Consider the following 113,756-nt stretch of genomic DNA (forward strand, 5'->3'; position numbering starts at 1 on the left):
GGAGTCCATGAAGCGTGGCGCACTCGACTTCATCCAGAAGCCCTTCAAGGAAGACCAGCTCGTGGCCTTGGTCGAGCGCATGCTCGAACACGCACGCGACGCCTTCGCCACGCACCAGCAGGCCGTCAGCCGCGATGCCCTGCTCTCCAAGCTCACCAGCCGCGAGGCGCAGGTGCTCGAACGCATCGTCGCCGGGCGGTTGAACAAGCAGATCGCCGACGACCTGGGCATCAGTATCAAGACGGTGGAGGCGCACCGCGCCAACATCATGGAAAAGCTGGGTGCCAACACCGTGGCAGACCTGCTCAAGATCGCCCTTGGGCAAACCCCCGCCAAAGCCTGAACACCTCTCGCCGAGATCCTCACAAAACGCCCGCCGCTCCCCCGGCGGGCGTTTGCATTTCAACCGCAATCGCATCCCTGCCATGACCGCCCAACTCATCGACGGCAACGCCCTCTCCCGCCACCTCCGAGCCGACGTCAGCGCACGCGTGACCGCCCTCAAGTCCAGGGGCATCACGCCTGGCCTGGCTGTGATCCTTGTGGGCGACAACCCCGCTTCGCAGGTCTACGTGCGCAACAAGGTGAAGGCCTGCGAAGACACCGGCATGCACTCGGTGCTGGAGCGCTGGCCGGCCACCATGAGCGAGGCCGAATTGCTGGCACGGGTGGATGCGCTCAATCGCGACAGCAGCATCCACGGCATCCTGGTTCAGCTGCCTTTGCCTGGCCACATCGACGCGCAAAAAGTGATCGAGGCCATCTCGCCTGCCAAGGACGTCGATGGATTCCACATCGCCAGCGCGGGCGCACTCATGACCGGCATGCCCGGGTTCTGGCCCTGCACGCCCTATGGCTGCATGAAGATGCTCGAGAGCATCGGCTATGAGCTCAAAGGCAGACACGCGGTCGTGATCGGGCGCAGCAACATCGTCGGCAAGCCAATGGCGCTGATGCTGCTGCAGCAGAACGCCACGGTCACCATCTGCCACAGTGGCACACAGAATCTCAAAGCAATGACGCTTCAGGCCGATGTCATCGTGGCCGCCGTGGGCAAACGCAACGTGCTCACGGCCGACATGGTCAAACCCGGCGCGGTGGTGCTCGACGTCGGCATGAACCGCAATGACGAAGGCAAGCTCTGTGGCGACGTGGATTTCGAGGGCGTGAAGGAAGTGGCCAGCTGGATCACGCCGGTGCCAGGCGGCGTGGGCCCGATGACCATCACCATGCTCATGGTCAATACGCTCGAGTCGGCGGAGCGATTGGCCGGCTGAGCCAGAACGATCTTCAGCGGGTCGGCACCGATCGGCTCAGCCGCCACAGCACGGTGCCGGCGCAGAGCCACTGCCCCAGCACCATCGCTGTTCCCACGCCGTGCCAAAGGCGCAGATTGCCGCCACTGGCACGAGCGGTAACGATGTTCTGTGCCACACCGAACTCCTGCAGAAGCGCCAGGATCATGCCCAGCAGCACGATGCCCAGTGTGGTCATGGCAGCGCCGTCGGGTGCACCACCTCGTTCGGTACCGCGCCGCAAACTCACCAGCAGCGCCAGCCCCAGCAGCAAGCCCGCGTAGCACTGCAACGAGAACAGCTTCGCCGCCACCGGCCCCGCCACCGCTGGATTGCCCAGCTGCGCGAAGAGCGTGGGCACCGCCAGAAAACTCAGCGCCGTGATACCGCCCCACCAAAGGGCGGCCAGCATAAGGGAAAGGCGCTGCGGCATCGCCGTCAGGCGTACCGGACTGCCACGATCTCGAAGCGGCGCACACCACCCGGCGCCTGCACTTCGGCGACGTCGCCTTCTTCCTTCCCGATCAGGGCGCGCGCGATTGGGCTGCTGATGTTCACCAGGCCGAGCTTGAGATCGGCCTCGTCCTCGCCCACGATCTGATATGTGACGGCCGCACCACTGTCTTCGTCTTCCAGCTCGACCGTTGCACCGAACACCACACGGCCACCGGCATCCAGCTGAGCGGGATCGATGATCTGGGCGGCGGAGAGCTTGCCTTCCACTTCGGCAATGCGACCTTCGATGAAGCCCTGGCGGTCCTTGGCCGCGTCGTACTCGGCGTTCTCGCTCAGATCGCCCTGCGCGCGCGCCTCGGCGATCGCGTTGATCACCCAGGGGCGGTCCACGGTTTTCAGGCGATGCAGCTCTTCCTTGAGCTTTTCAGCGCCGCGTTTGGTGATCGGAATGGTGGCCACGATGACTTTCTCCTACTGCCTCCGGCACTTCGCCGGCCCAAAAGCAAACCGCCGGGCGTTGCCGCTCGGCGGTGTTCATGAAAGGCCATTATGCCGTGAAAGAAACCGGGAAGCCCATCCGGGCAAACACGCGTCAGTCGCGTCCGGCTTCTTCGATCTTGCAGGCCAGCAACGCCGGATCGGTGAAGCAGAGCTCATGGCTGCCCGGGCACGCCACGAGGCGATACAGCCCCAGCCGCTCCGACAGACGGGGATGCCAGGGCATGTTGTGCGGCATGGCGGTGTCCTCGGTGCACAGAAGGTAACTTTTGCCCATCGGCTTGGCCGCCAGTTCGCTCTGCAGTGCCACCGGCTCAGTGAAGGTGCGGTAAGGCTGGAGATTGAGTTGATCAAACGCGCGCTGTGCGAGCCCGGCGTCGGCGTCGTTGATGAAGGCCTCGCGCCAGATGGGGTACGGCAGCATGACAGCGTTGCGATTGGCTGCGGCGATCTGGTCGAACATCGCCTTGTAGTGCGCGGGCACCATGTCGTTCAGGCATTCGCCATTCAGAGGAACAAAGGCATTCCAGTACACCAGCCGCGCAATCCGCTCCGGCACCACATCAGCGGCCTTGCTGATGACCATACCGCCATAGCTGTGGCCCATCAGGCGCACCTCGCGGAGGTCTTTCTGTACGAGGAAATCCACCAACGACTGGGCGGCCTCGCTCAGCCCCATGGTGGATCGGTCATCCCCGGGCCGGTTGCCCGCCAATGTGGGGCAATGCACCGTATGACCGCGCACACGCAGGTGCTGAGCCACCGGCTCCATTTCGGCGCCGGTGTGCCAGGCGCCATGCACGAGAACGTAGGTATCTGACATCGGCTGTCTCCTTCATCTGTCACCCCGACGGGGCCTCAGACGCCAGCGTAGAACCAGGCATCGCCCTCGGATGGCCGGTTTGCGCCATCTGTATGGCCGGAACGTGCCATGCGTCGACGTCCGGCGTCAGTGCGCCAATCTTTGCCGTCGCCAGCGGGCTGGCGTCACGCCGAAGTGCCTCTGAAACTCCCGCACGAAATGCGAGCCATCGGCAAAACCACTGCGCCGTCCCAGCTCGGCCACCGTCACGCCCGCGAGCCGGGGCTGCGCCAGCAGTTGCGCCGCGTGTGCCAGCCGGAGGCGACGCAGATCGAGCGCGAAACTGGTGGACTGGGCGGCGAAAGCGCGGTGCAACGTGCGCACCGAAACGCCGAGCTCCAGCGCCACGCATTGCGCCGTCAGACCCGACTGCCCGAGCGTGGCCTGCACGAACCGGCGAGCACGGCCCACGAGATCCAGTGTCGCGGGCCGGCTTGCGGCAGATGAAGGCTCTATCGCGGCCGCCAGCATGGCGCCCAGTTGGTCCGTCAGCAGGTCGGGCGGATAACCGAGTGCGGACAAAGGATCGTGCGCAAACTGGAGCGACAGACCCGACAGCGCCCTGCCCCATCCCCGATCGCGCAGGGCAACGCGCGGCAAGGCGGAGTCCACCCGGGTCAACCACTCACCCACCCAGCTGCGTGGCAACTGGATGGACATGACCTCCACCGACTCAGGAAAGTGCAGTTCGTAGGTCCGCGCCGAGTCCACCAGCACGGCGTCACCCGGACGCAGACCTGCGCGATGACCACCCTGGCGGACATGCCAGGCGGTCTCGCGCTGGGTGATGAGATAGAAGGGGTGGCACGCCCCACGCGATATCGACGCTAGCGTGCGAAACACGTCCTGCGTGGACGCCTCGACCTGATTGAAGGACAGTGCCCCCACCTCCACGCTGATGAGCCGACCTTCGAAGGCCGACGCGTCGCGCGAACTGCAGTCCATTTCCAGGAACGCCTCGCAGATGGCGCCCACCCAGTAATCCAGCCGCCCCGATGCGGGCACCTGATCGGTAGACCACTGGCGGGCCGAGGCATGTGCGGAAAAGCTGCCCATGTTCATGGGCAGCAATGTAGCCCTCCGCCGGGACACCATGTCCTCGCGCAAACCCGCAGACCGGACAGTCGGCGGTTGGCGAGCTCGCTCAGAGCTGCGCGTGCATCTCCTGCACTGAGATCACACCCAGCTTGTCCAGGTACTGCATGCCTTCCACCGCGGCTTCAGCGCCGGCGATGGTGGTGAAGGTGGTCACGCGCGCCAGCAGGGCCGAAGTGCGGATCGCCCGCGAGTCGGCGATGGCGTTGCGGCGCTCTTCCACCGTGTTGATCACCAGCACGATGTCGCCGTTCTTGATGGCGTCCACGATGTGCGGACGGCCTTCGGTCACCTTGTTCACGGTCTGCACGGAGACACCGGCTGCGGAGATTGCAGCAGCCGTGCCGCGCGTAGCGACCAGTTCAAAGCCCAGGTCCACAAGCTGGCGCGCGACTTCCACCGCGCGCGGCTTGTCGCTGTTCTTGACGGTCAGGAACACCTTGCCGGAGGTCGGCAGCTTGGTGCCGGCACCCAGCTGGCTCTTGACGAAAGCCTCGCCGAACGTCTTGCCCACCCCCATCACCTCGCCGGTGGACTTCATCTCTGGACCAAGAATGGTGTCCACGCCGGGGAACTTCACGAACGGGAAGACCGCTTCCTTCACGCTGAAGTAAGGCGGTGTCACTTCTGCACCGATGCCTTGGGCGTCGAGCGACTGGCCCGCCATGCAGCGCGCAGCCACCTTCGCGAGCTGGATACCAGTGGCCTTGGAAACGAAAGGCACCGTGCGCGAAGCGCGCGGGTTCACCTCCAGCACGAAGATCACGTCCTTCTTCTCACCGTTTTCTTCCACTTCCTGGATCGCGAACTGCACGTTCATCAAGCCCACCACATTCAGGCCCTCGGCCATGGCTGCGGTCTGGCGCTTGAGCTCGTCGACGGTCGCCTTGCTCAGGTAGTACGGCGGCAGCGAACAGGCGGAATCGCCACTGTGCACGCCGGCCTGTTCAATGTGCTCCATCACGCCGCCGATGAACACGCGGCCGGTGGCATCGCGCACCGCATCCACATCGCATTCGATCGCGTCGTTCAGGAAACGATCCAGCAGCACCGGCGAGTCGTTGCTCACCTTGACCGCCTCACGCATGTAGCGCTCCAGATCGCGCTGCTCGTGCACGATTTCCATGGCGCGTCCCCCCAGCACATAGCTGGGCCGAACCACCAATGGATAGCCCAGCGCGGCAGCCTTCTCAAGCGCTTCTGGCTCGGCCCGTGCGGTGGCGTTGGGCGGCTGGCGCAGGCCCAGGGTGTGCAGCAGTTTCTGGAAGCGCTCACGGTCTTCCGCTGCATCGATCATGTCTGGGCTGGTGCCGATGATGGGCACGCCAGAGGCCTCCAGGCCAAGAGCGAGCTTCAGCGGCGTCTGGCCACCGTATTGCACGATCACGCCCACCGGCTTTTCCTTGTCCACGATCTCCAGCACGTCTTCCAGCGTCAGCGGCTCGAAGTACAGTCGGTCACTCGTGTCGTAGTCGGTCGATACGGTTTCCGGGTTGCAGTTGACCATGATGGTCTCGTAACCGTCCTCGCGCATGGCGAGCGCTGCGTGCACACAGCAGTAGTCGAACTCGATGCCCTGGCCAATGCGGTTCGGTCCACCGCCCAACACCATGATCTTCTTCTTGCTGGTGGGCTCGGCTTCGCACTCGCCGTCGCCATGGCCTTCGTAGGTGGAGTACAGGTAGGCGGTGTCGGTGGCGAACTCGGCCGCGCAGGTGTCCACACGCTTGTAGACAGGGCGGATGTTCTCAGCGATGCGGCGCTCGCGCACGGCCTTGTCGCCGGTCTTCAGCAACTTGGCCAAGCGACGATCCGAGAAACCCTTCTTCTTCAAGCCGCGCAGAGTCTCGCTGTCGATCGCGTCGAGGCTGGTCTTTTCAAGCGCCAGTTCGATCTTCACGATCTCTTCGATCTGAACGAGGAACCAGGGATCGATCTTGGTGAACTGATGCACCTCTTCGAGTGTCCAGCCCGCCGCGAAGGCGTCACCCACGTACCAGATGCGATCCGGTCCAGGCTCGCCCAGTTCGCGCTCCAGCGTTTCGCGGTCCTGCGTCTTCTCGTTCATGCCATCCACGCCCACCTCCAGGCCCCGCAGGGCCTTCTGGAAGGACTCCTGGAAGGTGCGACCCATGGCCATCACCTCGCCCACGCTCTTCATCTGCGTGGTGAGACGGCTGTCGGCAGTGGGAAACTTCTCGAACGCAAAGCGCGGAATCTTGGTGACGACGTAGTCGATGCTGGGCTCGAAGCTGGCTGGCGTCGCACCACCGGTGATCTCGTTGCGCAACTCGTCGAGCGTGTAGCCGATGGCCAGCTTGGCGGCGACCTTGGCGATCGGGAAACCGGTGGCCTTGGAGGCCAGCGCGGACGAGCGCGAGACGCGCGGGTTCATCTCGATGACGACCATGCGGCCGTCCTTCGGGTTGATGGAGAACTGCACGTTGGAGCCGCCGGTGTCGACACCGATCTCGCGCAGCACAGCCAGCGAGGCATTGCGCAGGATCTGGTATTCCTTGTCGGTCAGCGTCTGGGCAGGTGCCACGGTGATCGAGTCACCAGTGTGCACACCCATCGGATCCAGGTTCTCGATCGAGCAGACGATGATGCAGTTGTCCGCCTTGTCGCGCACCACTTCCATCTCATACTCTTTCCATCCAAGCAGCGACTCCTCGATCAGCAGCTCGTTGGTCGGCGAAGCCTCCAGGCCCCGCTTGCAGATGGTCTCGAACTCTTCCGGGTTGTAGGCGATGCCGCCGCCGGTGCCACCCAGCGTGAAGCTGGGGCGGATCACCACCGGGAAACCAACCGTTTTCTGGACACCCCAGGCCTCTTCCATGCTGTGTGCGATACCCGACCGCGCCGAGCCCAGGCCGATCTTGGTCATCGCGTCCTTGAACTTCAGACGGTCTTCGGCCTTGTCGATCGCTTCCGGCGTGGCACCGATCAGCTCCACCTCGTACTTCGCGAGCACCCCGTTGCGCCACAGGTCGAGCGCGCAGTTCAGCGCGGTCTGGCCACCCATGGTTGGGAGGATGGCGAAGCCGCCCTTGGCCAGAGGCCGCTCCTTGGCGATGATTTTCTCGACCGTCTGCCAGGTGATCGGCTCGATGTAGGTGACATCGGCCGTGGCCGGGTCGGTCATGATGGTGGCGGGGTTGCTGTTGATCAGCACCACGCGGTAGCCCTCTTCGCGCAAGGCCTTGCAAGCCTGCACGCCAGAGTAGTCGAACTCGCAGGCCTGGCCGATGATGATCGGGCCAGCGCCGATGATAAGGACGGTTTGTATGTCGGTTCTTTTGGGCATGGTTCGCTGGGTGTGTGCGCCGGCTCAGGCGGTAGCGGGCACGCGGGCCTGCATCAAGTCGATAAAACGGTCGAACAGGTAGCCGATGTCATGCGGGCCGGGCGAGGCTTCCGGGTGACCCTGAAAGCAGAAGGCCGGCTTGTCGGTGCGGGCCAGGCCCTGCAGCGTGCCGTCAAACAGGCTCACATGGGTGGCGCGCAGCGTGGCGGGCAAAGTCTTCTCGTCAACGGCAAAGCCGTGGTTCTGGCTGGTGATGCTCACACGGCCGTTGTCCAGATCTTTCACGGGGTGGTTCGCACCATGGTGGCCAAACTTCATCTTGAAGGTCTTTGCACCGCTGGCCAGCGCCAGAATCTGGTGGCCAAGGCAGATGCCGAACGTGGGCACACCGGCTTCGATGATCTCGCGCGTGGCGGCAATCGCGTAGTCGCAGGGCTCCGGGTCGCCGGGGCCGTTGGAGAGAAAGACGCCGTTGGGCTTGAGCTTGAAGACATCCGAAGCCGGGGTCTGTGCAGGCACCACAGTGATCTTGCAGCCGCGCTGTGCCAGCATGCGGAGGATGTTGTGCTTGACCCCGAAGTCATACGCCACGACATGGAAGCGCGGCGCGATCTGCTCGCCATAGCCGAAGCCGAGCTGCCACTCGGTCTGCGTCCAGGGGTACGGCGACGGTGCGGAAACGACCTTGGCGAGATCGCTGCCAGCCATGTTCGGCGCCGCTTTGGCCGCGGCCAGCGCCTTGGCGCGGTGGACATCGGTAATGGCCTCGCCTGGAGCAAGCGCGATGATGCAACCATTCTGCGCGCCATGCGTGCGCAGACGGCGCGTCAGGGCCCGGGTATCGAGGTCAGCGATGGCCACAGCGCCTTCGCGTTGCAGGTACTGCGAGAGGGTTTCGCTGCTGCGAAAGTTGGAAGCCAGCAGGGGCAGGTCTTTGATGATCAGGCCGGCGGCGTGGACGCGACGGGCCTCCACGTCTTCGGCATTGGTGCCGGTATTGCCGATGTGCGGATACGTCAGCGTGACGATCTGCTCGCAATAGCTGGGATCGGTGAGGATTTCCTGGTAGCCGGTGAGCGAGGTGTTGAACACCACCTCCCCCGTGGTCTGACCGGTGGCGCCAATGGAAACGCCTGTAAAGACCGTGCCGTCGGCGAGCGCGAGAAGGGCTTTCGGATGGACGGGAAGCACGGAATTCTCCAGAGTGGGGCTGCAACGTCCTCGCGCCGGCGGCAGGTGCCGCGCAGGCTTCGCGCCCGCCTTGCACCGGGGAACCGGGGCAGAAAACGGGTCATGAACCTGGGGTGGTGAGCCGGGGCGCGCAGGGTTTGCGCCGATTGCGGGTAAACCGTGGAATTATAGCCCGGCGCAGAGGGCAAACCGCGGATTCAGGCGGAGGACAGGGCCGCACTGGCGTGCAGACAAATGGCCGCAGCGGCAGCCACGTTGAGCGACTCCTCGCCCCCCGGCTGGGCAATGCGCACAAAGGCACTGGCCCGTGCCATCAGCGCCTCACCAACGCCCTGGCCTTCGTGCCCCATCACCCAGGCGCATGGCCAGGGCAGACGCGTCTGGTGCAACCACTCGCCCTGGTGCGAACTGGTGACCAGCAACGGCACATCCAGGTCGGCGAGATCGTGCACCGAAAGACCTTCGATCAATCTCAGACCGAAATGTGCGCCCATGCCAGCGCGCACCACCTTGGGCGACCAGAGCGCCGCCGAGCCTTTCAGAGACAACACCTGGCCAAAGCCAAATGCCGCGGCACTGCGAAGAATGGAACCCACATTGCCGGCATCCTGCAACCGGTCCAGCACCACAGTGGCGAGGCCACCCTGAACCTGATCCGCGGGCGGCAATGGCCAGACAAACCCGACGCCTGCATGCGACTCGAGTCCGCTGATACCGGCCATCAGGGCGTCGGGCACGACGACAACATGGTTCGTCGCGTCTCGCAGATCATGCGGTGCGCCCGGCCAAAAAGACTCGGAGAACACGGCCGTGACCGGCCTGTGGCCACGCGTGAGCAAGGCGCGGCAGAGATGGTCACCCTCCAGCCAGACCTGCCCCTGCTTGCGATAGGCGGCACCGTCCTGCGCCAGCTGGCGCAGCCGCTTGAGAAGCGGGTTGTCGCGCGACGTGATCGCGGTGGGAGCGTTCGTCACGGCTCGGTATCCGTTTGCGGGGCGGGCACGAACAAAGCACGAGCCACGGGCGCAAACGAACGGCGGTGCACTGCCAGCGCGCCATGCACACGCAAGGCCTGCATGTGCTGCGCCGTTCCGTAGCCCTTATGGCGATCAAAGCCGTACTCGGGATGCTGCAAATGGAGCTCGCACAGCAGGCGATCACGTGTGACCTTGGCCAGAATCGACGCGGCAGATATCGAAGGCACAAGAGCGTCACCCGACACGATGGCCTCGGCCAGGACGTCCAGCGGCGGTAGCCGGTTTCCATCCACCAGCACCTTGGCGGGTTTCAGGCGCAGGCCGATGACTGCACGGCGCATCGCCAGCATCGTGGCGTGCAGGATGTTGAGCTGGTCGATCTCCTCCACCGAAGCCTGAGCCACACTGCAGCACAGTGCCTTGGCTCGGATTTCGTCGTACAGGCGCTCCCGCCGCAGGGCAGTGAGTTGCTTGGAGTCGGCCAGGCCCTTGATGGGCGCGCGCTCGTCCAGGATCACGGCGGCGGCAACCACCGGCCCCGCCAGCGGCCCGCGCCCGGCCTCGTCCACGCCGGCGAGCAGACCGGGCGTGTCCCAGACCAGATGGGTCTGTTCAGCCTTCAAGAACTTGTTCGATCGCATCGGTGGCCAGTTGGGCAGTGTCTCGGCGCAGCGTGTGGTGCAGTTCGGTGAACCGCTGCTGAAGTGCCGAGATTTTCGCAGGTGCGTCGAGCCACGCCAGCACCGCCTGCGACATCGCTTCGGGCGTCGCCGCGTCTTGCAGCAACTCCGGCACGACGAAGTCATTGCACAGGATGTTCGGCAGCCCCACCCACGGCTGCAGTTGCTTGCGCCGCATGATCTGCCAGGAAAGCCAGTTCATGTTGTAGGCAATCACCATGGGGCGCTTGAACAGCGCCGCCTCCAGCGTCGCAGTGCCACTGGCGATCAGTGTCACGTCGCACGCCGCCAGTACGGTGTGCGACTGGCCAGTGACCACCATCACAGCACCCTCCACACCCGCATCCCGTATGGCAGCCTCGATCCTCTCGCGCAATACCGGCATGGCCGGTACCACGAACCGCATACCTGGCCGCGCCTTCGCCAGCCGTGCGGCTGTTGCGAAGAAGCGCGCTGCCAGGTATTGAACCTCAGAGGCACGGCTGCCCGGCAGGACAGCAACCACGGTCTCCCGGTCTCCCAGACCCAGACGGGCACGTGCTGCGGCCCGGTCCGGTACAAGGGGAATCACATTGGCCAGAGGATGTCCGACGTAGGTGGCAGCGATGCCATGCTGTGCGAGCAACTCAGGCTCGAACGGAAAAATGCAAAGCACGTGGTCGGCACTGCGCCGAATCTTGTCGACACGGTCAGCCCTCCACGCCCAGATGGACGGGCACACGAAATGCACAGTGCGAATGCCGGCCTGCCTGAGATTGGCTTCCAGGTCCAGATTGAAGTCGGGCGCGTCGACCCCGATGAACACATCGGGTCGCGACGAAGCCAGCAACCGCTGCTGCAACGCAGTGCGTATACCCACAATCTCGCGGTAATGGCGCAACACCTCGACATAGCCACGCACCGCGAGTTTGTCGCTCGGCCACCAGGCCTCGAACCCCTGTGCCAGCATCTGCGGCCCCCCGATGCCGAAGGCCTGAAGCTCGGGCCACCGCTGGCGCACGCCGCTGAGCAACAAACCGGCAAGCAGGTCACCTGAGGTTTCGCCCGCCACCAGGGCCAAGCGCTTGGAAGCCTGCATGCACGCTCAGCGGACGATGCCGCGCTGGGGCGACATCTGCCCGAGGAAGTCCAGCATCATGGCCACATCGGACGCGGCCTCAGGCGTGCGTTCGGTCAGCCCGCGAATGCGTTCAATGGCGTCATCCAGTTTGAGATCATCCCGGTACAAGGCCTTGTGCATGGCCTTCACGGCAGAAACGCGCTCAGGCGAGAAACCTCTGCGACGCAAACCTTCGAAATTCATGGAACGCGCCTGCGCAGGTTGACCCTGGCACATCACGAATGGAGGCAGGTCGGCAAACAGCAGGGAACACATCGCCGTCATGGCGTGCGCCCCGATGCGCACGAACTGGTGCACCACGGTAAAGCCACCCAGGATCACCCAATCGTCGACCACCACGTGACCCGCCAGTTGCGAGTTGTTGGCAAAAATGGTGTTGTTGCCCACCAGGCAGTCGTGTGCGAGGTGCACATAGGCCATGATCCAGTTGTCGTTGCCGACCTTTGTCACCGCCCTGTCGCCCGGCGACCCAATATTGAAAGTGCAGAACTCTCGTATGGTGTTGCGATCCCCGATGACCAGCTCACAGGGCTCACCCGCATACTTCTTGTCCTGGGGAATGGCCCCCAGGGAGTTGAACTGGAAGATCCGGTTGTCGCGCCCAATCGTGGTGTGGCCTTCGAGCACGCAATGCGCGCCGACCGTGGTACCGGCACCGATCTTCACATGGGGCCCGATCACGGTGTAAGGCCCGACACCGACCGAACTGTCGAGCTCGGCTGCCGGATCGATCAGCGCGGTGGGGTGAATCAGAGACATGCGATGCCCCGAGCCATCAGGCGATGGTGCGCATGGTGCACATCAGCTCGGCCTCGCAGGCCACCTGGTCATCCACGTACGTGACCCCCTTGAACTTGAAAATACCGGCCTTCGCCCTTTCGAGGGTCACGTCCATGATCAGTTGATCGCCTGGCTCCACCGGGCGCTTGAACCGCGCCCCGTCGATGCCCGCGAAGTAGTACACCGTCTTGTCGTCGGGTGTGACACCCATCGTGTCGAACGACAGCAGCGCCGCCGCCTGTGCCATGGCTTCGAGCATGAGCACACCCGGCATCACCGGGCGATGCGGAAAGTGGCCGACGAAGAAAGGCTCGTTGATGGTCACGTTCTTCAACGCCTTGATGCGCTGGCCTTTTTCCAGTTCCAGCACGCGATCCACCAGCAGGATGGGATAGCGGTGCGGCAACTGTTTGAGAATCTGGTGGATGTCCATCATGGCTTTGTATTGTTTTGAAGAGCCTGTTCGATCGCCTGCTCGACGGCCTTGAGCCTCTCACGCAGGCGGTTGAGCTGCTTGAGGGAAGCAGCATTCTTTTCCCAGCTGGCATTGTCGTCGATGGGGAACATGCCCGTGTAGTGCCCAGGCTTGAGCAAGGACCGTGTGACGACCGACGCGGCCGACACATGTACCCCGTCCGCCAGACGAAGATGCCCCAGCACCACCGCGCCACCGCCAATGGTGCAATGCGCTCCAATGGTGGCACTGCCCGCCACGCCCACGCAACCGGCCATGGCCGTGTGCGCCCCCACGTGCACGTTGTGGCCGATCTGGATCAGGTTGTCCAGCTTGACGCCATCCTCGATCACGGTGTCGTCCAACGCACCGCGGTCAATGCAGGTGTTGGCACCAATCTCCACGTCATTGCCAATGCGAACGGCGCCGAGTTGCTCGATCTTGACCCAGGCTCCCTTGTGCGGCGCAAAACCGAAACCATCGGCACCAATGACCACACCGGAATGCAGCACACAACGGTCGCCCACCGTACATGCCTGCCCCAGGGTGACCCGGGGATGCAGCACCGTGTCTTCACCCACTCGAGCCCCCTCACCGACCACGCAATGGGCTCCGACACGGGCCCCACGGGCGAGACGGGCGCCTTCTCCCACAACAGCGAACGGACCTACACTGACCCCATCCTCCACGTTCGCAGAGGAATGAACACTGGCCAGAGGATCAATGCCTGGGGGGGGCGTGGTTTCGTTCTGTTGCCGCCACCATTGGGTCAGGCGGGCGAAGTAGAGGTAGGGATCATCGGCAACGATACAGGCGCCGCGCGCCAGGGCCTGCGCCTCCAGGGAGGGCGGCACTATGAGCACGCCCGCTGCCGTGGAGTCGATCTGGCTGGCATAGCGCGCCTGCGCCACGAAGGCCAAGTCGCCCGCACGCGCCGTGGCCAGGGGGGCGAGGCGATGGATCAGAAGATCAGGCGAGCCATGCCGCGTGCCTCCCAGGGCTTCAACGATGTCGCCCAGTGGTTTCGACACGGGTGGGCCTGGTCCTACTTGCTGCCGTTCAAGCCGCTGAGCACCTTGTCGGTGATGTCGTGCTTGGGATTGATGTACACAGCTTCCTGGATCACCAGGTCATACTTTTCGGCTTCGGCGACCTGCTTGATCACACGATTGGCACGCTCGAGCACGCTTTGCAGCTCTTCGTTCTTGCGCAGATTGAGGTCTTCCTGGAACTCGCGCTGCTTGCGCTGGAAGTCCCGGTCCTGCTCGACGAGCTGGCGCTGGCGCGTCACACGCTGGGCATCCGGCAGCGTGGGTGACTCACGCTCGAACTTCTCGGAAGCGGTCTTGAGCTGAGCGGCGAGGTTCTGCACCTCTTTCTCACGCCGCGAGAATTCCTGCTCCAGCTTGGTCTGCGCCGCCTTGGCCAGGTTGGCTTCGCGGAAGATGCGGTCCGTGTTCACAAAACCGATCCGGAAATCCTGTGCCGTGGCCGCAAAGGCCGCGAGGCCCAACGCGGTGACCAGCAGGAAACGTCGGTTGAAAAGTCGAGAAAAAGTCTTCATCAAAAGGAGGTTCCGATCTGAAACTGGAATTTCTGTATTCTATCGCCAGGGAATTTGCGGATGGGGTTGGCGATGGCGAAGCGCAGGGGGCCAACGGGCGAGATCCAGCTCAAGCCCACCCCCACTGAGGCGCGCAGGTCGCGCGCGTTCGCGCGGGTGTCATTTTCACCGTATACGTTGCCGACGTCCACGAACCCGAACATGCGCAGAGTCCGGTCGTTGCCGGCACCCGGGAACGGGGCGATGAACTCGGCACTGAGCGCAATGCTGCGGTTGCCGCCGATATTAACGAGTTCACCGGCCTGAACACCGGAGGTGATCGGGGACACCGGCCCCAGCGTGCCCTGATCAAAGCCACGGACCGAGCCCAGGCCGCCGCCATAGAAGTTCTTGAACAGTGGATAGGCACGGCCGCCCAGCCCTTTGCCATAGCCCAGTTCACCGTTGAATGCCAGGGTGTACTGCTTGTTCAGCGGAATATATTGCTGGAATTGGTAGCTGGCCTTCAGGTAGCGCGTGTCGCCCCCCACACCCAACTCGGTGTTGAAGCGCTGCAGGCGACCCTGCGTGGGCACCAGCGCACTGTCGCGCCCATCACGGGACCATCCGACGGTCAGGGGCAATGACGTGCTGCTTGCACCAAAGGTGTCCGAGTATTGCTGATACGCCAGCGGCAGGCCGTTGCCCGGCTCGATCTTGGTCTGTTCAACGCCGATACCGAAGAAAACCGTGTCCTGCTCGGTGAATGGAATCCCGAACTTGATACTCATGCCCGGCGTGACAAGGCGGTAGTCCCCCCCCTGCTCGGTGTATGGCCTTGTCGTACGGTAATAGGCATCGAAACTGCGCGATATGCCATCGGCTGTGAAATACGGGTCGACCGTGCTCACGACGATCTGACGGTTGTAGTCACTGGTGTTGACGTCTACCCCGAGATAGTTGCCCGAGCCAAACACGTTTTCCTGGCGAATGCCGGCAATGATGGACAGCTTCTCCGCCTGGGAGTAGCCTGCACCGAGCGTCAGGTTGCCGGTGGGCTTTTCCGCCACGGTAACCGTCATATCCACCTGATCAGGTGTTCCTGGCACGGGCTGCGTATCGACTTCCACGGACGTAAAGAAGCCGAGGCGGTCCACGCGGTCACGCGAAAGTCGGATGCGATCGCTGTCGTACCAGGCAGATTCCAGCTGGCGGAATTCACGGCGTATCACCTCATCGCGGGTACGGTTGTTGCCTTCGACATTGATCCGGCGAACATAAACACGGCGGGCAGGCTGTGCCCGCAGCACGAAGGACACCTGCTTGTTCACGCGATCGATATCGCGCGTCGGTTCGACTTGCGCGAATGCATAGCCAAAGGCACCGAAGAAATCGGTGAACGCCTTGACCGTACTGGCTTCGTCCTCCGCGTTGTACGCCTCACCCGCGCGCAATGTCACGAGCGACTTGAATTCCTCTTCCCGCCCCAAATACTCTCCCTCGAGCGCCACCGACTTGACCACATAGCGGTCACCTTCGGTGATGTTCAGGGTAATGGACATGCTCTCCTTGTCGGGAGCGATGGCTACCTGGGTGGAGTCGATGCGGAATTCCAGGTAGCCCCGCGTGAGATAGTAAGACCGCAGGGTCTCAATGTCGGCATTCAGCTTTGCGCGCGAGTAGCGGTCGGATTTGGTGTACCAGCTCAGCCAGCCACCTGTGTCCAGATCGAACAGATTGCGCAGCGTCGACTCGGAGAATGCACGGTTGCCGACGATACGGATTTCCCGGATCTTGGCCACGTCGCCCTCGACCACGCTGAAGTTCAGGTTCACGCGGTTGCGTTCCCCAGGTGTCACCGTGGTAACGACCTGCGCTGCATACATGCTGCGGTTGATGTATTGGCGCTTGAGCTCCTGCTCGGCACGATCGGCCAGGGCTTTGTCGAAAGGCCGGCCATCGGCCAGACCGATGTCACGCAAGGCCTTTTTGAGCACATCGGCCTCGAACTCCTTGACGCCGGAGAAGCTCACGTCCGCGACGGTTGGTCGCTCTTCAACGATCACGACCAGCACATCACCATTGATCTGCAGACGGACATCACTGAAAAGACCCAGACCGAACAGCGAGCGAATGGCGGTCGTGCCCTTGTCGTCGCTGTACTGGTCTCCGATACGGAACGGCAGGGAAGCGAACACCGTACCAGGCTCCACGCGTTGCAGGCCCTCTACACGGATGTCACGCAATGTGAAGGGGTCAACAGCCCAGGCGGGAAGTGCCGAAAGCAAGGCCGTCGCGAGCGCAGAAAGGGTCAGGCCGCGAAGACCGAAGGAATTTTTTTTCATGGAGAAAGAAGCGTTCAGCCAGCCAGGCGGGCCACATCATTGAACAAGGCGACAGACATGAGCACCATGAGCACCACGACACCCCCTCGCTGCAGGCGCTCCATCCAGGCATCAGACACGCTGCGCCCAGTAAGCCCCTCCCAAAGATAATACATCAGGTGCCCTCCATCGAGGACGGGCAATGGCAGCAGGTTGAGCACGCCAAGACTCACGCTGATCAACGCCAGAAACAGCAGGTAAGAAGTGATGCCGAGACTGGCCGACTTGCCTGCGTAATCAGCAATCGTGAGGGGCCCGCTGAGGTTCTTGATCGAGGCTTCGCCGATCAGCATGCGCCCCATCATCTTGAGGGTCAGCCAGGAGACTTCCCAGGTTCGAACGACGCCATTGACGAGACCATCGATCGGCCCATGGCGAACCGTGGTCATTTCGGGCATGGCACCGATGTAGGCGCCCACGCGGCCAACCCACGCCCCCGACTGTTGTTCAGGCACTGGCCGGACAACCAGTTGAAGAGACTGGCCACCGCGCGCAACTTCCCAACGCTGCTCCATGGGTTCCCCCCCCGGACCGGAAGCCCCCCGGATCAGCGCGCGCAGGCTTTGTCCATCACCCACGGGTCGGCCATTGACCTGGCGTACCACGTCACCCTCACGCAGGCCCGCGACGGCGGCGGCGCCACCTTCCATGACCTCGCCGACCACCGGTGCACTCCAGGGAGCGACGATGCCGATGCGCTGGAACAGGGCCGCGTCGGCCTCGCGCACATCGAGTTCGCTCAGGGGCAGCACCACGGGTCGCACGGCTTCGCCTTCACGCGTCGACACCCACAGCGTCATGTCATCCCCCGACAGGGCCGCCTGGGTCAAACGCCAGCGGAGATCCTCAAAGGAGGACACGGCACTGTCACCGGCATCGGCCAGCGCTGCCCGTGCAACCCATTCACCTCCGCGCAGGCCAGCGCGCTCCGCAATCGAACCAGCCACCGGCGTCGCCAGCACGGGCTTGGGCTCCTCCACGCCAGTCCAGTTCACCACCGCATAGATCGCCATGGCCAGCAGCAGATTGGCGGCAGGGCCAGCGGCGACGATGGCAGCACGCGAGCGCAAAGGCTGGGTGTTGAAAGCCAGGTGGCGCTCGGCAGGATCGACCGGTGCCTCGCGCTCGTCCAGCATGCGCACATAGCCACCCAGTGGGAGCGCGCAGAGCACGAACTCGGTAGGGCTGCCCTTCTTGCGCCAGGTGAGCAACGGCCTGCCAAACCCCACGGAGAACCGCAACACCTTCACACCACAGGCGACTGCTACACGGTAGTGCCCGTATTCATGAATGGCGATCAGCAGCCCCAAGGCCACGACGAAAGCGACAAGTGTGAGCATGGCGTGATCGTTGGAAGGAAGAGGAACGGGCGGATCGTCAGCCGTTCCAGGGCCTCAAACCGCCAGACGGTCAACCTGAGCGAGCGCCAGCGCACGCGCCTCGGCGTCGATCGCCAGCAAATCACCCAGGTCTTTCGGCTTCGATGGGCTCAGGGCCTCCAAAGTTGCATGGTTGACGTTGTGTATCTGATCGAACCGCAACCGCTGATCGAGAAAAGCAGCCACAGCCACTTCGTTGGCGGCATTGAGCACCGTGGTCGTTCCCTCGGGCGCCTCAAGCGCGTCCCAGGACAAAAACAGCCCTGGATATCGCTGCCGGTCGGGGTCCGTGAAGCTCATGGAAATCAGGGAAGAAAAATCGAGTGCATCAGCACCACTCTCCATGCGCTCCGGCCAGGACAAACCGTAAGCGATGGGTACCCGCATGTCGGGCGTGCCCAGCTGTGCCAGCACCGAGGTGTCCTTGAACTGGACCATGGAGTGGATGATCTGCTGCGGGTGAATCAGCACCTTGATCTTCTGCGGCGGGAGATCGAACAGCCAGCGGGCTTCGATCACCTCCAGCGCCTTGTTCATCATCGTCGCCGAGTCCACCGAAATCTTGCGGCCCATGACGAAGTTCGGATGCGCACAGGCTTGTTCCGGCGTCATGCGAGAGAGCTTGTCCAGAGGCGTGTCGCGAAAGGGGCCGCCTGATGACGTGAGAAGAATGTGATCAACCCGGTTCGCCCAATGCGCTGGATCTTCCGGCAGGCACTGAAAGATGGCCGAATGTTCGCTGTCGATCGGCAGCAGGGTGGCGCCACCGTCGCGAACCGTCTGCATGAAAAGATCACCCCCGACCACCAGGGCTTCCTTGTTCGCCAGCAGCAGCTTCTTGCCGGCGCCCGCCGCCGCCAGACTCGGCGCGAGCCCCGCCGCACCGACGATGGCGGCCATCACCACGTCCACCCCGGGGTCGCTACAGACTTCACACAACGCGTCGGCACCAGCGAGGACTTCCACCGACAAGCCCAGTTCTTTCACCCGGCGAGAGAGTTCCAGCGCATGTTCCGGACTGGCCATGACGGCGTACCGGGGTGCAAAACGTTGGCATTGGGCCAGGATCGCATCGACCTGCGTGGCGGCGGTGAGCGCGAAAACGGAATACCGTTCCGGATGACGCCCGATCACGTCCAGCGTGTTCACGCCGATGGAGCCCGTGGAGCCCAGAATGGTGACAGCTTGAGAGCGGATCATGGTCAGACGGTGATGAGCATCATCGACAGCGGCAGCACGGGCAGAAGCGCGTCCACTCGGTCGAGCACGCCCCCATGCCCAGGCAACAGCTGGCTCGAGTCCTTGGCCCCAGCACTGCGCTTGACCAGCGACTCGACGAGATCCCCGACCACACTCATCGCCACCAGGAACACGAGAGAAAGTACGGCAAGCGCCGGGCCCAGGGCCCACAGCCGGGTATACAGGCTACCGCCTTCGGGATCGACCCAGAGCCAGCATGCAGCCAGCAGGAACACCCCCAGCAACCCGCTGATGGCGCCCTCCCAACTTTTGCCCGGACTGATGGTCGGTGCCAGTTTGCGCCTGCCCAAGGCCTTGCCGCCGAAATAGGCGGCGATGTCTGCCGTCCAGACCAGCAACAGAACGGACAGCAGGAAGTCCAGCCCCTCCTGCCTGGCATGCACCATGGCCAGCCAGGCGCAGGCGATGAGCACCAGCCCGAGCCAGAGGCGCAGGCCAGCAGGCCAGGCTCCCCAGCCTTGCACACCGCGCCCCAGCATGATGACGGCCAGCAACACCCATGCAGCACCGACCGCCAGCCACAGAGGCCGCAATGGCAGATGCAGGCCGCCGGCGAACCAGATCAGCGCCATGAGAACACCCAGTCCCAGGCCCAGGCCCAGCGCTAACGCCGAATTGCAGCCGTTGAGCCGCGCCCACTCCCAGCCACCAGCGACGATGAGCAGCAGCGTCAGCACGGCAAATGGCTCGATCGACGGATAGAACAAGGCGGGCAACAGAATCGCCAGCAGCAGCACAGCCGTGATGATGCGTTGCTTAAGCATGTCGCTGGCCGGCCGCAAGAGCTTCAGGCACGGCCTCGATTTCCGCTCGCTGCTCGGAGGTCTGACCGAATCGCCGCTCCCGGCGCGCGAATTCCGCAAACGCCCTGTCGAGTTCGGCATCATCGAAATCTGGCCACAGGCAGTCGGTGAAAACGAGCTCCGTGTAGGCCGATTGCCAGAGCAGGAAATTGCTGATGCGCAACTCACCGCCCGTACGGATCAACAGATCGGGGTCGCTCACATGAGCCAGGGCCATGGCGCCCGAGAGGCTCTGTTCGGTGATATCGACGCCCTTTTCGGCAAGTTGCCGTGCAGCCTGAACCACGTCCCAGCGGCCGCCATAGTTGAAGCAAACGTTGAGGATGAGTGTGTTGTTGTGAGCCGTCTCGCGCTCCGCCGCATCCAGCCCTTCAACCACACGCGGCGAAAGCCCCACGCGGTTACCCGGAAAGTGCAGCTGCACCCCGTTTTTCTTCAGTGAAGGCACCTCACGCGACAGTGCCAGCGCCAGAAGATCCATCAGGCCGGATACCTCGTCCTGGGGGCGGTTCCAGTTCTCGGAAGAAAACGCAAACACGGACAGCACGGAAACCTTGCGCTCGATGCACGCCCGGACCACCTGACGCAAGGCATCGACGCCTTGCTTGTGTCCGGCCACACGTGGCAGCCAGCGCTTCTGGGCCCAACGGCCATTGCCGTCCATCACGATGGCCACATGGCCCGGAGGCCTGGCCAGCGCGATATGGGAAGCAGCGGCAGTCGTCATTGGAAAGTGGATAACACGACAGGAGGATCAGACCGCCATGATGTCCTGTTCTTTCGACGCCACGAGCCGGTCCACCTCGACGATCATGCGATCGGTGAGCTTCTGGATATCCTCCTGCGAGCGACGATCATCGTCCTCGGACGCCAGCTTTTCCTTGACCAGCTTCTTCACGGATTCATTGGCGTCGCGGCGCAGGTTGCGCACGGCAATCTTGGCAGCTTCGCCCTCGCCACGGACGACTTTGGTGAGCTCCTTGCGGCGCTCTTCGGTCATCGGGGGCATCGGCACACGGATCAGGTCACCCTGGCTCGATGGATTCAAGCCCAGATCCGATTCGCGGATGGCTTTTTCAATCTTGGCGCCCATGCCCTTTTCCCACGGAGCGACACCGATGGTGCGCGCATCCAGCAGCGTCAGGTTGGCGACCTGGGAGAGCGGGAGCATGGAGCCGTAGTACTCGACATGCACGGTGTCCAGCAACGCCGGGTTGGGCCGGCCGGTGCGCACCTTGGTCAAACTGTTCTTGAGCGCTTCCACCGATTGAAGCATCTTGTGCTCAGCGGTTTTGCGGATCTCTTCGGGGCTCATGAAAACTCCTCAATGCAGCAGGAAATGGAATGCCGTGGCATTGTCAGACGTGAACCAGTGTGCCTTCATCGCCGCCTTGCACGACCTTGCGCAACGCACCGGGCTTGAAGATGGAGAACACCTTGACCGGCAACTTCTGATCCCGGCACAGCGCGAAGGCGGTGGCGTCCATCACTTGAAGGTTCTTGCCCATGGCTTCGTCGAACGAGATGGTCGAGTAGCGCGTGGCCTTCGGGTCCTTGTTCGGGTCGGCGGTGTAAACACCATCGACCTTGGTGGCCTTCAGCACGATCTCCGCACCGATTTCCGCACCACGCAATGCTGCCGCCGTGTCGGTGGTGAAGAAAGGATTGCCGGTTCCGGCAGCGAACACCACGACCTTGCCCTCCTCGAGGTACTGCAGGGCCTTGGGGCGCACATAAGGTTCAACCACCTGCTCGATGGCGATGGCAGACATCACGCGCGCGACGAGGCCGGCTTTCTCCATGGTGTCGGCCAGCGCCAGCGAATTCATCACCGTGGCCAGCATGCCCATGTAATCGGCCGTGGCCCGGTCCATGCCGACCGAGCCCCCCGCCACGCCACGGAAGATGTTTCCGCCGCCGATGACGATGGCGACCTGAACCCCGAGGCGGGTGACCTCGGCAATTTCTTCTACCATGCGCACGATGGTGGCCCGGTTGATGCCGAAAGCGTCGTCGCCCATCAGGGCCTCCCCCGACAGTTTCAACAGAATCCGCTTGTAGGCTGGCATGACGCGACTTTCAGGAAAACGATAAACAAACACTCAACCGGCAAGTGTAGCGAGGAGCCCGCCACCATCGACCGTTTCGGGGCGTAAATAAGCCCCGCATAGCACAACGGGCCTTGCGGCCCGTTGTCTTGTCAAGCCTGGGAGGATCAGGCGCCCTTGGCGGCAGCGACCTGAGCAGCCACTTCGGCAGCAAAGTCGTCCACCTTCTTCTCGATACCCTCGCCCACCACATACAGGGTGAAACCCTTGACATGGGTGCCAGCGGCCTTGAGCATGGCACCCACGGTCTGCTTGCCGTCCGCAGCCTTTACGAAGACCTGGTCGAACAGGGAAACTTCCTTGAGGTACTTCTGGACCGAACCTTCCACCATCTTGGCGGCGATATCGGCAGGCTTGCCCGACTCGGCAGCCTTGGCTGCGGCCACCGAGCGCTCGCGCTCGATCAACTCGGCCGGAACGTCGGCCGACGTCAGCGACACGGGTTTCATGGCGGCCACATGCATGGCCACGTCCTTGGCGGCCACGGCGTCACCGTCGAACTCCACCACCACACCGATGCGGGTGCCGTGCAGATAACCAGCGAGCTGACCACCGTTTGCCCAACGCTTGAAACGGCGGAACGACATGTTCTCGCCGATCTTGCCGATCAGGCCCTTGCGCACATCTTCCAGGGTGGGACCAAAGCCGTCCTGGCTGTAAGGCAGCGCCCCCAGGGCTTCCAGGTCGCCGGGGTTGTTCTCGGCAGCCAGCTTGGCGGCCGCATTGGCCAAACCCAGGAAGCTGTCATTCTTGGTAACGAAGTCGGTTTCGCAGTTCACTTCGATCAGGGCGCCCGTGGTGCCACTGATGAAGCTGGCCACGACGCCTTCAGCCGTCACGCGGCTGGCGGCCTTGCCGGCCTTGGTGCCCAGCTTGACGCGCAGCAGCTCTTCAGCCTTGGCCATGTCGCCATCGGCCTCGGTGAGGGCTTTCTTGCACTCCATCATGGGAGCGTCGGTCTTGGCGCGCAGTTCGGCGACCATGCTTGCGGTGATTGTTGCCATCTCTGTTTCTCCGTTCGCCGCGCTGCCCAGCGGGCAAAGCGGTCTGTTTCAAATGATCGGGCTGTCTTGTGAAAAAGGGGCTACATGAGCCCCTCTTTCATGCGAGAGACACGCTCAGGCGGAAGCGTCTTCCTTGACTTCCACGAATTCGTCAGCGCCCTCGGCGGCCACGGCCTTGACGACATCGTTCACCGCATTGTTACGGCCTTCGATGATGGCGTCGGCGATGCCTCGCGCATACAGGGCCACGGCACGGGCCGAGTCATCGTTCCCGGGAATCACGTAGTCGATGCCCACAGGCGAGTGGTTCGTATCGACCACACCCACCAGCGGAATGCCCAGCTTCTGCGCTTCGAGCACCGCAATCTTGTGGAAGCCCACGTCGATGATGAAGATGGCGTCCGGCAAAGCGGTCATGTCCTGGATGCCGCCGATGTCCTTCTCGAGCTTTTCCATTTCACGAGCAAACATCAGCTGCTCCTTCTTGGTCATGCTGTCCAGGCCGGCTTCCTTCTGGGCCTGCATATCCTTCAGGCGCTTGATCGAGGTCTTGACCGTCTTGAAGTTGGTCAGCATGCCACCGAGCCAGCGCTGGTCGACGAAAGGCACGCCGGCACGGCGGGCTTCCTGGGCGACGATGTCGCGCGACTGGCGCTTGGTACCCACCATCAGGATGGTGCCGCGGTTGGCGGACAGCTGGCGCACGAACTTCGCAGCCTCCTCGAACAGGGGCAGCGTCTTTTCGAGGTTGACGATGTGAATCTTGTTGCGATGGCCGAAGATGTACGGAGCCATCTTGGGGTTCCAGAAGCGGGTCTGGTGGCCGAAATGGACACCTGCTTCCAGCATTTCGCGCATGGAGATAGACATGAATGAACTTTCCATAGGTTGAGTCTAAAATCCAGCCCCGATCACCTGTGCAAGGGCGAGCCGATGACGGCTCCCACTGCTTCAGGCAACACCCGGTTGGGCTGGTTTGCGATTTCGCTGTGCAGGAACTGATCGAACGAGGTTCGGGTCAGCAAACTGCAAAGCCTGTCGATTATAGCAGCCCGACCGACCCAGCCCCATAGCCACGCTGGAACGGCGCCCGCCCGGGCACGCTCCGGGGTGCTTCTGCGCCACGCTTCATGCCCGACGTCCCGCCGCCCGCCGATTGCCCTCCCCCCTCGACATTCACGGTCACCGCAACTGCCAGGGGAATATCTTGAGGATTGCCGTGATTGGCGCCGGCGTCGTGGGCACCGCGACGGCCTTCGAATTGACCCGGGACGGGCATGAGGTCACGGTGTACGAACGCCGGGGCACCGTGGCGGAGGAGGCAAGTTTTGCCAGTGGCGCACTGGTCGCCGCCGGCTGGACGGCACCTTGGACCCAACCCGAGCGCTGCGTCCATATGCCGTGGAGTTCGCGCCACGACGGCATGCAGCTCGCCCGCCTGCCGCGGGGCGGCGAATGGCGCTGGCTCTGGCGCTGGTTACAGTCCGGCAAGGGCATCCACCAGACGGAGCAGCATCGGCAGATGCATCAGTGGGTGCGCTACAGCCAGGAGCGCCTGCAGGCAATCACCGAAGAGCTCAAGCTCGATCACGACCGCAGCCAGGGGATGATCGTTCTCTGGCGCACGGCTCGCGAAGCGGAACTGGCGCGCCCTTCTCTGCAGCAGTTGAAGGATCTCGACATAGCGTTCCGCGAGCTCTCTCCTGAACAGGCGCGTGCACTGGAACCTGCCCTGAGCACCGATACACCCTTGCACGGGGCCGTGGAGCTGGGCGGAGAGGCCGCTGCCAACTGTCGGGAATTCGCGCTCTCGATCAGAGCCGAGGCACAACATATGGGCTGCCGATTCGTGTTCAACACCTCGGTGAAAGCCATGGACGCACGCGGCCCAGGAGGCGTGGCGTTGCAGCTGGCCGCCGCAAACGCGCCAAGCTCTCTGGAAGACGACAGGCCGCGCTTCGATGCCGTGGTCGTCTGCGCTGGCGTCCACAGCACCGCCCTGCTGCAACCATTGGGTCTGCGAGTCCCCTTGCGACCGGTGTACAGCCACTCGCTCAGCGCTGCCGTGCGTGAGCCGCTTGATGCTCCCGCTTCGGCCGTGCTGGATGCAGGCCACGGCGTTTCGATTGCCAGGCTGGGCCTGCGCGTGCGGGTGGCCGGCGGATGTGAATTCGGCTCGCCGCCCGGACAGCTGTCAAAGGCGACACTGCGCCGCCTCTACAACGTGCTGGCGGACTGGTTCCCTGGCGCCGTGCGCCTGGGTGGCCCCCGAGGCAGTGTGCAGGAATGGTGCGGCGCACAAGCCACCCTTCCCGATGGCTCTCCCCTGCTTGGCACCACACGTTTGCCCGGTGTCTGGCTGAACCTTGGCCACGGTAGCGCCGGCTGGTCCATGGCGTGCGGCACGGCGAGGGCCCTGGCAGACCAGATGTCTGGTGCCACACCGGGCATCGACTTGACCAGCAGCTCTCCCCTGCGCTTCGGCGTCTGACACCCAGCGCCCAGGAAGATGGGCGCAACCGTGTTGAAATGCAGCGAAAGTGGCCGGGCCGCCGGCCGCGACCCGTTTCCCCCAGGAGAAAGACTTGCACTGGCGTGATGTCTCCATAACCAATGGCCCTCGCCCCGTCTCCGTCCCGGGGCAGCAAGCGCTCTACGGCAGCACGGCCACACGCCAGATCGAACAATGGGCCGCATCCACTCTGCCCCATCACACGCTGATGTCGCGCGCCGGGCTGAGCGTGGCACGGCTCGCACAAGCCCTGCAGCCTCACGCGCGCTGCATCTGGGTGGCATGCGGACCGGGCAACAATGGCGGCGACGGCCTGGTCGCAGCCACCCACTTGCATCGCGGGATGCAGGCACGCGGTAGCAAATTCCATGTGGTGGTCACGCACCTCCCGAATGACGGCGCCCGGCTGCCTGCCGATGCGCTTGATGCCCTTCAGGCTGCCCGTGCGGCGGGCGTCGTGTTCTCCGAAGAGCCTCCGGCGCACTTCGATCTGGCCATCGACGCCCTGCTCGGGATCGGCAGGATCAGACCCCCGCAGGGTCGACTGGCCCTGTGCCTGAAGGTGCTGCGTGACAGCAGCAGCCCCGTACTCTGCGTGGACCTGCCCAGCGGGCTGGATGCCGACACCGGCACGCTGACAGGCGAAGCCGGTGCGGCACGGGCTGGAGAGCGCCACACCCTGTCCCTGATCACCCTCAAGCCCGGACTTTTCACCGGCACGGGACGCGATGCCGCGGGCCATGTCTGGCTGGACGACCTGGGCATTGCCCCCCCTCAGAGCACACCGGTGAGTGCCTGGCTGGGCATGCAGCCCACCCAGGCGACTGCACGGCTGCACGCGAGCCACAAAGGCAGCTTTGGCGATGTGCTGGTACTGGGTGGACAGGGCATCGGCGTGAGCGGCGCGGGCATGACTGGCGCAGCGGTGCTCGCCGGCCGGGCGGCATTGCACGGTGGGGCAGGCCGTGTGTTCGTTGGGCTGCTGGAGGATGATGCACCGCACAGCACCCCGTGGGATCCAGCCTGCCCGGAACTCATGTTTCGCCGACCCAGCCTGCTGCTGGAATCTGACACGCTACGGAATGCCTGCGTGGTCTGCGGATGCGGTGGCGGCACGGCGGTGGCCGCCCTGTTGCCACGCGTTCTGTCGACCGCCCGAACGCTGGTGCTGGACGCGGACGCACTCAACGCCATTGCCGCCGATGCATCCCTGCAAACCCTCCTGAGCCTTCGCCGCGACCGGGGCCGGAGCACCGTGCTCACACCCCACCCGCTCGAGGCGGCACGCCTGCTGGGAAGCGATACCCGGCAGGTGATGGCCGATCGCCTCAAAGCCGCACAAACCCTGGCCGACCGCTTCGGGGCATGCTGCGTGCTCAAAGGGTCTGGCTCGGTCGTTGCCGCTCCAGGTGAAGTACCGATCATCAACGCCAGTGGCAACGCCGCGCTGGCCACCGCGGGCACCGGCGATGTGCTGGCCGGCATGATCGGCAGCGCACTGGCACCACTCAAGCTGGTTGATGAGCAGATGCAGGACCGGGTGGCATCCGCCGTGTACCAGCACGGCTGGCTGGCCGACCATTGGCACGATACAGGGCATGCCGGCGAACTCAGCGCGAGCCGTCTGGCCGCTCGCGTCCGTCCCCTGGCCGGATAACTGCTTCAGCCCAGCAGCATCAAGCCCACTTGCAGCAGGATGATCACCACCAGGACCGACAGGTCCACCCCGCCAATGAGCGGCACGATGCGCCGCACAGGCCTCAGGATGGGGGAACAGAGGCGGTCCAGCGTGCCCATCACCGGCGAATGCGGTTGCACCCAGGACAGAATGGCATACCCGATCAACAGAATCATCAAACCCTGCAAAAGCGTCCGGATCAGGATCCGCACCGCCATGGTGAAAATCGTCGTGAGGGCCACGGCACCAGAGCCCGGCGCCGCCGAAACGCTCACCGCCAACAGCAGCCACAGTCCGCCATAGATCAGCGCGAGCACCAAGGCCGCGGTCAGACTTCCCCAGTCGATGCGGCTCTGCGCAAGCGAGCGGGGCAACAACCGGCGGATGGGCGCCACCAGCCAATCGGTCACCGCGATCGCGAACCTGCCGGGCTGCCCCGACATGTTGATGCGCAAGTGGTTCATCCACGCGCGCAGCAACGCGGCCGCCACCAGGAAGAAGAACAAGGTTTCGAGCAGGAAGAAGACAATGCGCATGGTATGACAGCGACAACGGACGAATGGCGAGTTTAGGCTTTCAAGGCGCGAGCCGGGCCGTCTGTCCCAGCATCAGTCGCCCACCAGGCGCAAGGGCGCTCGCGGCACACGCGGATCGGGCTCGTGGCCATTGGCCAGCCGCTCAAGCGCTGCGGCACGGGAAGCCTCCAGAAAATCCAGCATGATCGGCGAGCTATCGGCCAGCGCGTCACGCCCGTGGTGAAACTCCGGGTGCCACTGCACACCGCGTGCGTAGGTGTCGCCCGTCCAGCGGATGGCCTCGACGAGGCCGTCCAGGGTGGACACCGCCTCCACCACCACTCCCTTGCCCAGTTCCGCCACTGCCTGGTGATGGATGCTGGTGACGCGCAACTGCGAGGCGTTGGGGTACAGCTTCGTGAGCGCCGTGCCTTGCAAAAAGGTGACGTCGTGCTCCAGCTGATCGTAGAGATCGGTATCCACGTGGGCGTGGGCCGCCGGGCACTGCGTGGGAATGTCCTGGTACAGGGTGCCACCGAACGCAACATTCAGAAGCTGTGCGCCACGGCAGACACCGAGCACGGGCTTCTTCTGAGCCAGGAAGGTACGCAGCAACGCCAGCTCGTAGCGGTCTCGCACCACATCACCCTGCCAGCGGGGATCCATCGGCGTCTGGCCATACGTCTGCGGGGCGACGTCGGCGCCGCCCTGCAGCACCAGCGCATCGAGCTCCTGCACCACCTGCTCGACCTTGAGATGGCGGGCCGCATGCTTGCTGTCATGCGCCACCGCCGGCACCATGAAGGCCACCGCTCCGTGCTCCATGATCCAGTGCGCAACCGACTGCTCGATGTACTGCAGGATCTTGTTGCGAAAACCCAGTTCTTGCGGAGCCTGGTGCAGCAAGCGGGCAGACACGCCGATGCGCAACGCACGCTCGGTCGGGACGGTTGTGTCGCGCCGCCTCACCGACGCTGCCCTGGTGGTCTTGCTAACAGGGCTTTTGGTGAGAACAGTGGAACTGGACATTCGATGCTTCCGGGGTGGGTTCAGCGTCGGCTCTTGCGCGACTGGTTGGCGGTGCTGCGGGCACCACCGCGTTCGCCCTTCTTGCCCGCAGCCTTGCGCACGGCGGCCTTGACGTCGATCGCCGGGGCCTTTGCCGAGCGGCCCTGTGGCGCGCCTTCGGCACGGGTGCGACGCGCCTTCCCGCTTCGCGCCGAGGTTGAATGGCCCTCCGGCGCGGCAGGCAACCCCGTCTTGTCGCGCATGGCACGAAGCACCAGATCGTCGTTGCCACTGACCAGCCGGAAATCGATACGTCGCCCATCCAGGTCAACCCGGCTCACCTGCACCTGCACGCGGCTGCCCAGCGCATACCGAATGCCCGTGCGTTCGCCACGCAGCTCCTGGCGGGCCTCATCGAAACGGAAATACTCGCCACCCAGTTCGGTGATATGCACCAGGCCTTCGACGTACATGGCGTCAAGCGTGACGAACAATCCAAAACTCGTGACCGCGGTCACGACGCCACTGAACTCCTCGCCCAGGTGCTCTCGCATGTACTTGCACTTGAGCCAGGCCTCCACATCGCGGCTTGCTTCGTCCGCTCGGCGCTCGTTGGCGCTGCAGTGCAGGCCGGCGGCCTGCCATGCCAGGATGTCGGCAGACGGCTTCTTCGCCACCTCCCCCGACACAGGCGGCCGAACACGGCTCGACAGCCTCTTGCTCAGCTTGGCGTGTGCCTCGCCCGGCGTCGGCAGCGCGGGCAGTTCGTAGCGCTTGCGCGCCAGGATCGCCTTGATCACACGGTGCACGAGCAGGTCCGGGTAGCGGCGGATCGGGCTGGTGAAGTGGGTGTAGGCGTCGAATGCCAGGCCGAAGTGGCCGCTGTTGATCGGGGTGTAGATCGCCTGCTGCATCGAACGCAACAGCATGGTGTGAATCTGCTGCGCTTCTGGGCGGTCCTTGGTGGCGTTGGCGATCTGCTGGAAGTCAGCAGGCTTCGGGTTGTCACCGATCGTCTGCGACACCCCCATGGCCTTGAGATAGTTGCGAAGGATTTCCTGCTTCTCTGGCGTCGGGCCCTCGTGCACACGGAACAGTCCGGTGTGCTTGCCCTCCTGGATGAAGTCGGCCGAACACACGTTGGCTGCGAGCATCGCCTCCTCGATCAGCTTGTGCGCGTCGTTGCGGGTGCGCGGCACGATCTTCTCGATGCGCCCCGATTCGTCGCACACGATCTGGGTCTCGGTGGTCTCAAAATCCACCGCGCCCCGCTCACCGCGCGCGGCGAGCAACGCGCGGTACACATCGTGCAGATTGAGCAGATAAGGCACCAGTGCCTTGCGCTGGGCGGCTTCGGGACCACGCGTGTTCTGCAGGATCGCCGCCACCTCCGTGTAGGTGAAGCGGGCATGGCTGAACATCACGGCCGGATAGAACTGGTAGGCATGCACCTCGCCCCTGGCATTGACCAGCATGTCGCACACCATGCAGAGCCGCTCGACACCCGGGTTGAGCGAGCACAACCCGTTGGAGAGCTTCTCCGGCAACATGGGAATGACGCGGCGAGGAAAGTACACAGAAGTGGCGCGATCGTAGGCGTCCACATCGATCGGCGAACCGGTCTCCACGTAGTGGCTCACATCCGCGATCGCCACCAGCAGCCGCCAACCTTTGCCCTTGCCAACCTTCGCCGGCTCGCAATAGACCGCATCATCGAAATCGCGCGCGTCCTCGCCGTCGATCGTGACCAGTGGAACGTCCCGAAGATCGACGCGATGCCTGAGATCGGCCCCGCGAACGTTGTCAGGCAACGCGCGCGCCTGGGCGAGTGCGGCCTCGGAAAACTCATGAGGCACACCGTACTTACGCACAGCAATCTCGATCTCCATGCCGGGATCATCGATCTCACCCAGCACCTCCTTCACCCGACCCACTGGCTGACCGTAGAGCGCGGGCGGCTCGGTGAGCTGCACCACCACCACCTGGCCGGGTTTGGCGGAGCCGGTCGCCCCCTTGGGAATCAGCACGTCCTGACCATAGCGCTTGTCTTCAGGCGCCACCAGCCACACACCACTCTCCTGCAGCAGGCGACCGATGATGGGCGAGTCCGAGCGTTCGACGATTTCCGTCACACGACCTTCTGGTCGCCCTTTGCGATCCAGGCGCACGATGCGGGCCTTCACCCTGTCCTTGTGCAGCACGGCCCGCATCTCGTTGGATGGCAGGTAGATATCGGCCTGGCCGTCGTCCCGCACGACAAAACCATGTCCATCACGATGTCCGGAAACGACACCTTCATATTCGGCCAACAGGCTATTTTTTTCGTTCACTTTTTCTCTGCTATACTTCTGGTTTTCCTGAGATGCCCAGGTGGCGGAATTGGTAGACGCACTAGTTTCAGGTACTAGCGCCGAGAGGCGTGGAGGTTCGAGTCCTCTCTTGGGCACCAATCATAAGGGCTTGCAAACATGATGTTTGCAAGCCCTTTTCTTTTGCCCTCTCTGCCAGCCCGCCTACGATCAGGCACTCACAGACAGAGCGCGTTGCTCCACATTTGGTAGCAAACTGACACCGGCTACTGATTCCTTGGCCGGTCATGGCAATCACGGTCAAACAGGTACCGCCATAAGGTCGTGACCCTGCGCCGCGACCACGCGCGCCTTGGTGAACTCGCCGACCTTCATGGTCTTGCTGATCTTCTCGGGCGGCAGCAGGCGCACCACACCGTCGATCTCGGGTGCATCGGCGTAACTGCGCCCAACACCACCCTTGCGGCCCAGGCCTGGCGCCGAATCCACGAGCACCTGCATGGTCGCGCCGACACGTTCTCGCAACTTGTCTGCCGATACTTGTTCGGCCACGGCCATGAACCTCGCCCGCCGCTCCTCGCGCACCGCATCCGGCACGGGATCGGGCAACTCGTTGGCCGTTGCGCCGGGCACTGGCGAATAGGCAAAACAGCCCGCCCTGTCAATGCGTGCTTCGCGCACGAAGTTCAGCAGATGATCGAACTCGGCATCGGTTTCACCAGGGAAGCCCGCGATGAAGGTGCTGCGCACCACAATCTGCGGACAAAGCTCGCGCCAGCGCGCAATGCGCTCCAGATTTCTTTCGCCGCTCGCCGGTCGCTTCATGCGGCGCAACACATCGGGATGGCTGTGCTGCAGCGGCACATCGAGGTAAGGCAGGCACAGACCGTCGGCCATCAGCGGAATGACTTCATCCACGTGCGGGTATGGGTACACATAGTGCAAGCGCACCCAGGCACCATAGCCCTGAGCCAGCTCGCCGAGGGCTCGGACCAGATCGAACATGCGCGTCTTCACCGGTTTGCCATCCCAGAACCCGGTGCGGTACTTCACATCGACGCCATAGGCCGACGTGTCCTGGCTCACCACCAGCAACTCCTTCACACCGGACTCGAACAGTTTGCGGGCTTCCGTCAGGACGTCGCCGATCGGTCGACTCACCAGATCACCGCGCATGGAAGGGATGATGCAGAAGGTGCAGCGGTGATTGCAGCCTTCGCTGATCTTCAGGTAAGCGTAGTGCCGAGGGGTGAGCTTGATGCCCTGCGGAGGCACCAGATCGACAAAGGGGTCGTGCGGCTTGGGGAGATGCTCGTGAACCGCCGTCATCACTTCATGCGTGGCATGCGGGCCGGTCACCGCCAGCACACTGGGGTGCATCTGCCGCACCAGATTGCCGCCGCCCTCGCCTTCGCGGGCTCCCAGGCACCCGGTGACAATCACCTTGCCGTTTTCAGCGAGTGCTTCGCCAATGGTGTCCAGGCTTTCGCGCACCGCGTCGTCGATGAAGCCGCATGTGTTGACGATCACCAGATCGGCCCCGGCGAAGGTCTTGGAGGTTTGGTAGCCCTCGGCACTGAGTTGCGTGAGGATGAGTTCGGAGTCGGTCAGCGCCTTGGGGCAACCCAGGCTGACAAAACCGACTTTGGGCGCCGCGTGGGACGGCTGGGATAGCGTTTCAGACATGGCCCGATTGTCTCAGACCCGCCCGAACGCCGCAGATACCGCCCCTCAGCGCTTGAGTCCGAGAGCCGCCAGCATCTGTTCGCTGTTCTTCTGCATCTGCTCCTGCATCTGCGTGAAGGCGTTGCGCGACTGCTCGAGGTATGTCCCCATCATCCCCTGCATCATGGGCGACTGCACATTCATGAACTGCTTCCAGGCTTCCGGGTTGACGCTCGCAGACTGCTCCGCCATCTTGTGCTGCAGGTCCATGAAGATCTGGACATTTTTCTCGAGGTAGGCACCCATGAAGTCCTGCATGGAGTGGCCGTAAAACCGGATGATGTTGGCCAGCACCTGCTCGGTGAAGATGGGAACACCCGCCGTTTCCTCTTCCAGGATGATCTGCAGCAGGATGCTGCGGGTCAGGTCGTCGTTGGACTTGGCGTCACGGACCACGAAAGGCTCGTTGTCCATGACCAGAGACTTGACTTCGGCCAGCGTGATGTAAGACGAGGTGTCGGTGTCGTAGAGACGCCGATTCGGGTATTTCTTGATCACACGCACGGCAGGCGCACGTTCACTGCCGCTACCGGCCTTGGTTTTTTGCACTGCAGGACTTTCAGGATGGGATGGGCCGCAGACGCCCATGGTCTGGGGAGCATACGGCACATTCTAAAAACCCACCTCCGTACCGTATGCATGGGTTTTCCCTGTGGGCACCGGCCTCCCGGGCATTGCCAGGCGCATGAACGGAGCCATGCCGGCCGCAAGGACAAAAAAAAGCAGACCCTGTGGTCTGCTTTCAGCTCGCGAGGGCCTGGTTGACCCTGCAGAAGTTTGGTAGGCGCGATTGGACTCGAACCAACGACCCCCACCATGTCAAGGTGGTGCTCTAACCAGCTGAGCTACGCGCCTACAAACGATTCGAAGCCTCGCAGTATAGCAGTTTCCAGGGGACCTTCTGGCCAGAGCATCACATCATTTGCGGCGCACCACCCGCACCCCAGGCACATCGCCCACCACCGACATTGCACGCATCACCTGACGGGCGTCCGACACCTCGATGGTGAACGTCATCCAGGCAACGTCCCTGACCGATTGCGTCTGCACGCCGATGACGTTCATCTTTTCCCGGGCGAACACATCGGAGATATCGCGCAGCAACCCCTGTCGGTCCTGTGCCTCGATGGCCACGTCCACCGGATACACCGCAGCGCGGCCATCCCGGTCGGGTTCGCCTTGTCCGCTCCACTGCACTTCGATCACGCGATCGGGGTTCTTGCGTTGCAGATGGGCGAAATCGCTGCAATCGGCGCGGTGAATGCTCACGCCCTTGCCACGCGTCACGAAACCGCCAATCTCGTCCGGCGGGGCCGGCTTGCAACATTTGGCCAGTTGCGTCATCAGCGATTCCACACCCACCACCAGCACGCCGCCACTTGGCTGGCCGGACGCCTTGCGCGGCTTCTTGAGCCACACAGGCACTTCGGATGCTGCCTCAGGCTCCGGGGGGCGCAGATGTGTCTCGATGGCGCGCAAAGACAACTCGTCCTTGCCGACCTGCTCGAACAACTCCTGTGCAGAGGCGAGGCCCATCGACACGGCCAGGTCATCGAACTTCAGCGCAGTCTTGCCTTCCCGTTGCAAGAGTTTTTCGACCGCTTCGCGCCCGCGCGCCACGGTCTCTTCCATCGCCTGAGCGTTGAACCACGCGCGCACCTTGCTCTTGGCCCGGTGGCTGACAAGGTACCCCAAGTCCGCGTTGAGCCAGTCACGCGAAGGACCACCTTCCTTGGCCGCGGTGATCTCCACGGTCTGGCCGTTCTGAAGGGGCGTGTTGAGCGTGACCATGACGCCGTCGACGCGCGCCCCACGGCAACGGTGGCCCAGGCTGGTGTGCACGCTGTAGGCAAAGTCCACCGCTGTGGCGCCCTGGGGCAACTCGACGATCGCCGCGTCGGGCGTGAGCACATAGATGCGATCATCGAAGAGGCCCTGCGCGGTGCCACTCAGGTCGCGCTCCCAGGCCAGCAGCTGTCGCAGCACCGCGATTTTCGCGTCGTACTCCGAGCTGGCCGAAACACCGGCATAACCCTTGGTACCCGCCTCCTTGTAGGCCCAGTGCGCCGCCACACCGTGTTCGGCATGGTCATGCATGGCCTGGGTGCGGATCTGGATCTCGAATGCCCGGTCCTGCGCATCGCGCACCACCGTGTGCAGCGACTGGTAGCCGTTGGGCTTGGGTTTGGCGATGTAGTCGTCGAACTCGTTGGCCAGCGGCACGTACTTCGCGTGCACATGCGCCAGCGCCGCGTAGCAGTCGTCCACGTTCGGCACGATCACCCGCAAGGCACGGATGTCGAACACCTGATCGAAATCGAGCGACTTGCCGCGCATCTTCTTGACGATGCTGTAGATGTGTTTCGGCCGCCCTTGCACCGACGCCAGCACGCCCTGCTGCTGCAGGTCGGCTTCCAGCTGCTGGCGCACCTGTTCCACATGGGCCTCGCGCTCGGCACGCTTCTCGTCCAGCAGTTTGGCGACGTGCTTGTAGGTCTGAGGCTCGAGAAAACGGAACGCCAGATCTTCCATTTCCCACTTGATCTGCCAGATGCCCAGGCGGTTGGCGAGAGGCGCGAAGACATGCAGCGACTCGCTGGCGAGCGCCTCCCCCGGCTCTCCCTTGCAGGCGGCGAAGTAACGCAGCGTCTGGAGACGCGACGCCAGGCGAAGCATGACCACGCGCAGGTCCCGCGAGAAAGCCAGCAGCATCTTGCGCACGTTCTCGGTCTGGCTCGCGGCCAGCTCCGAGACCGGAGCCTTGCCCGGAGCAAGCATCGGCAATGCCTGTTCATGGGCCGCCTGCCGCTCTTCTTCCTTCTTCGCCTGCACTTCAGCCGACTTGATGCGTGCCTGGCGCTGGAGCTGCACGAGCTTGGTGGTTTCCAGGGCCAGGGCCGCGAAATTGTCGCCAAAGGCCTTGGAGATCACCTCCTGCGGCCGGTTGAGGTGCTGACAGGCATACACGAGGTAGGCGGCCGCCTGCATGGCCTCGGAGCCGCCAATGTCGTTCAGCACGCCCGCGACGGCATCGGCATGCGCCAGCGTGTTCTCGCCGGTGTCCAACTGTTCGCTGCCCAGCAGCGGCTCCGCGAACGCGCGCGCGCGCGCCAACGCCTGAGCTTGCCTGGGCAAACTGTCGGAAGTGGCGGCGACGATCGCAGAGGGCACGGCCGGCGCTCGTTCAGCAACGGCAGTGGCGCTCACAGGTTCGGCGGAGCTGGGGGAATTCGATCGTTTCATGTATCGCTCAACTGTCGACCGTGGTTCAGGACAGCAGAAATTCCCGCACCACGGCCACCTGATCATCGGACACCAGCGTGGGGGCGTGGCCGACGCCTTCAAAAACCACACAGCGCGCCTTGGGGCCTCGCCGCCCCATTTCGGCGGCCGTGGCCGCCGAGAGCAGATCCGAGTCGCCGCCACGCAGCAGCAGCGTGGGAGCGGTGATGGCGTCGTACAACTGCCAGAGCATGGTCTCACCGTCGTGGGCCACCTTGCGTGCCTGGGCCTGATCGGCCATGCCGGTCAACGCTTTCACCGGCATGGCAATGGCCGGGTCGTAGTGCAGCCACCAGCGCCCTTCGCGCTCGCGCAACAAAGGAAGGGACAGCGCGCGCCATTGTTCCGGCGTGTGTGGACCGAAACCGGTCGAGATGGCAGCCAGGTACTCGGTGGCGGCCTGCTCGCTGTCGAACGATGGGTTCTGCCCGAGGTAGGTGCTGATGCGCATCAGGGCCTCCCATTGCACCACGGGGCCGACATCGTTGAGCACGAGTCGCCGTGGCGCCAGCGCGGGCTGGGCGGCAAGGGCCATGCCAATCAGTCCCCCCATGCTGGTGCCCACCCAGTCAATCACCACCCCGGGTCGCTCGGCCCGCAGGTGCATCAACAGGGCAGCGAGATCGGTGGCGTAATGCGGAATCTGGTAACCCATCGGGTCGGCCATCCAGTCGCTGTGGCCACGCCCGGCCACGTCGACGGCGATCACGCGGCAACGCTCGGCCAAGGAACGGGCCAGGGTGTCGAAATCGCGCCCTTGGCGCGAAAGGCCGTGCACACAGACAACCACGTGGCCGGCATCGCCCGAGAGGACATCCCAGTCCCAGTACACCATGCGGCGCGGCGCACCGGTATTGGCTGCCGGCCCGTTGACGGTGAGGTATCGGAGGCTTGGTTCTTGCATGGATCTGATCGCGAAGCGGACGCCGGCAGAGGCGTCCGTGATAATGCCTTGAGTGCTTTTCAACCCATCGTACTGGAACACTGGAGTTCACCCATGCTTGCCAACAAAACCGCCCTCGTCACCGGCTCCACCAGCGGCATCGGTCTGGGCATCGCCAAGGCCCTGGCGCGCCAGGGCGCCAACATCGTGCTCAATGGGTTCGGCGATGCCGAGGGCCCCAAGGCCGAGATCGCGGCACTGGGCGTGAAAGTCGCATACCACGGCGCGGACATGAGCAAACCCCCGGAAATCGAAGACATGATGGCCTTCGCCGCCAAGACTTTCGGCCAGGTGGACATCCTGGTGAACAACGCCGGCATCCAGCATGTTGCGCGGGTGGAGAACTTCCCGGTCGAGCGCTGGGACGCGATCATCGCCATCAACCTCACCAGCGCTTTCCATGCCAGCCGCCTCGCCCTGCCCGCCATGCTCAAGTCCAACTGGGGACGCATCATCAACGTGGCTTCGGTGCATGGCCTGGTGGGGTCGGCGGAAAAATCGGCCTATGTGGCAGCCAAACACGGCATCGTCGGCCTGACCAAGGTCACGGCGCTGGAGAACGCCACCACGGGCGTCACCTGCAACGCCATCTGCCCGGGCTGGGTGCTCACTCCCCTGGTACAGAAACAGGTGCACGCCAAGGCAGCGGCCCAGGGCATTTCCAACGCAGAGGCCACCAGGCAACTGCTGGGCGAGAAAGAACCGTCCATGCAGTTCACCACGCCGGAAGAGCTGGGTGACCTGGCGGTGTTCTTCTGCTCGCCGGCCGGCAACAACGTGCGCGGCGTGGCCTGGAACATGGACGGCGGCTGGGCCGCTCAGTGACTGTCCTGCTCCCGCCATGAGAAAGGCCCGCGATGCGGGCCTTTCCCTTTGTGCGTGAGGGAGACTCAACGCAGCTGGATCGATCCCGACACCGTGACATTGACCGTGGATTTGCCTGCTTCCAGCGGCACGGCCGCATCCGACATGGCCGCTTTGGCCTCCATGGCCATGGCACGCGGCTGGAACGGGCGCACCTCCTGGTCGGCCGAACTCACGTTCACTTCGCGCAGGCTGTAGCCCGTGAAGCCGAAACCCTTGCTGACCTCGTCGGCCCGGACCTTGAAGCGCTCGATGGCGAGCGCCTGGACATCGGACTCCAGCTTGCGGCGTGCTTCGCGCGACAGCGAGAAGCTCGTGCTGGACATGGTCAGCGTCTGGATCTTGCCTGCGGTGGCACTGATGAGGGCGAAATCGCGCCCTTCCAGCACCAGCTCGGTGCTGCCTTGCCAGCCATTGATCTTGCCGTTGCTGCCGTAGCGCGGATACAGGCTGAACTGGCCTGTGCGCACTTCGAGTTGCTGAGGCTTGGCGCTGGCCCTGGCAATCGCCAGAGCAGCGTCGAGCGCTTGCTTGAGCTGGTTCTGCACGGTGCCGGCATCGCTGCCTTCTCGTGTCGTGTTCAGCGTCATGGCCAACCAGTCCTGTGGCACCTCGAGAAAGCCGCTGGCAGCGATATTGACAACGTTGGCCGGGACAGGCGCGGTCACCTGGGCCATGGCCGAGGCGCTGGCGGCCAGCCCGAGGGCCAGGACAGAGGGGAGAAAGAAACGGTTGCGGGACAGAGAAAGGTGACGCGAAGAAAACAGGGTCATGGCTTGAACTTGAAGTCGTGGTGCGGCTGGTCGCGAAGCTGTTCGCGCAGTCGCTGACGCTCCTCCACCGAAAGTCGGTAGGGCTTGCGGCTGTCATCCATGTCATCGAAGGGCTGCCGCAGCGCATCGCGCAAGCGCATCGTGCTGCGTGGATCGCCGCCGTCGGCCGACACGGGAAGGACGGCGACCGGCGTGTCCGAGGGCATCGGGTGCACGCGCTGATCCTCGGGAGCGGCGACGACCGACCCCAGGGACAACAGCAGCAAACCACTCGACAGACACGATTTCATGGTGGACTCAAGTATGGTCATTCCGGCGATTGTGTGATGTGGGCGCTGTGAAGCTGCGGAGAATCGGGGCAACATCTGTAACAGCGTGTCAGAAAAATAAAAAACGAGTGCTGACAAGCACTTGGCGCTGCCACAATCGCGTTTGTTACATTTATCGGAAGTTGTAGTCATGCCACAAACCAATGTTCGCCCCAACAAAGTGCTGGTCGTCGACGACGATGTCCGCATCCGCGACCTGCTGCGCCGCTACCTCATGCAGGAAGGCTTCGAGGTCATGCTGGCCGAAGACGGCAAGGCCCTCAACCGGGTCCTCCAGCGCGATTCGGTCGACATCATCGTGCTCGACCTGATGATGCCCGGCGAGGATGGCCTTTCCATCTGCCGCCGCCTGCGCGCCAATGGCGACCGCACGCCCATCATCATGCTCACCGCCAAGAGTGAGGATGTGGACCGCATCGTCGGCCTGGAAGTCGGTGCTGACGACTACCTGGGCAAACCCTTCAACCCGCGCGAGCTGCTGGCCCGCATCCACGCTGTGCTGCGCCGCCGCCCTCCTACCGAAGTGCCGGGCGCGCCCTCCCAGGACCAGGAAGTCGTCAAGTTCGGTCCGTTCGAGTTCGATCTGAGCCTGCGCACCCTGCGCAAGGACGGCGCAGACCTGCCGCTGACCACCGGCGAGTTCGCCATGCTCAAGGCACTGGTGCGCCACCCGCGCCAGCCCCTCTCGCGCGAAAAGCTGGCCCAATTGGCCCGCGGCCGCGAGTTCGAACCTTTTGACCGCAGCCTGGACGTTCAGGTCTCCCGCCTGCGCAAGCTGATTGAAGAAGACGCCGCTTCACCGCGCTACCTGCAGACGGTGTGGGGTGTGGGCTACGTGTTCGTACCCGATGGCAATGCCTGATGTCCGACGAGTCCCGCGTTCCCTTCGAGACCCAGCCGGCCTCGCTGGAGACCATGCCCGCTCCACTGGAGATGCGCCCTTCACGAAGCGTGAGCCTCTTCTGGCGCACCTTCCTGTTTCTCGCACTCCTGCTGGTGGGCTGCACTGTCGCCTGGCTGCAGACTTTCCGTGCACTGGAGTACGAGCCACGTGCGCTGCAAAGCGCCAACCAGCTCGCCTCCCTGGTCAACCTCAGCCGGGCCGCGCTGGTGCACTCGGATGCCATCGCCCGTGTGTCGCTGATCAAGACGCTGGCTGCCGAGGAAGGTCTGCGCATCGCGCCGCGTGAGCCGACCGACACCTTCCGCCTCTATAACACCGATGCAATCAGCCGCAATGTGTCCGAACGGCTGAGCGGCCGCCTCGGGCCGGACACGCTGGTGGCGCGCGAGGTCAATGGCACGGCCGGCCTCTGGATTGGCTTCACCATCGACGGCGATCCGTATTGGCTGCTCACCGACCCCTCCCGCATCGGCCCGGTGGCTGGCACCACGTGGCTGATCTGGCTGGGCACGGCGGCCTTGCTTTCGCTGACCGGTGCGGCGCTGATCGCACGGCTGATCAACCGGCCTCTGAAGAAGCTCTCGTTTGCCGCCAGCCGCGTTCGCGAAGGTGATTTCAACGCCAGCCAGCTCAACGAGGCCGTGGCCACGAGCGAGATTCGTGAGGTCAACATCGGCTTCAACCGCATGGCCCAGCGGCTCTCCAAGATCGAGCAGGACCGGGCGCTCATGCTCGCGGGCATCTCGCACGACCTGCGCACGCCGCTGGCGCGACTGCGACTGGAAACCGAGATGAGCGTGGGCGATGCCCAGGCGCGCGAGCACATGGCCGCCGACATCGACCAGGTCAACGCAATCATCGACAAGTTTCTCGACTACGCGCGGCCGGACCACCTCAAGCCTGAGCGCGTGAGCCTCAATCAGGTCGTGGACGCTGCCATCTACTCGGTGGGGCAGGACCAGAACACTTACATCACCACCAACATCCCGCGCGACACCGCCGTGATGGGCGACGCGGTGGAGCTGCAGCGGGTGTTCTCCAACCTGATCGAGAATGCGATGCGCTATGGGCGCGACCCGGAAACCGGGGTGGTCAAGATCGACATCGCGGCCAAGGCCAGGGATGACACGGTGCTGGTCAAGCTGCGCGATCACGGCAAGGGCGTGAACCCGGAACAGATTGATCAGCTGACCCAGCCGTTCTACCGGGGAGATGTCTCGCGCACCTCGGCCACGGGCACAGGGCTGGGCCTGGCGATCGTGGACCGCGCTGTCGCGCGGATGGGCGGGCGCTTTGCGCTGGCCAACAGCAGCACCGGGGGCCTTGCGGCCCACATGAAGCTGGTCAAGGCGCCGTCTTGAGGGCGGGCGGGCCGACAAGCAGCGCCACCGCGCGCGCCTCGATCGACAGGCCCTGCCCCACCGGCCCGATTTTCTCGGCCGTCTTCGCCTTCACATTCACCTGAGCGGTCGCCAGCCCCAGCGTGCTGGCAATGCCTTCGCACATGGCGGCGATGTGCGGTGCCAGCCTGGGCGCCTGCGCGATCACGGTGCTGTCCACATTGCCGATCTCGAAGCCCGCCGCGCGCACGCGCCGCGCGGCCTCGGCCAGCAGCGCGCTGGAATCGGCCCCCTTGAAGCGCTCGTCGGTGTCCGGGAAGTGGCGCCCGATGTCGCCCAATGCCGCCGCGCCCAGCAGGGCATCGGTGATGGCATGCAGCAGCACGTCGGCGTCGGAGTGGCCCAGCAGGCCTTGGGTGTGCGGGATGTGGACACCACCAATGATGAGTGGCCGTCCGGGCACAAGCGCATGCACGTCCCAGCCCTCGCCGATGCGCAACGTGGGAAGGGTGTTCATGGGCGGCTCCTGAGAACGGCTTCGGCCAGGGCGAAGTCTTCGGGGTAGGTGACTTTGAAATTCTGTGCGCTGCCCTGCACCAGCAACGGATGCTGACCCACCATTTCCATGGCGCTGGCCTCGTCGGTCACACCGGCAAAGCCCTGTGCTGCTCGCGCGGCCAGCGCTGCCTGCAAGGGGCCCAGGCGGAACATCTGCGGTGTCTGCGCCAGCCACTTGCCACCGCGGTCGACGGTCGCGGCCACGCGGCCATCGGCAGCGGTCTTGAGCGTGTCGGGCAGCGGCAGTGCGAGCAGGCCGCCCACGGGATCGTCCCGGCAGGCGTCGATCAGGGCGCTCACCTGCGCCGGGGTGACGAGGCAGCGCGCGGCGTCGTGAACCAGCACCCAGTCGCTCTCGTCGGCACCCAGCTCGCGCAAGGCCTGAAGGCCGTTGAACACGCTTTCGGCACGCGTGGCGCCACCACGGCGCGCCAGCGTCGTGCCCACGGGCTGAGAGGTCCAGAACACGTCATCGAAGGCGATGACGACCACACACAGATCGAGCCGGGGCACCGCGCGCAACGCATCGAGCGTGTGCATCACCATCGGCTGACCGGCGATGGGCTGGTACTGTTTGGGAATTCCGGTGCCGGCGCGGGTGCCGGTGCCCGCGCAAGGCAGCAGCGCATGGCAACGGGCAGTGCCGGGGCGGGTCAATTCGGTGGCGACATCGGGCATGGTGGGCCTGCATTCTAGAATCAGCGGTCACACCCCCGCCCCGCCCCGGTCGGGGGTGTTCGTCATGGCACATGACGGCTCTCACCCGCCAGGTCCACCACCCACGCCTCTTTTCTTTCTCATGGACTTGCCCAGACTCACCCCCGGCAAACGCCACACCGTGCCCCACCCGGGCGGTTCGGCCGATGCCCTGATGCTCGCGCAACTGGGGACGCGCGAGAAAGCGGCCGGCCGGCTGACGGCCATCGTCACCGCCGACGCCAACGATGCGCAACGCCTCATCGAAGAAATGGCCTTCTTCGCGCCCGGCCTGCGCTGCGCGATGTTTCCGGACTGGGAAACCCTGCCTTACGACACGTTCTCGCCGCACCAGGACCTGATCAGCGAACGCCTGGCCACGCTATGGCGGATCTCGCAACGCGACAAGGAGACCGGTGCGGACGTGGTGCTCATTCCAGCCACCACCGCGCTGTACCGGCTGGCGCCGCCGTCCTTCCTGGCCGGCTACACCTTCCACTTCAAGGTGAAACAGAAGCTGGACGAGGCCAGGCTCAAGGGCCAGCTGACCCTGGCGGGCTACCAGCATGTGACGCAAGTCGTGAGCCCGGGCGAATACGCGGTGCGCGGCGGGCTGATCGACCTGTTCCCCATGGGCAGCCTGGTGCCGTACCGCGTGGACCTGTTCGATGACGAGATCGACAGCATCCGCACCTTCGACCCTGACAGCCAGCGCAGCCTGTACCCTGTGAGCGAGGTTCGTCTGCTGCCGGGTCGCGAATTTCCGATGGACGATGCAGCGCGGGCGAAATTCCGCAGCCGCTGGCGCGAACTGCTCGAAGGAGACCCGACCAAGAGCCGCATCTACAAGGACATCGGCAACGGCGTGGCAACCGCAGGCATCGAGTACTACCTGCCGCTGTTCTTCGACGACACAGCCACGGTCTTCGACTACCTGGGCGATGACGCCACGGTGGTGCTGCACGGCGAACTCGAGCCCGCCTTCCAGCGCTTCTGGCAAGACACGAAAGACCGCCACCGCCTGCTGAGGGGCGACACCGACCGGCCCGTGCTCCCGCCGGAGGCCCTCTTCCTGGCGACGGAACAGTTCTACACGCGCGCCAACCAGCATGCGCAGTTCGTGGTGCGCCCGCCGCAGCAGGACATCGAGCACGGCGCGCATGTGCAGAGGCTGGGCGATCTGTCCGTGGTGCGTGGTGCGGAAGACCCGCTCGCCCGCCTGCAAGCCCACATCCGCAACACGGCGCACCGTGTGCTGTTGCTGGCCGAGAGCGATGGACGGCGCGAAAGCCTGCTCGACTTCCTGCGCGCCAGCGGTGTCAACCCGCCTGCCTTCGATTCCCTGGCCGAATTCCAGGCCAGCGACGAGAAGACCGGCATTGCCACCGCCGCCCTGGCCACGGGCTTTTCCTGGCTGGACGACGGCATCGACTTCGTCACCGAGACCGAGCTCTTCGCCACCAGCCCGACCACGCGCCGGCGCAGGAAGCAGGAACAGGTCAGCGACGTCGATGCACTGATCAAGGACCTGTCCGAGCTCAACGTGGGCGACCCGGTGGTGCACAACGCGCACGGCATCGGCCGCTACCGGGGCCTGGTGAACATGGACATGGGGGAGCGCAACCCCGACGGCTCGCCCGCCCTGCAGGAATTCCTGCACCTGGAATACGCCGACAAGGCCGTGCTGTATGTGCCCGTGAGCCAGCTCCAGCTGATCGGCCGCTATACCGGCGTGAGTGCGGACGAGGCACCGTTGCACAAGCTGGGCAGCGGCCAATGGGAGAAGGCCAAGCGCAAGGCGGCCGAACAGGTGCGCGACGCGGCAGCCGAACTGCTGAACATCTACGCACGGCGCGCCGCGCGCCAGGGCCACGCGTTCCGCTACTCGGCACAGGATTACGAGGTGTTCGCCAACGACTTCGGCTTCGATGAAACGGCCGACCAGCGCGCCGCCATCCACGCTGTCATCCAGGACATGATCAGCCCGCGACCGATGGACCGGCTGGTCTGCGGCGACGTCGGTTTCGGCAAGACCGAGGTCGCCCTGCGTGCCGCATTCGTGGCCGTCACCGGCGGACGGCAGGTGGCCTTTCTGGCGCCCACCACGCTGCTGGCCGAACAGCATTTCCAGACCCTCTCCGACCGCTTCTCCAAGTGGCCGGTGAAGGTGGCCGAGATGAGCCGCTTCCGCTCGGCCAAGGAAATCACCGCGGCCGCCAAGGGTCTGGCGGACGGCTCGGTCGACATTGTGGTCGGCACGCACAAGCTGCTCAGCGAAAGCGTGAAGTTCAAGGACCTCGGCCTGCTGATCATTGACGAGGAACACCGCTTCGGCGTGCGGCACAAGGAGGCCATGAAGGCGCTGCGCGCCGAGGTCGACGTGCTCACGCTGACGGCCACTCCCATTCCTCGCACGCTGGGCATGGCGCTCGAAGGCCTGCGCGATCTGTCGGTGATCGCCACCGCCCCGCAGCGCCGTCTTGCCATCAAGACCTTCGTCCGCAACGAAGGCAACGGCGTGATCCGCGAAGCCGTGCTGCGGGAGCTCAAGCGCGGCGGCCAGGTCTATTTCCTGCACAACGAGGTGGAGACGATCGAGAACCGCCGCCAGAAGCTGGAAGAGATCCTGCCCGAGGCGCGCATCGCGATTGCGCACGGCCAGATGCCCGAGCGGGAGCTCGAACGCGTGATGCGCGATTTCGTCGCACAACGCTTCAACGTGCTGCTCTGCTCCACCATCATCGAGACCGGCATTGACGTGCCCACGGCCAACACCATCGTGATGAGCCGGGCCGACAAGTTCGGCCTGGCGCAGCTGCACCAGCTGCGCGGGCGCGTGGGCCGCAGCCACCACCAGGCCTATGCGTACCTCATGGTCCCGGAGATCGAAGGCCTGACCAAGCAGGCGGCCCAGCGGCTCGACGCGATCCAGCAGATGGAGGAGCTCGGCAGCGGCTTCTACCTCGCCATGCACGACCTGGAGATCCGCGGCGCCGGCGAAGTGCTGGGCGAAAACCAGAGCGGCAACATGCTGGAGGTCGGCTTCCAGCTCTACAACGAGATGCTGAGCGAGGCGGTGAGCTCGCTCAAGGCCGGGCGCGAACCCGACCTGCTCGCGCCGCTCTCGGTGACCACCGACATCAACCTGCACGCACCCGCGCTGCTGCCCAACGACTACTGCGGCGACGTGCACCTGCGCCTGTCGTTCTACAAGAAGCTCGCCACGGCGAAGAACACGGACCAGGTGGACGCCTTGCTGGAAGAGATCGTGGACCGCTTCGGCAAGCTGCCGCCCCAGGCGCAGACGCTGATCGACGTGCACCGCCTGCGTTGCATCAGCGCGCCCTACGGTGTGGTGAAGGTCGATGCCGCACCCGGGGTGACGAACATCACCTTCCGCGCCAACCCACCGTTCGACCCGATGCGCATCATCGAACTGATCCAGAAGAACCGGCACATCAAACTCGCGGGCAACGACAAGCTGCGCATCGAACGTGCCCTGCCCGAAGTGAAAGACCGCGTGCAACTGGTGCGCGACGTGCTGCGCTCCCTCGGGCAGCCCCTGAAGAAAACCGAAACCGCCTGATCTCCATCCCATGACCACCGCCACCGAATTTGCCCCCGGCCTCACCGTTCAAGGCTTCACGCCACCACTCAAACTCAGCGACTTCAAGCTCATCGCCTTCGACATGGATTCCACGCTCATCAGCATCGAGTGCGTGGACGAGATCGCCGACGCCGTGGGCAAGAAGACCGAGGTCGCGGCGATCACCGAAGCCGCGATGCGCGGCGAGATCACCGACTACAAGGAAAGCCTCCGCCAGCGCGTGGCCCTGCTGCGCGGCGTGACCATCGCCGACATGGAACAGGTCTACACCGATCGCCTGCGCGTCAACCCCGGCGCGGCTGAACTCATTCAGGCCTGCAAGGCCGCCGGCCTGAAAGTGCTGCTGGTCTCCGGCGGCTTCACGTTCTTCAGCGAGCGCGTGCGCCAGACCCTGGGCATCGACTTCACGCGCGCCAACGTGCTGGAAGTGGAAAGCGGCCCGAACTGCGGTCAACTCACCGGCCGCATGGTGGACCAGCCCTGGGGCGACATCTGTGACGGCGCCGAAAAGCGCCGCACCCTGTTGGAGGTGGCGTCGCTGATGGGCATCGAACCTTCGCAGTGCATCGCCATGGGCGATGGCGCGAACGACCTGCCCATGATGGGCGTGGCGGGTCTCTCGGTGGCGTACCACGCCAAACCGGCGGTGCGCGCGCAGGCCATGGTGGCCATCAACGAAGGCGGGCTCGACCGCCTGCTGGAAGTGCTGCGCTGAGCCTCAACCCCCAGCGCGTTTGACGGTGTGGCCCTGCGCCTTCAGCGCCGTCATCACCTTTTCGACGTGATCGCCCTGGATCTCGATCACACTGTCCTTCACCGTGCCGCCCGATCCACACGCGGACTTGAGCTGCTTACCCAGCGCCACGAGGGCCGCCGCGTCCAGCGCCACGCCCTTGACCAGGGTGACGGCCTTGCCGCCCCGGCCCTTGGTTTCGCGCGACACGCGCACGATGCCATCGCCAGCGGGCGCCGCGCTGGTCTTGCGGCACACACACTGCGCCACCGGCTGCCGACAGGCTGGGCACATGCGCCCCGCTTCGGTGGAGTAGACCAGCCCACCGCTGGAAAGTTTGTTCTTCATGAGGCGGGATCGTACCCGGCCACATCCCTGCTTCGGCCGCGCCGCTACACTGACCCGCTCCATGCCCTTCACATCCCTCGGCCTCGCACCCGCCCTCGTCCAGGCCGCTGCCGCGCTCGGTTTCCAGACGCCCACGCCGATCCAGAGCCAGGCCATTCCCGCCGTGCTCGCCGGGCGGGATCTGCTGGCCACGGCCCAGACTGGCTCTGGCAAGACAGCTGCCTACGCTTTGCCCCTGCTGCACCGCCTTGCGCACGCCGACGCGCGTGCGCCCCGGCGCGTGCAGGCCCTGGTGGTGGTCCCTACACGAGAACTCGCCGCGCAGGCCGGTGAGGTGGTGCGTGCACTTGCCCAGCCCCTGCCACGCCCACCCAAGGTGGTCGTGGCCTTCGGTGGCGTGTCGATCAACCCGCAGATGATGGCCCTGCGCGGCGGTGCGGACGTCGTGGTCGCCACACCAGGACGCCTGCTCGATCTGGTGGCGCACAACGCACTGCGCCTGTCGTCCGTGAACCTTCTGGTGCTCGACGAAGCCGACCGTCTGCTGGACCTGGGCTTCGCCGACGAACTCCAGCGCGTGCTCGAGCTGTTGCCCGCCCAGCGCCAGAACCTGTTTTTCTCCGCCACGTTCCCCGCCCCTGTGCAGACACTGGCCAACGGGCTGTTGCACGAACCCGAGTGCATCGACGTGCCCCACGAGCGGAACGACGGGGCCGTGATCGAACAGCGCGCGTTCCTCGTCGACAGCACGCGCCGCACCCAGCTGCTGCGCCAGTTGATCCAGAGCCAGGGCTGGAAACGCGTGCTGGTGTTCGTGTCCACGCAGTACGCGGCCGAGCGCGTGGCGGCCAAGCTGCATCATGGCGACCTGTACGCCACCTCGTTCCACGGCGGGCTCAGCCAGGGCGCGCGCCAGCAAGCCCTGGCCGAATTCAAGGAAAAGCGCTGGGACGTGGTCGTCACCACCGACCTCGCTGCACGCGGCATCGACATCGAAGGGTTGCCCGTTGTCGTCAATTACGACCTGCCACGCTCGACCGTGGACTATGTGCACCGCATCGGTCGCACAGGCCGCGCGGGAGCCAGCGGCCTGGCGGTGAGTTTCGTGACCCCGGCCGCTGAAGCCCACTGGCGGCTCATCGAGAAGCGCCAGGGCCTGAGCCTGCCGCTGGAGGTGCAGCCCGGCCTTGAACCCACTGAAGAGCCACCACCAGCCGCGCCAGGGGGCGGAGGCATCAAGGGCAAGCGCCCGAGCAAGAAGGACAAGCTGCGCGCGGCGGCTGCAAAAACAGTGACACCCCCCGCCCAATCGTGACGGGCCTGCCTGGCGGCGGGTTGTTCATGCCCGCGCGACTCTGGCTGTGCGCTTGACGGCGGCACCGCCACCGCGCTGACGCAGCATCTGCAGGAAGGTCTGCGCCGCCGGCGACAAGGACTGCCCCTTGCGCTGGTACACGAAGTACTCGCGCTGGATCGCGGGCGCGCGCAAGGGCACGAAACGCACGCCGAAGTTGTCGGCGAACGAGCGGGCGTATTCGGGCGCGAGCAGCACACCCATGCCGTGTCCCGCCAACGCCATGGCGGTGGTGAGGAAGCCGACATCGCTCGCGGTGTTGAGCGCGAAATCATGACCGTGCGTGTGCAGCGCGCGCTCCACGTGGCGGCCGAACTCGTGCGAGTAGCTGATCCAGCGTTCGTCTCGCAAGTCTTTCCACGGCACGCTGGCACGCTCATAGGCCGGGTGCCCCTTGGGGCACACCAGCCGGATCGGCACGTTCATGAGGAAGCTGCGCGTCACGTCGTCGCCGGTCGCGCGCTCCGGGCCGATCCCGAGTTCCACCGCGCCGTGGCGCACCGTATCCACCACGTCGTCGGCTACCGCGTCTTTCAGACGCAGGCTGATGCCCGGGTGCTGCTGGCCGAAATCGGTGAGTACAGAGGCCACCCAGGTGCAGGCCATCATCTGGGAGGTGGACACGCGCAGGAAACCCCGGCGCAAAGCACGGATCTCGGAAGCGCCCTCCACCACCTGGCGCACGTCTTCCAGGATGCGCTGCGCCAGCGGCAACAGGTTGCGGCCCGCTTCGGTCAGCGTGATGGCCGTCCGGCTGCGGTCGAACAGTTGCAGGTGCAGCTCCTGTTCCAGTTGCTGCACCAACATGCTGACGGCGGACTGCGTCAGGTTGAGCTGGCGCGCTGCGCCGGTGAAGCTGCCGCTCTGCGTCACCGCGGCAAAGGCCCGCATCTGCCTCAGGCTGATGTTCATGAATGCACCAATCTCGTTCCAAAGTGGTGGTGCATCCTGCTCTCATGCACCATCATAAAATTACCTGATCAATGTATCAAAAGAATTGGCTTGTCTGATACCCAGAGGGGTTCATAGAATGCCGCGAAACCCTCTCCACCTGAACCGAAAATTTCTTCCGATTCCATGCATATTGCCGTTGTAGGCACAGGCATCGTCGGCGCATGCACAGCGGCCTGGCTGCAGCGCGACGGCCACCAGATCACCTTCGTCGACCCGCTCGAACCTGGCGAAGCCTGTTCGTTCGGCAATGCGGGCTCGCTGTCGCCCAGCGCCTGTCTGCCCGTGGGCATGCCCAACATGTGGAAGAAGGTGCCGAGCTGGCTGCTCGATCCGCTGGGCCCGCTGACCATCCGCACCACCTACCTGCCGCGCGTGCTGCCCTGGCTGGTGCGCATGCTGCAGCACTCCACACCGCATGAGGTCACGCGCATCGCCACCGCGCTGCAGACCTTGCTGCGACCCATCTTCGACTGCTACGGGCCGCTGCTGGACCGGGCTGACGCAAACGCCCTCGTGCGGCGCACCGGCTGCCTGTACGTGTACTCCTCGCGCGAAGCCGCAAACCAGTGGAAGTGGGGCATGGCCCTGCGCAAGTCGCTCGGTGTGAACCTGGTCAACGTGGAGCGTGACGAGCTCGAAGAGCTCGAGCCCGACCTGAAGGGCCGCTTCCGCTTCGGCATCCTCGCGCCCGACAACGGATCCACGCTGGACCCGTCCCAGCTGGTCAAGGCACTGGTCGCGCAAAGCGTGCGCGACGGCGCCCGCCACGACCATCGCTCGGTCACGGGCTTCGAGCGTGAGGGTCGCCGCGTGACCGGTCTGCGCATGGACCGTGGCGAACCGCTGGCGGTCGATGGCGTGGTGGTCGCGGCTGGCGCATGGTCCGGCAAGCTCGCGCGCCAGCTCGGCGACCCCGTTCCGCTGGAGACCCAGCGCGGCTACCACGTCACTGTGCGCAGCTCGAACCTCAAGCTGCGGCACACGGTGATGGCCTCCGAAAACAACATCATGGTCAACCCCATGGCGATGGGCCTGCGGCTGGCCGGCACCGTGGAGTTCGCCGGCCTCGAACGCGCACCGAACTACGAGCGCGCTCAGGCGCTGCTGCGCCAGGGCCAGTTGCTGTTCCCGCACCTGGACACGTCCGAGGTGACGCAGTGGATGGGCCACCGCCCCTGCATGCCCGACAGCCTCCCCGTGATCGACCGCAGCCGCGATGCGGACAACGCGTGGCTCGCTTTCGGCCACGGACACATGGGCATGTGCATGGGCGCCACCACGGGCCGCGAAGTGGCCCACCTGGTGGCTGGCCGCACCACGCAAGTGGACCTGTCGCCCTTCAGTGCGCGGCGCTTTGGCTGAAGGCAGCGCATGACCGGACCTCGCTGGGCCATCGGCATCGACATGGGTGGCACGTTCATCGACGTGGTGGCCTGTTCCTCGGACGGCGCGTTGCGCAGCCTCAAGCACCCGCGTGAGGCGGGGCACCTGGTGCAGCCGATCCTGCAAGCGGTGCAGCGCATGCTGGATGAGACCGGCATCGCCGCGTCGCAGGTCGCGCGCATCGTGCACGGCTCCACCGTGGTCACCAACCTCCTGCTGGAGCAGACCGATGGCCCGATCGCCGTGCTCACCAACAATGGGATGCGCGACATCCTCGCGCTGGCACGGCAGGACCGCCGTGACCTCTACTCTGCCGCCGTGGTCCCACCCACGCCAGAACGCCGGCTGTTTCCCGCCGACCTGCGCTTCGAGATCGCGGGACGCGTGGACGCCCACGGCAACGAGATCGAGGCGCCAGACCGCGATCAGGTCACGGCGCTCGCGCGCGGTATCGCCAAAGCCGGGGTGCGATCCGTGGCGGTCTGCCTGCTGTTTTCTCACTTGCGCCCGGTGCATGAGCAGCAGGTACGTGCCTGGCTGCTCGCCGCCGAGCCAGGCCTGATGGTGTCGCTGTCCTCCGAGGTCGACCCCAAGCCGCGCGAGTTCGAACGCTTTCTCGCCACCGCCTTCGACGCCTACAGCAAACCCATGGTGCAGCAGTACCTGCACACGCTGGGCACCGCGCTCGCCGAACGTCACCTGCCCCCGCCCGCGCTGATGCGCTCCGAAGGTGGCATCGCGCCCTGGCAGGACGCGGTGGCGCGTCCGATCGGTCTGGCCATGTCGGGCCCCTGCGCGGCGCTGCAGGGCGTGGCCGCCAGCCTGCCTGCGAGCGACGCCGCGCAGGTCGTGATGTCCATCGATGTCGGTGGCACCAGCACCGACATCGGCATCCTCGAATCGGGTCGTCCGCTTTTCACCGACACGCTGCTCTGTGGCGACCTCACGCTGCGACTGCGTTGTGCGGACGTGGAGTCGCTCTCCATCGGCGGTGGCAGCCTGGCCACCGTGAACGCGGGCGGCGGCCTGCGCCTGGGACCACTCTCGCAAGGCGCCTGGCCCGGGCCCGCCGCCTACGGACTTGGCGGCACCCACGCGACCCTGACTGACGCACTGCTGCTGCTGGGTCGTCTGCCGCCCCGGCTCTCGGGTGGCGTCATGCTGGACCGTGGCCTCGCCGAAGCGGCCGTGTTGCGCGATGTGGCACAACCCCTGGGCATCACCGTGGCCGATGCCGCCCAGGCCATCGTGGCCACGGCCGCCACCGCCATGGCCGAGAGCGTGAAGATGCGCGCCTTCCAGCGCGACATCCACCCCGCCGACTGCCTGCTGGTCGCTGCAGGCGGCGGCGGCGCACAGCACGTGGCCGAGGTGGCCGAACTCGCTGGCGTCGCACGGGTTCGTGTGATCGCCAACGCGGGCGTGGTGGCGGCCCTGGGTCTGCTGGCGTCCATGCCCACGCGCACGGTGGAGAAGGCCTGCGCGCTCCCGCTCGCGGCGGACGGCATGACCGTGCTCACGGCGATGCGCAACGAGTTCCCCACCGCCCCCGAGGGCGAGTCGGTCCGCTGGAGTGTGGAAGTCCTGCTCCAGGGACAAGGCAGCCCGGTGGAGGTCGACTGGCTGCCGGATGATGATCTGCCCACGCTGCAGGCACGGTTTGCCGCGCGTTACGAAGCCCTGCGCGGCCAGATGCCGGCGCGGAGCGACGCCGTGGTGAACCTGCTGCGCGGCGTGCTCGAACAAGCCGTGCCACAACCCGGTATCGACGCCCATCACCTGCGGCCCGACCCCGCCCTGTGGGCTGGCTGCGCGCCCGAAGGACAAGGGCCACAGACCCTGTTCGCAGCCACCACCACGGTGTGGGTGCCGGCCGGCTGGCAATGGGTGCAGGAGGCCGACGGTTCGCTGCTGCTGAGCCACATCGGCGCGCAGGAGGTGCGGGCGTGAACGAACACCTGATCCTCATGGAACCCGTGCGGCTGGCGCTTCAGGGCATCGTGGACCGCATGCAGAGCCGCATGATGCGTGCGGCCTACTCATCCATCGCGCGCGAAGGTGGCGATTGCGCTGCCGCCGTGTTCCTGCCCGATGGCCGCCTGCTGGCGCAGGCGCGTTCACTGCCGCTGCTGCTGGGTTCGCTGATCCCTGCCATCGCGGGCGTGTTGCAGCGTTTCCCCGCGCAACAGATGGCCGATGGCGACGCCTACCTGATGAACGACCCGTGGTCGGGTGGCACGCACCTGCCCGACCTGATCGTGGTGCGTCCCATCGTGAGCGAAGGCCGCACCATCGCACTGGCCGCCGCGATCCTGCACCACCAGGACGTGGGCGGCATGGCGCCCGGTTCGATCCCGCCGAACGCCACCGACATCCACCAGGAAGGGCTGCGCATTCCACCGGTGCGCTGGCGCGCCGCTGGCGAGGTCGACCGCAATGTCGAAACCCTCCTCACCGCCAACAGCCGCACACCCGGCAACCTGCTGGGCGATCTGAATGCGCAATGGTCCGCCGTGAGCCTGGGTGCGAGTGAAACGGCGGCACTGCGCGCACGCACCGGTGCGAGCTTCGAAGCGGTTTGCGATGCGCTGCTGGCCCAGTCCGAACGCATGACGCGAGAGGCATTGCGCCAGGTACCCGATGGCTCCTGGCAATGGGAAGACCAGCTCGACGGCGATGGCATCACCGATGCACCCGTGCGCATTGCGGTGCAACTGCACAAGCGGGGCGATGCACTCTCGATCGACTTCACCGGCTCCTCGGCGCAGACGCGTGGGCCGGTGAACGCATCGCCTTCCAGCATGATGTCGGCCCTGCTTTTCTTCATGCGCTCGCTCGCGCCCCAGGCACCGAACAACGCGGGTTGCCTCGCCCCCGCGACCTGGGTACTGCCCGAGGGCAGCGTGGTCAACCCGCGATTGCCGGCCGCCGTGAATGCACGCACCGCCACATTGAAGCTGGCGTGCAACGCGATGCTCAGCGCGTGGTCGCTCGGCGCGTCGCGAGAACCCTTGGCGTCCAATGCTGGCGTCGCCACGGTGCTGTCGCTGGGCGGCACACACGCGAATGGCACACGCTGGCTGCTCACCGAGATCATCGCCAGTGGTGCGGGGGCGAGCGCACAGGCCGATGGCACGAGCGGCATTTCCACCGACGTGGGCAACGCACGCAACACGCCGGTGGAGGTGATCGAATCCGAAGCCCCCGTGCGCGTGAACACCTACGCCATTCGCGAAGGCTCGGGTGGCACGGGCCGCTTCCAGGGCGGCCATGGTGTGCGACGGGTATACGAATTGCTTGAAGGACAGGGCAGCATCTCCTACCGGGGTGAACGCCATGTCAGCCGCGCACGCGGCAGCCAGGGCGGTGGCAACGGCGCATCGTCGGCCGCCCGCATCGAAAGGGCCGATGGCCGCATCGACGTGTTGCCCGCACGGGCTCGCGCCGAGTGGTCGGCCGGGGACAGGCTCGTCATAGAAACGGCCGGAGGAGGCGCATGGGGTACAGCCGCGAATGCGCGCGCTGCACCGGAGAATCAACCCACTTGAAAGCACGCACACCATGAACCGCATTCCTCTCACCTCGCGCGCGCTCGGCGCTTTCGGCCTTGCGGCGTTTCTCGCTCTCGTGGCGCTCACGCCATCGATCGCATCCGCGCAGGCCTACCCCAGCAAGGTGGTCCGCATCGTCGTGCCGTTCCCCCCCGGCGGCAGCACCGATCTGCTCGCGCGCAAGCTGGGCGAGAAACTCGCCGTCACCTGGAAGCAGACCGTCATCGTTGACAACCGCGCGGGTGCGGGCGGCACGGTAGGCGCGGACCATGTGTCCAAGGCCGAACCTGACGGCCACACGCTGCTGATGGGTGTGACCGGCAGCAACGGCATCGCCGGCGCGCTGTACCCCAACCTGCCTTACGACATGGTCAAGGGCTTCACCCCCGTCACCGCGGTGGTCAGCGCGCCGCTGATGATCGTGAAGAACCCGGCCCTGCCCGCCAAGAACCTGCAGGAGCTCGTGGCCGCCGCCCGTGCGAAGCCCGCCTCCATCACTTACGGCTCGGCCGGCAGTGGCACGTCGATGCACCTCACCGGCGAGATGTTCAAGATCGCGACCAAGGCGTCGTTCCTGCACATCCCCTACCGTGGCAGCGCGGGCGCCCTCACCGACCTCATGGGCGGACAGATCGACCTCATGTTCGGCGACATCCTGGTGGTGATGCCGCAGGTGCAGAGCGGTAAACTCATTCCGCTGGCCGTGACCTCGAAGGAACGCCACCCGCTCTTCCCCAACGTGCCCACTGTTGCCGAGAGCGGCTACCCCGGCTTCGAGGCGCTGTCGTGGCAGGGTCTGTTCGCGCCCCCCGGCACGCCCGCGGCCATCGTTGAAAAGATCAACAAGGATGTGAACACCGCGCTCGCGAGCCCCGACATCCAGGAGTACTTCGTCTCGCGCGGCTTCAAGCTCGGCGGCAGCAGCGCGGCCGAGTACAAGGCCTTCATCGAATCGGAAACGAAGAAGTGGGCGGCCATCGTGAAAGCCTCCGGCGCAAAGCCAGACTGACCCCCCCTGCGCCGCTGCGCGGCTCCCCCCCCTTCTGTGGCGCGCCTTCGGCGCTTCGAGGGGGACGGCATCTCGGGCCGGCAGAGCAGGACCCTTGATGCCTCTGGTCAGCGGCGTCGTTTCACTCGTTGCGGGCCGCACGCCGGCCCGGTGAAGAATTGACATGAATCACAACCCCAACATTCGCCACGTGGGCCCGCCGGTGGAGCGGGCCGGCAAGGTGCAACCCATCTCGCCGGCCGTGATCGCTGACGACCGGCTGGTCTTCGTGGCGGGGCAGGTGCCCATGCGCAATGGCCTGCCGGCCGGTGACGACATCGCGAGCCAGACCCACTACACCATCGATCTGATCGAGGGCATCCTGCAGCGCGCCGGCTGCACCCTGGACGACGTGGTCAAGACCACGGTCTGGCTGGTCAACGCTGGGGACTACCCCGGTTTCAACGACGCCTATGCGCAGCGCTTTCCGGCGGCCACGGCGCCAGCCCGCTCCACCGTGATCTCCGGACTGATTGCACCCGTTCTGGTGGAAATCGAAGCGATAGCCCTGCGCCGGCCGGGTTGAGCTGCTATGAAAAGTGGTGGGTGGCATGCACCAGAATGGCGCGCCTGCTATCATGAAATCCCACTTTTCAGCGCGTCCCGGCCACTTTCGGCCAGCGCTATCCCGGACCATGACAGCTGCCAGATCCCCGGCGCGCTCCAAGCCCCGCGCCGACAGTTCCACGCCTGCGCGACCCGCTCGCGCGGTGAGGGAAAGCCGACAGCGCATCCTGTCCGCCATCCGCGAGGCAGCGATCGAAGAGTTCAGCCTGCACGGCCTCAAGGGCACCTCCACCCAGGCCATCGCGGAGCGAGCAGGCCTCACCAAACCGCAACTGCACTACTACATCACCGGCAAGGAAGAGCTGTACAACGAACTGCTCGACTCGGTGATGATGGCCTGGAAGATCGAGTTCGCGCCGCCCGGCCTCACCGAGCCGGCGGACATCCTGGCGCACTACATCCGCCAGAAGCTCGATCACGCCTTCGACCAACCCACCGTCTCGCGCATCTTCACGCGCGAGATCCTGGACGGCGGCCACAACCTGGGACGCTACTGGCCCAATGCGCGCGTCTGGATCCAGAAAGAGGTGAGCATCATCAACGGGTGGATTGCCCGCGGCCTGATGCGCCCCATGAACGCCCACCTGCTGCTGATGCACATCTGGGCGATGACGCAACACCATGCCGACTTCGCCCTGCAGGTGCGCGAGATCTGTGGCACCGAGCGCGACCCCGATCCGCTGGACCGCGAGGCCGTCGCGCGCGACCTCATCCCGTTCGTGCTGCGCGGCTGCGGGCTCCTGCCGCCCTGAACGCCGAGCCCCTGCGCACCGGGCCTGCCGGCACTGTGGTGCCACCGACACGGACATCGTTTTTTGACGCCCGATCTGCGGGTTATTCCTCTCGATGCGGGCCTCTTTTTTCTTATACTGACCAAATAGTCAAATTAAATGGTCAGAAATTGAGCCCGATCAATACGGCGACCGACTTGTCGGTGCAGCCCAACGCCTCCAACAGCCCCGTCGCGCGGGGCGACCTGACCATTCGCGTGACCCGGGTCGTGCGACACACGGACGAAATCAACAGCTATGTGCTGCAGCGCATCGATGGCCTGCCGCTGCCCGCCTGCGAGGCGGGTGCGCATGTCGACGTCCACCTGCCCGGTGGACTGGTGCGCAGCTACTCGCTGTGCGGTGACCCGACACTGACGACCGAGGCGTATGAGATCGCGGTGAAGCGTGAAGACAGCGGCCGTGGCGGTTCACGCGCGATGCACATGTGGGTACGCGAAGGCGAGATCCTGCGCATCGGCATGCCGCGCAACCATTTCCGCCTGGCCCATGACGCGCCCCACCATCTGCTGCTGGGCGGAGGCATCGGCGTGACACCGCTGGTCTCAATGGCGCATGCGCTGCACGCACTCGGCGCCCCGTTCACGCTTGCGGTGTTCGCGCGCAGCGCACGGCACCTGGCCCTGAGCCGCGTGCTCGACCAGGCACCGTGGCGCGGCAACGTGCAGGTGCACTTCGACGACGTGCCCTCGCCGACGAGCCCCGCCACCCTGGTGGCCAATGCCCCGGCCGGCTCGCACGCCTACTTCTGCGGCCCCGAGGGCTTCATGACCCACGTGCGCAACGCCTGCCAGGCCTGGCCTGCCGAGCGCGTGCACTTCGAGTATTTCAGCGCACCGGTGAAAGCAGACGCAGCCTCCGCCAGGAGCGAGGCAGACGTCTTCGAGGTCGTGCTCGCGCGCCGGCAGCAACGGCTACAGGTTCCCGCTGGCAAAAGCATCGCCCAGGTTCTACAGGGTGCTGGCGTCGCGGTGGACACGGTGTGCGAGCAAGGCATCTGCGGCTCCTGCCTCACGCCCTACCTCAGCGGCACGCCGGACCACCAGGACACCTGCATGACAGAGGCCGAGCGCGCCACGCACGTCGCGGTCTGCTGCGCGCGCAGCCATTCGCCCACGCTGACGCTGGACCTCTGAGCACCACCATGCCACAGTTGCCCGCCGCCCCCGACTTCATCGCGAACGCGCGACTGCCCCGCTGGCTGCTGCCACCGGACTGGCCTCCAGGCCACGAAGGTCCGGCGCTGGCCCTCATCGAACTTGCCCACGGAAAGGTGCGACGCACCGTGCCGATAGAGGCCCGGACCCTGGCCACCGGCACGGGCTGGGACGCCCGGGGTGCGCTGGTGCTGCCCGGCCTGGTCGACGCACACACCCACCTGGACAAAGCCTTCATCCTGCCGCGCATCGGCGCGGTGAAGCCCGGCCTGCTCGGGGCCATCGACGCGGTCATCGGCGACCGCGCGAACTGGACGCACGCCGACCTGCGCAAGCGCGCCGAGCGTGGTCTGCAGCTGGCCTGGGAAGCCGGCACCACGCACCTGCGCACCCACATCGACTGGTGGGACCCGCAAAACCCACCCCTGGCCTGGAACGTGATGGCCGAGCTGGCCGCCGAATGGCGTGGCCGCATCCGCGTGGAACAGGTCGCGCTGATCAAGCTCGCGCTGTTCGCCCGGCTCGACGACGCAAGGGCACTCGCTCGCCGCGTGGCCTCCACTGGCGCACGCACGCTGCTGGGCGGGTTCGTGCACTCCAGCAACTGGGACCCCGCGGCCCTGCGGCACCTCGTGCTCGCCGCGCAGGAGCTCGACCTGGACCTGGACCTGCACGTCGACGAAGAGCTCAACCCCGATGCGCAAGGCCTGGCCTTCACGGCCGAGCTGCTGCAGAGCACGGGCTTCCAGGGCCGCGTCGTCTGCGGCCACAACTGCGCCCTCGCCGCCCAGCCGCAGGCGCAGGCCATGGCCACGCTCGACGCGGTCGCCCGCGCGCCGATCACGCTGGTGTCACTGCCCATCACCAACCTGCTGCTGCAGGACGCGGTCACCGGCCGCACGCCGCGCCAGCGCGGCCTCACGCTGGTGAAGGAGGCCCGCGAACGCGGCATACCCCTGCTGTTCGCGAGCGATAACGTGCAAGACCCGTTCTGCCGCGCCGGCAGCCTGGACCCGCTGGAAGCCATGCAGGCCGCGGCGCTGGCCGGCCAGCTCGATGCTCCTTTCGACGCCTGGTCCGACACGCTGTGCCGCGCCGGATGGCTGCAGCGCGAGCCCCAGGCCATGACCTCGCTCGACGGTGCGCCGGCCGACCTCGTGGCCTTCACGTCCACCGATGCGCACGCCTGGCCCTCGCGCAGCGCCAACCGCGTGGTGCTGCGCAACGGCCGCCCCATTTCCCATTGATCGACCCCACAAGGACCGCCCATGCTGCATGGCTACTTCCCGCCCCACCGCTTCCTGCCTTACCTGGCCTGGACGGAGATCACCGCGCTGCCCGACCGTGAGAACACCGTCATCGTGCTCCCGGTGGGTGCCACGGAGCAGCACGGCCCGCACCTGCCGTGCTCGGTGGACACAGTGATCGCCGCCGGCGTGATCGGCAAGGCCTTCGAGCGGTTGCCCGCCGAGATCCGTGCCTTCGGTCTGCCGCCCATCACCTACGGCAAGTCCGAGGAACACCTGCACTTCGCCGGCACCATGACGCTGACCGGCACCACCCTGCTTTCGACCATGATCGAGCTGGGCGAGTCGGTCTACCGCTCAGGCTTTCGCAAGCTGGTGTTCGCCAACGGCCATGGGGGCCAGCCGCAGGTGCTGGAGATGGCCGCGCGCGAGCTGCGTCTGCGCCATGGCGACTTCGTCGTGGTGCCCTATGGCGTCTCCCGCGTGCCCAATGTGTCGGGCAAGTTCATCAGTGACCAGGAGCGCAAGCTCTCGATGCACGCCGGCCATTCGGAAACCGCGCTGATGCTCGCGCTGGCGCCCGACACCGTGCACATGGAGCGCGCCGCCGCGTACTTCCCGCCTCCGTTCCCGAGCAAGACGCTCTCGGCCGACGGCCGCCCCGCGTGCGCCTGGGTGGCACGCGACTTCGGCCCCAGCGGCGTGATCGGCGACCCCACCGAAGCCACGCGCGAACAGGGCGAAGCCATTCTCGACAGCCTGGCCGACAGCTGGGTCCAGGCCATCACCGAGCTCTACACCATGCGCTGGGTCGTCCGCGAGGAACCGACCTGGGAACGTGGCCACCACACCGGCCACATCCAGCAGACGCTGGACTGATCACCGATCCCGTTTTCCCCCACTGCCCTCCCCCGACCCACCCCACCCTTCGACAGAAAGGCCTGCCATGTCCTCCTCCCGCCATCCACTGCGCCGCGCCCTCGGCGCCACCGCCCTCGGCGTGCTCACCCTGACCGCCGCCCAGGCACAGGAAAAGTTCACCTTCATGACCAACTGGTACGCGCAGGCCGAGCACGGTGGCTACTACCAGGCCGTGGCGCAAGGCATCTACCAGAAGGCCGGCCTGGACGTGACGATCAAGATGGGTGGCCCGCAGGTCAACATCATCCAGATCATGGCCGCCGGGCAGGCCGACTGCATCATGGGCGCAACCGACACGCAGATGATGGTGGCGCGCGGCAACGGCCTGCCCATCGTGAACGTGGCCGCCATCTTCCAGAAGGATCCTCAGGTTCTGATCGCCCATGAAGACGTGAAGTCCTTCGAGGACATGAAGGGCAAGACCATCCTGATCGCGCCCACCGCGATACGCGGCATGTGGTCCTGGCTCAAGGGCAAGTACGGCTACACCGACGCACAGGCCCGGCCCTATACCTACAACATCCAGCCCTTCGTCGCCGACAAGAACATCGTGCAGATGGGCTTCCTCTCGTCCGAACCGTTCGCCATCCAGAAGGCCGGTGTGAAGGCCAACACCTTCCTGCTCGCCGACCAGGGCTACCCGCCCTACGCTAACCTCATCTCCTGCATGGAGAAGACGGTGAAGGAGCGCGAGAAGACCGTGGCCGCGTTCGTGAAAGCCACTGCCGAGGGCTACAAGAGTTATCTGGCCGATCCGGCACCCGCCAACGCGCTGATCAAGAAGGACAACCCGAACATGACCGACGACCAGCTGGCGTACGGCATCGGCAAGCTCAAGGAGATGGGGATCATCACCAGCGGCGATGCAGCGAAGCAGGGCATCGGCACCATGACGCGCGAGCGCCTGCTGAAGACCCAGGCCTTCCTGGTCGACGCCCAGATGATCGATCCGGCCAAGGTCAACATCGACCAGGCCTACCGCCTCGACATCATCAAGGACGTCAAGGTCCTGCCCTGACCGGCCACCGTGCGCCCTGGCGGCGCACGCCACGCGCACCGGTGCGGGCCATCACCCGCACCGGCCCGCCCAGCCCCCACTCCACGACCCCACATGAAGACCGACCAACCGTCAGCCCCCGCGGCCATCGAGATCCGCGGCGTCCAGAAAACCTACCCCAACGGCACCGTCGCCCTGCAACCGGTGGACCTTACCGTGCGCGAAGGCGAATTCGTCACGTTGCTCGGCCCGTCCGGCTGCGGCAAGAGCACCCTGCTCAAGATGGTGGCCGGCCTGCTGGAACCCACCAGCGGGCGCCTGAATCTGTGGGGGCAAGGGGTGAACCAGCTGGACAAGTCCGGGCACCGTCTGGCCTTCGTGTTCCAGGCGCCCACGCTCATGCCCTGGGCCACGGTGCAGACCAACGTGCGCCTGCCGCTCGACCTGGCCGGCGTGCCCCGTGCCGAAGCCGATGCCCGCGTGGCCGACGCGCTCGCACTGGTCGGCCTGTCCAGGTTCGCGAAGGCACTACCGCGTGCGCTCTCCGGTGGCATGCAGATGCGCGTGTCGATCGCGCGCGGCCTGGTGGTGGAGCCCACCCTGCTGCTGATGGATGAGCCCTTCGGCGCGCTCGACGAGATCACCCGCCACAAGCTCGACGCCGACCTGCTCGAGCTCTGGCAGAAGAAGAACCTCACGGTCGTCTTCGTCACGCACTCGATCCACGAATCCGTGTTCCTCTCCAGCCGTGTGGTGATGATGGCCGCGCGCCCGGGCCGCATCGTGGAGGAGTTCGCCATCGACCAGCCGTATCCCCGCACACCCGATTTCATGGTCTCCACCGAATTCAGCCACTACGCCAAACGGCTGCAGGACAGCCTGCTGCGCGCCAGCCGCGACACCACCGAGGAGGCCCGCGCATGAACACGCCGGTCAACACCCCCTTTCTGAAACAGCCGCGCGTGCAACGCGTGCTCTACCCGGCGGTGGTCGCCATTGCCCTGGTGTCGCTCTGGCAGGCGCTGGTGGTCGGGCTCGAACTGCCGCCCTATCTCATCCCCTCGCCCGAGTTGATGATGAAGACGCTGATCAACGACTGGGCCACGCTGTTCGGTTCGCTGATGATCACCATGAAGATCACCGTGCTGTCCTTCGTGGTGGCCGTTGTGATCGGCGTGCTGATCTCGTTCCTGTTCGTGCAGAGCCGCCTGATCGAGACCGCACTGTTCCCCTACGCGGTGCTGCTGCAGGTCACACCCATCGTGGCCATCGCGCCGCTGATCATCATCTGGGTCAAGCAGCCCACGGCCTCGCTGGTGGTGTGCGCGGCGCTGGTTGCGCTGTTCCCGATCATCTCGAACACCACGCTCGGCCTGCGCAGCATCGACCCCGACCTGCAGAGCTACTTCAAGATGAACCGCGCCACGCGCGGCCAGATGCTCTGGCGCCTGCGCATTCCCAGCGCACTGCCCTACTTCTTCGGTGGCCTGCGCATCTCCTCGGGCCTGGCGCTGATCGGTGCCGTGGTCGCCGAGTTCGTGGCCGGCACCGGGGGCACCAATGCGGGCCTGGCCTACCAGATCCTCATGGCCGGCTACCAGCTCGACATCCCGCGCATGTTCGCCGCGCTGCTGCTGATCTCGCTGGCCGGCGTCTTCCTGTTCGTGCTCATGGCCTGGCTCACCAAGCTCTCGCTGGGCTCCTGGCACGCCAGCGAAATCGCACAAGACTGACACGGAAAACATCCACATGACCTCTCCGATTGAATCCCTGCAGCAAGAATTGCCCGACCTGGACTGGATCACCGATCCGCTCAAGATCGGCCGCCTTTCGCAGGACTTCTCCTGGTTCAGCCCCGTGCTCAAGCGGCAACTGCTGGGCAAGCGTGGTGACATCGTCGTCAAGCCGCGCACAGAGGAAGAAGTCCGCCAGGTCGCCTCGGCCTGCGCGCGCCATCGCATTCCGCTCACCCTGCGGGGCAGCGGCACCGGCAACTATGGCCAGTCGACCCCGCTGCACGGCGGGGTGATTCTGGACATGAGCGGCTACAACCAGTTTCTGTGGTCACGCCCTGGCGTGGGCCGTGCGCAGGCCGGCATCCGACTGGCCGAGTTCGACAACGCATCGCGCCCGATGGGCTGGGAACTGCGCTGCATCCCGTCCACCTTCCGCAGCGCCTCGCTCGGCGGCCTGTTCAGCGGCGGTTTCGGCGGTGCGGGCTCGATCAACTATGGCCCCATTGGGGCAGCAGGCAACATCCTCGGCATCCGAGCCATGAGCGTCGAAGCCGACCCCCAGGTGGTTGAGCTGCGGGGCCCCGAAGCTCTCTTGCTGCACCACCTCTGGGGCACCAACGGCATCGTGCTGGAGGTGGAGATGGCGCTCGCGCCGGCGCACCCCTGGCTGGAGATGATCGTCACCTTCGGCGATGCCGACCGCGCGCTCGACTTCGGCAACGCGCTGGCCCACGCCCCCGGCATTGTGAAGAAGAACATCGCCCTGCTGGTCGACCCGGTTCCGGCCTACATGACCTCCCTCGCCGAGCACCTGCCCAAGGGCTGTCATGCGGCGCTGGTGCTGGTGGCCGAGTTCTCGGAAGCCGCGGCCTTGCAGGTCGTCGCGGCACACGGCGGTCAGGTCACCTACCGCCGCACAGCGGTCGAGGCGAAGGCCGGGCACCACACCCTGATCGAGTATTGCTGGAACCACACGACGCTCAATGCGCTCAAGGTGGACAAGGGCCTGACCTATTTACAGACCACCTTCACCCCGGGCAAGCACCTGGACCAGGTGCGCCGCATCCGCGAGCTGTTCGGCGACGAGGTGCTGATGCACGTGGAATTCCTGCGCAGCATGGACGGGTTCACCACCTGCACCTCGCTGCCACTCGTGCGTTTCACGACCGAGGAACGGCTCAACGAGATCATCCAGATCTTCCGCGACAACGGCATTCGCGTGAACAACCCGCACACCTTCATCATCGAAGAAGGCAAGGTCGGTGGCGATCTCCCGCAGAACGTCATCGACATGAAGAAGCGCTTCGATCCAGCCGGTCTGCTGAACCCCGGAAAGATGCGCGCCTGGGGCCTGCCCGGCTGAACGCACACATTCCCATCCATCCCTTCACCGCGGAGAACCATCCATGAGCACCGGCACACCCATGGCTCACTACGCCGCCGCCAGGCGCGTTGGCGATTTCGTGTTCATGAGCGGCGTCGTGGCCGTCGATCCGGGCGCGCGCCGGACCGTCACCAGCTACGAGGACATTCCCACCAAGGCGCTGGCCCCTCTGCGCAAGCTGGGCTACGTCACGGGCCAGATGTCGGTGGACGTGTTTGAAGCCCCGATCGTGGCGCAGAGCTGGTTCGTGCTGGACCGCATCCGGCAGCTTGCCAAGGAACACGGCGGCGAGATGTCCGACGTGGTCAAGCTGGTGCAGTACTTCCGCCAGCTGTCGCACTACGCGCAGTACAACCGCGTGCGCGGCCTGTTCTTTCCCGGCGAGCCGCCGGTGAGCACGGTGGTCGAGGTCTCGCGCTTCCTGCCCGGCGACGATGTGCTCGTCGAGGTGGAAGCGACGATGTACTTGAGGAAGTGAACAACCCCCTGCGCCGCTGACGCGGCTTCCCCCCTCCGTGGCGCGCCTTCGGCGCTTCGAGGGGGGACGGCATCTCGGGCCGGCAGAGCCGGACCCTGGATGCCTCTGGTCGAGGCGGCTCCATTCGTTGCGGGTCGCTCTCCGGCGGGGTGGGGACTCGATGCCTAACGTCTGCTCAGCAGGCGTGGCACGTTCACCATCACGCGCACATCGCCGGGCGACAGGCTGGCGCGGATTTCGTGCGCAGGGTCTTGCGGGTCGCGCAGGGTGGGCTCACCCAGCGGCATGCCCTGTTTGCCCACGATGGCGAACACCTGCGGCGCGTTGGCCTTGGCGCCACGCCGCGTGACCACCGCCACCTCCCCGCTGGCCAGACGCACATAGCTCCCTGGCGGATAGAAGCCGATGTGCTTCACGAACAGGGCAGCCAGTGCATCGGGTTGCTGGTCGGGCCCCAGGTAGAGTTCGCGCGCCACCTGCTGCGACAGCAGGCCACCCCGGCCCTGACGCGGGCTGATGCAGGCCGCGTACACGTCGGCCATCTGGAGAAGACGCTGTGGCAGGTCCGTCACGCGCTTGCCGGTGGGGTAGCCACTGCCATCCGGTTTTTCGTGCTGCTCTTCCACCAGCTGCAGCCACAACGCGTTCTGCACACCGAGCTCGCGCAGCACAGCAGCACTGCGCAGGGGATGCTCGCGCACCGTCTGGCGCTGCATGTCGGTCAATGCACTGGACTGGCGGGCCATGATGTCGTGCGTGCGCGTCATGCCGATGTTCATCGTCAGTGCAGCGCGGAACAAGGCGGCCTGTTCCGAGGGCGACAGGCCGGTCGACGGTGCCACCAGTGCGCACAGGCCGGCCGCCAGCAGCGCGTGCGACGCGCTGTAACCCATGCGGACATCGAACAGCAGCTGCACCAGCACCAGCAGGCTGTCGTCGGGCGCGTCGCGCCACAGCCGCAGCGCGCGCGTGCTCAGGCGCTCGATCCGGTCGTTGAAATGCGTGGCGGCCCGGCCTTGCTGCAAGAGGCTGTTGAGCGCGGCGTGCAGGTCGGCCCAGGCGTCCACCGGGCTGTCTTCCTCGCGGACCTCCACGTTCGGCAGTTCCACCGCGTGGCTCAGGCCCGCGATACGGCTGAGCGTTTCATTGCCGCGCACCATGCGATCAAGTTCGGCGGTGTAACCATACGACCAGGCGCGCCAGTCGGCCTCCAGGACCACGGGCGAATGCAGCATGAGCAGGCCACGGTGCTGCTCGGACGTGATCGCTTCGCCCTTGCGCAGCAACAGCACGCCCTTCGGGTCCCACACATTCACGGGAACCGGCTGCTGCAGAGCGAGGGCATCCAGAGGAAGCGACTTGTACATTCCTGCGAATCTACGCCTCGCAGCGGCGCCCAAAGCCGGGAATAAACGCGGAAAAGCCTGCAAGTTCTCGCAGCTGTCGGCCTTCCCGGGGCTGCTCAAGCCAGGCCGGTGCGCGGCGTGGCGAGACAGGTTGCCCACACGATGGGCCGCAGTTGCACCGCCAACGCGCTGGAGACGCGGGCGCCCGCCCCGGCATCGGCGGGCAAGGTGTCCGGATGACGCCGGTAGATGACCGCGAGCGCGGTGGCGATCTGCAGCCACCGGCCGATGGGCGTGGCGCAATGCACGTCGTCCGCGAACAGATCCGCCATCGCGATGCCCGTCACCTCCCCCGACTGGATGGCGTCGTACACCGCGTTGAACATCTGCAGCCAGGGCACCAGCCGCATTTCAGGCGTGCCCACGCTGCGGTGCGTGTTGACGTGGTCGATGATGTCGTCCCACAGTGGCGCTTCAAGATCCTGCGCGGCGCGCCACGACGGACCGAACGATCGCGGCGGGTCGTTGCACCAGACGTTGGCGTAGAACGTGCGCGCGCCGGTACTGGCGGCGAGGTCGTGCCACAGCGTGGCGTAGCTGTGCGCGTCGGACCACGCGATGTGCTCCTGCACCGAACAACGCGGAGGGCTGCCATAGCCGCCGCCCTGCGCCTCGACGCCCAGGAACGCGTCATAGCGGGCCCCCGGCGCCTGCAGCAGCCCGCGCACATCGGCATCGCGGCATTCGTTCCAGCGCCATTGGGCGGTGGAAGAGGCGCCCGGGCTCCTGGTGATGTTCGCCAATCCCCCCATGGCGGCGATGGCACCCTGAAGTTCGCCATTCATGATCACGTCGGGAATGGAATGTCCAGTGACGATCAGCTTGAGCGACAGCGGCAAGGGTTCGATGTCAGCCCGCGCGGTGGGCAGCGCGCCGGCGTTGTAGTCCCTCACCGCCTTGTAGCGCTGCGGGTTGAAATCGTTGATGTAGAGCTGCGCGCCGAAGGTGCCTGCCGGCTCGAACCTTCGTGTGGAACTGAACTGGTTGAAGGCACCATCCCCGAACCCGCTCCACACGCGCATCATCTTGTTGTAGACGCCGTAGATCGCCGGACCGTGGTTGAAATCGTTGGCGAGCCGGTTGGCGAGCGCCGCATCCGACAGCCCCCCCGGGTTGGTGGTGTGCGTGCCACCCTCGTACATCACGAGTGACTTGCCGAGCCGGTCCGCCACACGCCGGAAGTACGGGTAGTGTTTCGTGCGGTGCGCCTCCACGTCCTCTTCCACCCGCCTGACCAGCAAGGCCATGCCCTTTTCGTAGTTGGCCTTCGCCGCGCCGATCACTTCCGGCCAGTTCGAGCCCGGGCTGAAATACCCGGTGACGGCTATCGCATCGTGCAGCGTGTGAGGCACGGGACGCCCCGGCGCCTCTGCGACCCAGCCCGGTGCGTTCAGAAAGGCTTCTTCGAGTCCGTGCCAGTGTGTGTGAACGTTGGCCACGCGCACCGTGCGCTGCATCTGGCCGGCAAAGACAGCGGACCAGACGGCCATGGTCTCGGCGGACCGACCACCGGCCTGCTCCGCGAAGTTGTAGGACTTGCCCGCCCGAAGGGACTCCACATAAGGATGCGCAGAGAACCCCGGCGCGGAATTCCACCACTCGTTCGACCACTCCACGTAGGCCTTGAGGGCGGGGTTGAGGTGATCGCGGACCACCCTGGCCGCCTGTGTCACGTAGTCGGCGGTCGCACGCATGGGCAGGTTGAACCAACCGTGGCACCCCAACTCGTTGCACACCTCCACGATTTCCCGGTACGAGAGCCCACGGCAGATGGACGTGGGCTGCGGCGCCTCGGCCCAGTGCTGGTGCTGCGCTTCATTGGTGGACAGGGGCAGCATGAAGCGCAACAGGCCGACGCCGCCCCATGCCGCCTTGAAGGCCGGATGCACGCGCTGGCCGGCGGCCAGGAGGTCGGCGTGCTTCAGCATGTAGCAGCGCATGCCCCGAACGTGGTTGCCCGCCGTGGTCGCGGAGATGCGCACGTCCACACTGTTCGAACCATCGGGGGTGTAGTCGAATTCGATCCAGCCCGCGCCGCGCGTCTGGTTGGCGCCGGACACCAGCACCGTGCCCGCGCCCTGGTACTCCATGCGGTAGCGCCCGCCCAGCACCGGTGCCGACTCGGGCGCCTGCTCCATCAACACGAACGTGCCGGCCCATTTCACGCCGGGCGGGATCTGGGTGGGATAGCCGTCGGCGTCCGCCGTGGCCATCATCGCGGCACGGGCCCTAGCGTCGTCGAACTGGGCGGCCGTCTCCGCGCGCCACGGCCTCGCCGTCCTCATCACGTCGATGAGCAGGCTGTCCCGTCCCCAGTCGGCGGCGTAATCGAGGTTGAGCCACAACCTCCCAGTGGAGACGGGTGGGTAGGCCCTGCCACGCGTGGCCTGGGGTCGTGGACTGGCCACGGGAGGCGAAGGATTCGGGTTGCCGGAAACGCGATGGGAGCTCATGGTGCCGATCTCACAAGCCGGAGCGCTCAAGTGTAGACGGCGCCCCGGCACACGCGTGACAGCAGCAGAGGCGAGCGGGCAAGAAAAAAGCCCCGGCGAAGTCTCGCAAGGGCTTGTTCTCAAGGTTGAACCTTGGTGGGCGGTGCAGGGTTCGAACCTGCGACCCCTGCCGTGTGAAGGCAGTGCTCTACCACTGAGCTAACCGCCCGATTGATCTGGCCGATCTCTCGGAAGCCTCAGATTATAGCCGGTTTTTGGGCAAGTCAGGCCGTCTGCAGTTTGCGCCACACGGTTTTGCCCTTGCTGGCCTTGTCCAGGTCGTTCAGCACGCCTTCGTGGGCCTGGCTTTCCTGTTCATTGGCCAGCAGCACGGGCAGTTCGAAGCGGCTCAGGTCCAAGGTTTCGACCTGACCGCCCTCGCCCGGCGCGTCGCCCAGGTCCATGAGCAGTGCGTCCTGCCCGCGCGTCATGTTGATGTACACGTCGGCCAGCAACTCGGCATCCAGCAGAGCGCCGTGCAGTGTCCGGCCAGAGTTGTCCACGCCGAGACGGTCGCACAGGGCGTCCAGGCCATTGCGCTTGCCCGGGAACATTTCCTTGGCCATCACCAGGCTGTCGGTCACCGGCCCGAGGATGGTTGTGATCGCCGGATGGCCCAGGCGCTCCATCTCCTTGTTGAGGAAGCTGATGTCGAACGGAGCGTTATGGATGATCACCTCGGCACCGCGCAGGTAGTCCAGCAACTGGTCGGCGATGGCCGCGAACTTCGGCTTGTCGCGCAGGAATTCGTTGCTGATGCCATGCACCTTGAGCGCGTCCTCGTGGCTGTCGCGCTCGGGGTTGATGTAGTAGTGCAGGTTGTTGCCGGTGAGCTTGCGGTTGAGCAGCTCCACGCAGCCGATCTCGATGATGCGATCGCCGTTCTCTGCCGACAGGCCTGTGGTTTCCGTGTCGAGGACGATCTGGCGCATCAGTGGTTTTCCTTGGCGTGGTTGATCGAGTACTTTGGTATTTCCACCGTGAGATCCGACTGTGCCACGATGGCCTGGCAGGACAGCCGTGAGTTCGGCTCCAGGCCCCAGGCACGGTCGAGCAGATCTTCTTCCGTCTCGTCGAGTTCGTTCAGGCTGTTGAAGCCCTCGCGCACGATCACGTGGCAGGTCGTGCAGGCCGCACTCATGTCGCAGGCGTGCTCGATCTTGATGTCGTTGTCGAGCAGGGCCTCGCAGATCGAGGTGCCAGCGGGTGCGCTGACGCTCGCCCCCTGGGGGCAGTATTCGGGATGGGGCAGGATCTTGATCGTGGGCATGGAGCGTTTTTTCAGACTTCTTCGAGTTTCTTGCCAGACAGGGCCTGCTGGATACCACGGTTCATGCGCAGCGCCGCGAAAGGCTCGGTGGCCTTGGCCAGCTCGGTGGTGGCGTTCTCGATGGCGTTCGCGTCATCGCCCTGGGCCGTGGCCGCCAGAGTGGCCATCAGCGCATCGATCTGCTCACGCTCGGAGGGTTGCAGCAGGTCGGCGTCCGCGGTCAGCGCGGTGCGCGTCGCAGCGATCATGCGGTCGGCATCGACACGGGCCTCGACCAGCGCGCGCGCCTGGATGTCCTGCTGCGCGGTCGCGAAACTGTCCTGCAGCATGGCTGCGATCTGCTCGTCGCTGAGGCCATAGGCGGGCTTCACGTCCACACGTGCCTCCACGCCGCTGGTCTGCTCCTTCGCGCTCACGGACAACAGGCCATCGGCGTCCACGGTGAACGTCACGCGGATGCGCGCGGCGCCGGCCACCATGGGAGGAATGCCGCGCAGTTCGAAGCGCGCCAGGCTGCGGCAATCGGCCACCAGATCGCGCTCGCCCTGCACCACGTGCAGCGCAAGCGCGGTCTGCCCATCCTGGTAGGTGGTGAAATCCTGCGCGAGCGCCGTCGGGATCGCACTGTTGCGCGGCACAATGCGCTCCACCAGCCCGCCCATGGTCTCGATGCCCAGTGACAGGGGAATCACATCGAGCAGCAACAGGTCGCCATCGCGGCTGTTGCCGGCGAGCGCGTTGGCCTGGATGGCGGCGCCCAGGGCGACCACCTCGTCGGGGTTGAGGTTGGTCAGCGGTTCGCGTCCGAAGAATTCGCCCACGGTGCGGCGCACCACCGGCATGCGGGTCGAGCCACCCACCATCACCACGCCCTGGACCTCATCCTTCGTCACGCCAGCGTCACGCAGTACCTTGCGCACGGCGGACATGGTTCGCGCGGTAAGCGCGGCGGTGCAGGCCTCGAAATCGGCGGTGGAGACGGCCTGTTCAATGCTGCGGCCAGCCACACTCGCACGGAAGGTCTCACCATCGGCGGTGGAGAGCGCCTCTTTCACGCGCCGCGCCTCGGCATGCACCGCGGCCCTGGCGGATGCATCCAGTGCACCGCTCACGCCCTGCTGCGCAAGCACCCAGGCGGCCAGCGCCTGGTCGTAGTCGTCGCCACCCAGCGCGGAGTCGCCACCAGTGGCCATCACCTCGAACACGCCCTTCGTCAGGCGCAGGATGGAGATGTCGAAGGTGCCGCCACCCAGGTCGTAGATGGCATAAACGCCTTCGGATCCGTTGTCCAGGCCATAGGCAATGGCGGCAGCCGTGGGTTCGTTGATCAGACGCAGCACGTTGATGCCGGCCAACTGGGCCGCATCCTTGGTCGCCTGGCGCTGTGCATCGTCGAAGTACGCGGGCACGGTGATCACCGCGCCGTACAGGTCATCGTCGAAGCTGTCTTCCGCACGGAAGCGCAGGGTGGCCAGGATTTCGGCGCTGACTTCCATCGGCGTCTTGCGGCCGGCGACGGTTTCCACCACGGCCATGCCGTCCTTGTCGACGACCTCATAGGACAGTTTGTCGACGTCCGCCACTTGCGCGCGGCTGCGGCCCATGAGGCGCTTGACGGAGCTCACTGTGTTGGCCGGGTCCTGCACCTGTGCGGCCAGGGCATCGAAACCGATCTGCCGCCCCGATCCACCTTGTGCGGGGTCGAGATACCGGACCACGCTGGGCAGGATCACGCGGCCGTCGGCAGCAGGCAGGCATTCAGAGACACCGTGGCGAACAGCGGCCACCAGCGAGTGCGTGGTGCCCAGGTCAATGCCCACGGCCACGCGCCGCTGGTGCGGGTCGAGAGATTGGCCAGGTTCGGAGATCTGCAGAAGCGCCATGGGTCAACGGTCATTCGTAACGGGGAACCCGCTATTGTCCCTGCAGATCGATCCGGTTCTCCACATCGCCGGCAAAGCGCTCAACGAACATAAGGGCTCTGACCTGCTGCGCCAACGCGGGCCAGTCCTGGCGATCGTCCGCCGTGGCCTGCAGTTCCTGCTGCATCGTGCGCCGCGCGGTGGCGACTTCATCGGCCATGCGCTCGAGGTCTTCGAGGTTTCCGGCTTCTTCCAGCGCCTCGCGCCACTGCATCTGCTGCATCAGGAAAGCGGCAGGCATGGCGGTGTTGTTCTCGGCCTGGATCGGCGCACCATGCAGCTCGCACAGGTAGGCCGCGCGCTTGAGCGGGTCTTTCAGGCGCTGGTACGCCTCGTTGATGCGCACCGACCACTGCATGGCCTGGCGCTGGGTCTGCGCATCGGCGGTGGCGAAGCGGTCGGGATGGGCTTCGCGCTGCAGGTCTTTCCAGCGCGCGTCGAGCGCGGCGCGGTCCAGCGCGAACTTCGGGCGCAGGCCGAAAATCTCGAAGTCGTTCGATTGCAGGTTCAAGTTCATGTTCAGGGCAGAACAAAGCCGCCGGCGCTGGAGAGCACGGGCGGCTTCGGGGAGGCGCGGGGCATCAGATCCTGAAGCTCTCGCCGCAACCGCAACGGTCGCGTTCGTTCGGGTTGTTGAAGCGGAAGCCTTCGTTCAGGCCTTCGCGCACGAAGTCGAGCTGCGTGCCGTCGATGTAGGCCAGGCTCTTCGGGTCGACCAGCACCTTCACGCCGTTGTCCTCGAACACCAGGTCTTCAGGCGCGATTTCATCGGCGTATTCCAGCTTGTAGGCCATGCCGGAGCAGCCCGTCGTCTTCACGCCCAGGCGCACGCCCACGCCCTTGCCGCGCTTGGCGATGTAGCGGTTGACGTGCCGGGCAGCAGCTTCTGAAATCGAGATGGCCATGGGAACCCGGTGCTCCTCAATTCGCGTGCTTCTGGCGGTAGTCGTTCACGGCCGCCTTGATTGCGTCCTCGGCCAGGATCGAGCAGTGGATCTTCACCGGCGGCAAGGCCAGCTCTTCGGCGATCTGGCTGTTCTTTAGCGCCGCGGCCTGGTCGAGCGTCTTGCCCTTGACCCATTCGGTCACCAGCGACGACGAGGCGATGGCCGAGCCGCAGCCGTAGGTCTTGAAGCGCGCGTCCTCGATCACACCGGTGGCCGGGTTGACCTTGATCTGCAGTTTCATCACGTCACCGCAGGCGGGCGCGCCGACCATGCCGGTGCCCACGGACTCATCGCCCTTTTCGAAAGAGCCGACGTTGCGGGGGTTTTCGTAGTGGTCTACGACCTTGTCTGAATAAGCCATGGTGTTTTCTCCTTCAATGCGCTGACCACTGGATGGTGGACAGGTCGATACCGTCTTTGAACATCTCCCACAGCGGAGACAGCTCGCGCAGCTTGGCCACGTTTTCCTTGATCGTGGCGATCGCGTAGTCGATTTCTTCCTCGGTCGTCCAGCGGCCGATGGTCATGCGCAGGCTGCTGTGCGCCAGCTCGTCGCTGCGGCCCAGCGCGCGCAGCACGTAACTGGGCTCCAGGCTGGCCGAGGTACAGGCCGAGCCCGACGACACCGCCAGACCCTTGATGCCCATGATGAGCGACTCGCCCTCGACGTAATTGAAACTCATGTTGAGGTTGTGAGGCACGCGATGCGTTTCGTGGCCGTTGATGAACACCTCTTCCACATCTTTCAGGCCTGCCACCATGCGATCGTGCAGGGCCTTGATGCGAAGATTCTCTTCGTGCATTTCGGCTTTGGCGATGCGGTAGGCCTCGCCCATGCCCACGATCTGGTGCGTGGGCAGCGTGCCCGAACGCATGCCGCGCTCGTGGCCACCGCCGTGCATCTGCGCCTCGATGCGGATGCGTGGCTTGCGGCGTACATACAGGGCGCCGATGCCCTTGGGGCCATACGTCTTGTGCGAGGTCAGGCTCATCAGGTCGACCGGCAAGGTCTGCAGGTCGATGTCGACGCGGCCCGTGGCCTGCGCGGCATCCACATGGAAGATCACGCCCTTCTCACGGCAGATCGCCCCCAGCGCGGCGATGTCCTGGATGACGCCGATCTCGTTGTTCACGAACATGACCGAGGCCAGGATGGTGTCCGGGCGGATCGCGGCCTTGAACATTTCAAGGTCGACCAGACCGTCGGCCTGCACGTCGAGGTAGGTGACATCAAAACCCTGGCGCTCCAGCTCACGCATGGTGTCGAGCACGGCCTTGTGCTCCGTCTTCACCGTGATCAGGTGCTTGCCCTTGGTCTTGTAGAAATGCGCCGCACCCTTGAGGGCCAGGTTGTTGGACTCGGTCGCGCCGCTGGTCCAGACAATCTCGCGCGGGTCGGCACCAATCAGGGCCGCCACCTGCTCGCGCGCGGTTTCCACCGCCTTCTCCGCTTCCCAGCCCCAGGCATGGCTGCGCGAAGCCGGGTTGCCGAAATGTTCGCGCAACCAGGGAATCATGGCGTCCACCACCCGCGGGTCGCAGGGGTTGGTGGCGCTGTAATCCATGTAGATGGGGAAGTGCGGAGTGCTCATGGAAAGAAACGGGTCGTGGGCTGTCTGAGGAAGGTGCCTGCCTGGGTCGTTTGCCCGGGTCAGAACGGGTTCATTTCGAGAAGGCTGCGCCGCCCAGGGCAAACACCGAGTTGGGTGCATTCACACGGATCGGCTTGACCACCGGGGCACTGGAGATGGCGCGCTTGATCATGGGGGCGTTTTCCACCACCACACCCTTGGCGAGTTGCTCGTCCACCAGCGACTGGAGGGACACCGAATCCAGGAAGTCGACCATCTTGGCGTTGAGTTGCGCCCAGAGCTCGTGCGTCATGCAGCGGTGGCCTTCGCCCAGGCAGTTTTCCTTACCACCGCACTGGGTGGCGTCGATCGGCTCGTCCACCGACACAATGATGTCGGCCACGGTGATGTCGGCCGCCTTGCGACCGAGCGTGTAACCACCGCCCGGGCCGCGGGTGGACTCCACCAGTTCGTGGCGCCGCAGCTTGCCGAACAGCTGTTCAAGATAGGACAGCGAAATCTGTTGCCGCTGGCTGATCGCCGCGAGCGTGACGGGGCCATTGTTCTGACGCAAGGCCAGATCGATCATGGCAGTGACCGCAAAGCGGCCTTTGGTCGTGAGGCGCATTTCAAGCTCCTTGAAGTATTGGCTTGACTGTCGTGGCATGGCCCAACGGGCAGAGACCCCTTGGACCCCCTTCTCCACCCGCCCCGATCCGTTGCGGATCTGTTATCGAAGGCTTTCCCGACTGTTTTCGTCGAGTATACAGCAAAAGCCTAGTGATTTGCTCAGCATTTTACTGGTAAACCCTTCCCCCGTTCCCGGGGCACCCGATTGGTGCCTCAGGGGAGGCTGTCGGTACCCGGGGCGCCGAACACCTGGGCCTTGAGGTGCGCAAGCTGATCGCGGATGCCAGCGGCTTTTTCGAACTCGAGATTGCGCGCGTGTTCGAGCATGAGCTTTTCCAGCCGCTTGATCTCGCGCGCCACGTCCTTTTCGCTCATGTCCTCCACGCTGGCGCGCTGCGCGCTCTCGGCGGCCAGGCGGTCGGCCTCCCGGCCCGCCTTCTCGCTGTAGACGCCGTCGATCAGGTCCTTGATGCGCTTGTTGATGCTGCGCGGCTCGATGCCCATGGCCTGGTTGTGCGCGATCTGCTTGGCACGCCGGCGCTGGGTTTCGTCGATCGCCCGTTTCATCGAGTCGGTGATGCGGTCGGCGTACAGGATGGCGCGGCCATTGAGGTTGCGCGCCGCGCGGCCGATGGTCTGGATCAGGCTGCGTTCCGAGCGCAGGAAGCCTTCCTTGTCGGCATCGAGGATGGCCACGAGCGAGACCTCGGGAATGTCCAGCCCCTCGCGCAGCAGGTTGATGCCGATCAGCACGTCGAAGGCGCCCAGGCGCAGGTCGCGGATGATTTCCACGCGCTCCACCGTGTCCACGTCGCTGTGCAGGTAGCGCACCTTCACGCCGTTCTCGGTCAGGTAGTCGGTGAGCTGCTCGGCCATGCGCTTGGTCAACGTGGTGATCAGCACGCGCTCGCCTTTTTCGACCCGGATGCGGATTTCCTGCAACACGTCGTCCACCTGATGCGTGGCCGGGCGCACCTCCAGATCGGGGTCGACCAGGCCGGTGGGACGCACCAGCTGCTCCACGACCTGGCCAGCGTGGGTCTTTTCGTACTCGGCCGGCGTGGCCGAGACGAACACCACCTGCCGCATGCGCTGTTCGAACTCTTCGAGCTTGAGCGGGCGGTTGTCGAGTGCGCTGGGCAGGCGGAAGCCGTACTCCACCAGCGTGGTCTTGCGGGCACGGTCACCGTTGAACATGCCGCCGAACTGGCCCATGAGCACGTGGCTCTCGTCCAGAAACATGATGGCGTCGCGCGGCAGGTAGTCGGTCAGCGTGGACGGCGGCTCCCCGGGGGCGGACCCGGCGAGGTGGCGCGAATAGTTCTCGATGCCCTTGCAGTGGCCCACTTCGCTGAGCATTTCCAGGTCGAAGCGGGTGCGCTGTTCCAGCCGCTGGGCCTCCACCAGCTTGCCCTCGTCCACCAGCTGTTTCAGGCGGTCGGCCAGTTCCAGCTTGATCGCCTCCACCGCGTGCAGCACCTGCTCGCGCGGCGTCACGTAGTGGCTGCTGGGGTAGACGGTGAAGCGCGGGATCTTCTGGCGCACCTTGCCGGTGAGCGGATCGAAGAGCTGCAAGGTTTCGACCTCGTCGTCGAACAGTTCGATGCGGATCGCCATTTCGGAGTGTTCAGCCGGAAACACGTCGATGGTGTCGCCGCGCACCCGGAACTTGCCACGCGAGAAATCCTGCTCGTTGCGCGCGTACTGCATGCGCACCAGCTGGGCGATCAGGTCGCGCTGGCCGATCTTGTCGCCGGTGCGCAGCGTCATCACCATCTGGTGGTAGCTCTCGGGCTTGCCAATGCCATAGATGGCCGAGACCGTGGCCACGATCACCACGTCTCGCCGCTCCAGGATGCTCTTGGTGCAGGAGAGCCGCATCTGCTCGATGTGCTCGTTGATTGCGCTGTCCTTCTCGATGAACAGGTCGCGCTGTGGCACATAGGCCTCGGGCTGGTAGTAGTCGTAGTAGCTGACGAAGTACTCGACGGCGTTCTTAGGAAAGAACTCGCGGAACTCGCTGTAGAGCTGCGCGGCCAGCGTCTTGTTGGGAGCGAACACGATCGCCGGGCGGCCGAGCCGGGCGATCACGTTCGCCATGGTGAAGGTCTTGCCCGAGCCGGTCACGCCCAGCAGGGTCTGGAACACTTCACCGTCGTTGATGCCTTCCGTCAGCTGGCGGATCGCCTCGGGCTGGTCGCCTGCGGGCGGGTACGGCAGGAACAGCTCGAAGGGCGAGCCGGGGAACGTGACGAATTCGCCCTCGGGCGGCGTTTCGCCGGCCCCTTCAATCCGTGGATGTTGGGGCGTCGGAGGCAGGGTCGTCTGGGGCATCGGACGATTGTGCCGGATGGTCGTCGGCGGCGCTGGCGCCGGCCGGGCGCGGGCGCCGTACCCCGGGTTTGGCCAGAACTTCCACATAGGCCTGCGCTGCGCCATCGCACGCCAGCACGTCCAGCTGGCCGATCAGGGCGGCCAGGTGCACCACCTCGGCGGCCTCCTTGCTGGCCCCGATGCGGCAATCGAAATCGAGGAAATCAACGCCCTCGGGCAATGCGCGCCGGCGCTCGCGCTTGATGTACTTGCGGATGTCGTGCTTGACGGCATCCAGCACCCGATCCGGGTGGCGGCCTTCTTGGGTCAGGGGGAAGATTTTTCTCATGAAGGGCGCGATTATGCGCGCCGGGGTATCCTGCGCCGCCATGACCACACCCCGAGAACACCGCCCGACGCCCGACAAGGACCAGATCGCCCTGCTGGAGCCGTTCGAGCAACTCGGGCTGGATCGCATCACCCTGGTGCACACCGCCGCACAGGCGCGGGAGGCCTGCTCGGCCCTGCGCGACCACGCCAGCTGGGGCTTCGACACGGAGTCCAAACCCACCTTCTTCAAGGACCAGGTGTCCGACGGACCTCACATCGTGCAACTGGCCACCCTGCAGCACGCCTGGGTGTTCCAGCTGCACGAGCCCGACTGCCGCGCCCAGGTGGCCGCGCTGCTGGCCGATGGTGGCCACGTCAAGGCCGGTTTCGGACTGGGGGATGACACGAAGCGCATCGTGTCCAAACTGGCGGTGGAGCCAGCCGGTGTGCTGGAACTCAATGCGGTGTTCCGTGAACGAGGCTACCGCAAGGACATGGGGATCAAGGCCGCCGTGGCGGTGCTGTTCAACCGACGCTTTCTCAAATCCAAGAAGGCCGCCACTTCGAACTGGGCCAACCCGCGCCTGACGGAAGCCCAGCTGATCTATGCCGCCAACGACGCCTGGGGGGCGGCCCGGGTCTACGAAGCGCTCGACCGGCCCTGATGCTCAGCGCCGCCGCAGCGGCATGAGCAGCTCGCTCAGGCCGTTGTGGTCGATCTCGTGCATCAACGCCAGCAGGCGGCCGATCTCGCCGGGCGGAAAGCCTTCGCGCGCGAACCAGTTCAGGTAGTTGCCCGGCAGGTCGGCGATGAGGCGTCCCTTGTATTTGCCATAGGGCATTTCCACCGTGAGCAGGCGCTCCAGATCTTCTGGCTTCATATGAGAGAGGTGGAGCGGTCCAGCCAGGCGCGTACGCACGCGTTGAACTCGGCGGGTTTCTGGCGCATCACCCAGTGGCCGGTGTCCAGCGCCAGCACTTCGCAGCCCGGCGCATGGGTCAGTCGCTCCACCCAGCGTTCGGAATGGAACATGAAGGGCTTGCGCCGCCCGTAGATATACAGCGCAGGTATGTCCACCCCGAGCAGCTTGTCCACTCGGGCCACGCCGCGCAGGCCGCCGTGCTCGCCGAACCAGCCCATGGCATAGGGGTAATTCATCTGCCAGCCAATGTGCGCCGGGTCGTTGCGGCAGCCAATGGCGCGCGCCATGTAGCGCGTCATGCGGTTGGCCAGCGCCGGCCACCAGCGCCCGATCTTCCAGGCCACAGCCAGCCAGAGCTGGTAGCCCGCGATCATCAGCTTCTGCTTGCCGCCCAGGCTTTTCAGGTAGGCCCCCGAGCTGGTGTCGCCGATATCCACGCCCACCACGCGTGCCACGCGGTCGGGATGGCGAGCGGCGAACTCGTAGCCGAAGACGCAACCCCAGTCGTGCACCAGCAGCGTGACCGACTGCTGCGGGCTGACGGCGTCGACGATCTTGCGGATCAGGCCGTTCACCGCCGCCACCGACATGGGGCGAGGCGGCTTGCGCAGGTCGTAGCCGGGCAGGTTGAAGCGCACGCAACGGTAGCCGTTGCGCAGGGCACCCACGGTGCCGTCCCACAGGGCCAGGGTATCGGGCCAACCGTGCAGCATCACCACGGTGTGAGGCCCCTCGCCTTCCACGAGCACATCCACGTCTTCGATCTGCAGGGCGTTGTTCATGCGCGAGGGCTTCCGTTGGCGGGTGGGTCGGGCAGCGCGCATCGTACTGGAATGGAACACCTTTCTCTCAGGGAAATCCCGGGCCTGTGCGCTCATCCCATGGCGTTCATGATGGTTGGCAGACGACCAGCAAGGAGAGACATGAACCCGAAAGCCGCCCCAGCCCCTTCGTATGCCCAGGGCCCGCAAAGCCCTGCTCTACACGACATCACGATCGGGGAGGCACTGGCCCGCGCGGCCCACCAGTGGGGCGACCGCGAAGCCCTGGTGATCGCGCACCAGAACGTGCGCTGGACCTGGGGCGACCTGCTGCAACGCAGCGATGCGCTCGCCGCCGGCCTGCTGTCTCTGGGACTGGAACCGGGCGACCGCGTCGGCATCTGGGCGCCCAACTGCGCGGAATGGACGCTGATGCAGTTCGCCACGGCACGCGCCGGACTGATCCTGGTCAACATCAACCCGGCCTACCGGAGCAGCGAGCTGGCGTACGCGCTGAACAAGGTGTCGTGCAAGGCGCTCGTGCTCGCGCCCGCACTCAAGACCAGCAACTACATCGAGATCCTGCAAAGCCTGGCGCCCGAGCTCGGTACCTGCCAGCCCGGCGAACTGCAGGCGCAGGCGTTGCCCCATCTGCGCTGGGCCGTCCGGCTGGGCGAGGCAAAGACCGCCGGCATGCTGAAATTCGACGAGCTGCCCACCCGCGCCGGGCCCGGACACCGGGAGCAACTGGCCTCGATCGGCCCGCGCCTCGCCCCCACAGACCCGATCAACATCCAGTTCACCTCGGGCACCACCGGCTTTCCCAAAGGGGCCACGCTGACGCACCGCAACATCCTGAACAACGGCTTTTTCGTCGGCGAGGCGATCCGCCTCACGCCCGAAGACCGCATCTGCATTCCCGTGCCGCTGTACCACTGCTTCGGCATGGTGATGGGCAATCTGGCCTGCGTCACGCACGGCTGCGCGATGGTGTATCCGTCGGAAGCGTTTGACCCGGCCGCCGTGCTGCAGGTCGTGCAGGCCGAGCGCTGCACCGCACTCTATGGCGTGCCCACCATGTTCATCGCTGCGCTCGACCACCCGCAGTTCGCCGCGACCGACCTCTCGAGCCTACGCACCGGCATCATGGCCGGCTCGCCCTGCCCGATCGAGGTGATGAAGCGCGTGCAGACCCAGATGAACATGCGCGAGGTCACCATCGCCTATGGCATGACGGAGACCTCACCCGTGTCCACGCAGAGCGCGGTGGACGATCCCGTGGACCGCCGCGTCTCCACCGTCGGCCGTGTGCAGCCACACCTCGAGGTGCGCATCGTGGACGGGGACAACCGCCCGGTACCGCGTGGCGTCGTGGGCGAGCTGTGCACGCGCGGTTACTCGGTGATGCAGGGCTACTGGGACGACGCCGAAAAGACCCGGGAGGCGATCGACCCCGAGGGCTGGATGCACACCGGCGACCTCGCCACCATGGACGCCGAAGGCTACGTGAATATCGTCGGGCGGCTCAAGGACATGGTGATCCGGGGCGGCGAGAACGTCTACCCGCGCGAGATCGAGGAGTTCTACTACCGTCACCCCAAGATCCAGGATGTGCAGGTGGTCGGCGTGCCCGACCCGCGTTTTGGCGAGGTGCTCTGCGCCTGCGTGGTACTCAAGCCCGGCGAGAAGGCCACCGTGCAGGAACTGCAGGATTTCGCGCGCGGCCAGATCGCGCACTACAAGGTGCCGGCGTACATCGAGTTCGTCGAAACCTTCCCGATGACCATCACCGGCAAGATCCAGAAATTCGTGCTGCGCGAGGCGATGGAAAAGAAACTCGGCCTGAAAGCCGTGGCCACGGCCTGACGCGCTGGCGCTGTCGCAAGGTTCAGCTGACCTGGCGCAACAAGGTCAGCCCAAGACCCGCAAGCGCGCTGACGCCGAGCAACGGCATCACGCCCCACTTGAGACGGAACAGCGCCACCAGCGCCAGCACCGTGATGACCGCCGAAGCGGCATCGAAGGCTCCTCCGAAACCTTGAGGCCACCACACGTGGTACGCGAAGAAGAGTGCCAGGTTGAGAATGACGCCCACCACCGCGGCGGTGATGGCCGACAGCGGTGCGGTGAAGCCGAGCCTGCCGTGCGTGGCCTCCACCAGGGGACCGCCCGCGAGGATGAACACGAAGGACGGCAGGAAGGTGAAGAAGGTGACCACGCACGCGGCCAGTGCGGCGCCGAGGAACAGCGCGTCCGGCCCGAGCACGGCCTGGGTCCAGCCGCCGATGAAGCCGACGAAAGCCACCACCATGATGAGCGGGCCGGGCGTGGTCTCCCCGAGCGCGAGGCCGTCGATCATCTGCGCGCCAGTGAGCCACTGGTAATGATCGACCGCACCCTGGTACACATAAGGCAGCACGGCATACGCACCGCCGAACGTGAGCAGGGCCGCCTTGCTGAAGAACCAGGCCATCTGCGCCAGGGTACCCTGCCAGCCGTGCGCCACGACAAGCACCGCCATCACACCCGCCCACAGGCCAAGCCCCAGGGCGATCACCTTCACGAATTGCAGCTTCGAGAAGCGCGCATGCGCGGGTGTGGGGGTGTCGTCGTCGATGAGCGCCCGGCCCGGGCCCGCACCGACCTTGTTCGCGTGTGTCCCGCCACCGGGCGTGAACACCTGCGGCCAGCGCCGTGCGGCGAAATGGCCGATCAACGCGGCCGCCAGGACGATGGCCGGGAACGGCGTTCCGAAACCGAAGATGGCGATGAAAGCCGCCGCCGCGATCCCCCACATCCAGGGGTTGCGCAGCACGCGCGAGCCAATGCGGTGCGCCGCGTGCAGCACGATGGCGGTCACCGCCGGCTTGATGCCGTAGAAGATGCCGGCCACCACGGGCACGTCGCCAAACCGCAGGTACACCCAGGAAAGGCCGATCAGGATGAGAAGCGATGGCAGCACGAACAGCAAGCCCGCCAGAATGCCACCCCAGGCGCGGTGCAGCAGCCAGCCAATGTAGGTCGCAAGTTGCTGCGCCTCGGGGCCGGGCAGCAGCATGCAGTAGTTCAAGGCATGCAGGAAACGCGTCTCACTGATCCAGCGTCGGCGTTCGACCAGCTCGGTGTGCATGATCGCGATCTGCCCCGCCGGCCCGCCGAAGCTGACAAACCCCAGCCACAGCCAGAAGCGCAGGGCCTCTGCCAGGCTCAGACGGGCTGGCGGTGGTGCAGGCGCAGGTTCTGACATGAATAGAAACGTACGGAGTGGACGACGCCGGTCTCCGGAATGTAGTCCATGAGACTTTCAGCTTCGTGCCAGCTCCCTGGACGCCCACTGCAAATATTTGCATTGCAGATGCCGCATCCACTTCAACATGGGGATGCAGCCGGCAAGTGTGACGCACACTGTAGTGATGCGTGGCGCGCCCTCGCCATATCGCGCCGCGAGATGCTGTCCATCACCGTGTGGCTCTGATACCCTCCGACCGCCCTGCGACACAAACGATTGATGACGCACCACCTAACAACGCCATCCGCCGCACCCCGAGACCGTGTTCTCACCTGGGTGCTCCCCCTCCTGCCGGCGGTAGTGGCCCTTGTGTTGCTGGTGCTAGCCGTGGTTTCTACTGAACGCATCCTGGCCAATGAGCTTGAGCGGCGCGCGAGCTTTCGCGTGGAGCAGGCCACGCAGTTGTACGCCGACCAGCTCTCGCGTGTGCTCGCACGTCGCACGGCGGAACTGCAGTTGCTGGGCGAGATGGCTCGCGCCGAAATCCGTGTGGAGCATTGGCGCGATCAGATGCAGCGGCTCAAGGCTTCCTCGGGCTCGTATGTGTGGATCGGGGTAACCAATGCCTACGGCCAGGTCGAAGCCGCCACCGACGGGCTGCTGGAAGGCGTCTCCATCGCCACGCGCGGCGTGTACGTGAACGGCAAGGAAGGGCTGTGGTTCGGCAGCCTGCATCCTCCGGTGGCGCTGGTCGAACCCTTGCGCAATACTGGCCGGTCGGTCCCCGCCGCACTGGCCGACATTGCCATGCCGGTGCTGGATGCCAACGGCGATCAACGTGGTGTGCTCGCGTCACACCTGGACGCCGGCTACTTCGAAACCCTGCGTCAGAACGTGCTGGGTCCCCTGGACGCACGCCGCCTTCTCACGCTGGCACTGGTCGATCGCGAGGGGCGCGTACTGCTCGGCGAACGCCCGAATGTGAGCGAGAGCGAATGGCGTGCGCTCTTCGCCGAACCGGGCGGATCGTCGCGCGCCCTGCAGGACGCCAACAACGAGACCTATCTGCTGTCGCGTTCGCCGATTCAGCCCACTGACTCGGCCCTGCGCACGGACTGGCAAGTAGTGGGATCGCAGCCACTGAGCGCAGCCCTGGCGCCGGTGCGCCAGTTCGAGCGAGGCCTGCTGGTCTGGGGCGGCTTGACCACCCTGCTGCTGGGCTTCGCCGGCTTCGCGGCGTCGCGGCACCTCTCCCGCCCGTACAGCGAGTCCGAGCAGAGCCTGCGCGAGCAGGGCGAGGTGCTCTCCGCCGTGATCAACTCGGCCAGCGACGCGGTGATCAGCGTGGGCCTGGACGGGCGCATCACGCTGTTCAACCCAGCCGCAGCGCGCATCTTCGGCCATCCGGCCGGCAGCATGATGGGCCAGCCGCTGGACGTGCTGCTGCCGCCCGTGCACCGTTCTCAGCACATGGGCTACCTGCAGCGTTTCGCCGAGTCGCAGGCCACCACGCGGCCCATGGGCGTGGGCCGTGTCACGGGGCTGCACGCCAGCGGCCACATGCTGGAACTCGAAGCGTCCATTTCCCAGATCACCGTGCGGGGGAACAAGGTGCTCACGGCCATCCTACGCGACGTGACCGAACGCGTGCGAGGCGAACGTGCGCTGGCGCAATCCCGTCTCGAACTCTCCGAGCTCACACACCGGCTTCTGCAGCAGGAGAAGCAGACCACGCGCAAGCTTGCCCAGACCCTGCACGATCAGCTCGGACAGACGCTGGGCGCCATCCGCCTGACCTTCGACTCGCTGCAGGGCCAACTGCTGCCATCCCTACCCCACAAGGTGCAGGAGCGTGCGGTGAAGCTGGGCGAGATGATCGAGACCGCCAATGCGGAAGTGCGGCAGGCTCTGGTGGAGCTGCGCCCGCCCCTGCTGGACGAATCGGGCCTGCAGGTGGCACTGGAAAACGAGGTTCAGGTGCGAGCGCGGGACGCCGAAACCGTGGCACTGTGCGCCAGGGTGAGTTCGTCCGCCGCTGGCGTGCGCTGGCCGGCCGACGTCGAGTACGCCGCCTTCATGGTCGCCAGGGAGGCCCTGGCCAACGCCGTGCTGCATGCGCAGGCCAGCAAGGTGATCATCGATGTCGACGGCACACCTGGCAGGCTGCGCCTGTGCGTGACCGATGACGGCAAGGGTTTGTCACCCGATCTGGCGGCCGGCCGACCCGGCCATCTGGGCATCGTGGGCATGCGGGAACGGGCGCTGGCGATCGGCGCCCGCATGGAGGCGAAGGGGTCACCGAACGGCGGAACCGTGATCTCTCTCACATGGCAAGCGAAACCGGACGCTCCCGGCACCGCCACGTCACACGCAAGACCATGATTGCGCAATCCTGATTTTTGCCATGAGTGACATCTACCTGGTCGACGACCACGCCATGATGAGGGACGGATTGAGGGCAGTGCTCGAAGGAGCGGGTCACAACGTGGTCGGCGAATCGGACCACCCCACACCCGCGCTCGCCGACATCATCCGGCTCGTGCCCACGGTCCTGCTGCTGGACCTGCATCTGCACCACCGCTCGGGTTTTGAACTGCTCGAACAGCTGCAACGCCGCAAGCTCAGCACCCGCACCATCATGCTCACCATGTCGGCCCAGCCACGCCATGTGGCCGAGGCGATGCGCCTGGGCGCGGCCGGCTACGTGCTCAAAGGGTCGCCGTCGCGCGACGTGCTGGAAGCGGTGGATGCGGTCGCCAGCGGCCGCAAGCATCTCGGCGTCGGCGTGGCCGAACTGGCGGTGGAAGGCCTCATGGGTGACCACGCGCCCGGCACCATCGAATCGCTCTCCGCGCGCGAACAGCAGGTCATCCTGCTGGTGGTGCGTGGTCTCACCAGTGCGGCCATCGGCGAGCAGTTGCACCTCTCACCCAAGACGGTGGAGTCCTACCGCAGCCGCCTCATGGCCAAGCTCGGCGTGAGCGATCTGCCAGCCCTTGTGCGCCTGGCCATTCGCGAAGGCCTGATCAGCGCCGACGACTGAGAACTCCGTCACACACACCATGGGGTTGCAGGCGATCCCGGTGTCACCCTGTCCAGTTTTCCCCGCATGCATGGCCACGCGTGCGCGGCACAGTCACCTCCAGCACAACAGCGCGACGTCTCGCGCCAGGCAGACTGGAGATTTCGATGAGCGTTTCCCACCCCGCCCCGAAGGGCACGACGCCTCTCCAGGTGCTGGTGGTGTGTCCCCGTGGCGAGTACCTGGACACGGTTCGTGGACTCACCCGCCACTGGCTTTCGGGCGCCGAACTGCACTGGACGGCCGACCCCGCAGTGGCCCTGCAGCGCGCCCATCAGGCGGCTCCTGCCCTGGCCATCCTGGACGCCCGCATCGACCGCGCCTGTGGTCGTGCACTCAGCCGCGAGCTGACACTGGCCCGTGCCGACCTGGACGTGATGAGCTTCGACGATCGGGGGGTGTCCAGCGTGCGCAGCCGGCACAGCACCTGGCACTGGTCTGAACTGCCGCGTGCCATCAGCTGGTGGATGCAGCGCCACATGCAGGCAGCGACCCCGATCCGCTACCAGTGAACACAGGCCGCCGTACCGGGGCCCCTTTGACCGGAAGCGCTCAGCGGAACACGCCGACCGCCTCCACCAGCCGCTGGGTCTGCTGCTGCAGGCTCTGCGACGCCGCAGCGCCCTGCTCCACCAGCGCCGAATTCTGCTGCGTCACCTGATCCAGGTGGCCCACGGCCTGGCTCACCTGCTGGATGCCACCGCTCTGCTCGCGGGTGGCTGCGCTGATCTCGCTGATGAGGTCGGACACCTGTTTGACCTGGTGCACGATCTCGTCCATGGTCTTGCCCGCGTCGTCCACCAGGCGGGTGCCGGCTTCCACCTTGTCCACGCTGGCGCCGATGAGCTGCTTGATCTCCTTGGCCGCTTCGGCGCTGCGCTGCGCGAGGTTGCGCACCTCGCCCGCCACCACCGCGAAACCCCGGCCCTGCTCCCCGGCCCGGGCAGCTTCCACCGCCGCGTTCAGCGCGAGGATGTTGGTCTGGAAGGCAATCCCGTCGATCACGCCGATGATGTCGCTGATGCGGCGCGAGCTCTCCGTGATCTCGCCCATGGTGTGCACCACTTGCGACACGGCATGGCCGCCGCGCGAAGCCGCGTCGCTCGCCGTCCCCGAGAGCTGGTTCGCCTGACTCGAAGTCTCGGCGTTCTGGCGCACCGTCTGCGTCATCTGTTCCATCGAGGCCGCCGTCTGCTGCAGGCTCGAAGCCGCTTGCTCGGTGCGGTGGCTCAGGTCGTTGTTGCCCTGGGCGATCTCGGTCACCGCCGTCTGCACCGTCATCACCTGCTGGCTCACGTCATCGATGAGCCAGCGGAACATCAGGCCGAGCTGGCTGATGGTGCGCATCGTCATGCCGATCTCGTCCACGCGATCCATGTGCGCCACCTTCTGCGTGTCGCCCGTGGCCACGCGCAGCGCCTGTAGGCGCAGGTACTCCAGCGGGCCAGCCAGCTGCGATTCCAGGAACCAGCTCACCAGGCATACACCGACCGCGCTGAGGCCGGCGAACTGTGCCCATTCCAGACCTCGCAGGCCCAGCGCCCACGCACCACCCAACAGGCCGGCCAGCAGCACCGCCAGCGGCAGGCGGATGCGGCTGCGCACGCGCATCGTCTTGAACACCGTCGTCAACCCCATCAGGCCCGTGCGCAGCAGCAGGCCTTTGTGCAACTTCAGCCCCTTGGCGCGGCCCTCGCGCATGTCGGCATACAGGCGCTCGGCACCCGCGATTTCCTCGCGCGAGGCCTTGGTGCGCACCGACATGTAGCCCACCGTCTGGCCATTGCGGATCACCGGTGTGGCGTTGGCGCGCACCCAGTAGTGGTCGCCGTTCTTGCGGCGGTTCTTCACCAGCGCCGTCCAGGGCTCGCCGCCCTTCAGCGTGGCCCACATGTCGGCAAACGCTTCCTTCGGCATATCAGGGTGGCGCACCAGGTTGTGCGGCTGCTGCTGGATCTCGTCCAGCGTGAACCCGCTGACATCCACGAAGGCTGCGTTCGCGTACGTGATGTGGCTCCGGGTGTCGGTGGTCGACATCAGCGTGGCGTTGTCCGGAAACTCGTACTCACGCTGGGTGACAGGCTGGTTGACGCGCATGGCAATCCTTGTGGGAGATGGACGTTGGAACGTTGTCCCTTGTATCGACCCTCCCCCGCATGGCTTGTGCCGGGAAACCTTGCGAAATCACACGTCTCGCGACCAGTCGCATGCGATAAGCTCCCATTCATCGGCCATCGCGCCCCACCCTCATCCCCGCCGCAGGAGACCCCATGAGCTCGACCCCCTTGCGCACCGTCATGGTGTTCAGCACCGAAGACCAGGCCTGGATCCGCCGCACCCCCGTCACCGTGCCTGCCTTCTGGGAAGGCCACGCCACGCCGCCCGCCAAGGGCGACCTCGTTCGCCTGGGTGGCCGCCAGTTCCTCATTCGCGGTCGGGTGTGGGAGCACGATGGACAGGGCCCTGTGCTGAAGCTGTACGTGGGGGACGCGCAGGCGCTGAGCGATACGACTTTCGGCTGAAATCGACGCGGCCACGGGTATCGCCGGGATCGCGCGCCTTTCTCGCCACCGGTCGGCCCTAGAATCGAGGGCTTTCCACATTCCCCCGCTCCCACGCCCAAGATGCATGCGAATCCTGTACGTTGAAGACAACCCGGAGTTGCGTGAAATCGTCAGCATGTTGTTGGAAGGGGACGGTCGTACGGTCACCGCCTGCGCCACCGCGGAAGACGCCCTGGCCCATGACGCCCAGGAGCCGTTCGACCTCGTCATGTCCGATGCGGGCCTGCCTGGCATTTCGGGCACGGAGCTCGCCCGCACGCTGCTGGCCGCCAACCCACGACGCTGGATCGTGCTGTGCTCGGGTTACGAACTGGGTCGCTACCCGCTGGACTGGGGACCGCACGTGCGCACCCTCCTCAAGCCTTTCGAGCCCGAGGACCTGGAGCGGCTGCTGGACAGCATCGACACCGAGATGCGTGCCTCTGGCGGGTCAGCGCGCCCTACAGGGCCCTGACCTCTTTCGCCTGGGCCACGCGCGGCAGGTGCACGCGAAAGCAGGTCGACCCCCCCAGGGAGCTCACCTCGATGCGGCCACCGTGCAGGTCGACGATCTTGTGCGCGATATACAGACCCAGTCCCAGGCCCTGATGACGGCCCGGCGGCCGCTCCCTGCCCCGAAACGGCGTGAACAGATGCGGCAGCAGATCCGCGGGAATGGTGCCGCCGTTGGTGACCGTCAGCACCAGGGAGCAAGATGCGGTGCCGTCGGCCGTCACCCGCACCGGCTGCGCCGGGTCGCCATGGAGAACGGCGTTACCCACCAGGTTGGACAGCACCTGGCAGATGCGCTCGCCGTCCCAGACGCCCGCAAGATCGCCGGTGAAGCCAGGCTCCAGCACGCGCCCTGGAAAGCCCAGTTGCACTTCGTCCAGCGTGCGGTGCACCAGCCCGTCCATGCGCGCGGAAGCCGGGTGCAGCACCATGCCGCCGGCCTGGCGGATGCGGGTGACGTCGAGCAGGTCCTCCACCATGCCTGCCATGCGCCGGGTGCTGCGCATCAGCCGATCGGCGACCAGGGCAACCTTGTCGGGATCCGGGTGACGCTTGATGACCTCGATGGCCGCCATGATGGACATCAGTGGCGTGCGCAGGTCGTGACTCAGCACGCCCATGAACATCTCGTTGACCCTGAGCGCTTCCGAACGCTCCTCCAGCTCCTGCGCGAGCCGCTGCTTGCGGCGATGCAACTCGAAGAAGACATTCGTCTTGCTCTGCAGCACGTGGGGATCGATGGGCTTGTACAGAAAATCCACCGCACCGCTTTCGTAGCCACGGAATTGCCAGTCTCTTTCACCGGACCCCGCCGTCAGGAAAATCAGGGGAATGTGCTGTGTGCGTTCGCTCCCGCGCATGAGTTCGGCGAGTTCGAAGCCGTTCATCTCGGGCATCTGGACGTCCAGCAGCGCAAGCGCGATGTCACTGTGAATCAGCAGCAGCTCGAGCGCTTCCCGGCCCGAGTGCGCCATGAGGAGTTCGACATCGTCACGCTGGAGCAGCGCTTCCAGGGCCGTCAGGTTCTGCGGGATGTCATCGACAAGAAGGCATTTGATTCGGCTGGTTTCTGGCATTTCTGGCGCGGATTTCTTTGCTTTTCATGGGAACGAGGGTCGGGTCACAGGCGGCCCTGCCGGTGCAGCCCGGCTATCAGCGCGGCGATGCCCTTCGGGGGCAGCACATGGTCTGCATCGACGCGCGCCATCCCGGCCAGCGGCATGGTGGACACCGGGGCACTGGAAGGTTCCTGCACGATGACCAGCCCGTTGGCCGCACGGACGGCCTGAAGGCCGCGCGCACCGTCCTCATTGCCGCCTGACAGCAGGACGGCCACGAGCTCATCACCGTAGAGATCGGCGGCGGACTCGAACAGGACGTCGATGGAAGGCCTGGAGTAATGGACCGGCGCGTCCACCGACAGCGCGACACGCGGCCCCTGATCCAGCAACAAGTGGTAGTCGGGCGGTGCGAAGTAAACGGTACCGGGCGATATCGGGTCCTTGTCCTGCGCCTCCCGCAGCGGCAACGCACAGGTGGGCCTGAAGATTTCCAGCAGGCGGCTGCGCGGATCGCGAGGCATGTGCATCACGATCAGCACGGCCGCGCGCAGGGTGGGAGGCAGCTCCGGCAGCAACGCCATCAGGGCCTCAATGCCGCCCGACGACCCGCCGACCACGATGGCTGCGTAGCGGTCCTGGGTCACAGGCCTGCCTTCTTGCGATAGATGCGGTCCTCGAGGACAAAGTCATCGAAAGCATCTGACTGGTCGGAGAAACGCAGCGACTCCTTGGCGCCCAGGCCCAGGAAGCCCCGGTGGCACAGAGCGTCGCGAAACAGGCCCAGCGCGCGGTTCTGCAGGTCGCGCTCGAAGTAGATCAGCACGTTGCGGCACGACACGAAGTGCACCTCGGCGAACACGTTGTCAGTGGCCAGGCTGTGGTCCGAAAACACGATGTGTTCGCGCAGCGTCTTGTCCAGCACCACGCGCCCGTAGCGCGCCGTGTAGTAGTCGGACAGCGAGCCTTTCGCGCCGGAACGCGCGTGGTTCTCGGTGAACGCGGCCACGCGCGTCATGTCGAACACCCCGGATTCTGCCGCCCGCAAGGCCTGCGGGTTGATGTCCGTCGCATAGATCAGCGTGCGATCGAGCAGGCCCTCCTCCTGGAGCAGGATGGCCAGCGAATAGACCTCCTCCCCCGCACTGCATCCCGCCACCCAGATCTTGAGGGAGGGGTAGGTGCGCAGCAGCGGCACCACCTCCTCGCGCAGCGAGCGGAAGTAGCTGGGGTCGCGGAACATGTCGCTCACCTGGACGGTGAGGTACTCCAGCAAGGCGGGGAACACACTGGCATCGTGCAGCACGCGGTCCTGCAGCTGTGACAGGGTCTCGCAACCGAAATGGCCCAGCGCCGTGCCCAGGCGGCGCTTCAGGGAGGCCTGGGCGTAGCCGCGGAAGTCGTAGTGATACCGGTGGTAGATGGCATCGATCAGCAGGCGCTGCTCGATGTCGGCGGTGCGGGCTTTGCGATGGGGCATGGCGCGCCTCGGGCGTTACTTCGGCATCCAGACACGAACCAGGGACAGCAGCTTCTCCACATCCAGCGGCTTGGCGATGTAGTCATTGGCGCCCGCCGCGAGGCACTTCTCCTGGTCGTCCTTCATGGCCTTGGCCGTCAGGGCGATGATGGGCAGGCGGCGCCACGCCGGGCGGACGCGGATCTCCCGCATCGCGGTGTAACCGTCCATCTCCGGCATCATGATGTCCATCAGCACGAGGTCGATCGCCGGGTCGCCGGTGGCTTCGGCACGGTCGAGCGCTTCGAGCGCCTCGCGCCCGTTGCGCGCAATCTGCAGCTTGATACCGGTGGATTCCAGGATGCTGGTGAGGGCGAACACGTTGCGCACGTCGTCCTCCACGATCAATACCGTGCGGCCTTCCAGCGTGCTGTCGCGGCTGCGCGCGGCCTCCAGCATCCTCCGATGCTCCGGTGACAGCTCGGACTCGACCTGGTGCAGGAACAGGGTGACTTCATCGAGCAGGCGCTCGGGCGAGCGGGCGTCCTTGACGATGATGGACTTCGAGAAGCGGCGCAGCTGCTGCTCTTCGTCGCGCGACAGCGCGCGCCCGGTGTAGACGATGACGGGCGGAAACGCGATATCGTCCTGCGCGGTCATCTTCTCCAGCAGTTCGAAGCCGGTGAGATCGGGCAGGTTCAGGTCCATCACCATGCAGTCGAAGGTGGCGCGGCGCAGATGATCCAGCGCCTCGTTCGCCGTGCCTGCGCAGACGACCTCCACATCGTCCCGGCTCAGCAAGGCGTGCACGCTCTCGCGCTGGCGCTCGTCGTCCTCCACCACCAGCACACGCCGCAAGTCCTGGGTGAATTTGGCCTCGAGGGTCTGGAGGGCCTGCGCCAGCGCATCGAGCTTGATCGGCTTGAGTGCGTAGCCGACCGCGCCCCGCCCCAGGGCCTCCTGGGAGTAATCCGCCACCGAAACGATGTGCACCGGAATGTGGCGGGTGGCGGGATTGCGCTTGAGCTGGTCCAGCACCCCCAGGCCCGAGAAGTCGGGCAGGTTCACGTCCAGCACGATGGCGCTGGGCAGCAGTCGGGCCGCCATGGCCAGGCCGTCGGCGGCGTTGTGCGCCAGGTGGCATTCGAAGTCCATGTCCCGCGCCAGATCGCACATGATCTGCGCGAAGCGTTCATCGTCCTCGATCACCAGGATGCTGCGCACGTGGGCACGGGGTTGATCCGTCGCCGGGGCAGGCGCGGGCGCGCTGTCGGGGGTGCCGGCCGGCGATGCCAGGGGCCGCGACAAAGTGGTGGAAACGGGTGCGGCGGGACGGGCGACCTGCTCCGCCGCCGCCATGCTCAAGGGCAGTGTCAGCGTGAACACGCTGCCCTCTCCCGGCGTGCTCTGCACCGCGATCTCGCCACCCAGCAGATGGGCCAGATCGCGGGAGATGGACAGCCCGAGCCCGGTGCCACCGTACTTGCGGTGGGTGCTGCCGTCGGCCTGGCGGAACGCTTCGAAGATCAGGGCCTGCTGGTGAAGCGGAATGCCGATGCCCGTGTCCTTGATCGCGAAGGACAGCGTGTCGCCGGGGTTGCGCGACACGTGCAAGGCCACCTCGCCCTTCTCGGTGAACTTGATCGCGTTGGACAGCAGGTTCTTGAGCACCTGGCCCAGGCGCAGCGGGTCGGTCTCCAGCGTGGGCGGCACGTCGGGCGCGATGGTGGCGCTCAGGGCCAGACCTTTGTCCCGGGTCAGAGGGCGCAGGGGCTCCACCAGGTTGTGCACGGTCCTGGCAATGGGGACCGTCTCCACCTCGACATGGGTCTGTCCCGCTTCGATCTTGGAAAGATCCAGGATGTCGTTGATCAGGGCCAGCAAATCGTGGCCCGCCGCAGAGATGGTTTTCGCGTACTTGACCTGTTCCGCATTCAGGTTGCCCTGCTTGTTGTCGGACAGCAGCTTGGCCAGGATGAGGGTGGAGTTGAGCGGCGTGCGCAGTTCATGGCTCATGTTGGCCAGGAACTCGCTCTTGTACTGACTGGCCAGCTCCAGCTCGCGCGCCTTGCCGGTCAGCGCGTCCTGCGCCTTCAGCAGTTGCTCCCGCTGGTACTCCAGCTGTTGCGTCTGCTCTTCCAGGTGGACATTGGTCTGCTCCAGCTCGGTCTGCTGCACCTCCATCTGCGCCTGGGACGCCTGCAGCACGCGGCTCTGCTGCTCCAGCTCCTCGTTGTTCACGCGCAGCTCTTCCTGCTGGGTCTGCAGTTCCTCCGCCTGGCGCCGGGTTTCCTCCAGCAGCACCTCGAGCCGCTGGCGGTCGATGCCCAGCCGCACCGCCACGGCCAGCATGGCCGACGCACGCTCCAGCAGGTTCCGCTCGGCCTCGCGGACCGGACGGAGAAAGCCGAACTCGATCACGGCCAGCAGTTCGCCGTTCTCGATGGCGGGCGCGACCAGCAGCTCTGCCGGCCGCGATGAACCGGTGCCGGACGACACCTGGAGGTGCGTGGCGGGCACATCCTTGACGTGCAGCAACCGGCGCGCCGCAGCGGCCTGGCCGACCAGGCCTTCACCGGCCGCAAACTGTTCCTGCAGGCGCTCGCGCGGCAGCGCGTAACCCCCGAACAGGCGCAGGCAGTCTTGGCCGGCCTGCACCGCGTAGCCGGCCCCCACCGTGGCCCCCATGTAATCGCCCAACTGCCCCAGCGCGCGCTGCCCCAGTTCATCGATGCGGTGTTCACCCTGGAGCTTGAGGCCCAGCTCGGCCAGGCCGGCGGCCACCCATGTCTGTTCCGCCCGCTCCCGCAGTCCGCGCACCGCCAGCCAGCCCGTGAGACAGATCAACACGAACAACACCGCCGAACCGATGCCCGAGTACCAGTTGGAGACAGCGGCCGCGTCGACCCAGGCCTCGCGGCGCGTTTCGAACAGCCGATCCTTGCGCGACATCAGATTGCCCGAGACCTCACGGATCTCGTCCATGATGTTCTTGCCCGTGTCGTTGCGCACCCGGGCCAACGCGGCGTCCTCGCTGCCCGTCCTGTACAGCTCGATGGTCTGCCCCAGCTCTTCCAGTTTCTGCCGGACGAGTTGCTCCATGCGGGACGCCAGCTCCCGGTCCTGCGGCGCATCGCCGACGACGGCCTTGAGTTCGGCGAGACGCCGATCCAGCGCGCTGGTGGCCGACTGGTAGGGCTGCAGATAGCTCGGGTCACCGGTCAGCAGAAAGCCTCGTTGCCCGGTCTCCGCGTCCTTGACCGCCGTCACCACATCGTTGAGCGCCCGGATGGCCTGCGACGTGGCCTGCATTTCCCCCACGGCCACACTGCGCGCCTGAGAGGACCGGTAGTTCACGAATGTGATGATGAACGTGGCGAGCACGGCCACAAAAAACCCTGCCAGGATGGGCAGGGGCACACTGAATTGCCGGGCAGCGGAGCTGCTGTTGTGTCGGGGCATGCGGCGCGTCCATGGGGTAAAGGGCAAATCCATTATCCAGCAGAGCGCTCGCGCGCCCTGGCACCATGGCCGCCGCCCTACCCCGCGCTCACATCACAACACCTGACAAGCCTGCTCGAAGCTCAGCCGTGCGTTCCGGTCGAACACCTTCCCATCCCCATAGCCGAGGTTGATCAGGAAGTTCGCGCGCCAGCGGCCGTCGGGGAAGAACTCGGCGTTCACCTTGGCCAGGTCCACGCCGCTCATGGGGCCACAGTCCAGGCCGAGCGCACGGGCTGCGATGATGAAGTACGCACCACCGAGCGTGCTGTTGCGGGTGGCGGTGGCCTCCCTCAGGGCGGGGTTGCTCTCGAAGTTTTCCATGGCGCCTTCGCGGTGCCACACCTGCGGCATGAATTCGTGGAAGCGGTTGTCCGCGCACACGATCACAGTGATGGGCGCCGCACGGGTCTTGTCCAGGTTGCCGGGCGAGAGCGCGGGCAGCAGGCGCGCGCGCGCCTCGGGCGTCTTCAGGAACACGTAGCGCGCGGGCTGGGTGTTCATCGAAGTGGGGCCCATGCGGGCGATGTCATAGACCTGTTTCAGCAGGTCGTCTGGCACGGGCTTGTCGAGGAAGCCGTTGGCGGTGCGCGCCTTGAGGAAGATCTGGTCGAGGGCTTGCGCGTCGAGGGTCATGATGTTGGGCGGATTGAAAAAAAGGAAACAAAAGAAGCGGCCTCATCCAGAAACACCGCGGAACCGGCCTTGCCGGCCCGCTGTGGTTGCCCCCTGGGGGGTGCGCGAATCGGGGCGAGGGGTCAGTCCAGGCTGATGTTCGCGGCCCGGATGAGGCCTGTCCAGCGCTGCACATCCCGTGCCAGCATGGTCTTGGTGTCGGCCACGCTGATTTTCATGGGAGATCCTCCTGCCTTGCGGAAGGTTTCCTGCAACTCTGGCGTGGCGACGATTTTCGCCAGTTCGGTGCGCAGGCGGGCCAGTGCCTCGGGTGGCGTCTTGCTCGGGGCGAAGTAGCCGAACCACGATTCCAGCTCCAGCTTCACGGTGCCGGATTCGTTGATGGTCTGCACCGTGGGCTGCATGGGGTTGCGCTCGGCGCTGGAGACCGCGATGGCCTTGACCTTGCCAGTGTCCACATGGGCGCGCGTGGTGGGTGTGAGGTCGAAGAACAGGTCCACGCGGTCGCCCAGCAGGTCGGCGTAGGCGGGCTGCGCGCCACGGTAGGGCACGTGCACGATGTCCACACCGGCCAGACTCCAGAGCGCGGCGGCCAGCACATGCTGGCCCGAGCCGTTGCCGGCCGAGGCGTAGGTGAGCTTGCCGGGGTTGGCCTTGGCATAGGCCACGAGGCCGGCCAGATCGCTGAAAGGCAGGCTGTTGCGGCCGAGCAGCGTGTAGCTGTAGCTCACGGCCAGGGCCACGGGTTCGAAGTCCTTGAGGCTGTCGTACGAAAGGTTCTTGTACAGGCCCATGTTGAGGACCATGTTCGACACCGAGCCGGTGAGCAGCGTGTAGCCATCGGGTGTGGACTTGGCGGCGGCGTCGGTGCCCACCAGGGTGCCGGAGCCGGTGCGGTTCTCCACCACCACAGGCTGGCCCAGGGCGGGGGCCAGGCGGTCGGCGAGCGCGCGGCCCACGAAATCGAAGCCACCACCCGGGGGCTGCGGCACGATCACGCGCAGCGGGCGGCTCGGGTAGGCGGCCTGCGCCCAGGCCTGGGGAGCCATGGTGGCCAGGGCTGCGGCAGGCACGGCGGCGAGCAGTTGGCGGCGCGAGAGCGAAGCCGCCCCCCCGCACGTCGGATCGAGTGCGTTCATGTCGTTGTCTCCAGTTGTTGTGCGGCGCGGTGGAAAGCGGCCCGCGCCCGCCGCGTGAAATCAGGCCGGGTTCACTTCGCGCTCCAGCTCGCCGCCGGCGAGCCAGCGCGCGCCACGGCGGTAGAGCTCGTCCACCACCGGGCCCTTGAGCATGGGCATGTCCATCTTCACCGTGTAGCCGATGCGCGTCTGGATGTAGGCGAGGTGGCGGTAGCCCTCGGGCATCTGTGCCAGGGCTTTCTGGTCGAGTGCGAGCACGGCGGTGGAGTCGATCGGGTCGATGCGGTCTTTCTCGTAGATAGGCTGGCGGTGCAGCAGCTTCCACTCGCCGTTCTCGCGCACCACGAAGTCGTAGAAGCGGCCGGTGCAGACCACATCGCACATCACGGGGCCATCGGCGCCATCGACCATGCCACGCTGCGAGATGGTCATCTTGGTCTGGGCGATGGCGCGGTCGCCAGCCACTTCCACCGCCGAGCCGCCCAGAAAGTGCAGGATGCTCACGCCCTTGGCCCAGCCTTCCTGCGTGACGCGGATGAAGTCTGCGAACGGGCCCTGGAACCAGGTGGCCATCATCACGCCCCTGGGGTGCCACACGGTGGCGAAGCGCTCCCAGTCGCCGGCGTCGCGCCAGACGGCCCAGCGCTCCACCATCTGGCGGATCAGCAGTTCGTCCTTCAGTTGTTGATCGGTCATGTTGTTGTCTCCTCGGGGTGGTTGCAATGCGTCAAAGGGTTTCAAAATCGACCTGGTAGCGCGCGATGCGCACGCCCTCCAGTTCGTGGCGCACACGGATGTGCGCGGGGTGATGGGCGTAATCGGCGAGCGATTCGCGAGAATCGAACTCGGTGTAGAGCACGGCGTCGCAGGCGTAGTCGACCCCGCTTTCGTCCAGGCCGATCTCCAGCCGCAGCAGGCCCGGGATCTGTTCGCGCAGGCCTTCGAACGCACGCTTGACGCGCTGCGCATTGGCCGCGCGGTCCTGCGCGGTGGCGCCCTGCACGTTCCACATCACGATGTGCTTGATCATGCGGCCGCCACATGGGTGGCGGGCGGGCGTGCCCGGTTGAGCACGAAGTCGAAGTCCAGCGTGTAGGTGCCATCGGGGTGCTGCACCCAGTCGGCCACGAGCGACTGGCGCACACCGAACACGGCGTCGGAGTCGAGGTACGGCCCGCCATCGCGGAACACGTGGGTCACCAGGGTTTCGTAGCCCGGCGCCTGGATCATGAAGTGCAGGTGCGCGGGGCGCCACGGGTGGCGGCCGGTGGCGCGCAGCATGTCGCCCACGGGGCCGTCATCGGGGATGGGGTACGGCTCGGCCACCACGCTCTGGAAGTGGAACCGGCCGTCATCACCACTGCGCAGCACACCCCGGCCCTGGGCCTCGGGCAGATCGGTGCGCTGCACGTCGTACTTGCCGTCGGCATCGGCCTGCCACACGTCGATCAGTGCGCCGGCCACAGGCTCTCCTTCGATGCCGCGCACGCTCCCGCTCACGCGGCAGGGCACACCCGAAGCGCCGTTGGCCACGTCCGCACCATGCTCGTAGTGCGGCGCGCCTTCCACATGGAACGGGCCGAACACGGTGGCCTCGGTGCAGCCCGCGGGCTTGTCGTTGTTCTGCGCGACGGTCAGCATGGACAGGCCCAGCGTGTCCGACAGCAGGATGAATTCCTGCCGCTGGTCCGTGCACATGTGGCCGGTGGCGGTGAGGAAGTCGATGCCCGCCTTCCACTCGGCTTCGGTCAGCTTCACCTCGCGCGCAAAGGCGTGCAGGTGCTGCACCAGGCTGGTCATGATCTGCTTGAGGCGCGGGTCTGGCGTGTTGGCCATGCGCGCGAGCACGGCCTGGGTGATGTTGTACTGGTCGAGGTTTCTCAACGACGCTCTCCTGGGGTGTCTCCTGCCTGCGGCTTGCAGTGCCGTCACAATGTAGAGCGTTGGGGAGACCGGAGAAAGGCCTGAGACAAAAATGACTTTTCCGTCAGGCGCAACAAAGAGGAGACCATGGACCGCTGGACCGAGATCGAACTGTTCGTGCAGGTGGCCGAAACCGGCAGCCTGAGCCGCGCAGCCGAGCTGCTCAACCTGTCCAATGCGAGCGCGAGCCGCCACCTGGCCGCGCTGGAGGCGCGCCTGGGTGTGCGACTGGTGGAACGCAACACGCGCCGCCTCTACCTCACGGACACCGGGCAGGAGTTCTTCCAGCGCTCGCGCACCATCCTGGCCGACCTGCGCGACGCAGAGTCCACCGTGAACGCCGCCGCGCTCAATCCCACCGGCGTGCTGCGCATCACAGCCTCGCTCTCGTTCTCCATGCACCACATCGCGCCGCTGCTGCGCGAGTACACCGAGCGTTACCCCAACGTGACGGTGCACGTGGAGGCGGCCAACCGCTACCTGGACATCATCGACAACAACATCGACGTGGCGATCCGCAACCGCGAGATGGAGCCCGACTCGAACATCACCATCCGCCGCCTCGCGGGCACGCGCCGCATTCTGGTGGCGGCACCGGCCTACCTCTCGCGCCATGGCACACCGCGCAACGTGGAAGACCTGCACCGCCACAAGCTGCTGATCTACACCCACGCCAACAACCCCAACGAACTGCGCTTCACGCGCGGCGACGAGCAACAGACCATCGAGGTGAAAGGCCTGCTCGAGAGCAACGACGGCCAGATCCTGCGCGCCGCCGCGCTCGACGGCATGGGCATCCTCGTCCAGCCCAGCTACATCGTCTACGACGACGTGGTGGCCGGCCGCCTGGTGCCCATGCTCGACGACTGGGACCTGCCCCGCCTCACCGTCAACCTCGCCTACCCCAGCCGCAAGCACCTCAGCGCCAAGGTGCGCACCTTCATCGACTTCATGGCCGCGCACTTCGAGAAGATGGACTACGAGCGCAAGTGGACCGGTCGGTTCACGGTGTATTGAGCCACCCCATGAACGCTGACATACGCCCCGGCACAGCCGCCGATCACCCCGCCCTGCTTGCCATATGGCTGGAAGCGGTGCGTGCGACCCACACATTCCTGAGCGAAGCCGATGTCCAGAGCCTGCTGCCCGTGGTCCGTGACAAGGCATTGCCGCACCTCCAGCTCTGGGTGCTGTGCGACGGGCAAGGTGCACCCGCCGGTTTCATGGGCATGTCGGGCGCGTTCGTGGAAGCCCTGTTCATTGCGCCGCGCTGGTTCCGCCAGGGTGGTGGACGCCAGTTGCTGGCCCACGCCCGTGGCCTGCACGGCGCCCTCTCGGTGGACGTGAACGAGCAGAACCCAGAGGCGCTCGCGTTCTACCGTGCCAATGGCTTTCAGATCGTCGGCCGCTCTCCGCTGGACGGTGAGGGCAGGCCCTTCCCACTGGTTCATCTGCGCGAACGCCATGCCACGGTCCGGCGTTTTCGCGCCGGCGACGAAGCGGCGCTGCACGCGGTGCACCATGGCGCGATCCATCGCACCGCTTCGCGCGATTACACGCCCGAGCAATTGAACGCCTGGTCGCCAGCCGATCACGACGCGCGGGCCTGGGCGCGGAGGATGCAGGACATCCGCCCTTTCGTGGCCGAAGTCGATGGGGCGATCGCGGGTTACGCCGACATGCAACCCTCGGGCTACATCGATCATTTCTTCGTGTCACCCGACTTCGCGCGGCAGGGCGTCGGCAGCCTGCTGATGCGGCAGATTCACGAAGAGGCCGCTCGACAGGGCATCGACGAACTGACCTCGGACGTGAGCCTGACCGCGCAACCCTTCTTCGCCCGCAACGGATTCGAGATCGCGGAACAGCGGTTTCCCGTTCGCGCGGGCGTCACCATTCCCAACGCGCTGATGCGCAAGACGATCCGCCCCTCCCTACCCGCCTGAACGCACGCTTGAAGCCATGCCCAGAAACGTAGAAATCAAAGCCCGCCTGGACCACATCGACGCCGTCACCGCGAAAGCCGCTGCCCTGGCCGACCAGGGCCCCACCCTCATCGCGCAGGACGACACCTTCTTCCGCTGCGACAACGGTCGCCTCAAGCTGCGCGTGTTCTCCGCCACCGAAGGCGAGCTCATCTTCTACCGCCGCAGCGACCGGCAAGGCCCGAAGGAGTCGTTCTACGTGCGCTCGCCCACCAGCAGCCCCGCCACGCTGCGCGCGGCGCTGGCACTGGCCCACGGCGAGATCGGCCGCGTGGTCAAGCAGCGCACGCTGTACACGGTGGGTCGCACCCGCATCCACCTGGACCGCGTGGAAGGCCTCGGTGACTTCCTGGAGCTGGAAGTCGTGCTCGAAGACGGCGAACCCATCGAGGCCGGCACGCGCGAGGCGCACCGGCTGATGGCGGCGCTGGGCATCGCGCCGGGGCAACTGGTCGGAGGGGCGTACGTGGACCTGCAGGCCAAGGGTCAGCGCTGAGGCCGCACACCCTCGAACGCGTCCTGCAGCAACTGGCGGATCGCGTGCCGCTCCAGCGGTCTGGGGTTCGGGTACTGGTTGCTCATCGCGATGTCGCAGGCCTTGTCGAGATCGCTGTCCTTCAGGCCGATGTCCTTCAGCGCCACCGGTGCGCCGTTGGCATGGGCCAGGTCGAACACCGCCTGTGCGGCGTTCGCGCCGCCGAGCGCGCGGGCGATGCGCTCCATGGCGCGGGGCGCGGCCGACGCGTTGTAGGCCAGCGCGTGCGGCAGCACGATCGTGTGCGTTTCCGCGTGCGGCAAGTTGAAGCTGCCGCCCAGGGTGTGGCAGAGCTTGTGGTGCAAGGCCATGCCGACTGCGCCGAGCACGGAACCGCAGAGCCAGGCGCCGTACAGCGCGTCCGACCGCGCCCCGGCATCGCCCGCGTTGGCATGGATGCGCGGCAGCGCGCGGCCCAGGGCGGCGATGCCCTCTTCCGCCATGAGGTCCATGATGGGGTTGGCGTCGGTGGCGTACAGGCCTTCGGCCGCGTGCGCGATGGCGTTGATGCCGCTGGTCACGCTCATGCCCACGGGCAGGCCCATCGACAGCTCGGGGTCGTAGATCACGGTGCGCGGCAGCACACGCGGGTCCTTGCCGGTTTTCTTCAGCCCGGCTTCGGTGATGCCGTAGATGGGCGTCATCTCGGAACCGGCGTAGGTGGTGGGAATGGCGACGATGGGCAGGCCCGAATCGAGCGCGATGGCCTTGCCCAGGCCGGTGGTGGAGCCGCCACCAATGGCCACGGCGCAATCGGCGCCCAGGCGGCGTGCCTCTTCGCGGGCCTCGCGGGCGGTCTCGATGGGCACATGCATCACCGCGCGGTCGAACACGCCGGCGGCGCGCGCCCCCAGCAACTCGGCCACGCGCTCGGCCGAGGCGCGCTGCTCGGGCGTGCACAGCACCAGGGCGCGTGAGGCGCCGAGTGCGTCCATTTCGCGGGGCAACTGCGCCAGCATGCCGGCGCCGAAGATCACGCGGGAGGGCTGGCTCTGGTAGACAAAAGAATGCATGGTGCTGATCCGTTCGTGCTGCTGTGCGGACTCGCATGATGGCAGCACCGGCGCGCCGCAACCGCTTGCCGGATCTGCTGAAAATCAGTTTTCCGCACAGGGAAATGTGCACGCGCCAACGCGGCGCTTTCGCTGACAGAATGCGCGAGAACATCCCCGCAGCAGGAGACTTCCCTTGATCAACAAGATCGCCACCTCGATCGCCGAGGCGCTCACCGGCATCGAGGACGGTGCCACCGTGCTCATCGGTGGCTTCGGCACGGCCGGCATTCCGGGTGAACTCATCGACGGCCTGATCGACCAGGGCGCGCGCGAGCTCACCGTGGTCAACAACAACGCCGGCAACGGCGACACCGGCCTGGCCGCGCTGCTCAAGGCCGGGCGCGTGCGCAAGGTCATCTGCAGCTTTCCGCGCCAGGCTGACAGCCACGTGTTTGACGCCCTCTACCGCAGCGGCCAGCTCGAACTCGAACTGGTGCCCCAGGGCAACCTGGCCGAGCGGCTGCGCGCTGCCGGCGCGGGCATCGGCGCGTTCTTCACGCCCACCGGCTTCGGCACCGAACTGGCGAAGAACCCCGACGGCAGCCCGAAGGAAACCCGCATGATCAACGGCAAGGCCTATGTGCTGGAGTACCCGATCTTCGGTGACGTGGCGCTCATCAAGGCCGAGCGTGGCGACCGCTGGGGCAACCTCACCTACCGCAAGGCCGCGCGCAACTTCGGCCCGGTGATGGCCACGGCCGCGAAGCGCACCATCGCCAGCGTGTACGAGCTCGCCGAGCTCGGCGGCTTCGACCCCGAGGCAGTCGTCACGCCCGGCATCCACGTCAGCGCCGTGGTGCGCATTCCCCGCGTGGCCACGCAGGCCGGCGGCTTCAAGACCACCGCGTGAGGAAGACACGATGAGCTACACCAGAAGAACCAAGGACGAACTCGCGCGCCGCGTGGCGCAGGACATCCACGACGGTGCCTACGTGAACCTGGGCATCGGCCAGCCCACGCTGGTGGCCAACCACCTGCCCCCGGGCATCGAGGTGGTGCTGCACAGCGAGAACGGCATCCTGGGCATGGGCCCGGCACCCGCGCCGGGCGAGGAAGACTACGACCTGATCAACGCCGGCAAGCAGCCGGTGACGCTGCTGCCTGGCGGCGTGTACTTCCACCACGCCGACAGCTTCGCCATGATGCGCGGCGGCCACCTGGACATCTGCGTGCTCGGTGCCTTCCAGGTCTCGGCCACAGGCGACCTCGCCAACTGGAGCACCGGCGAGGCGGGCTCCATCCCCGCCGTGGGCGGTGCGATGGACCTCGCCATCGGCGCCAAACAGACCTGGGTGATGATGGACCTGCTCACCAAGAAGGGCGAGAGCAAGGTGGTGCCGCAGTGCACGTACCCGCTCACCGGCATCGGCTGCGTCAAGCGCATCTACAGCGACCTCGCCACGCTGGCCTGCACGCCGCAGGGCCTCCAGCTCATCGACAAGGTCGACGGGCTGGGACACGCGGAACTGGAAAAGCTGCTGGGCCTGCCGGTCGCGGTCTAGCCCTCAGCCCAACGCCGCCTTGTGCAGGGGCAGGCGCGTCTCGCGCAAGGCGGCCAATTGTTCTCTCGCGATCTGCAGAAATGCCGTGCCCAACCGGGAAAGCGGGCGGTGCCGGTTGCGTACCGCGAAGATGGGAAAGCGTGGCGCACCGGGTAGCGCTGTGAACACCAGGCCCTCCGGGCGGTGGGCACGGGCCGACAGATCATCGACGAAAGCCACGGCGGCACCGGTGGCGGCCACCGAACAGGCCGCCAGCCCCGAGCGCACCTCGGCGGCCACATTCCGCGCCACACCGTGCGACTCGATCCAGTGGTCAATGACGGCACTCTGTGGTGCTTCCGGGCTGTACACCACCAGTCGGCCCGCCAGCACCTGCGCCAGCGAAGGCCGGCGGCTTCCGAGCAGCGCATGCCCCGCTGGCAGCGCGCAAAGCAGTTCCCATTGGCCGATTTCCTTGATGTCCAGCGCCGGGTGGTCCAACGGTGCGCTGGAGATGGCCACATCGGCCTCTTCCGTCACCAGCAGCTTGACGATCTCCCGCGTGGGCAGCGATTCGAACAGCACTCGGGCAGTGGTGTGCTCATCCACCAACGCGGCGATGCTGCGCGGCACCAGCTGCAACGCGGTGTTCGCGCTGGAGAGCACGCGCAGCGTGGTCCTGGTGCCGAAGCGCAGATGGGCGGCCACATCGCGCACATGCTGCACGCCCCGATAAACCTTCTCGATCTCCTCATGCAGCTCGCGCGCTTCTGCGGTGGGCACCAGCCGGCCGCTGCGTCGCTCGAACAGCGACACGCCCAGCTGCAGCTCCACATGGCGCACGAGGCGACTGATGCCAGGTTGCGACACGTGCAGCAACCGCGCGGCCTCGGTGGTGGAGCCGGTGGTCATGACGGCGCGAAACACCTCGATCTGGCGCAGGTTCATGGCGGCATTGTCGCCCATGAATAACCTTATGTTATTCAATGCTGGCGCAAAAGTATTGGATCGTATCGACAGCGGCTCCTAGCATTCCTCTTCGGCAACAGAAGGCCGAGCCACCACCTCAGGAGACAAGACATGTTCACGCTTCACCTGCGCGCGCTCGCGCGCGCCCTCACCCTGGCCGCCCTGGGCTCCGCCGCCCTCCTCGCTCACGCCCAGACGCCTGCCTGGCCGACCAAGCCCGTCACTCTTGTCGTCGGTTTCGCCGCGGGCGGCTCGGCCGACATCCTCGCACGCGCGCTGAGCCAGAAACTCACCACGGCGCTCGGCCAGCCGGTGGTGGTGGACAACAAGCCCGGCGCGGGCGCCACCATCGCCACCGCTGGTGTGGCTTCGGCCCAGGCCGATGGCCACACCCTGTTGCTGGTGACCAGCGGCCACGCCGGTAGTGGCGCGCTCTACCCCACGCTGCGCTACGACCCGATCAAGGCTTTTGCGCCGGTCGTCAAGCTGGCCGCCTCGCCCGTGGTCGTGGTGGTGCCCGCCAGCCAGCCCTGGAAGACACTGCCCGAACTGCTGGACGCCGCGCGAAAGGCACCCGGCACGCTGAACTACGCCGCCGGCGGTGGCGGTGCGACCACCACCGCGCTGGCCGCCGAATTCCTGAAGAAGGATGCGCAGGTCGACATGGTGCAGGTGCCCTACCGGGGCTCCGGCCCGGCGCTCACGGCACTGCTCGCGGGCGAGGTGCAGGTCGGGTTCGAGATCCCGTCCAGCGCATTGCCTCACATCCAGTCGGGCAAGCTGCGCCCGCTGGCCGTGACCTCGCGCACCCGCAGCGCCGCACTGCCCGACGTGCCCACGGTGATCGACCAGGGCATCCGCAATTTCGATGTGATCGGCTGGTTCGGCGTGCTCGCGCCGGCAGGCACGCCGCAACCGGTGGTGGCCCGCCTCAACCGCGAGATCAATGCGATCCTGCAGCAACCCGACGTGCGCGAGCGTCTTTCGGGCCTCGGCCTGGAAGCCACGGGTGGCACACCGGAAGAGTTCCAGAAGCTCATCGAATCCGACACGCAGCGCTACGGTGAAGCGATCCGCCGCATGGGCATCAAGGTGGAGTGAGCATGTCGCGTGTGAGCGGTTGGACAACGGATGTCGCCATCGTCGGCGGTGGGCTTGGCGGAGTGTCCGCAGCGCTGGCGGCGCTGCGCCTGGGCCGGCGCGTGGTGCTGGTCGAGGCGCTGCAGTGGCTCGGCGGGCAGCTCACGGCACAGGCCGTGCCGCCCGACGAGTACCCCTGGATCGAATCGCTGCACGCTTCGCAGAGCTACGCGCAACTGCGCCGCGCCATCCGAGAACACTACCGCCAGCACCTGCCGCTGACCGATGAAGCCCGGCGCACGATCTGCCTGAACCCGGGCCAGGGCAACGTGAGCACCCTCTGCCACGAACCCTGGATCGCGGCGCGGGTCATCGACGAGCTGCTGGCCCCATGGCAAGCCGCCGGCCAGCTCCGCGTGCTGCGCGAACATCAGGTGTCGAGCGCAAAGTGCGCGGGTGACCGCGTGACGGCGCTGCACCTGCGCGACCTCACCAGTGGGAATGAAAGCGTTCTGCAGGCACCGATGTTCATCGACGCCACCGAAACCGGCGAGCTGCTGCAACTGGCGCAGGTCGAGCACGTGATCGGCGCCGAGGCGCAGTCCACCACGCAGGAGCCTCATGCGCTGGCGCAAGCGGACCCCATGGACCAGCAGGCCGTGACCTGGTGCTTTGCCATGGAGCACCGTCCCGGCGAACATCATGTGATCGACAAACCGGAGGGCTACGACCGCTTCCGCACGCTGCAGCTCGATTGCTGGCCCAACGCCCAGTACAGCTGGACACTGTCGGATTTCGTGACGCACCAGCCGCGCACCCGCCCCCTGTTCGCAGGCGATACCGACGCCCCGGGCGTGTACGACCTCTGGCACGCGCGCCGCATCGCCTGGCGCGGTCACTTCCATGCGGGCGCCTACGAGAGTGACATCACCCTGGCCAACTGGCCGCAGATGGACTACTGGGAACAACCCCTGATCGGCGTTTCAAAAGACGCCGAACGGCACGCGCTGAAGCAGGCGAAACTGTTCAGCCTGGGCCTTTTCTACTGGATGCAGACCGAGGCGCCGCGCCACGACGGAGGCACCGGCTACCCGGGCCTGCGGCTGCGCGGCGACGTGCTCGGCACCGACGACGGCATGGCCCAGCAGGTCTACTGGCGCGAGGGCCGCCGCATCCAGGCGGAATTCACCGTGCTGGAACAGCACATCGGCGTGGCCGCGCGCCCGGGCCAGGACGGCGCGGAGCGCTTCTTCGACAGCGTGGGCATCGGCGCCTACCGCATCGACCTGCACCCCAGCACGCGCGGGCGCAACACCGTCGACATCGATTCGTATCCGTTCCAGATCCCGCTGGGCGCCCTGCTGCCACAGCGGGTGGAAAACCTGTTGCCGGCCTGCAAGAACATCGGCACCACGCGCATCACGAACGGTGCCTACCGAGAGCACGCCACGGAATGGAGCATCGGCGAGGCCGCAGGTTCGCTGGCGGCGTTCGCGCTGCAGAAGGCCGAGCCGCCGCGCGCGGTGCGTGCGAAGCCCGAACTGCTGCAGGACTTTCAGCGGCTGCTGCAGGCGCAGGGCGTGCTGCTGGAGTGGCCGCGCTTCGGCGCCCTCACCCCGCTCATGCGCACGGGCTACCAGAACGCCGTGCGCCGTCCCTGAGCCGCTGGTTCAGGGCGCCGCGCGGCGCAGCCGCAGCTGGCTCGGCAGCGGCACCGAGAGGCGCAGCACGTCGTCGGCCAGCCACTGCGCCGAGCGGCGTGCGCGCTGCGCCACGGTGGGCAGCGGCATCTGCAGATAGTCGTCGTTGAACACCTCGAAGCTGTAGTCGCCCGAGTAGCCCAGCGCGTCGAGCTTCAACACCAGCTGCACCACCTGTTCGCTGTGCACGCCCTCGCCGGGGAAGACGCGGAAGGTGCGCGCCGTGGTCATGCGCTCCTCGAAGGTGCGTGTCTCCTGCCACATGAAGTCGGCCAGCTGCACCAGGAAGATCTTGTCGGGCTGCAGGTCGTCGATGGCGTCGAGCGGGGTTTCCGCCGCGAGGATGTGGAACGAGTCGATGCCGATGCCCAGGTTCGGGCAGTCGGCGCGCTGGATCACGTCCCACGCGGTGGTGAACTCGTTGACCGTGCGCCCCCAGGACAGCGCCTCGTAGGCGATGCGGATGCCATAGGGAATGGCCAGCATGGCGAGCTTGCGCAGGTCGCGCGCGATGTGGTCCAGATCGTCGCTCGCATGCTTGGAGGTGGAGGAACATGCCAGCAGCACGTTGCAGCCCAGCGCCGCGCACATCTCCAGCATCGACTTCGCGATGTCGACCTTGTAGGCGTGCAGATGGCCCGAGAGGCCTTCGAAATCGCGCAGCACCTGGAAGCCCGTGCCACGCAGCCCGCTGGCGTGCACCGCCTTCACCGCCGCCTGCCAGCCCTGAGCATGGCCCACGAGGTCGTTGGCCTTGAGCATGACCTGCCCGAAGCCGGCCTCGGCCATGGCATCCAGCTTGGCCTCCAGCGGCCCGGCCAGCGTGATGGTGTCCATGCCGAAGGACCGGATGGCGAGGTCCTTGCGCTGGCGCAGCAGGGCGTTGTGGCTCATTGGAATCACTCCTGCGCAGGTTCGCTGTGCACCAGCTCGAACACCACCGATCCCAGGTAGGTCTTGGTGATGGCGCCCCGGCGCTCGGTGTGCACCGCGTCGGTCTCGACGAACTCCACGCCGCGCGCACGCAGCGCCTGCACGGCGGCCATCACGTCGGGCACGCCCAGGCCGATGCGCTGCAGCCGTTCACCGGCGTCCAGCACGTTGGGTTCGGGTTCGATGAGCTGCAGCATGAAACGCTGCGAGGCGTTGAGCGCTGGCGTGCGCAGCAACCGGCCCTTGGGCATGATGCCGAAGCGCTGGTCGTCGGGAATGAGCTGTGTGCCGAACAACTCGCCATAGAACTCGATCCAGTCGTGGCTGCGTTCGGGGCCGATGTACTGCACCACGCCGAAGAAGTGGATGCCGGCCGTGGCCGGTGGGTGCTGGTCGACCGTGGGGATGGGCACGAAGTCGACGTCGTAGATGCTGAAGTTCTGGTAGCGGTCCACGAAGTGGATGCGGCTGCCGCCCGCGCCGTGGATGGCGGGGATGTTGAGCTCCATCACGTCGGCGTGCGTGGGCACCTCCCACGCGCCGCGCTCGAGCACGTAGCGGTACGCGGCCTGCGCATCGCGCACGCGCAGCGCCATGGCCGAGATCACCGGTGCCTCGCCCGCATGGCCGGCGGCCTGTGCGTCGCCCGGGTGCGCATTGACCACGACGTTCAGTGCGCCCTGGCGGTACAGCAGCACCTCGCGCGAGCGGTGGCGCGCAATGGGCCTGAAGCCCATCATCTCCAGCACCTGCCCCAGCGCCTGTGGCTTGGACGTGACGTACTCGATGAATTCCAGGCCATCCAGGCCGATGGGGTTGCGCGCGTCGCTGAACGAGGCCTGCAGGGGCTCGCGTCCACCGGCGTTCAGGGTCAGCAGGTCGCTCATGGTGAGTTCCTTCTCAGTGGGAGGCGGCGTCCAGCGCCTGCAAAGGCCCCAGCGCTTCACCGGGGTTGCCGTTGGCGGCGTAACCGCCGTCCACCGGCCAGATGGCCGCCGTGATGAAACCGGACGCCGGTTCGGCCAGGAAGCCGACCACGCGCGCGATTTCTTCGGGCCGGGCCCAGCGGCCCACCGCCGAGCGCTCGGCAAACAGGTCGTGGTCCAGCGTGCCCAGCCGCATTTTTTCCAGCAACACGTCGGTCAGCACATAGCCGGGCGCCACGGCATTCACCGTCACGCCATGGCGGCCGTTCTCCAGCGCCAGCCCGCGCGTGAGCCCGGCAATGGCAGCCTTCGCGGTCGAATAGGCGGTGCGCCGCTGCAGGCCCACCAGCCCGATGACCGACGACAGGTTGACGATGCGCCCGAAACCCTGCGTCCGCATGCCGGGCAGCACCGCCGCGCACATGATGGCCGTGCCGCCCACGTGAACCGACAGCATGCGCTGCATGTCACTGGCTGGCAGGGTGTGGTGGTCGGCAGACTGGCGCTGCATGATGCCGGCGTTGTTGACCAGCACCGAGACCGGCCCCAGTTCCCGCAGCACCTGCGCACAGCCCTCGTTCACCGAGGCCTCGTCGCTCACATCGGCCGTCACCGCCAGCGTGCGCACGCCGTACGCGGCGGCGAGGGCAGTGGCCGCCTCGTCGGGCGATTGCAGGTCGAACAGGGCCACATCGGCGCCACGCGCCGCCAGGTCCTGCGCGATGGCCCGACCGATGCCGCGCCCCGCCCCCGTGACCAGGGCAACGCGTCCGCCCAGCGTGCCCATGCTCACAACACCTTCCCGGGGTTCAGGATGCCCTTGGGGTCCATGGCGTTCTTCAGGGTGCGCATCAGCGCAATCTGCTCGGGCGAGCGGGCGTGACCGAGCCAGCGGCGCTTGATGGTGCCGATGCCGTGTTCGGCCGACACGGTGCCGCCAAACTTCTGCACCAGGCCGTAGACCACCTCTTCCACGTCGTCCTTGGGTTGCACCTTGTCGCCCGCGCGGTACGCCACGATGTGCACGTTGCCGTCACCGATGTGGCCGTAAAACACGCTCTCCAGCCCCGGCACCTTCTCGGCCAGCTCGGCCTTGCAGGCGCGGGCGTAGTCGTCCATGGCGGTCTGCGGCAGGCCGATGTCGAAGGCCAGGTGGCCGGGCCAGGTCTGGTGGAGTTCACCGCAGGCATCGCGCACGCCCCACAGGGCCTGCTCCTCCGCGAGCGACTGGGCCACCACGGCATTGGGCACCACGCCCTCTTCCAGCAGATTTTCCATCCACGACTCGAAGCGCGGCAGGTCGGACTCGGGGTCGGTGCCCAGCGCCTCGATCAGCACATAGGCACCATACGGCGTGTCGTCGCCAGCGAACGGGTTGCGCGCACGCAGCTCGCCCACGGCGCGGTTCCAGTAGTCGGGCCACATCACCTCGAAGGCCGAGAGCAGCGGACCCAGGCCCGAACGCGCGGCGCCCAGCAGTCGCAGCACGGCGGCGTAGTCCTCGCAGGCGCACATGGCCACCACCGAAGAGCCGGCCTTGGGGAACATGCGCAGCACGATGCGGGTGATCACGCCCAGCGTGCCTTCGCTGCCGATGAACAGGTGCTTCAGGTCGAAGCCCGCGTTGTTCTTGATCATCTTGTTCAGGCAGTTGACCACCGTGCCATCGGCCAGCACGGCTTCCACGCCCAGCACCATCTCGCGCGCCATGCCGTATCGGATCACGCGGTTGCCACCGGCGTTGGTCGACAGGTTGCCGCCAATGGCGCAGGAGCCGCGCGCGCCCAGGTCCAGCGGGCAGAAGAAGCCGGCCGCCAGCGCGGCCTGCTGCACGGTTTCCAGCGGCGTGCCGGCGGCCACCGTCATGGTGGCGGCGGCGGTGTCGATCTCCTCGATGCCGACCAGGCGTTCCAGCGAGAGCGCGATCTCGTTCTCGCCCGCACGGGCACCGCCGCACAGGCCGGTCAGGCCGCCCTGCGGCACCACGCCGATGCCGTGCGCATGGCAGATGCGCAGTGCCGTGGCCACGCCGGCCGTGTCGGCCGGGCGCACCACCGCCAGCGGCGTGGTGGGCGGCAGGCCGCTGTAGTCGTTGTGGTTGCGCACCGGCACGGCATCGCCCGCCAGCACGGCAACGGGGCCGAGTTGGTCAAGCAGTTCCTGCAGGGCGGGATGGGAGACGGCGAGCGTGGTCATATGCAATCGATGAAATGGAAAAGTTGTCGGTCAGAAGGCCGTGGAGCAGGCCATACCAGGGCTCCCGCGGAACGGGTTCTGCCCGGCCGCAGGGTGCGCCTCTTCGCGAAGCAGAAGGGGGTTGGCGGAGCGCGCAGCGCGCAGACTGGGGGTTGCATCTTCATGCTCCGAAGCGGTCGTCGAGGCTCTTGTGGAAGTCCAGGTCGACCAGCTCGGTGAAGTCGGCGTAGCTCACCATGCCGCTGGCCGCACCCACCGGCGTGCCGGCGCGCTTCAATTCGGCCAGGGCGCCGGAGACGGCGCGCACCGCTGTGAACAGCGCGGTGACGGCGTAGAACACCACGGAGAAGCCCATGGCCTGCAGCTGCGCGGCGGTGAGGGCGGCGGCCGGTGTGCCATCGACCAGCGACACCACCTTGGGGCCTTCCACGGCGCGCGCCACGGCTTCCACCTCGGCCACGGTCTTGATGCCGTCGACGAACACGAGGTCCACGCCCGCCCCCTGGTACAGCTTCGCGCGGCGCACGGCCTCGTCGATGCCGGCGGCGGGCAGCGCGTCGGTGCGGCCGATGATCAGCAGGTCGCCATCGCCGCGCGCTTCGATCGCACAGCGCAGGCGGCGCACATTCTCACCGGCTTCCATCAGCCGGATGCCGGCCATCTGGCCACAGCGCTTGGGTGCGACCTGGTCTTCGAGGTGAATCGCCGCCACGCCGGCCTGCAGGTACTCACGCACGGTGCGGTGGATGTTGGAGGGGCCGCCGTAGCCGGTGTCGGCATCGGCGATCACGGGAATGTCCACCGCGCGCACCATGTCGCGGGCATGGCCGGTCATCTCGGTCTGGCTCAGCAGGCCGATGTCGGGCGTGCCGAGGCGGCTGGCGGTGGCCCCGAAGCCGGTCATGTACACAGCCGGGAAACCGGCCTTCTGCACCAGGCGGGCGGTGATGGAGTCGGGCGCGCCAGGCGCCATGACGATCTCGCCGGCCTGAAGCAGGCGGCGCAGTTGGGAGGCTTGGGTCATGAGGTGGGTGTGGGTTGAATGCGTTGCAACCGTGGTGTCCGGACGGGTGTGCCGATGCGGCCACTGTCCACCGCGAGGCGGTAGGCGTCCACGGTGCGGTCGATGTGCACGCGCAGCAAGCCTTCAAGACCGGCGAAATCGCCCTGGTCGACGAAGTTCATCACCGCGCGGTGTTCATTGAGTGACACCTCGCGCGCGTCGGCAAACTGGCGCGACATCGCGGTGCGCAGCGCGGCGATCTTGCCGGCGACCAGGTCGTAGGCGTCGTGCAGGTAACTGTTGCCCGAGTGCAGGAACAGCGTGAGGTGAAAGGCCGAGTCGGCGTGGCCGTAGCGCACGTCGTCGTCGGCGTCGATGGCGGCCTGCATCTCGTCCAGGCCGGCCTGCAGGGCCTTGACCACGCCTTCGCGGTCGTGGCGATGGGCGCAGCGCGCGGCCTGCACCTCCAGCATCACGCGGAAGTCGCAGATGGCGCGCATGTCGTCCTCGCTCGGCTGGAAGACGAAGCTGCCGCGCTTGGGCCGGATCTCGACCAGGCCCGTGTTCTGCAGCAGCGTGAGCGCGTCGCGCACCGGCGTGCGGCTCACGCCGAACAGCGCGGCCAGCGTGTCTTCCGAGATCATCTCGCCCAGCGCGAACTCCCCGTCGACGATCGCCTGCCGCAGGCGGCTGGCGACGATCTCCGTCAGGGATTTGGGCATCTCGAAATCGAACTTGCGGGTCATGCGCGCGGCTCCTGAATGTGCAAAAGGGATCGACCTTAGCTGAGCACCAGGCCACCGTCGATATTGATCGACTGGCCCGTCATGTAATCCGACGCCGGCGACGCGAGGAACAGTGCCAGGCCGGCCACGTCCTGCGGCGTCTGGGCGCGACCCATGGGCACGTTGGCCACGCGGCTGGCGAACACGTCGCCTTCGCGGCCGTTGTTCAGGTGGGCCAGGTCGCGGTCCATGCGGGTCCACATGTCGGTGGCGACGATGCCCGGGCACAGCGCGTTGACGGTGATGTCCGGCGAGAGTGTGTACGCAGCGGTCTGCGTGAGGCTCACCACGGCCGCCTTGCTGGCGCGGTACGGCCCCTGGTAGGGTGCCATCACGCCCGCGCCGTAGCGCGCCGCAATGGAGGCCATGGTGATGACCTTGCCACGCGGCCGGCCTTCGGCCAGCGGCGTCTGCTCCTTCATGCGGCGCGCCGCCGCCTGCAGACTGAGGAACGCGCCCTTCACGTTGACCGCGAAGTGCAGGTCCCAGTCGGCGCCCTGCAGTTCCATGAACGGCTTGACCTGCGCCACGCCCGCGTTGCACACCATCACGTCGAGGCGGCCGAAGGCGCG

Annotated in this window: 107 protein-coding genes and 3 tRNA genes (2 of these 110 only partly in view); 39 read left to right on the forward strand and 71 right to left on the reverse strand. The window is 65.9% G+C overall.

Annotation, left to right across the window (positions count from 1 at the left end):
- Together J2X09_RS01050 and folD are read left to right on the forward strand one after the other, a co-directional pair.
- A protein-coding gene (locus tag J2X09_RS01050; RefSeq protein ID WP_204731498.1) for a response regulator transcription factor crosses the window boundary here: on the forward strand, positions 1–343 show its 3' portion. The gene continues 284 nt to the left of window position 1, outside the view; the window shows 343 of its 627 coding nt (coding positions 285–627); its start codon lies off the left edge, out of view; it ends in the stop codon at positions 341–343.
- An 82-nt stretch (positions 344–425) separates the two neighbouring features.
- Positions 426–1,277: a bifunctional methylenetetrahydrofolate dehydrogenase/methenyltetrahydrofolate cyclohydrolase FolD gene (gene folD / locus J2X09_RS01055; protein ID WP_204731499.1), complete on the forward strand. Its 852-nt coding sequence runs from the start codon at positions 426–428 to the stop codon at positions 1,275–1,277.
- Positions 1,278–1,290: 13 nt separating this feature from the next.
- Here folD and J2X09_RS01060 read toward each other — a convergent pair whose 3' ends face one another.
- From J2X09_RS01060 to rpsB, 22 genes are all read right to left on the reverse strand, one after another.
- A complete protein-coding gene (locus tag J2X09_RS01060; protein ID WP_310307069.1) occupies positions 1,291–1,707 on the reverse strand; it encodes a DUF4149 domain-containing protein in 417 nt (138 codons plus the stop codon).
- Between the two features lie 26 nt (positions 1,708–1,733).
- The gene (gene greA / locus J2X09_RS01065) at positions 1,734–2,210 is read right to left on the reverse strand and encodes a transcription elongation factor GreA (protein WP_204731501.1); all 477 of its coding nucleotides are present in this window, start codon (positions 2,208–2,210) and stop codon (positions 1,734–1,736) included.
- A gap of 133 nt (positions 2,211–2,343) precedes the next feature.
- Positions 2,344–3,072, reverse strand: coding sequence for an alpha/beta hydrolase (locus tag J2X09_RS01070; RefSeq protein WP_204731502.1), 729 nt, complete (start codon positions 3,070–3,072; stop codon positions 2,344–2,346).
- A gap of 126 nt (positions 3,073–3,198) precedes the next feature.
- Positions 3,199–4,173: a helix-turn-helix domain-containing protein gene (locus J2X09_RS01075; protein WP_310307073.1), complete on the reverse strand. Its 975-nt coding sequence runs from the start codon at positions 4,171–4,173 to the stop codon at positions 3,199–3,201.
- A gap of 82 nt (positions 4,174–4,255) precedes the next feature.
- On the reverse strand, positions 4,256–7,513 hold the full coding sequence (carB, locus tag J2X09_RS01080) for a carbamoyl-phosphate synthase large subunit (RefSeq protein WP_204731504.1): 3,258 nt from the start codon (positions 7,511–7,513) through the stop codon (positions 4,256–4,258).
- Positions 7,514–7,537: 24 nt separating this feature from the next.
- Entirely contained in the window at positions 7,538–8,704 is a 1,167-nt protein-coding gene (gene carA, locus J2X09_RS01085) for a glutamine-hydrolyzing carbamoyl-phosphate synthase small subunit (RefSeq protein ID WP_204731505.1), read from the reverse strand.
- Between the two features lie 197 nt (positions 8,705–8,901).
- Entirely contained in the window at positions 8,902–9,678 is a 777-nt protein-coding gene (locus J2X09_RS01090) for a TrmH family RNA methyltransferase (protein ID WP_204731506.1), read from the reverse strand.
- Complete coding sequence (rnhB, locus tag J2X09_RS01095) at positions 9,675–10,322, reverse strand: ribonuclease HII (protein ID WP_204731507.1); 648 nt, start codon at positions 10,320–10,322, stop codon at positions 9,675–9,677. The genes J2X09_RS01090 and rnhB overlap by 4 nt, the downstream gene beginning before the upstream one ends.
- The gene (lpxB, locus tag J2X09_RS01100) at positions 10,294–11,439 is read right to left on the reverse strand and encodes a lipid-A-disaccharide synthase (protein WP_204731508.1); all 1,146 of its coding nucleotides are present in this window, start codon (positions 11,437–11,439) and stop codon (positions 10,294–10,296) included. The genes rnhB and lpxB overlap by 29 nt, the downstream gene beginning before the upstream one ends.
- A gap of 6 nt (positions 11,440–11,445) precedes the next feature.
- Positions 11,446–12,240: an acyl-ACP--UDP-N-acetylglucosamine O-acyltransferase gene (gene lpxA, locus J2X09_RS01105; RefSeq protein ID WP_204731509.1), complete on the reverse strand. Its 795-nt coding sequence runs from the start codon at positions 12,238–12,240 to the stop codon at positions 11,446–11,448.
- Positions 12,241–12,256: 16 nt separating this feature from the next.
- Positions 12,257–12,697 (reverse strand): 3-hydroxyacyl-ACP dehydratase FabZ, encoded by a 441-nt coding sequence (fabZ, locus tag J2X09_RS01110; RefSeq protein WP_204731510.1) that lies wholly within the window; start codon positions 12,695–12,697, stop codon positions 12,257–12,259.
- The gene (gene lpxD / locus J2X09_RS01115; RefSeq protein WP_204731511.1) at positions 12,694–13,746 is read right to left on the reverse strand and encodes a UDP-3-O-(3-hydroxymyristoyl)glucosamine N-acyltransferase; all 1,053 of its coding nucleotides are present in this window, start codon (positions 13,744–13,746) and stop codon (positions 12,694–12,696) included. Before lpxD ends, fabZ begins: the two co-directional genes overlap by 4 nt.
- Positions 13,747–13,760: 14 nt before the next feature.
- The gene (locus J2X09_RS01120) at positions 13,761–14,279 is read right to left on the reverse strand and encodes an OmpH/Skp family outer membrane protein (RefSeq protein ID WP_204731512.1); all 519 of its coding nucleotides are present in this window, start codon (positions 14,277–14,279) and stop codon (positions 13,761–13,763) included.
- Positions 14,279–16,603 carry an outer membrane protein assembly factor BamA gene (bamA, locus tag J2X09_RS01125; protein WP_204731513.1) on the reverse strand — a complete coding sequence of 775 codons (2,325 nt, stop codon included), beginning with the start codon at positions 16,601–16,603 and terminating at the stop codon, positions 14,279–14,281. Before bamA ends, J2X09_RS01120 begins: the two co-directional genes overlap by 1 nt.
- A gap of 14 nt (positions 16,604–16,617) precedes the next feature.
- The gene (gene rseP / locus J2X09_RS01130) at positions 16,618–17,982 is read right to left on the reverse strand and encodes an RIP metalloprotease RseP (protein WP_204731514.1); all 1,365 of its coding nucleotides are present in this window, start codon (positions 17,980–17,982) and stop codon (positions 16,618–16,620) included.
- Between the two features lie 54 nt (positions 17,983–18,036).
- Positions 18,037–19,221: a 1-deoxy-D-xylulose-5-phosphate reductoisomerase gene (ispC, locus tag J2X09_RS01135; RefSeq protein WP_204731515.1), complete on the reverse strand. Its 1,185-nt coding sequence runs from the start codon at positions 19,219–19,221 to the stop codon at positions 18,037–18,039.
- 2 nt (positions 19,222–19,223) lie between these two features.
- Positions 19,224–20,045, reverse strand: a complete 822-nt coding sequence (locus J2X09_RS01140; protein WP_204731516.1) for a phosphatidate cytidylyltransferase — start codon at positions 20,043–20,045, stop codon at positions 19,224–19,226.
- Positions 20,038–20,811: a polyprenyl diphosphate synthase gene (gene uppS, locus J2X09_RS01145; protein WP_204731517.1), complete on the reverse strand. Its 774-nt coding sequence runs from the start codon at positions 20,809–20,811 to the stop codon at positions 20,038–20,040. Before uppS ends, J2X09_RS01140 begins: the two co-directional genes overlap by 8 nt.
- Positions 20,812–20,838: 27 nt before the next feature.
- Complete coding sequence (frr, locus tag J2X09_RS01150) at positions 20,839–21,399, reverse strand: ribosome recycling factor (RefSeq protein WP_204731518.1); 561 nt, start codon at positions 21,397–21,399, stop codon at positions 20,839–20,841.
- Between the two features lie 43 nt (positions 21,400–21,442).
- Positions 21,443–22,153, reverse strand: coding sequence for a UMP kinase (pyrH, locus tag J2X09_RS01155; RefSeq protein ID WP_204731519.1), 711 nt, complete (start codon positions 22,151–22,153; stop codon positions 21,443–21,445).
- Positions 22,154–22,299: 146 nt separating this feature from the next.
- A complete protein-coding gene (tsf, locus tag J2X09_RS01160) occupies positions 22,300–23,196 on the reverse strand; it encodes a translation elongation factor Ts (protein WP_204731520.1) in 897 nt (298 codons plus the stop codon).
- A 114-nt stretch (positions 23,197–23,310) separates the two neighbouring features.
- Entirely contained in the window at positions 23,311–24,066 is a 756-nt protein-coding gene (rpsB, locus tag J2X09_RS01165; RefSeq protein ID WP_204731521.1) for a 30S ribosomal protein S2, read from the reverse strand.
- Positions 24,067–24,403: 337 nt separating this feature from the next.
- Between rpsB and J2X09_RS01170 the strand changes: the two genes are divergently transcribed.
- Both J2X09_RS01170 and J2X09_RS01175 read left to right on the forward strand, forming a co-directional pair.
- On the forward strand, positions 24,404–25,687 hold the full coding sequence (locus tag J2X09_RS01170; protein ID WP_204731522.1) for an FAD-dependent oxidoreductase: 1,284 nt from the start codon (positions 24,404–24,406) through the stop codon (positions 25,685–25,687).
- A 94-nt stretch (positions 25,688–25,781) separates the two neighbouring features.
- A complete protein-coding gene (locus J2X09_RS01175; RefSeq protein WP_310307086.1) occupies positions 25,782–27,365 on the forward strand; it encodes an NAD(P)H-hydrate dehydratase in 1,584 nt (527 codons plus the stop codon).
- Between the two features lie 5 nt (positions 27,366–27,370).
- On the opposite strand, the gene J2X09_RS01180 is transcribed toward J2X09_RS01175, so the two are convergent.
- The 3 genes from J2X09_RS01180 to rnr form a co-directional block, all read right to left on the reverse strand.
- Positions 27,371–27,892 (reverse strand): YggT family protein, encoded by a 522-nt coding sequence (locus J2X09_RS01180; protein ID WP_310307088.1) that lies wholly within the window; start codon positions 27,890–27,892, stop codon positions 27,371–27,373.
- Positions 27,893–27,994: 102 nt separating this feature from the next.
- Positions 27,995–28,930, reverse strand: coding sequence for a gamma-glutamyl-gamma-aminobutyrate hydrolase family protein (locus J2X09_RS01185; RefSeq protein ID WP_204731524.1), 936 nt, complete (start codon positions 28,928–28,930; stop codon positions 27,995–27,997).
- 20 nt (positions 28,931–28,950) lie between these two features.
- Positions 28,951–31,221: a ribonuclease R gene (gene rnr, locus J2X09_RS01190; RefSeq protein WP_374726482.1), complete on the reverse strand. Its 2,271-nt coding sequence runs from the start codon at positions 31,219–31,221 to the stop codon at positions 28,951–28,953.
- A 52-nt stretch (positions 31,222–31,273) separates the two neighbouring features.
- Between rnr and J2X09_RS01195 the strand changes: the two genes are divergently transcribed.
- Positions 31,274–31,358 (forward strand) — tRNA-Leu (locus J2X09_RS01195).
- Positions 31,359–31,518: 160 nt separating this feature from the next.
- On the opposite strand, the gene rimO is transcribed toward J2X09_RS01195, so the two are convergent.
- From rimO to J2X09_RS01220, 5 genes are all read right to left on the reverse strand, one after another.
- Positions 31,519–32,904, reverse strand: coding sequence for a 30S ribosomal protein S12 methylthiotransferase RimO (gene rimO, locus J2X09_RS01200; RefSeq protein ID WP_204731526.1), 1,386 nt, complete (start codon positions 32,902–32,904; stop codon positions 31,519–31,521).
- A 45-nt stretch (positions 32,905–32,949) separates the two neighbouring features.
- The gene (gene phaR, locus J2X09_RS01205; protein WP_310307091.1) at positions 32,950–33,492 is read right to left on the reverse strand and encodes a polyhydroxyalkanoate synthesis repressor PhaR; all 543 of its coding nucleotides are present in this window, start codon (positions 33,490–33,492) and stop codon (positions 32,950–32,952) included.
- A gap of 229 nt (positions 33,493–33,721) precedes the next feature.
- Positions 33,722–33,798 (reverse strand) — tRNA-Val (locus J2X09_RS01210).
- 63 nt (positions 33,799–33,861) lie between these two features.
- Entirely contained in the window at positions 33,862–36,186 is a 2,325-nt protein-coding gene (locus tag J2X09_RS01215) for a RelA/SpoT family protein (protein ID WP_204731527.1), read from the reverse strand.
- A 25-nt stretch (positions 36,187–36,211) separates the two neighbouring features.
- The gene (locus tag J2X09_RS01220) at positions 36,212–37,129 is read right to left on the reverse strand and encodes an alpha/beta fold hydrolase (RefSeq protein ID WP_204731528.1); all 918 of its coding nucleotides are present in this window, start codon (positions 37,127–37,129) and stop codon (positions 36,212–36,214) included.
- A 93-nt stretch (positions 37,130–37,222) separates the two neighbouring features.
- On the opposite strand from J2X09_RS01220, the gene J2X09_RS01225 reads away from it, so the two are divergent.
- Positions 37,223–37,993: a 3-hydroxybutyrate dehydrogenase gene (locus J2X09_RS01225; protein WP_204731529.1), complete on the forward strand. Its 771-nt coding sequence runs from the start codon at positions 37,223–37,225 to the stop codon at positions 37,991–37,993.
- Positions 37,994–38,058: 65 nt separating this feature from the next.
- Here J2X09_RS01225 and J2X09_RS01230 read toward each other — a convergent pair whose 3' ends face one another.
- Both J2X09_RS01230 and J2X09_RS01235 read right to left on the reverse strand, forming a co-directional pair.
- The gene (locus J2X09_RS01230; protein WP_204731530.1) at positions 38,059–38,805 is read right to left on the reverse strand and encodes an SIMPL domain-containing protein; all 747 of its coding nucleotides are present in this window, start codon (positions 38,803–38,805) and stop codon (positions 38,059–38,061) included.
- Positions 38,802–39,116: a hypothetical protein gene (locus J2X09_RS01235; protein WP_310307095.1), complete on the reverse strand. Its 315-nt coding sequence runs from the start codon at positions 39,114–39,116 to the stop codon at positions 38,802–38,804. The genes J2X09_RS01230 and J2X09_RS01235 overlap by 4 nt, the downstream gene beginning before the upstream one ends.
- A gap of 148 nt (positions 39,117–39,264) precedes the next feature.
- Between J2X09_RS01235 and ompR the strand changes: the two genes are divergently transcribed.
- A complete protein-coding gene (gene ompR, locus J2X09_RS01240) occupies positions 39,265–39,996 on the forward strand; it encodes an osmolarity response regulator transcription factor OmpR (RefSeq protein WP_204731532.1) in 732 nt (243 codons plus the stop codon).
- Positions 39,996–41,399, forward strand: a complete 1,404-nt coding sequence (locus J2X09_RS01245) for a sensor histidine kinase family protein (RefSeq protein WP_204731533.1) — start codon at positions 39,996–39,998, stop codon at positions 41,397–41,399. Before ompR ends, J2X09_RS01245 begins: the two co-directional genes overlap by 1 nt.
- Here the strand turns inward: J2X09_RS01245 and ispF are convergent.
- Together ispF and ispD are read right to left on the reverse strand one after the other, a co-directional pair.
- The gene (gene ispF, locus J2X09_RS01250) at positions 41,383–41,895 is read right to left on the reverse strand and encodes a 2-C-methyl-D-erythritol 2,4-cyclodiphosphate synthase (RefSeq protein WP_204731534.1); all 513 of its coding nucleotides are present in this window, start codon (positions 41,893–41,895) and stop codon (positions 41,383–41,385) included. The two genes, J2X09_RS01245 and ispF, sit on opposite strands and share 17 nt — an antisense overlap.
- Positions 41,892–42,614, reverse strand: a complete 723-nt coding sequence (ispD, locus tag J2X09_RS01255) for a 2-C-methyl-D-erythritol 4-phosphate cytidylyltransferase (RefSeq protein ID WP_204731535.1) — start codon at positions 42,612–42,614, stop codon at positions 41,892–41,894. Before ispD ends, ispF begins: the two co-directional genes overlap by 4 nt.
- 121 nt (positions 42,615–42,735) lie before the next feature.
- Here ispD and mfd point away from each other — a divergent pair, with 121 nt between their 5' ends.
- Both mfd and serB read left to right on the forward strand, forming a co-directional pair.
- Positions 42,736–46,218 carry a transcription-repair coupling factor gene (gene mfd, locus J2X09_RS01260; protein ID WP_204731536.1) on the forward strand — a complete coding sequence of 1,161 codons (3,483 nt, stop codon included), beginning with the start codon at positions 42,736–42,738 and terminating at the stop codon, positions 46,216–46,218.
- Positions 46,219–46,228: 10 nt separating this feature from the next.
- Positions 46,229–46,954, forward strand: coding sequence for a phosphoserine phosphatase SerB (serB, locus tag J2X09_RS01265; protein ID WP_204731537.1), 726 nt, complete (start codon positions 46,229–46,231; stop codon positions 46,952–46,954).
- Between the two features lie 3 nt (positions 46,955–46,957).
- On the opposite strand, the gene J2X09_RS01270 is transcribed toward serB, so the two are convergent.
- Positions 46,958–47,320: a translation initiation factor Sui1 gene (locus J2X09_RS01270; RefSeq protein WP_204731538.1), complete on the reverse strand. Its 363-nt coding sequence runs from the start codon at positions 47,318–47,320 to the stop codon at positions 46,958–46,960.
- A gap of 61 nt (positions 47,321–47,381) precedes the next feature.
- Here J2X09_RS01270 and J2X09_RS01275 point away from each other — a divergent pair, with 61 nt between their 5' ends.
- Complete coding sequence (locus J2X09_RS01275) at positions 47,382–48,635, forward strand: DEAD/DEAH box helicase (protein WP_204731539.1); 1,254 nt, start codon at positions 47,382–47,384, stop codon at positions 48,633–48,635.
- A 24-nt stretch (positions 48,636–48,659) separates the two neighbouring features.
- Here J2X09_RS01275 and J2X09_RS01280 read toward each other — a convergent pair whose 3' ends face one another.
- Positions 48,660–49,586: a LysR family transcriptional regulator gene (locus J2X09_RS01280; RefSeq protein WP_204731540.1), complete on the reverse strand. Its 927-nt coding sequence runs from the start codon at positions 49,584–49,586 to the stop codon at positions 48,660–48,662.
- A 165-nt stretch (positions 49,587–49,751) separates the two neighbouring features.
- Here J2X09_RS01280 and J2X09_RS01285 point away from each other — a divergent pair, with 165 nt between their 5' ends.
- The 14 genes from J2X09_RS01285 (at position 49,752) to J2X09_RS01350 (ending at position 64,888) form a co-directional block, all read left to right on the forward strand.
- On the forward strand, positions 49,752–50,990 hold the full coding sequence (locus tag J2X09_RS01285) for an NAD(P)/FAD-dependent oxidoreductase (RefSeq protein WP_204731541.1): 1,239 nt from the start codon (positions 49,752–49,754) through the stop codon (positions 50,988–50,990).
- A gap of 9 nt (positions 50,991–50,999) precedes the next feature.
- The gene (locus J2X09_RS01290; RefSeq protein ID WP_204731542.1) at positions 51,000–52,961 is read left to right on the forward strand and encodes a hydantoinase/oxoprolinase family protein; all 1,962 of its coding nucleotides are present in this window, start codon (positions 51,000–51,002) and stop codon (positions 52,959–52,961) included.
- The gene (locus J2X09_RS01295) at positions 52,958–54,559 is read left to right on the forward strand and encodes a hydantoinase B/oxoprolinase family protein (protein WP_204731543.1); all 1,602 of its coding nucleotides are present in this window, start codon (positions 52,958–52,960) and stop codon (positions 54,557–54,559) included. The genes J2X09_RS01290 and J2X09_RS01295 overlap by 4 nt, the downstream gene beginning before the upstream one ends.
- A gap of 13 nt (positions 54,560–54,572) precedes the next feature.
- Complete coding sequence (locus J2X09_RS01300) at positions 54,573–55,571, forward strand: Bug family tripartite tricarboxylate transporter substrate binding protein (RefSeq protein ID WP_204731544.1); 999 nt, start codon at positions 54,573–54,575, stop codon at positions 55,569–55,571.
- A gap of 163 nt (positions 55,572–55,734) precedes the next feature.
- Positions 55,735–56,136: a RidA family protein gene (locus tag J2X09_RS01305; RefSeq protein WP_204731545.1), complete on the forward strand. Its 402-nt coding sequence runs from the start codon at positions 55,735–55,737 to the stop codon at positions 56,134–56,136.
- 109 nt (positions 56,137–56,245) lie between these two features.
- Positions 56,246–56,929 (forward strand): TetR family transcriptional regulator C-terminal domain-containing protein, encoded by a 684-nt coding sequence (locus tag J2X09_RS01310; RefSeq protein ID WP_204731546.1) that lies wholly within the window; start codon positions 56,246–56,248, stop codon positions 56,927–56,929.
- Between the two features lie 149 nt (positions 56,930–57,078).
- Positions 57,079–58,104, forward strand: a complete 1,026-nt coding sequence (locus J2X09_RS01315) for a PDR/VanB family oxidoreductase (RefSeq protein WP_204731547.1) — start codon at positions 57,079–57,081, stop codon at positions 58,102–58,104.
- 8 nt (positions 58,105–58,112) lie between these two features.
- Complete coding sequence (locus J2X09_RS01320) at positions 58,113–59,372, forward strand: amidohydrolase family protein (protein WP_204731548.1); 1,260 nt, start codon at positions 58,113–58,115, stop codon at positions 59,370–59,372.
- A 21-nt stretch (positions 59,373–59,393) separates the two neighbouring features.
- Positions 59,394–60,251: a creatininase family protein gene (locus J2X09_RS01325; RefSeq protein ID WP_204731549.1), complete on the forward strand. Its 858-nt coding sequence runs from the start codon at positions 59,394–59,396 to the stop codon at positions 60,249–60,251.
- Positions 60,252–60,318: 67 nt separating this feature from the next.
- The gene (locus J2X09_RS01330) at positions 60,319–61,311 is read left to right on the forward strand and encodes an ABC transporter substrate-binding protein (RefSeq protein WP_204731550.1); all 993 of its coding nucleotides are present in this window, start codon (positions 60,319–60,321) and stop codon (positions 61,309–61,311) included.
- Positions 61,312–61,404: 93 nt separating this feature from the next.
- Positions 61,405–62,214: an ABC transporter ATP-binding protein gene (locus J2X09_RS01335; RefSeq protein WP_204731551.1), complete on the forward strand. Its 810-nt coding sequence runs from the start codon at positions 61,405–61,407 to the stop codon at positions 62,212–62,214.
- The gene (locus J2X09_RS01340) at positions 62,211–63,023 is read left to right on the forward strand and encodes an ABC transporter permease (protein ID WP_204731552.1); all 813 of its coding nucleotides are present in this window, start codon (positions 62,211–62,213) and stop codon (positions 63,021–63,023) included. The genes J2X09_RS01335 and J2X09_RS01340 overlap by 4 nt, the downstream gene beginning before the upstream one ends.
- Positions 63,024–63,039: 16 nt before the next feature.
- On the forward strand, positions 63,040–64,389 hold the full coding sequence (locus tag J2X09_RS01345) for an FAD-binding oxidoreductase (RefSeq protein WP_204731553.1): 1,350 nt from the start codon (positions 63,040–63,042) through the stop codon (positions 64,387–64,389).
- A gap of 43 nt (positions 64,390–64,432) precedes the next feature.
- Positions 64,433–64,888: a RidA family protein gene (locus J2X09_RS01350; protein WP_204731554.1), complete on the forward strand. Its 456-nt coding sequence runs from the start codon at positions 64,433–64,435 to the stop codon at positions 64,886–64,888.
- 164 nt (positions 64,889–65,052) lie between these two features.
- Here J2X09_RS01350 and J2X09_RS01355 read toward each other — a convergent pair whose 3' ends face one another.
- From J2X09_RS01355 to J2X09_RS01415, 13 genes are all read right to left on the reverse strand, one after another.
- Entirely contained in the window at positions 65,053–66,255 is a 1,203-nt protein-coding gene (locus J2X09_RS01355; protein WP_204731555.1) for an HD-GYP domain-containing protein, read from the reverse strand.
- A gap of 95 nt (positions 66,256–66,350) precedes the next feature.
- Positions 66,351–68,747, reverse strand: a complete 2,397-nt coding sequence (locus J2X09_RS01360) for a hypothetical protein (RefSeq protein WP_204731556.1) — start codon at positions 68,745–68,747, stop codon at positions 66,351–66,353.
- Between the two features lie 133 nt (positions 68,748–68,880).
- Positions 68,881–68,955 (reverse strand) — tRNA-Val (locus J2X09_RS01365).
- Between the two features lie 55 nt (positions 68,956–69,010).
- Complete coding sequence (gene dnaQ, locus J2X09_RS01370) at positions 69,011–69,718, reverse strand: DNA polymerase III subunit epsilon (RefSeq protein WP_204731557.1); 708 nt, start codon at positions 69,716–69,718, stop codon at positions 69,011–69,013.
- A complete protein-coding gene (gene fdx / locus J2X09_RS01375) occupies positions 69,718–70,056 on the reverse strand; it encodes an ISC system 2Fe-2S type ferredoxin (RefSeq protein ID WP_204731558.1) in 339 nt (112 codons plus the stop codon). Before fdx ends, dnaQ begins: the two co-directional genes overlap by 1 nt.
- Positions 70,057–70,067: 11 nt before the next feature.
- Positions 70,068–71,939: a Fe-S protein assembly chaperone HscA gene (gene hscA / locus J2X09_RS01380; protein WP_204731559.1), complete on the reverse strand. Its 1,872-nt coding sequence runs from the start codon at positions 71,937–71,939 to the stop codon at positions 70,068–70,070.
- Between the two features lie 31 nt (positions 71,940–71,970).
- Positions 71,971–72,489, reverse strand: coding sequence for a Fe-S protein assembly co-chaperone HscB (gene hscB / locus J2X09_RS01385; RefSeq protein ID WP_204731560.1), 519 nt, complete (start codon positions 72,487–72,489; stop codon positions 71,971–71,973).
- Positions 72,490–72,559: 70 nt separating this feature from the next.
- Positions 72,560–72,883 (reverse strand): iron-sulfur cluster assembly protein IscA, encoded by a 324-nt coding sequence (gene iscA / locus J2X09_RS01390; protein ID WP_204731561.1) that lies wholly within the window; start codon positions 72,881–72,883, stop codon positions 72,560–72,562.
- A 16-nt stretch (positions 72,884–72,899) separates the two neighbouring features.
- Complete coding sequence (iscU, locus tag J2X09_RS01395; protein ID WP_204731562.1) at positions 72,900–73,286, reverse strand: Fe-S cluster assembly scaffold IscU; 387 nt, start codon at positions 73,284–73,286, stop codon at positions 72,900–72,902.
- A 13-nt stretch (positions 73,287–73,299) separates the two neighbouring features.
- Positions 73,300–74,517, reverse strand: a complete 1,218-nt coding sequence (locus tag J2X09_RS01400; RefSeq protein WP_204731563.1) for an IscS subfamily cysteine desulfurase — start codon at positions 74,515–74,517, stop codon at positions 73,300–73,302.
- 70 nt (positions 74,518–74,587) lie between these two features.
- On the reverse strand, positions 74,588–75,124 hold the full coding sequence (iscR, locus tag J2X09_RS01405; RefSeq protein ID WP_204731564.1) for a Fe-S cluster assembly transcriptional regulator IscR: 537 nt from the start codon (positions 75,122–75,124) through the stop codon (positions 74,588–74,590).
- 215 nt (positions 75,125–75,339) lie between these two features.
- Positions 75,340–77,460 carry an excinuclease ABC subunit UvrB gene (uvrB, locus tag J2X09_RS01410; RefSeq protein WP_204731565.1) on the reverse strand — a complete coding sequence of 707 codons (2,121 nt, stop codon included), beginning with the start codon at positions 77,458–77,460 and terminating at the stop codon, positions 75,340–75,342.
- On the reverse strand, positions 77,414–77,788 hold the full coding sequence (locus J2X09_RS01415; RefSeq protein ID WP_204731566.1) for a DUF6172 family protein: 375 nt from the start codon (positions 77,786–77,788) through the stop codon (positions 77,414–77,416). The genes uvrB and J2X09_RS01415 overlap by 47 nt, the downstream gene beginning before the upstream one ends.
- A gap of 40 nt (positions 77,789–77,828) precedes the next feature.
- Between J2X09_RS01415 and J2X09_RS01420 the strand changes: the two genes are divergently transcribed.
- Entirely contained in the window at positions 77,829–78,434 is a 606-nt protein-coding gene (locus J2X09_RS01420) for a 3'-5' exonuclease (RefSeq protein WP_204731567.1), read from the forward strand.
- A gap of 3 nt (positions 78,435–78,437) precedes the next feature.
- On the opposite strand, the gene J2X09_RS01425 is transcribed toward J2X09_RS01420, so the two are convergent.
- Both J2X09_RS01425 and J2X09_RS01430 read right to left on the reverse strand, forming a co-directional pair.
- Positions 78,438–78,650 (reverse strand): DUF3820 family protein, encoded by a 213-nt coding sequence (locus J2X09_RS01425; RefSeq protein WP_204731568.1) that lies wholly within the window; start codon positions 78,648–78,650, stop codon positions 78,438–78,440.
- Positions 78,647–79,474, reverse strand: coding sequence for an alpha/beta fold hydrolase (locus tag J2X09_RS01430; RefSeq protein ID WP_204731569.1), 828 nt, complete (start codon positions 79,472–79,474; stop codon positions 78,647–78,649). Before J2X09_RS01430 ends, J2X09_RS01425 begins: the two co-directional genes overlap by 4 nt.
- Before the next feature lie 141 nt (positions 79,475–79,615).
- On the opposite strand from J2X09_RS01430, the gene J2X09_RS01435 reads away from it, so the two are divergent.
- Positions 79,616–81,319 carry an AMP-binding protein gene (locus J2X09_RS01435; protein WP_204731570.1) on the forward strand — a complete coding sequence of 568 codons (1,704 nt, stop codon included), beginning with the start codon at positions 79,616–79,618 and terminating at the stop codon, positions 81,317–81,319.
- A 22-nt stretch (positions 81,320–81,341) separates the two neighbouring features.
- On the opposite strand, the gene chrA is transcribed toward J2X09_RS01435, so the two are convergent.
- Complete coding sequence (chrA, locus tag J2X09_RS01440) at positions 81,342–82,700, reverse strand: chromate efflux transporter (RefSeq protein WP_204731571.1); 1,359 nt, start codon at positions 82,698–82,700, stop codon at positions 81,342–81,344.
- 261 nt (positions 82,701–82,961) lie between these two features.
- Here chrA and J2X09_RS01445 point away from each other — a divergent pair, with 261 nt between their 5' ends.
- The 3 genes from J2X09_RS01445 (at position 82,962) to J2X09_RS01455 (ending at position 86,276) form a co-directional block, all read left to right on the forward strand.
- Positions 82,962–85,064 (forward strand): PAS domain S-box protein, encoded by a 2,103-nt coding sequence (locus J2X09_RS01445; protein ID WP_310307125.1) that lies wholly within the window; start codon positions 82,962–82,964, stop codon positions 85,062–85,064.
- Positions 85,065–85,086: 22 nt separating this feature from the next.
- On the forward strand, positions 85,087–85,725 hold the full coding sequence (locus tag J2X09_RS01450; protein WP_204731573.1) for a response regulator: 639 nt from the start codon (positions 85,087–85,089) through the stop codon (positions 85,723–85,725).
- A 146-nt stretch (positions 85,726–85,871) separates the two neighbouring features.
- Positions 85,872–86,276, forward strand: coding sequence for a hypothetical protein (locus J2X09_RS01455; RefSeq protein ID WP_204731574.1), 405 nt, complete (start codon positions 85,872–85,874; stop codon positions 86,274–86,276).
- A gap of 40 nt (positions 86,277–86,316) precedes the next feature.
- Here the strand turns inward: J2X09_RS01455 and J2X09_RS01460 are convergent, their stop codons facing one another.
- Complete coding sequence (locus tag J2X09_RS01460) at positions 86,317–87,861, reverse strand: methyl-accepting chemotaxis protein (protein ID WP_204731575.1); 1,545 nt, start codon at positions 87,859–87,861, stop codon at positions 86,317–86,319.
- Positions 87,862–88,034: 173 nt separating this feature from the next.
- Here J2X09_RS01460 and J2X09_RS01465 point away from each other — a divergent pair, with 173 nt between their 5' ends.
- Complete coding sequence (locus tag J2X09_RS01465; RefSeq protein ID WP_204731576.1) at positions 88,035–88,286, forward strand: hypothetical protein; 252 nt, start codon at positions 88,035–88,037, stop codon at positions 88,284–88,286.
- A gap of 106 nt (positions 88,287–88,392) precedes the next feature.
- Positions 88,393–88,782, forward strand: coding sequence for a response regulator (locus J2X09_RS01470; protein ID WP_204731577.1), 390 nt, complete (start codon positions 88,393–88,395; stop codon positions 88,780–88,782).
- On the opposite strand, the gene J2X09_RS01475 is transcribed toward J2X09_RS01470, so the two are convergent.
- From J2X09_RS01475 to J2X09_RS01515, 9 genes are all read right to left on the reverse strand, one after another.
- The gene (locus J2X09_RS01475; RefSeq protein WP_204731578.1) at positions 88,769–89,896 is read right to left on the reverse strand and encodes a hybrid sensor histidine kinase/response regulator; all 1,128 of its coding nucleotides are present in this window, start codon (positions 89,894–89,896) and stop codon (positions 88,769–88,771) included. The two genes, J2X09_RS01470 and J2X09_RS01475, sit on opposite strands and share 14 nt — an antisense overlap.
- Before the next feature lie 44 nt (positions 89,897–89,940).
- Complete coding sequence (locus J2X09_RS01480) at positions 89,941–90,525, reverse strand: chemotaxis protein CheB (RefSeq protein WP_310307135.1); 585 nt, start codon at positions 90,523–90,525, stop codon at positions 89,941–89,943.
- Positions 90,522–91,358, reverse strand: coding sequence for a CheR family methyltransferase (locus J2X09_RS01485; protein ID WP_204731579.1), 837 nt, complete (start codon positions 91,356–91,358; stop codon positions 90,522–90,524). The genes J2X09_RS01480 and J2X09_RS01485 overlap by 4 nt, the downstream gene beginning before the upstream one ends.
- Positions 91,359–91,373: 15 nt before the next feature.
- Positions 91,374–94,799 carry a response regulator gene (locus tag J2X09_RS01490; RefSeq protein ID WP_204731580.1) on the reverse strand — a complete coding sequence of 1,142 codons (3,426 nt, stop codon included), beginning with the start codon at positions 94,797–94,799 and terminating at the stop codon, positions 91,374–91,376.
- A 93-nt stretch (positions 94,800–94,892) separates the two neighbouring features.
- Entirely contained in the window at positions 94,893–95,477 is a 585-nt protein-coding gene (locus J2X09_RS01495) for a malonic semialdehyde reductase (protein ID WP_204731935.1), read from the reverse strand.
- A 119-nt stretch (positions 95,478–95,596) separates the two neighbouring features.
- Entirely contained in the window at positions 95,597–96,613 is a 1,017-nt protein-coding gene (locus J2X09_RS01500) for a Bug family tripartite tricarboxylate transporter substrate binding protein (RefSeq protein WP_204731581.1), read from the reverse strand.
- 60 nt (positions 96,614–96,673) lie between these two features.
- The gene (locus J2X09_RS01505) at positions 96,674–97,309 is read right to left on the reverse strand and encodes a nuclear transport factor 2 family protein (protein WP_204731582.1); all 636 of its coding nucleotides are present in this window, start codon (positions 97,307–97,309) and stop codon (positions 96,674–96,676) included.
- Positions 97,310–97,340: 31 nt separating this feature from the next.
- Complete coding sequence (locus tag J2X09_RS01510; protein WP_204731583.1) at positions 97,341–97,643, reverse strand: Dabb family protein; 303 nt, start codon at positions 97,641–97,643, stop codon at positions 97,341–97,343.
- Complete coding sequence (locus J2X09_RS01515; protein WP_204731584.1) at positions 97,640–98,497, reverse strand: intradiol ring-cleavage dioxygenase; 858 nt, start codon at positions 98,495–98,497, stop codon at positions 97,640–97,642. Before J2X09_RS01515 ends, J2X09_RS01510 begins: the two co-directional genes overlap by 4 nt.
- A 126-nt stretch (positions 98,498–98,623) precedes the next feature.
- On the opposite strand from J2X09_RS01515, the gene J2X09_RS01520 reads away from it, so the two are divergent.
- Genes J2X09_RS01520 through J2X09_RS01530 form a run of 3 tightly spaced genes read left to right on the forward strand, consistent with a single transcriptional unit; the run spans position 98,624 to position 101,017 of the window.
- Positions 98,624–99,553 carry a LysR family transcriptional regulator gene (locus tag J2X09_RS01520; protein ID WP_204731585.1) on the forward strand — a complete coding sequence of 310 codons (930 nt, stop codon included), beginning with the start codon at positions 98,624–98,626 and terminating at the stop codon, positions 99,551–99,553.
- 8 nt (positions 99,554–99,561) lie between these two features.
- The gene (locus J2X09_RS01525) at positions 99,562–100,482 is read left to right on the forward strand and encodes a GNAT family N-acetyltransferase (protein WP_310307141.1); all 921 of its coding nucleotides are present in this window, start codon (positions 99,562–99,564) and stop codon (positions 100,480–100,482) included.
- A gap of 16 nt (positions 100,483–100,498) precedes the next feature.
- A complete protein-coding gene (locus J2X09_RS01530; RefSeq protein ID WP_204731586.1) occupies positions 100,499–101,017 on the forward strand; it encodes a class IV adenylate cyclase in 519 nt (172 codons plus the stop codon).
- Here the strand turns inward: J2X09_RS01530 and J2X09_RS01535 are convergent.
- On the reverse strand, positions 101,008–102,069 hold the full coding sequence (locus tag J2X09_RS01535; RefSeq protein ID WP_204731587.1) for a maleylacetate reductase: 1,062 nt from the start codon (positions 102,067–102,069) through the stop codon (positions 101,008–101,010). The genes J2X09_RS01530 and J2X09_RS01535 overlap by 10 nt on opposite strands.
- 175 nt (positions 102,070–102,244) lie before the next feature.
- On the opposite strand from J2X09_RS01535, the gene J2X09_RS01540 reads away from it, so the two are divergent.
- Entirely contained in the window at positions 102,245–102,961 is a 717-nt protein-coding gene (locus J2X09_RS01540; RefSeq protein ID WP_204731588.1) for a 3-oxoacid CoA-transferase subunit A, read from the forward strand.
- A 10-nt stretch (positions 102,962–102,971) separates the two neighbouring features.
- A complete protein-coding gene (locus tag J2X09_RS01545) occupies positions 102,972–103,613 on the forward strand; it encodes a 3-oxoacid CoA-transferase subunit B (RefSeq protein ID WP_204731589.1) in 642 nt (213 codons plus the stop codon).
- Between the two features lie 3 nt (positions 103,614–103,616).
- Here the strand turns inward: J2X09_RS01545 and J2X09_RS01550 are convergent, their stop codons facing one another.
- Positions 103,617–104,540 carry a LysR family transcriptional regulator gene (locus J2X09_RS01550; protein ID WP_310307145.1) on the reverse strand — a complete coding sequence of 308 codons (924 nt, stop codon included), beginning with the start codon at positions 104,538–104,540 and terminating at the stop codon, positions 103,617–103,619.
- A gap of 132 nt (positions 104,541–104,672) precedes the next feature.
- On the opposite strand from J2X09_RS01550, the gene J2X09_RS01555 reads away from it, so the two are divergent.
- Together J2X09_RS01555 and J2X09_RS01560 are read left to right on the forward strand one after the other, a co-directional pair.
- Positions 104,673–105,662, forward strand: a complete 990-nt coding sequence (locus tag J2X09_RS01555) for a tripartite tricarboxylate transporter substrate binding protein (RefSeq protein ID WP_204731591.1) — start codon at positions 104,673–104,675, stop codon at positions 105,660–105,662.
- Positions 105,663–105,664: 2 nt separating this feature from the next.
- Positions 105,665–107,302: an FAD-dependent oxidoreductase gene (locus J2X09_RS01560; RefSeq protein ID WP_204731592.1), complete on the forward strand. Its 1,638-nt coding sequence runs from the start codon at positions 105,665–105,667 to the stop codon at positions 107,300–107,302.
- A gap of 9 nt (positions 107,303–107,311) precedes the next feature.
- Here the strand turns inward: J2X09_RS01560 and J2X09_RS01565 are convergent, their stop codons facing one another.
- From J2X09_RS01565 to J2X09_RS01595, 7 genes are all read right to left on the reverse strand, one after another.
- Positions 107,312–108,235, reverse strand: a complete 924-nt coding sequence (locus tag J2X09_RS01565) for a sugar phosphate isomerase/epimerase family protein (RefSeq protein ID WP_204731593.1) — start codon at positions 108,233–108,235, stop codon at positions 107,312–107,314.
- 5 nt (positions 108,236–108,240) lie between these two features.
- The gene (locus J2X09_RS01570) at positions 108,241–109,161 is read right to left on the reverse strand and encodes a VOC family protein (RefSeq protein WP_204731594.1); all 921 of its coding nucleotides are present in this window, start codon (positions 109,159–109,161) and stop codon (positions 108,241–108,243) included.
- A 13-nt stretch (positions 109,162–109,174) separates the two neighbouring features.
- Positions 109,175–109,987, reverse strand: a complete 813-nt coding sequence (locus J2X09_RS01575; protein ID WP_204731595.1) for an SDR family NAD(P)-dependent oxidoreductase — start codon at positions 109,985–109,987, stop codon at positions 109,175–109,177.
- Between the two features lie 2 nt (positions 109,988–109,989).
- On the reverse strand, positions 109,990–111,396 hold the full coding sequence (locus J2X09_RS01580) for an FAD-binding oxidoreductase (RefSeq protein WP_204731596.1): 1,407 nt from the start codon (positions 111,394–111,396) through the stop codon (positions 109,990–109,992).
- A 160-nt stretch (positions 111,397–111,556) separates the two neighbouring features.
- On the reverse strand, positions 111,557–112,420 hold the full coding sequence (locus tag J2X09_RS01585) for an isocitrate lyase/PEP mutase family protein (protein WP_204731597.1): 864 nt from the start codon (positions 112,418–112,420) through the stop codon (positions 111,557–111,559).
- The gene (locus J2X09_RS01590) at positions 112,417–113,145 is read right to left on the reverse strand and encodes a GntR family transcriptional regulator (RefSeq protein WP_204731598.1); all 729 of its coding nucleotides are present in this window, start codon (positions 113,143–113,145) and stop codon (positions 112,417–112,419) included. The genes J2X09_RS01585 and J2X09_RS01590 overlap by 4 nt, the downstream gene beginning before the upstream one ends.
- A 35-nt stretch (positions 113,146–113,180) precedes the next feature.
- Positions 113,181–113,756, reverse strand: partial view of an SDR family NAD(P)-dependent oxidoreductase gene (locus tag J2X09_RS01595; protein ID WP_204731599.1) — the 3' portion only. The gene runs 261 nt beyond the window's last position; only the last 576 of its 837 coding nucleotides appear in the window; its start codon lies off the right edge, out of view; the stop codon is at positions 113,181–113,183.

It is taken from the genome of Hydrogenophaga laconesensis (assembly GCF_031457235.1).
Lineage (GTDB): Bacteria > Pseudomonadota > Gammaproteobacteria > Burkholderiales > Burkholderiaceae_C > Hydrogenophaga > Hydrogenophaga laconesensis.

Excerpts from the sequence above, each read along its gene's own strand:
- folD (WP_204731499.1), top strand. The coding sequence starts at position 426 with ATGACCGCCCAACTCATCGACGGCAACGCCCTCTCCCGCCACCTCCGA.
- J2X09_RS01060 (WP_310307069.1), bottom strand. The coding sequence starts at position 1,707 with ATGCTGGCCGCCCTTTGGTGGGGCGGTATCACGGCGCTGAGTTTTCTG.
- J2X09_RS01070 (WP_204731502.1), bottom strand. The coding sequence starts at position 3,072 with ATGTCAGATACCTACGTTCTCGTGCATGGCGCCTGGCACACCGGCGCC.
- J2X09_RS01075 (WP_310307073.1), bottom strand. The coding sequence starts at position 4,173 with ATGAACATGGGCAGCTTTTCCGCACATGCCTCGGCCCGCCAGTGGTCT.
- carB (WP_204731504.1), bottom strand. The coding sequence starts at position 7,513 with ATGCCCAAAAGAACCGACATACAAACCGTCCTTATCATCGGCGCTGGC.
- rnhB (WP_204731507.1), bottom strand. The coding sequence starts at position 10,322 with ATGCGATCGAACAAGTTCTTGAAGGCTGAACAGACCCATCTGGTCTGG.
- lpxB (WP_204731508.1), bottom strand. The coding sequence starts at position 11,439 with ATGCAGGCTTCCAAGCGCTTGGCCCTGGTGGCGGGCGAAACCTCAGGT.
- lpxA (WP_204731509.1), bottom strand. The coding sequence starts at position 12,240 with ATGTCTCTGATTCACCCCACCGCGCTGATCGATCCGGCAGCCGAGCTC.
- fabZ (WP_204731510.1), bottom strand. The coding sequence starts at position 12,697 with ATGATGGACATCCACCAGATTCTCAAACAGTTGCCGCACCGCTATCCC.
- J2X09_RS01120 (WP_204731512.1), bottom strand. The coding sequence starts at position 14,279 with ATGAAGACTTTTTCTCGACTTTTCAACCGACGTTTCCTGCTGGTCACC.
- bamA (WP_204731513.1), bottom strand. The coding sequence starts at position 16,603 with ATGAAAAAAAATTCCTTCGGTCTTCGCGGCCTGACCCTTTCTGCGCTC.
- rseP (WP_204731514.1), bottom strand. The coding sequence starts at position 17,982 with ATGCTCACACTTGTCGCTTTCGTCGTGGCCTTGGGGCTGCTGATCGCC.
- ispC (WP_204731515.1), bottom strand. The coding sequence starts at position 19,221 with ATGATCCGCTCTCAAGCTGTCACCATTCTGGGCTCCACGGGCTCCATC.
- J2X09_RS01140 (WP_204731516.1), bottom strand. The coding sequence starts at position 20,045 with ATGCTTAAGCAACGCATCATCACGGCTGTGCTGCTGCTGGCGATTCTG.
- uppS (WP_204731517.1), bottom strand. The coding sequence starts at position 20,811 with ATGACGACTGCCGCTGCTTCCCATATCGCGCTGGCCAGGCCTCCGGGC.
- frr (WP_204731518.1), bottom strand. The coding sequence starts at position 21,399 with ATGAGCCCCGAAGAGATCCGCAAAACCGCTGAGCACAAGATGCTTCAA.
- pyrH (WP_204731519.1), bottom strand. The coding sequence starts at position 22,153 with ATGCCAGCCTACAAGCGGATTCTGTTGAAACTGTCGGGGGAGGCCCTG.
- tsf (WP_204731520.1), bottom strand. The coding sequence starts at position 23,196 with ATGGCAACAATCACCGCAAGCATGGTCGCCGAACTGCGCGCCAAGACC.
- rpsB (WP_204731521.1), bottom strand. The coding sequence starts at position 24,066 with ATGTCTATCTCCATGCGCGAAATGCTGGAAGCAGGTGTCCATTTCGGC.
- J2X09_RS01185 (WP_204731524.1), bottom strand. The coding sequence starts at position 28,930 with ATGTCCAGTTCCACTGTTCTCACCAAAAGCCCTGTTAGCAAGACCACC.
- rimO (WP_204731526.1), bottom strand. The coding sequence starts at position 32,904 with ATGTCTGAAACGCTATCCCAGCCGTCCCACGCGGCGCCCAAAGTCGGT.
- J2X09_RS01215 (WP_204731527.1), bottom strand. The coding sequence starts at position 36,186 with ATGAAACGATCGAATTCCCCCAGCTCCGCCGAACCTGTGAGCGCCACT.
- J2X09_RS01220 (WP_204731528.1), bottom strand. The coding sequence starts at position 37,129 with ATGCAAGAACCAAGCCTCCGATACCTCACCGTCAACGGGCCGGCAGCC.
- J2X09_RS01225 (WP_204731529.1), top strand. The coding sequence starts at position 37,223 with ATGCTTGCCAACAAAACCGCCCTCGTCACCGGCTCCACCAGCGGCATC.
- J2X09_RS01230 (WP_204731530.1), bottom strand. The coding sequence starts at position 38,805 with ATGACCCTGTTTTCTTCGCGTCACCTTTCTCTGTCCCGCAACCGTTTC.
- J2X09_RS01235 (WP_310307095.1), bottom strand. The coding sequence starts at position 39,116 with ATGACCATACTTGAGTCCACCATGAAATCGTGTCTGTCGAGTGGTTTG.
- ompR (WP_204731532.1), top strand. The coding sequence starts at position 39,265 with ATGCCACAAACCAATGTTCGCCCCAACAAAGTGCTGGTCGTCGACGAC.
- J2X09_RS01245 (WP_204731533.1), top strand. The coding sequence starts at position 39,996 with ATGTCCGACGAGTCCCGCGTTCCCTTCGAGACCCAGCCGGCCTCGCTG.
- ispF (WP_204731534.1), bottom strand. The coding sequence starts at position 41,895 with ATGAACACCCTTCCCACGTTGCGCATCGGCGAGGGCTGGGACGTGCAT.
- ispD (WP_204731535.1), bottom strand. The coding sequence starts at position 42,614 with ATGCCCGATGTCGCCACCGAATTGACCCGCCCCGGCACTGCCCGTTGC.
- mfd (WP_204731536.1), top strand. The coding sequence starts at position 42,736 with ATGGACTTGCCCAGACTCACCCCCGGCAAACGCCACACCGTGCCCCAC.
- serB (WP_204731537.1), top strand. The coding sequence starts at position 46,229 with ATGACCACCGCCACCGAATTTGCCCCCGGCCTCACCGTTCAAGGCTTC.
- J2X09_RS01270 (WP_204731538.1), bottom strand. The coding sequence starts at position 47,320 with ATGAAGAACAAACTTTCCAGCGGTGGGCTGGTCTACTCCACCGAAGCG.
- J2X09_RS01275 (WP_204731539.1), top strand. The coding sequence starts at position 47,382 with ATGCCCTTCACATCCCTCGGCCTCGCACCCGCCCTCGTCCAGGCCGCT.
- J2X09_RS01280 (WP_204731540.1), bottom strand. The coding sequence starts at position 49,586 with ATGAACATCAGCCTGAGGCAGATGCGGGCCTTTGCCGCGGTGACGCAG.
- J2X09_RS01285 (WP_204731541.1), top strand. The coding sequence starts at position 49,752 with ATGCATATTGCCGTTGTAGGCACAGGCATCGTCGGCGCATGCACAGCG.
- J2X09_RS01290 (WP_204731542.1), top strand. The coding sequence starts at position 51,000 with ATGACCGGACCTCGCTGGGCCATCGGCATCGACATGGGTGGCACGTTC.
- J2X09_RS01300 (WP_204731544.1), top strand. The coding sequence starts at position 54,573 with ATGAACCGCATTCCTCTCACCTCGCGCGCGCTCGGCGCTTTCGGCCTT.
- J2X09_RS01305 (WP_204731545.1), top strand. The coding sequence starts at position 55,735 with ATGAATCACAACCCCAACATTCGCCACGTGGGCCCGCCGGTGGAGCGG.
- J2X09_RS01310 (WP_204731546.1), top strand. The coding sequence starts at position 56,246 with ATGACAGCTGCCAGATCCCCGGCGCGCTCCAAGCCCCGCGCCGACAGT.
- J2X09_RS01320 (WP_204731548.1), top strand. The coding sequence starts at position 58,113 with ATGCCACAGTTGCCCGCCGCCCCCGACTTCATCGCGAACGCGCGACTG.
- J2X09_RS01325 (WP_204731549.1), top strand. The coding sequence starts at position 59,394 with ATGCTGCATGGCTACTTCCCGCCCCACCGCTTCCTGCCTTACCTGGCC.
- J2X09_RS01330 (WP_204731550.1), top strand. The coding sequence starts at position 60,319 with ATGTCCTCCTCCCGCCATCCACTGCGCCGCGCCCTCGGCGCCACCGCC.
- J2X09_RS01335 (WP_204731551.1), top strand. The coding sequence starts at position 61,405 with ATGAAGACCGACCAACCGTCAGCCCCCGCGGCCATCGAGATCCGCGGC.
- J2X09_RS01340 (WP_204731552.1), top strand. The coding sequence starts at position 62,211 with ATGAACACGCCGGTCAACACCCCCTTTCTGAAACAGCCGCGCGTGCAA.
- J2X09_RS01345 (WP_204731553.1), top strand. The coding sequence starts at position 63,040 with ATGACCTCTCCGATTGAATCCCTGCAGCAAGAATTGCCCGACCTGGAC.
- J2X09_RS01350 (WP_204731554.1), top strand. The coding sequence starts at position 64,433 with ATGAGCACCGGCACACCCATGGCTCACTACGCCGCCGCCAGGCGCGTT.
- J2X09_RS01355 (WP_204731555.1), bottom strand. The coding sequence starts at position 66,255 with ATGTACAAGTCGCTTCCTCTGGATGCCCTCGCTCTGCAGCAGCCGGTT.
- J2X09_RS01360 (WP_204731556.1), bottom strand. The coding sequence starts at position 68,747 with ATGAGCTCCCATCGCGTTTCCGGCAACCCGAATCCTTCGCCTCCCGTG.
- dnaQ (WP_204731557.1), bottom strand. The coding sequence starts at position 69,718 with ATGCGCCAGATCGTCCTCGACACGGAAACCACAGGCCTGTCGGCAGAG.
- fdx (WP_204731558.1), bottom strand. The coding sequence starts at position 70,056 with ATGCCCACGATCAAGATCCTGCCCCATCCCGAATACTGCCCCCAGGGG.
- hscA (WP_204731559.1), bottom strand. The coding sequence starts at position 71,939 with ATGGCGCTTCTGCAGATCTCCGAACCTGGCCAATCTCTCGACCCGCAC.
- iscA (WP_204731561.1), bottom strand. The coding sequence starts at position 72,883 with ATGGCCATCTCGATTTCAGAAGCTGCTGCCCGGCACGTCAACCGCTAC.
- iscU (WP_204731562.1), bottom strand. The coding sequence starts at position 73,286 with ATGGCTTATTCAGACAAGGTCGTAGACCACTACGAAAACCCCCGCAAC.
- J2X09_RS01400 (WP_204731563.1), bottom strand. The coding sequence starts at position 74,517 with ATGAGCACTCCGCACTTCCCCATCTACATGGATTACAGCGCCACCAAC.
- iscR (WP_204731564.1), bottom strand. The coding sequence starts at position 75,124 with ATGCGCCTCACGACCAAAGGCCGCTTTGCGGTCACTGCCATGATCGAT.
- uvrB (WP_204731565.1), bottom strand. The coding sequence starts at position 77,460 with ATGCCCCAGACGACCCTGCCTCCGACGCCCCAACATCCACGGATTGAA.
- J2X09_RS01415 (WP_204731566.1), bottom strand. The coding sequence starts at position 77,788 with ATGAGAAAAATCTTCCCCCTGACCCAAGAAGGCCGCCACCCGGATCGG.
- J2X09_RS01420 (WP_204731567.1), top strand. The coding sequence starts at position 77,829 with ATGACCACACCCCGAGAACACCGCCCGACGCCCGACAAGGACCAGATC.
- J2X09_RS01425 (WP_204731568.1), bottom strand. The coding sequence starts at position 78,650 with ATGAAGCCAGAAGATCTGGAGCGCCTGCTCACGGTGGAAATGCCCTAT.
- J2X09_RS01430 (WP_204731569.1), bottom strand. The coding sequence starts at position 79,474 with ATGAACAACGCCCTGCAGATCGAAGACGTGGATGTGCTCGTGGAAGGC.
- J2X09_RS01435 (WP_204731570.1), top strand. The coding sequence starts at position 79,616 with ATGAACCCGAAAGCCGCCCCAGCCCCTTCGTATGCCCAGGGCCCGCAA.
- chrA (WP_204731571.1), bottom strand. The coding sequence starts at position 82,700 with ATGTCAGAACCTGCGCCTGCACCACCGCCAGCCCGTCTGAGCCTGGCA.
- J2X09_RS01445 (WP_310307125.1), top strand. The coding sequence starts at position 82,962 with ATGACGCACCACCTAACAACGCCATCCGCCGCACCCCGAGACCGTGTT.
- J2X09_RS01450 (WP_204731573.1), top strand. The coding sequence starts at position 85,087 with ATGAGTGACATCTACCTGGTCGACGACCACGCCATGATGAGGGACGGA.
- J2X09_RS01455 (WP_204731574.1), top strand. The coding sequence starts at position 85,872 with ATGAGCGTTTCCCACCCCGCCCCGAAGGGCACGACGCCTCTCCAGGTG.
- J2X09_RS01460 (WP_204731575.1), bottom strand. The coding sequence starts at position 87,861 with ATGCGCGTCAACCAGCCTGTCACCCAGCGTGAGTACGAGTTTCCGGAC.
- J2X09_RS01465 (WP_204731576.1), top strand. The coding sequence starts at position 88,035 with ATGAGCTCGACCCCCTTGCGCACCGTCATGGTGTTCAGCACCGAAGAC.
- J2X09_RS01470 (WP_204731577.1), top strand. The coding sequence starts at position 88,393 with ATGCGAATCCTGTACGTTGAAGACAACCCGGAGTTGCGTGAAATCGTC.
- J2X09_RS01475 (WP_204731578.1), bottom strand. The coding sequence starts at position 89,896 with ATGCCAGAAACCAGCCGAATCAAATGCCTTCTTGTCGATGACATCCCG.
- J2X09_RS01485 (WP_204731579.1), bottom strand. The coding sequence starts at position 91,358 with ATGCCCCATCGCAAAGCCCGCACCGCCGACATCGAGCAGCGCCTGCTG.
- J2X09_RS01490 (WP_204731580.1), bottom strand. The coding sequence starts at position 94,799 with ATGCCCCGACACAACAGCAGCTCCGCTGCCCGGCAATTCAGTGTGCCC.
- J2X09_RS01500 (WP_204731581.1), bottom strand. The coding sequence starts at position 96,613 with ATGAACGCACTCGATCCGACGTGCGGGGGGGCGGCTTCGCTCTCGCGC.
- J2X09_RS01505 (WP_204731582.1), bottom strand. The coding sequence starts at position 97,309 with ATGACCGATCAACAACTGAAGGACGAACTGCTGATCCGCCAGATGGTG.
- J2X09_RS01510 (WP_204731583.1), bottom strand. The coding sequence starts at position 97,643 with ATGATCAAGCACATCGTGATGTGGAACGTGCAGGGCGCCACCGCGCAG.
- J2X09_RS01520 (WP_204731585.1), top strand. The coding sequence starts at position 98,624 with ATGGACCGCTGGACCGAGATCGAACTGTTCGTGCAGGTGGCCGAAACC.
- J2X09_RS01525 (WP_310307141.1), top strand. The coding sequence starts at position 99,562 with ATGAACGCTGACATACGCCCCGGCACAGCCGCCGATCACCCCGCCCTG.
- J2X09_RS01530 (WP_204731586.1), top strand. The coding sequence starts at position 100,499 with ATGCCCAGAAACGTAGAAATCAAAGCCCGCCTGGACCACATCGACGCC.
- J2X09_RS01535 (WP_204731587.1), bottom strand. The coding sequence starts at position 102,069 with ATGCATTCTTTTGTCTACCAGAGCCAGCCCTCCCGCGTGATCTTCGGC.
- J2X09_RS01545 (WP_204731589.1), top strand. The coding sequence starts at position 102,972 with ATGAGCTACACCAGAAGAACCAAGGACGAACTCGCGCGCCGCGTGGCG.
- J2X09_RS01550 (WP_310307145.1), bottom strand. The coding sequence starts at position 104,540 with ATGAACCTGCGCCAGATCGAGGTGTTTCGCGCCGTCATGACCACCGGC.
- J2X09_RS01555 (WP_204731591.1), top strand. The coding sequence starts at position 104,673 with ATGTTCACGCTTCACCTGCGCGCGCTCGCGCGCGCCCTCACCCTGGCC.
- J2X09_RS01560 (WP_204731592.1), top strand. The coding sequence starts at position 105,665 with ATGTCGCGTGTGAGCGGTTGGACAACGGATGTCGCCATCGTCGGCGGT.
- J2X09_RS01565 (WP_204731593.1), bottom strand. The coding sequence starts at position 108,235 with ATGAGCCACAACGCCCTGCTGCGCCAGCGCAAGGACCTCGCCATCCGG.
- J2X09_RS01570 (WP_204731594.1), bottom strand. The coding sequence starts at position 109,161 with ATGAGCGACCTGCTGACCCTGAACGCCGGTGGACGCGAGCCCCTGCAG.
- J2X09_RS01575 (WP_204731595.1), bottom strand. The coding sequence starts at position 109,987 with ATGGGCACGCTGGGCGGACGCGTTGCCCTGGTCACGGGGGCGGGGCGC.
- J2X09_RS01580 (WP_204731596.1), bottom strand. The coding sequence starts at position 111,396 with ATGACCACGCTCGCCGTCTCCCATCCCGCCCTGCAGGAACTGCTTGAC.
- J2X09_RS01585 (WP_204731597.1), bottom strand. The coding sequence starts at position 112,420 with ATGACCCAAGCCTCCCAACTGCGCCGCCTGCTTCAGGCCGGCGAGATC.
- J2X09_RS01590 (WP_204731598.1), bottom strand. The coding sequence starts at position 113,145 with ATGACCCGCAAGTTCGATTTCGAGATGCCCAAATCCCTGACGGAGATC.